Source organism: Pseudomonas sp. NFIX10 (genome assembly GCF_900111955.1).
GTDB classification, from domain to species: domain Bacteria; phylum Pseudomonadota; class Gammaproteobacteria; order Pseudomonadales; family Pseudomonadaceae; genus Aquipseudomonas; species Aquipseudomonas fluorescens_AA.
Map to the genome: position 1 here is coordinate 1 of NZ_FOKH01000006.1, position 115343 is coordinate 115343.

General features: G+C 56.4%; 98 protein-coding genes, 1 tRNA gene and 13 pseudogenes. 69 read left to right on the forward strand and 43 right to left on the reverse strand.

The window, feature by feature from the left end:
• Positions 1 to 627: 627 nt before the first annotated feature.
• The 4 genes from BM321_RS07155 (at position 628) to BM321_RS31140 (ending at position 5875) form a co-directional block, all read left to right on the forward strand.
• Positions 628 to 2157, forward strand: coding sequence for a DUF2235 domain-containing protein (locus tag BM321_RS07155; RefSeq protein WP_092442014.1), 1530 nt, complete (start codon positions 628 to 630; stop codon positions 2155 to 2157).
• A 140-nt stretch (positions 2158 to 2297) separates the two neighbouring features.
• Positions 2298 to 2744 (forward strand): hypothetical protein, encoded by a 447-nt coding sequence (locus BM321_RS29570; protein WP_139230468.1) that lies wholly within the window; start codon positions 2298 to 2300, stop codon positions 2742 to 2744.
• A gap of 499 nt (positions 2745 to 3243) precedes the next feature.
• Complete coding sequence (locus tag BM321_RS07165; protein ID WP_092442015.1) at positions 3244 to 3996, forward strand: SDR family oxidoreductase; 753 nt, start codon at positions 3244 to 3246, stop codon at positions 3994 to 3996.
• 319 nt (positions 3997 to 4315) lie between these two features.
• A complete protein-coding gene (locus tag BM321_RS31140) occupies positions 4316 to 5875 on the forward strand; it encodes a M10 family metallopeptidase C-terminal domain-containing protein (RefSeq protein WP_092442016.1) in 1560 nt (519 codons plus the stop codon).
• 22 nt (positions 5876 to 5897) lie between these two features.
• Here the strand turns inward: BM321_RS31140 and BM321_RS07175 are convergent, their stop codons facing one another.
• The gene (locus BM321_RS07175; protein ID WP_092442017.1) at positions 5898 to 6353 is read right to left on the reverse strand and encodes a hypothetical protein; all 456 of its coding nucleotides are present in this window, start codon (positions 6351 to 6353) and stop codon (positions 5898 to 5900) included.
• Between the two features lie 369 nt (positions 6354 to 6722).
• Between BM321_RS07175 and BM321_RS07180 the strand changes: the two genes are divergently transcribed.
• The 7 genes and pseudogenes from BM321_RS07180 to BM321_RS07205 all read left to right on the forward strand — a co-directional run bounded on the left by BM321_RS07180 (position 6723) and on the right by BM321_RS07205 (position 12440).
• Positions 6723 to 7532, forward strand: a complete 810-nt coding sequence (locus BM321_RS07180) for an isocitrate lyase/PEP mutase family protein (RefSeq protein ID WP_092325883.1) — start codon at positions 6723 to 6725, stop codon at positions 7530 to 7532.
• Between the two features lie 375 nt (positions 7533 to 7907).
• Positions 7908 to 8132, forward strand: a pseudogene (locus tag BM321_RS07185) (NAD(P)/FAD-dependent oxidoreductase); the annotation flags it as partial.
• Positions 8133 to 8140: 8 nt separating this feature from the next.
• Positions 8141 to 8314, forward strand: a pseudogene (locus BM321_RS31210) (hydroxyacylglutathione hydrolase); the annotation flags it as partial.
• A gap of 143 nt (positions 8315 to 8457) precedes the next feature.
• Entirely contained in the window at positions 8458 to 9600 is a 1143-nt protein-coding gene (locus BM321_RS07190) for a succinylglutamate desuccinylase/aspartoacylase family protein (RefSeq protein ID WP_256573396.1), read from the forward strand.
• 24 nt (positions 9601 to 9624) lie between these two features.
• Complete coding sequence (locus BM321_RS07195; protein ID WP_092442018.1) at positions 9625 to 10602, forward strand: threonine/serine dehydratase; 978 nt, start codon at positions 9625 to 9627, stop codon at positions 10600 to 10602.
• Positions 10599 to 11549, forward strand: coding sequence for an ornithine cyclodeaminase family protein (locus BM321_RS07200; RefSeq protein WP_092442019.1), 951 nt, complete (start codon positions 10599 to 10601; stop codon positions 11547 to 11549). The genes BM321_RS07195 and BM321_RS07200 overlap by 4 nt, the downstream gene beginning before the upstream one ends.
• Before the next feature lie 105 nt (positions 11550 to 11654).
• A complete protein-coding gene (locus tag BM321_RS07205) occupies positions 11655 to 12440 on the forward strand; it encodes an ABC transporter substrate-binding protein (RefSeq protein ID WP_092442020.1) in 786 nt (261 codons plus the stop codon).
• Positions 12441 to 12495: 55 nt separating this feature from the next.
• Here the strand turns inward: BM321_RS07205 and BM321_RS07210 are convergent, their stop codons facing one another.
• Positions 12496 to 13131: a helix-turn-helix transcriptional regulator gene (locus BM321_RS07210; protein WP_092332651.1), complete on the reverse strand. Its 636-nt coding sequence runs from the start codon at positions 13129 to 13131 to the stop codon at positions 12496 to 12498.
• A gap of 66 nt (positions 13132 to 13197) precedes the next feature.
• Here BM321_RS07210 and BM321_RS07215 point away from each other — a divergent pair, with 66 nt between their 5' ends.
• From BM321_RS07215 to BM321_RS07230, 4 genes are all read left to right on the forward strand, one after another.
• Positions 13198 to 13845, forward strand: a complete 648-nt coding sequence (locus BM321_RS07215) for an AraC family transcriptional regulator (protein WP_177345116.1) — start codon at positions 13198 to 13200, stop codon at positions 13843 to 13845.
• 44 nt (positions 13846 to 13889) lie between these two features.
• A complete protein-coding gene (locus tag BM321_RS07220; RefSeq protein ID WP_092442022.1) occupies positions 13890 to 14639 on the forward strand; it encodes a sulfite exporter TauE/SafE family protein in 750 nt (249 codons plus the stop codon).
• A 134-nt stretch (positions 14640 to 14773) separates the two neighbouring features.
• On the forward strand, positions 14774 to 15352 hold the full coding sequence (locus BM321_RS07225; RefSeq protein WP_092332556.1) for a TetR/AcrR family transcriptional regulator: 579 nt from the start codon (positions 14774 to 14776) through the stop codon (positions 15350 to 15352).
• Positions 15353 to 15414: 62 nt separating this feature from the next.
• Positions 15415 to 16383 carry a quinone oxidoreductase family protein gene (locus BM321_RS07230; protein WP_092442023.1) on the forward strand — a complete coding sequence of 323 codons (969 nt, stop codon included), beginning with the start codon at positions 15415 to 15417 and terminating at the stop codon, positions 16381 to 16383.
• 40 nt (positions 16384 to 16423) lie between these two features.
• Here BM321_RS07230 and BM321_RS07235 read toward each other — a convergent pair whose 3' ends face one another.
• Positions 16424 to 17392 carry an AraC family transcriptional regulator gene (locus tag BM321_RS07235; protein WP_092442024.1) on the reverse strand — a complete coding sequence of 323 codons (969 nt, stop codon included), beginning with the start codon at positions 17390 to 17392 and terminating at the stop codon, positions 16424 to 16426.
• A 222-nt stretch (positions 17393 to 17614) separates the two neighbouring features.
• On the opposite strand from BM321_RS07235, the gene BM321_RS07240 reads away from it, so the two are divergent.
• The 4 genes and pseudogenes from BM321_RS07240 to BM321_RS07260 form a co-directional block, all read left to right on the forward strand.
• Positions 17615 to 18691, forward strand: a complete 1077-nt coding sequence (locus BM321_RS07240; protein WP_092442025.1) for a quinone oxidoreductase family protein — start codon at positions 17615 to 17617, stop codon at positions 18689 to 18691.
• An 11-nt stretch (positions 18692 to 18702) separates the two neighbouring features.
• Complete coding sequence (locus tag BM321_RS07245) at positions 18703 to 19071, forward strand: VOC family protein (RefSeq protein WP_092442026.1); 369 nt, start codon at positions 18703 to 18705, stop codon at positions 19069 to 19071.
• 545 nt (positions 19072 to 19616) lie between these two features.
• Complete coding sequence (locus BM321_RS07255) at positions 19617 to 20354, forward strand: FadR/GntR family transcriptional regulator (protein ID WP_092442028.1); 738 nt, start codon at positions 19617 to 19619, stop codon at positions 20352 to 20354.
• Positions 20351 to 20827: pseudogene (locus tag BM321_RS07260) on the forward strand (ATP-binding cassette domain-containing protein); the annotation flags it as partial. The gene BM321_RS07255 and the pseudogene BM321_RS07260, both read left to right, overlap by 4 nt.
• 365 nt (positions 20828 to 21192) lie before the next feature.
• Here the strand turns inward: BM321_RS07260 and BM321_RS07265 are convergent.
• The gene (locus BM321_RS07265) at positions 21193 to 22518 is read right to left on the reverse strand and encodes an alginate export family protein (protein ID WP_092442029.1); all 1326 of its coding nucleotides are present in this window, start codon (positions 22516 to 22518) and stop codon (positions 21193 to 21195) included.
• A gap of 605 nt (positions 22519 to 23123) precedes the next feature.
• Here BM321_RS07265 and BM321_RS07270 point away from each other — a divergent pair.
• The 3 genes from BM321_RS07270 to BM321_RS07280 all read left to right on the forward strand — a co-directional run bounded on the left by BM321_RS07270 (position 23124) and on the right by BM321_RS07280 (position 27462).
• Positions 23124 to 24017 carry a LysR family transcriptional regulator gene (locus BM321_RS07270; protein ID WP_092442030.1) on the forward strand — a complete coding sequence of 298 codons (894 nt, stop codon included), beginning with the start codon at positions 23124 to 23126 and terminating at the stop codon, positions 24015 to 24017.
• Positions 24018 to 24561: 544 nt separating this feature from the next.
• Positions 24562 to 25977, forward strand: coding sequence for an APC family permease (locus tag BM321_RS07275; RefSeq protein WP_092442031.1), 1416 nt, complete (start codon positions 24562 to 24564; stop codon positions 25975 to 25977).
• Between the two features lie 138 nt (positions 25978 to 26115).
• Positions 26116 to 27462 (forward strand): aspartate aminotransferase family protein, encoded by a 1347-nt coding sequence (locus BM321_RS07280; protein ID WP_092442032.1) that lies wholly within the window; start codon positions 26116 to 26118, stop codon positions 27460 to 27462.
• A gap of 123 nt (positions 27463 to 27585) precedes the next feature.
• Here the strand turns inward: BM321_RS07280 and BM321_RS07285 are convergent, their stop codons facing one another.
• Positions 27586 to 28599 carry an AraC family transcriptional regulator gene (locus tag BM321_RS07285; RefSeq protein ID WP_092442033.1) on the reverse strand — a complete coding sequence of 338 codons (1014 nt, stop codon included), beginning with the start codon at positions 28597 to 28599 and terminating at the stop codon, positions 27586 to 27588.
• 465 nt (positions 28600 to 29064) lie between these two features.
• On the opposite strand from BM321_RS07285, the pseudogene BM321_RS07290 reads away from it, so the two are divergent.
• From BM321_RS07290 to BM321_RS07325, 8 genes and pseudogenes are all read left to right on the forward strand, one after another.
• Positions 29065 to 29355, forward strand: a pseudogene (locus BM321_RS07290) (Rieske 2Fe-2S domain-containing protein); the annotation flags it as partial.
• Between the two features lie 86 nt (positions 29356 to 29441).
• Positions 29442 to 30425 (forward strand): PDR/VanB family oxidoreductase, encoded by a 984-nt coding sequence (locus BM321_RS07295; RefSeq protein ID WP_256573386.1) that lies wholly within the window; start codon positions 29442 to 29444, stop codon positions 30423 to 30425.
• Positions 30426 to 30443: 18 nt separating this feature from the next.
• Positions 30444 to 31775: an aromatic ring-hydroxylating dioxygenase subunit alpha gene (locus BM321_RS07300; protein ID WP_092442035.1), complete on the forward strand. Its 1332-nt coding sequence runs from the start codon at positions 30444 to 30446 to the stop codon at positions 31773 to 31775.
• A complete protein-coding gene (locus BM321_RS07305) occupies positions 31765 to 32298 on the forward strand; it encodes an aromatic-ring-hydroxylating dioxygenase subunit beta (protein WP_092442036.1) in 534 nt (177 codons plus the stop codon). The genes BM321_RS07300 and BM321_RS07305 overlap by 11 nt, the downstream gene beginning before the upstream one ends.
• Positions 32298 to 32891 (forward strand): cysteine hydrolase family protein, encoded by a 594-nt coding sequence (locus tag BM321_RS07310; protein WP_092442037.1) that lies wholly within the window; start codon positions 32298 to 32300, stop codon positions 32889 to 32891. The genes BM321_RS07305 and BM321_RS07310 overlap by 1 nt, the downstream gene beginning before the upstream one ends.
• Entirely contained in the window at positions 32888 to 33682 is a 795-nt protein-coding gene (locus BM321_RS07315; RefSeq protein ID WP_092442038.1) for an SDR family oxidoreductase, read from the forward strand. Before BM321_RS07310 ends, BM321_RS07315 begins: the two co-directional genes overlap by 4 nt.
• A 21-nt stretch (positions 33683 to 33703) precedes the next feature.
• Positions 33704 to 34939, forward strand: coding sequence for a dienelactone hydrolase family protein (locus BM321_RS07320; RefSeq protein ID WP_092442039.1), 1236 nt, complete (start codon positions 33704 to 33706; stop codon positions 34937 to 34939).
• 102 nt (positions 34940 to 35041) lie between these two features.
• Positions 35042 to 36508: an aldehyde dehydrogenase family protein gene (locus tag BM321_RS07325; RefSeq protein ID WP_092442040.1), complete on the forward strand. Its 1467-nt coding sequence runs from the start codon at positions 35042 to 35044 to the stop codon at positions 36506 to 36508.
• A gap of 149 nt (positions 36509 to 36657) precedes the next feature.
• Here BM321_RS07325 and BM321_RS07330 read toward each other — a convergent pair.
• Positions 36658 to 37001: pseudogene (locus tag BM321_RS07330) on the reverse strand (transposase domain-containing protein); the annotation flags it as partial.
• A 422-nt stretch (positions 37002 to 37423) separates the two neighbouring features.
• Here BM321_RS07330 and BM321_RS07335 point away from each other — a divergent pair.
• The 9 genes from BM321_RS07335 (at position 37424) to BM321_RS07375 (ending at position 44914) form a co-directional block, all read left to right on the forward strand.
• Positions 37424 to 38557 (forward strand): cupin domain-containing protein, encoded by a 1134-nt coding sequence (locus BM321_RS07335; RefSeq protein WP_092442041.1) that lies wholly within the window; start codon positions 37424 to 37426, stop codon positions 38555 to 38557.
• An 18-nt stretch (positions 38558 to 38575) separates the two neighbouring features.
• Entirely contained in the window at positions 38576 to 39487 is a 912-nt protein-coding gene (locus tag BM321_RS07340) for a fumarylacetoacetate hydrolase family protein (RefSeq protein ID WP_092442042.1), read from the forward strand.
• Positions 39488 to 39498: 11 nt separating this feature from the next.
• Complete coding sequence (locus BM321_RS07345; protein ID WP_092442043.1) at positions 39499 to 40539, forward strand: carbon-nitrogen hydrolase family protein; 1041 nt, start codon at positions 39499 to 39501, stop codon at positions 40537 to 40539.
• On the forward strand, positions 40532 to 41287 hold the full coding sequence (locus tag BM321_RS07350) for a maleate cis-trans isomerase family protein (protein ID WP_092442044.1): 756 nt from the start codon (positions 40532 to 40534) through the stop codon (positions 41285 to 41287). Before BM321_RS07345 ends, BM321_RS07350 begins: the two co-directional genes overlap by 8 nt.
• Before the next feature lie 66 nt (positions 41288 to 41353).
• Positions 41354 to 42115 carry a GntR family transcriptional regulator gene (locus BM321_RS07355; RefSeq protein WP_092442045.1) on the forward strand — a complete coding sequence of 254 codons (762 nt, stop codon included), beginning with the start codon at positions 41354 to 41356 and terminating at the stop codon, positions 42113 to 42115.
• A 174-nt stretch (positions 42116 to 42289) separates the two neighbouring features.
• Positions 42290 to 42625, forward strand: coding sequence for a hypothetical protein (locus BM321_RS30470; RefSeq protein WP_092442046.1), 336 nt, complete (start codon positions 42290 to 42292; stop codon positions 42623 to 42625).
• 36 nt (positions 42626 to 42661) lie between these two features.
• The gene (locus BM321_RS07365) at positions 42662 to 42994 is read left to right on the forward strand and encodes an IS66-like element accessory protein TnpA (protein ID WP_256573387.1); all 333 of its coding nucleotides are present in this window, start codon (positions 42662 to 42664) and stop codon (positions 42992 to 42994) included.
• Entirely contained in the window at positions 42991 to 43326 is a 336-nt protein-coding gene (gene tnpB, locus BM321_RS30785) for an IS66 family insertion sequence element accessory protein TnpB (protein WP_092442048.1), read from the forward strand. Before BM321_RS07365 ends, tnpB begins: the two co-directional genes overlap by 4 nt.
• A 61-nt stretch (positions 43327 to 43387) precedes the next feature.
• A complete protein-coding gene (locus BM321_RS07375; protein ID WP_092442049.1) occupies positions 43388 to 44914 on the forward strand; it encodes an IS66 family transposase in 1527 nt (508 codons plus the stop codon).
• Between the two features lie 65 nt (positions 44915 to 44979).
• Here BM321_RS07375 and BM321_RS07380 read toward each other — a convergent pair whose 3' ends face one another.
• A complete protein-coding gene (locus tag BM321_RS07380) occupies positions 44980 to 45876 on the reverse strand; it encodes a LysR family transcriptional regulator (protein WP_092442167.1) in 897 nt (298 codons plus the stop codon).
• Positions 45877 to 45993: 117 nt separating this feature from the next.
• Here BM321_RS07380 and BM321_RS07385 point away from each other — a divergent pair, with 117 nt between their 5' ends.
• Positions 45994 to 46929, forward strand: a complete 936-nt coding sequence (locus BM321_RS07385; RefSeq protein ID WP_092442050.1) for an alpha/beta hydrolase — start codon at positions 45994 to 45996, stop codon at positions 46927 to 46929.
• 428 nt (positions 46930 to 47357) lie between these two features.
• Here BM321_RS07385 and BM321_RS07390 read toward each other — a convergent pair whose 3' ends face one another.
• A complete protein-coding gene (locus BM321_RS07390; protein WP_092442051.1) occupies positions 47358 to 48593 on the reverse strand; it encodes a DUF1835 domain-containing protein in 1236 nt (411 codons plus the stop codon).
• Between the two features lie 417 nt (positions 48594 to 49010).
• The gene (locus BM321_RS07395) at positions 49011 to 49517 is read right to left on the reverse strand and encodes a P-loop nucleotide/nucleoside kinase family protein (RefSeq protein WP_092442052.1); all 507 of its coding nucleotides are present in this window, start codon (positions 49515 to 49517) and stop codon (positions 49011 to 49013) included.
• Positions 49518 to 50314: 797 nt separating this feature from the next.
• On the opposite strand from BM321_RS07395, the gene BM321_RS07400 reads away from it, so the two are divergent.
• Positions 50315 to 51904: an ATP-binding response regulator gene (locus BM321_RS07400; protein WP_175534909.1), complete on the forward strand. Its 1590-nt coding sequence runs from the start codon at positions 50315 to 50317 to the stop codon at positions 51902 to 51904.
• On the opposite strand, the gene BM321_RS07405 is transcribed toward BM321_RS07400, so the two are convergent.
• Complete coding sequence (locus BM321_RS07405) at positions 51905 to 52132, reverse strand: hypothetical protein (protein WP_092442053.1); 228 nt, start codon at positions 52130 to 52132, stop codon at positions 51905 to 51907.
• Positions 52133 to 52663: 531 nt separating this feature from the next.
• Positions 52664 to 53269, reverse strand: a complete 606-nt coding sequence (locus BM321_RS07415; protein ID WP_256573388.1) for an imm11 family protein — start codon at positions 53267 to 53269, stop codon at positions 52664 to 52666.
• A gap of 174 nt (positions 53270 to 53443) precedes the next feature.
• On the opposite strand from BM321_RS07415, the pseudogene BM321_RS07420 reads away from it, so the two are divergent.
• The 3 genes and pseudogenes from BM321_RS07420 to BM321_RS29590 all read left to right on the forward strand — a co-directional run.
• A pseudogene (locus BM321_RS07420) lies at positions 53444 to 53653 on the forward strand (IS4 family transposase); the annotation flags it as partial.
• A 362-nt stretch (positions 53654 to 54015) separates the two neighbouring features.
• Positions 54016 to 54375, forward strand: coding sequence for a hypothetical protein (locus BM321_RS07425; protein WP_092442056.1), 360 nt, complete (start codon positions 54016 to 54018; stop codon positions 54373 to 54375).
• Positions 54376 to 55060: 685 nt separating this feature from the next.
• On the forward strand, positions 55061 to 55276 hold the full coding sequence (locus BM321_RS29590; RefSeq protein ID WP_139230470.1) for a hypothetical protein: 216 nt from the start codon (positions 55061 to 55063) through the stop codon (positions 55274 to 55276).
• Between the two features lie 63 nt (positions 55277 to 55339).
• Here BM321_RS29590 and BM321_RS07430 read toward each other — a convergent pair whose 3' ends face one another.
• The 3 genes from BM321_RS07430 to BM321_RS07445 all read right to left on the reverse strand — a co-directional run bounded on the left by BM321_RS07430 (position 55340) and on the right by BM321_RS07445 (position 58570).
• Positions 55340 to 56608: an OmpP1/FadL family transporter gene (locus BM321_RS07430; RefSeq protein ID WP_092442169.1), complete on the reverse strand. Its 1269-nt coding sequence runs from the start codon at positions 56606 to 56608 to the stop codon at positions 55340 to 55342.
• Between the two features lie 805 nt (positions 56609 to 57413).
• Entirely contained in the window at positions 57414 to 57707 is a 294-nt protein-coding gene (locus tag BM321_RS31215; RefSeq protein WP_092442170.1) for a DUF6393 family protein, read from the reverse strand.
• Between the two features lie 107 nt (positions 57708 to 57814).
• Complete coding sequence (locus BM321_RS07445) at positions 57815 to 58570, reverse strand: lysozyme inhibitor LprI family protein (RefSeq protein WP_256573389.1); 756 nt, start codon at positions 58568 to 58570, stop codon at positions 57815 to 57817.
• Positions 58571 to 59266: 696 nt separating this feature from the next.
• Here BM321_RS07445 and BM321_RS07450 point away from each other — a divergent pair.
• The 4 genes and pseudogenes from BM321_RS07450 to BM321_RS31220 all read left to right on the forward strand — a co-directional run.
• Entirely contained in the window at positions 59267 to 61444 is a 2178-nt protein-coding gene (locus BM321_RS07450) for a PA5441 family protein (RefSeq protein WP_092442058.1), read from the forward strand.
• The gene (locus tag BM321_RS07455; protein ID WP_092442059.1) at positions 61445 to 62161 is read left to right on the forward strand and encodes a DUF3142 domain-containing protein; all 717 of its coding nucleotides are present in this window, start codon (positions 61445 to 61447) and stop codon (positions 62159 to 62161) included.
• 494 nt (positions 62162 to 62655) lie between these two features.
• Positions 62656 to 63120 carry a hypothetical protein gene (locus BM321_RS07460; RefSeq protein ID WP_139230471.1) on the forward strand — a complete coding sequence of 155 codons (465 nt, stop codon included), beginning with the start codon at positions 62656 to 62658 and terminating at the stop codon, positions 63118 to 63120.
• Positions 63121 to 63226: 106 nt separating this feature from the next.
• Positions 63227 to 63427 (forward strand): annotated as a pseudogene (locus tag BM321_RS31220) (hypothetical protein); the annotation flags it as partial.
• A 189-nt stretch (positions 63428 to 63616) separates the two neighbouring features.
• On the opposite strand, the gene BM321_RS07465 reads toward BM321_RS31220, so the two are convergent.
• From BM321_RS07465 to BM321_RS07495, 7 genes are read right to left on the reverse strand one after another with little or no spacing between them, the layout of a single operon-like run.
• Positions 63617 to 64699 (reverse strand): aromatic ring-hydroxylating oxygenase subunit alpha, encoded by a 1083-nt coding sequence (locus BM321_RS07465; protein WP_175534906.1) that lies wholly within the window; start codon positions 64697 to 64699, stop codon positions 63617 to 63619.
• Entirely contained in the window at positions 64615 to 65754 is a 1140-nt protein-coding gene (locus BM321_RS07470; RefSeq protein WP_092442062.1) for a hypothetical protein, read from the reverse strand. The genes BM321_RS07465 and BM321_RS07470 overlap by 85 nt, the downstream gene beginning before the upstream one ends.
• Positions 65751 to 66905: an ATP-grasp domain-containing protein gene (locus tag BM321_RS07475; protein WP_092442063.1), complete on the reverse strand. Its 1155-nt coding sequence runs from the start codon at positions 66903 to 66905 to the stop codon at positions 65751 to 65753. The genes BM321_RS07470 and BM321_RS07475 overlap by 4 nt, the downstream gene beginning before the upstream one ends.
• A complete protein-coding gene (locus BM321_RS07480; protein WP_256573390.1) occupies positions 66893 to 68236 on the reverse strand; it encodes a F390 synthetase-related protein in 1344 nt (447 codons plus the stop codon). The genes BM321_RS07475 and BM321_RS07480 overlap by 13 nt, the downstream gene beginning before the upstream one ends.
• A 4-nt stretch (positions 68237 to 68240) precedes the next feature.
• Positions 68241 to 69095: an MBL fold metallo-hydrolase gene (locus BM321_RS07485; protein ID WP_092442065.1), complete on the reverse strand. Its 855-nt coding sequence runs from the start codon at positions 69093 to 69095 to the stop codon at positions 68241 to 68243.
• Positions 69092 to 70099: an NAD-dependent epimerase/dehydratase family protein gene (locus tag BM321_RS07490; protein WP_092442066.1), complete on the reverse strand. Its 1008-nt coding sequence runs from the start codon at positions 70097 to 70099 to the stop codon at positions 69092 to 69094. Before BM321_RS07490 ends, BM321_RS07485 begins: the two co-directional genes overlap by 4 nt.
• The gene (locus tag BM321_RS07495; protein WP_092442067.1) at positions 70099 to 71115 is read right to left on the reverse strand and encodes a beta-ketoacyl-ACP synthase 3; all 1017 of its coding nucleotides are present in this window, start codon (positions 71113 to 71115) and stop codon (positions 70099 to 70101) included. Before BM321_RS07495 ends, BM321_RS07490 begins: the two co-directional genes overlap by 1 nt.
• A gap of 288 nt (positions 71116 to 71403) precedes the next feature.
• On the opposite strand from BM321_RS07495, the gene BM321_RS07500 reads away from it, so the two are divergent.
• The 3 genes and pseudogenes from BM321_RS07500 (at position 71404) to BM321_RS07515 (ending at position 77115) form a co-directional block, all read left to right on the forward strand.
• Positions 71404 to 74214, forward strand: coding sequence for a DUF2339 domain-containing protein (locus BM321_RS07500; RefSeq protein WP_092442068.1), 2811 nt, complete (start codon positions 71404 to 71406; stop codon positions 74212 to 74214).
• A pseudogene (locus tag BM321_RS07505) lies at positions 74211 to 75581 on the forward strand (DUF3999 domain-containing protein); the annotation flags it as partial. The gene BM321_RS07500 and the pseudogene BM321_RS07505, both read left to right, overlap by 4 nt.
• A 781-nt stretch (positions 75582 to 76362) precedes the next feature.
• Positions 76363 to 77115 (forward strand): PA3715 family protein, encoded by a 753-nt coding sequence (locus BM321_RS07515; RefSeq protein ID WP_092442071.1) that lies wholly within the window; start codon positions 76363 to 76365, stop codon positions 77113 to 77115.
• Positions 77116 to 77182: 67 nt separating this feature from the next.
• Here the strand turns inward: BM321_RS07515 and BM321_RS07520 are convergent, their stop codons facing one another.
• Entirely contained in the window at positions 77183 to 77572 is a 390-nt protein-coding gene (locus tag BM321_RS07520) for a lysozyme inhibitor LprI family protein (protein ID WP_092442072.1), read from the reverse strand.
• 139 nt (positions 77573 to 77711) lie between these two features.
• Between BM321_RS07520 and BM321_RS07525 the strand changes: the two genes are divergently transcribed.
• On the forward strand, positions 77712 to 78113 hold the full coding sequence (locus BM321_RS07525) for a hypothetical protein (RefSeq protein WP_092442073.1): 402 nt from the start codon (positions 77712 to 77714) through the stop codon (positions 78111 to 78113).
• Positions 78113 to 78592, forward strand: coding sequence for a hypothetical protein (locus tag BM321_RS07530; RefSeq protein WP_092442074.1), 480 nt, complete (start codon positions 78113 to 78115; stop codon positions 78590 to 78592). Before BM321_RS07525 ends, BM321_RS07530 begins: the two co-directional genes overlap by 1 nt.
• A 177-nt stretch (positions 78593 to 78769) precedes the next feature.
• Here the strand turns inward: BM321_RS07530 and BM321_RS07535 are convergent, their stop codons facing one another.
• The 6 genes and pseudogenes from BM321_RS07535 to BM321_RS07560 form a co-directional block, all read right to left on the reverse strand.
• On the reverse strand, positions 78770 to 79702 hold the full coding sequence (locus BM321_RS07535; RefSeq protein ID WP_139230473.1) for a hypothetical protein: 933 nt from the start codon (positions 79700 to 79702) through the stop codon (positions 78770 to 78772).
• Positions 79703 to 79877: 175 nt separating this feature from the next.
• Positions 79878 to 80345: pseudogene (locus BM321_RS07540) on the reverse strand (DUF2300 domain-containing protein); the annotation flags it as partial.
• Position 80346: 1 nt separating this feature from the next.
• Positions 80347 to 84921: an alpha-2-macroglobulin family protein gene (locus BM321_RS07545; RefSeq protein WP_092442077.1), complete on the reverse strand. Its 4575-nt coding sequence runs from the start codon at positions 84919 to 84921 to the stop codon at positions 80347 to 80349.
• The gene (locus BM321_RS07550) at positions 84918 to 85589 is read right to left on the reverse strand and encodes a DUF1175 domain-containing protein (protein ID WP_092442078.1); all 672 of its coding nucleotides are present in this window, start codon (positions 85587 to 85589) and stop codon (positions 84918 to 84920) included. Before BM321_RS07550 ends, BM321_RS07545 begins: the two co-directional genes overlap by 4 nt.
• Complete coding sequence (locus tag BM321_RS07555; protein ID WP_092442079.1) at positions 85553 to 87319, reverse strand: DUF2138 domain-containing protein; 1767 nt, start codon at positions 87317 to 87319, stop codon at positions 85553 to 85555. Before BM321_RS07555 ends, BM321_RS07550 begins: the two co-directional genes overlap by 37 nt.
• Before the next feature lie 36 nt (positions 87320 to 87355).
• Positions 87356 to 88138, reverse strand: a complete 783-nt coding sequence (locus tag BM321_RS07560) for a YfaP family protein (protein ID WP_092442171.1) — start codon at positions 88136 to 88138, stop codon at positions 87356 to 87358.
• Between the two features lie 924 nt (positions 88139 to 89062).
• Between BM321_RS07560 and BM321_RS07565 the strand changes: the two genes are divergently transcribed.
• The 4 genes from BM321_RS07565 (at position 89063) to BM321_RS29600 (ending at position 91434) form a co-directional block, all read left to right on the forward strand.
• Positions 89063 to 89254 carry a hypothetical protein gene (locus BM321_RS07565; RefSeq protein ID WP_092442080.1) on the forward strand — a complete coding sequence of 64 codons (192 nt, stop codon included), beginning with the start codon at positions 89063 to 89065 and terminating at the stop codon, positions 89252 to 89254.
• Positions 89251 to 90111, forward strand: coding sequence for an ABC transporter permease (locus tag BM321_RS07570; protein ID WP_092442081.1), 861 nt, complete (start codon positions 89251 to 89253; stop codon positions 90109 to 90111). Before BM321_RS07565 ends, BM321_RS07570 begins: the two co-directional genes overlap by 4 nt.
• Positions 90108 to 90929, forward strand: a complete 822-nt coding sequence (locus tag BM321_RS07575) for an ABC transporter permease (RefSeq protein ID WP_092442082.1) — start codon at positions 90108 to 90110, stop codon at positions 90927 to 90929. Before BM321_RS07570 ends, BM321_RS07575 begins: the two co-directional genes overlap by 4 nt.
• Before the next feature lie 148 nt (positions 90930 to 91077).
• Positions 91078 to 91434, forward strand: a complete 357-nt coding sequence (locus tag BM321_RS29600; protein ID WP_139230474.1) for a hypothetical protein — start codon at positions 91078 to 91080, stop codon at positions 91432 to 91434.
• Between the two features lie 504 nt (positions 91435 to 91938).
• Here the strand turns inward: BM321_RS29600 and BM321_RS07580 are convergent.
• Entirely contained in the window at positions 91939 to 92355 is a 417-nt protein-coding gene (locus tag BM321_RS07580; protein WP_092442083.1) for a hypothetical protein, read from the reverse strand.
• 245 nt (positions 92356 to 92600) lie between these two features.
• Positions 92601 to 92932, reverse strand: a pseudogene (locus BM321_RS07585) (IS21 family transposase); the annotation flags it as partial.
• Between the two features lie 836 nt (positions 92933 to 93768).
• Here BM321_RS07585 and BM321_RS07590 point away from each other — a divergent pair.
• The 4 genes and pseudogenes from BM321_RS07590 to BM321_RS30790 all read left to right on the forward strand — a co-directional run.
• Complete coding sequence (locus tag BM321_RS07590) at positions 93769 to 94419, forward strand: imm11 family protein (protein WP_092442084.1); 651 nt, start codon at positions 93769 to 93771, stop codon at positions 94417 to 94419.
• Between the two features lie 165 nt (positions 94420 to 94584).
• A complete protein-coding gene (locus BM321_RS07595; RefSeq protein ID WP_256573393.1) occupies positions 94585 to 95007 on the forward strand; it encodes a sulfotransferase in 423 nt (140 codons plus the stop codon).
• A gap of 145 nt (positions 95008 to 95152) precedes the next feature.
• Positions 95153 to 95485, forward strand: a pseudogene (locus tag BM321_RS07600) (autotransporter domain-containing protein); the annotation flags it as partial.
• A pseudogene (locus tag BM321_RS30790) lies at positions 95483 to 95665 on the forward strand (hypothetical protein); the annotation flags it as partial. The pseudogenes BM321_RS07600 and BM321_RS30790, both read left to right, overlap by 3 nt.
• 59 nt (positions 95666 to 95724) lie before the next feature.
• Here BM321_RS30790 and BM321_RS29605 read toward each other — a convergent pair.
• From BM321_RS29605 to BM321_RS07610, 4 genes and pseudogenes are all read right to left on the reverse strand, one after another.
• Entirely contained in the window at positions 95725 to 96159 is a 435-nt protein-coding gene (locus BM321_RS29605; RefSeq protein WP_139230475.1) for a hypothetical protein, read from the reverse strand.
• A 512-nt stretch (positions 96160 to 96671) separates the two neighbouring features.
• Positions 96672 to 96888, reverse strand: a pseudogene (locus BM321_RS30795) (DUF2274 domain-containing protein).
• Positions 96889 to 97437: 549 nt separating this feature from the next.
• Positions 97438 to 97959 (reverse strand): hypothetical protein, encoded by a 522-nt coding sequence (locus BM321_RS07605; RefSeq protein ID WP_218190442.1) that lies wholly within the window; start codon positions 97957 to 97959, stop codon positions 97438 to 97440.
• 225 nt (positions 97960 to 98184) lie between these two features.
• Positions 98185 to 98376: a SymE family type I addiction module toxin gene (locus BM321_RS07610; RefSeq protein WP_092442085.1), complete on the reverse strand. Its 192-nt coding sequence runs from the start codon at positions 98374 to 98376 to the stop codon at positions 98185 to 98187.
• 109 nt (positions 98377 to 98485) lie between these two features.
• Here BM321_RS07610 and BM321_RS07615 point away from each other — a divergent pair, with 109 nt between their 5' ends.
• Positions 98486 to 99382 (forward strand): hypothetical protein, encoded by an 897-nt coding sequence (locus BM321_RS07615; RefSeq protein WP_092442086.1) that lies wholly within the window; start codon positions 98486 to 98488, stop codon positions 99380 to 99382.
• Between the two features lie 105 nt (positions 99383 to 99487).
• On the opposite strand, the gene BM321_RS07620 is transcribed toward BM321_RS07615, so the two are convergent.
• The 7 genes from BM321_RS07620 to BM321_RS07650 all read right to left on the reverse strand — a co-directional run bounded on the left by BM321_RS07620 (position 99488) and on the right by BM321_RS07650 (position 104712).
• A complete protein-coding gene (locus BM321_RS07620) occupies positions 99488 to 99943 on the reverse strand; it encodes an ATP-binding cassette domain-containing protein (protein ID WP_092442087.1) in 456 nt (151 codons plus the stop codon).
• Between the two features lie 238 nt (positions 99944 to 100181).
• Positions 100182 to 100257, reverse strand: a tRNA-Gly gene (locus tag BM321_RS07625).
• 63 nt (positions 100258 to 100320) lie between these two features.
• Positions 100321 to 100881 (reverse strand): CDP-diacylglycerol--glycerol-3-phosphate 3-phosphatidyltransferase, encoded by a 561-nt coding sequence (gene pgsA, locus BM321_RS07630; protein ID WP_092198777.1) that lies wholly within the window; start codon positions 100879 to 100881, stop codon positions 100321 to 100323.
• 32 nt (positions 100882 to 100913) lie between these two features.
• Positions 100914 to 102737, reverse strand: a complete 1824-nt coding sequence (gene uvrC, locus BM321_RS07635) for an excinuclease ABC subunit UvrC (protein ID WP_092170234.1) — start codon at positions 102735 to 102737, stop codon at positions 100914 to 100916.
• A 2-nt stretch (positions 102738 to 102739) separates the two neighbouring features.
• Positions 102740 to 103381 carry a response regulator transcription factor GacA gene (uvrY, locus tag BM321_RS07640; protein WP_003182764.1) on the reverse strand — a complete coding sequence of 214 codons (642 nt, stop codon included), beginning with the start codon at positions 103379 to 103381 and terminating at the stop codon, positions 102740 to 102742.
• 127 nt (positions 103382 to 103508) lie between these two features.
• A complete protein-coding gene (locus BM321_RS07645; protein WP_092442088.1) occupies positions 103509 to 103943 on the reverse strand; it encodes a GNAT family N-acetyltransferase in 435 nt (144 codons plus the stop codon).
• A 7-nt stretch (positions 103944 to 103950) separates the two neighbouring features.
• Positions 103951 to 104712: a carbon-nitrogen hydrolase family protein gene (locus BM321_RS07650; protein ID WP_092442089.1), complete on the reverse strand. Its 762-nt coding sequence runs from the start codon at positions 104710 to 104712 to the stop codon at positions 103951 to 103953.
• Positions 104713 to 105326: 614 nt separating this feature from the next.
• Between BM321_RS07650 and BM321_RS07655 the strand changes: the two genes are divergently transcribed.
• On the forward strand, positions 105327 to 106397 hold the full coding sequence (locus BM321_RS07655; RefSeq protein ID WP_092442090.1) for a 3-deoxy-7-phosphoheptulonate synthase: 1071 nt from the start codon (positions 105327 to 105329) through the stop codon (positions 106395 to 106397).
• Positions 106398 to 106554: 157 nt separating this feature from the next.
• On the opposite strand, the gene BM321_RS07660 is transcribed toward BM321_RS07655, so the two are convergent.
• Complete coding sequence (locus tag BM321_RS07660) at positions 106555 to 107616, reverse strand: hypothetical protein (protein ID WP_256573394.1); 1062 nt, start codon at positions 107614 to 107616, stop codon at positions 106555 to 106557.
• A gap of 323 nt (positions 107617 to 107939) precedes the next feature.
• Between BM321_RS07660 and BM321_RS07665 the strand changes: the two genes are divergently transcribed.
• The 6 genes from BM321_RS07665 to BM321_RS07690 all read left to right on the forward strand — a co-directional run bounded on the left by BM321_RS07665 (position 107940) and on the right by BM321_RS07690 (position 114863).
• Positions 107940 to 108809, forward strand: a complete 870-nt coding sequence (locus BM321_RS07665; RefSeq protein WP_092442092.1) for a lipase family alpha/beta hydrolase — start codon at positions 107940 to 107942, stop codon at positions 108807 to 108809.
• Positions 108810 to 108905: 96 nt separating this feature from the next.
• On the forward strand, positions 108906 to 109187 hold the full coding sequence (locus BM321_RS07670) for a peptidylprolyl isomerase (protein ID WP_072405155.1): 282 nt from the start codon (positions 108906 to 108908) through the stop codon (positions 109185 to 109187).
• 126 nt (positions 109188 to 109313) lie between these two features.
• Positions 109314 to 111182, forward strand: coding sequence for an extracellular solute-binding protein (locus tag BM321_RS07675; RefSeq protein ID WP_092442093.1), 1869 nt, complete (start codon positions 109314 to 109316; stop codon positions 111180 to 111182).
• Positions 111182 to 112240 (forward strand): microcin C ABC transporter permease YejB, encoded by a 1059-nt coding sequence (locus BM321_RS07680; protein WP_092442094.1) that lies wholly within the window; start codon positions 111182 to 111184, stop codon positions 112238 to 112240. The genes BM321_RS07675 and BM321_RS07680 overlap by 1 nt, the downstream gene beginning before the upstream one ends.
• Positions 112240 to 113262: an ABC transporter permease gene (locus tag BM321_RS07685; RefSeq protein ID WP_092327532.1), complete on the forward strand. Its 1023-nt coding sequence runs from the start codon at positions 112240 to 112242 to the stop codon at positions 113260 to 113262. The genes BM321_RS07680 and BM321_RS07685 overlap by 1 nt, the downstream gene beginning before the upstream one ends.
• 26 nt (positions 113263 to 113288) lie before the next feature.
• A complete protein-coding gene (locus tag BM321_RS07690) occupies positions 113289 to 114863 on the forward strand; it encodes an ABC transporter ATP-binding protein (RefSeq protein WP_092442173.1) in 1575 nt (524 codons plus the stop codon).
• 21 nt (positions 114864 to 114884) lie between these two features.
• On the opposite strand, the gene BM321_RS31225 is transcribed toward BM321_RS07690, so the two are convergent.
• The gene (locus BM321_RS31225) at positions 114885 to 115331 is read right to left on the reverse strand and encodes a methyl-accepting chemotaxis protein (RefSeq protein ID WP_371856612.1); all 447 of its coding nucleotides are present in this window, start codon (positions 115329 to 115331) and stop codon (positions 114885 to 114887) included.
• Positions 115332 to 115343: the final 12 nt, after the last annotated feature.

The following is a 115343-nucleotide window of genomic DNA, read 5'->3' on the forward strand; positions in this document are numbered from 1 at the left end:
AGGCGACGATGCCTAGAGCAAAAACCACCAGGACAATGAGTGAGAAGAACGTGGCAAACCTGGGAGCGAGGTTCATAGTCCTGATGTTCATTTTTTTTATTCTCTTGAAAAAAAGGTCGGTACGATGCTGCTGTCATTCCGGGGTATCGACCAAGACGCTTGGAAATACAAGCCATCCGACAGATGGGCTAGCGCAGCCTCTGGCAAAACGCCAGCGTGCGCGCTTGATGTCTCTCGAGGGAGGCGCGCCGAAGCGCCGGGTGACGGAGCCCGGAAGCGTGATGCGTACCGAAGGACGGATCGTGTGCGCAGACCTGCCCGTCAAATGCGGTGTTTGCGACATTCTTTTCGTCAGTGCCTAGTGTCACACCAGAAAAGCCTCAAATGCCGACAACCCTGGAGACTCCGGAACAGTAAACACCCCCCATTTCTTATGAGCGCGTCATATTTCAATGTTCGAAAAAAACTGCAGAGTAAATTGTGTTTCAATTACGTAACACTGCGCCAACAAACAATAAAAAAATCTGTTTTTAAATTAGGCATATAGCTTTTTCCCCGTTTCTATACCTTGACGCACTTAATAAACTGGTTTTGACTTCACTAACCACTGAAGCAAGGACCCCTGCCATGGCCAACATCGTAATTTGCTGCGATGGTACTTGGAATACGCCTGACCAGCTCGACAAAGGCGTACCAGCCCCCACCAACGTGGTCAGACTGCACAACGCCGTTGCAGCAACCGATGCCAAAGGTATTCCTCAGGAAAAGTATTACCACCCAGGCGTGGGGACCTCCGGCAAGTGGTGGGACAAGGCGATTGGTGGCGGCACCGGAGCCGGGTTGGATGACAACATAAAAAGTGCCTATCAGAAACTGTGCTACAACTACAAAGCAGACTCTGATATCTATCTGTTCGGCTTCAGTCGCGGCGCATATACGGTGCGAAGCCTGTGCGGTTTCATCACCAGTTGTGGCTTGTTGAAAATCGCTGATTTAGAGCCTGCCGAAGTTTGGAAGCGAATAGATCAATTATTGAAACGTGGCTACCGACGCAAACTTGAAGACCGTGCAGATTGGGATGACTTGGGTTGGAAGTTTCACAACAAGACTAGCGCCAGCATTCCGATCCGCTTCCTTGGTGTGTGGGATACCGTTGGTGCATTAGGTATTCCGGACGATATGGCTTTGCTCAACTTGCTTGACGACCGCAACCGTTACACCTTCCACGATACGACTTTGCATAACTCGGTAAAGACCGCTCGACACGCAGTGGCCATGGATGAACGTAGAGCGACGTTCCAGCCAACGTTATGGACCGAAGTGCCAACCGACCAAGACATGAAGCAGTTGTGGTTTCCAGGGGTGCATTCAGACGTTGGTGGTGGCTATCACGAAAACGGCCTGGCAGATGGCGCCTTGAAATGGATGATCGAAGAAGCGTCCTTGTGTGGGCTACAGTTCAATAACGCGATCAATCAGATCAAACCTGATTACCACGACATGATGCATGACTCCTGTGACGGCGTTTTCAGCCTGCTGCCAACCCAGCCGCGTAGCATCGCCAACCTCGTCGCACAACCTGATTGCTTTCACGACTCCGCGCTGAAACGCCAAGACGACCCGCCTATAACCCAACACCCCTATCGACAGTCGCGCCTCATCTCACCGAAACCGCCGGTGTCGCTGGATATCTCGGCACGTTCGCCTTGGAACGAAACGGGTCTATGGCTGGAAGCGGGCGTGAGCTACACCTTCAGCGCATCCGGAGAATGGCTGGACAGCTCCATCAGTTGCGGCCCCGACGGCACCGATGACGGCAACTTTCAGCCTGCGGAAGTTGCACACTTGGTAGCCAGTGCGTTGGGGCAGGTGGAATCCTGGTACGGCAGGCTCTTCAAAAACAGTGATGCCAATTTCCGCTTCACTAAACGTCACGAACAGTACCCCTGGTTCTGCCTAATGGGCGCGATCGCAAACGGCGACGGCGTGGATGCCAAGGGTTATTTGATCAAGCCCGAGAGTTTCAAGATCGGTAAGGGATGCAGCTATGTGCCAAAGCGCTCGGGGTATTTGTATGCGTATGCCAATGATGCTTGGAACTGTTATGGCAATAATCGTGGACACGTGGCGTTGAGGTGGGTGGTTAAAAACCCTTGAAGCAGCATTGCTTGCAGTTTTTACTCGTTCTTAGAGAGGTGCTTGCCCAAAGACAAGGACTTATAGGATGACAAGGAACCTTATACGACGCACCATCGCTACAGGGCATGTCGCATGACATTAGTTAAACGGGGGTTGAAATGGATGTGCCTGGCTTTCTTAAAGAAGAATACCTGACACTTCGCAAAGAAGTGGAAGCGGCTGTCGCCGAATTAGCCTCCCTGGAGCGAAATGCAATACTTGCCATTGCCGCTATTTATTCCTGGCTTGTAACTGCAAAGCTGGCGATCCCGTTTTCATATTTGGCATGGAGCATTCCGATACTGATCTCGCTGTTCAGTGCGTTACGCAGCTTTAATGTTGGCCAACACTTACAACGCCTTAGCGACTACATAAAGAAAATAGAAGTGGAAGTTTCACAAAGCAATCAACATGCAAAAGGCTGGGAACATTTCCATAGCGATAAAACAAAAAACAAACACAGAACAAAAATAACCGTTGCATTCTGGCTGTGTTTAATAGCGGTCACATTGCTAGTTTTTATTGGAGCTTGGCGTGGCTCGATTACAGCCTTAAATGCTGGATAGCAGCGACGCGGTGAAATTTCACAGCATGCTCTACTTTCCTTCTGGCACCGCGCTGCACTTCCCCTGGCTACGTGGTAGCGCTGGAGAAAAGCCCACAAAAGATAATAGGCGGACCGAAGTTTAACGATAATGCGCGCTTTGTTCACTCCGAGGCGGCGTATTTCAAAGGGGAGGAAGACACTCGATATAATACGGCCCATCACATCGAGCAATTCCAGACATTCGACAGCAAAGCCATCTTCGTCCCGCATATTCTCCAAAACGGAGTATTGCAGGGCGACAGCGTGGAGGGCGCCCCCTATCTGGCCAAAACTCACTGCTTTGTCTACAACGTCTATGCAGCCGATGCCCTGGCAGGGGAAGAAATCGGTCCACTTCTCCACCTCAATTCATGCCTGATTTGCATGAGCCATATGCGAATAGGCAGTCTTATCCGATACGGGGCATGAGCGCATATTTCTCCATGTCGACCGCAGTGGTCATTCACCGGAGAATTCAAATGTCGCGCTTGCAAGGTAAACGCACGCTCATCACTGGCGGCACCAGTGGCATCGGGCTGGAAACGGCAAAGCAATTCTTGGCTGAAGGTGCTCGCGTGATCGTAACGGGTGTCAACCCCGATTCGATTGCAAAGGCCCAGGCCGAATTGGGCCCGGAAGTGCCGGTGCTGCGCGCCGACTCGGCCAGAGTTGCAGCACAAAAGGAGCTGGCACAAGTCATCAAGGAACACTACGGCCAACTCGACGTTGCCTTCCTCAATGCCGGTGTATCCGTCTGGCTGCCCATTGAGGAATGGACGGAAGATATGTTCGACCGTTCTTTCGACATCAACGTCAAAGGGCCGTACTTCCTGATGCAGGCGCTGTTGCCAGTCTTCGCAAATCCTGCTTCCGTCGTGTTGACTACTTCCGTAAGCGCGCATGCAGGCGCAGATCGCTCGTCCGTGTATGCCGCAACGAAGGCCGCATTGCTGAACATGTCGAAGACGCTCTCGACCGAATTGCTGGGCCGTGGCATCCGTGTCAACGCAGTGAGCCCTGGCCCCGTCGAGACTCCGCTTTACGACAAGCTCGGTATTGCGGAAGCTTATCGCGAGCAGCTTAACAAAGAGATCGCGGCAACCATTCCGCTTGGGCGCTTCGGGACCTCCGACGAGGTGGCCAAAGCCGTGCTGTATCTGGCATCCGACGAGTCGCGCTGGACGGTCGGCTCTGAAATCGTCCTTGACGGCGGCCGCCTGCTGAATGGCTAAGCGCGCAACTCAAGAATTGCGCGAATGCAACATCGCCTGGGCTGAGTTAATCAGGTACTGAATGCCCGCCTCAGCCCTTAGCGGCGAACGAGTCCAATCCAGGCGGTGCAAACAGCGGTACGCGGGAAACTTCTGCCGCTGTTTCCGCAGGAATCGGGAACATGACGAATTCATCAAAAAGCGCTCTGATCATCATTGAGTATGTCAACCATTGGCTGGCCCCAACGGGTGGCATCAACAGCCTATTCCGAGTGGGCCTGGCGAACTAATGGTCCTAGGCTAGAGTCAATGCTTCTGGATATTTTTAGAGGATGGAGCAATGGCCACTACCTACAGCGCCCCTGGGATCATGATCGTCGATGTCAACGGATACGCCGATAACGCCTACGACATGGTCATACAGCCCGACGGCTCAGTATTGGTCGCCGGTCTCTCCTACCACGCGCTCGACCTGGACTACGGCCAAGACTTTTCCTTGGCCCATCTCAACACCGATGGCAGCGTGGATTCGACCTACGGCAATGCTGGGCGGCTGGTGATTCATAAGCAAATCCCCATCGAAAAGGACTATAGCCTTCGCGTCCAGACTGACGGGGCGGTGGTGGCGGCCCACGAAGGGCACGATAACACCCCCATCGTCCAGCGTTGGGGCCCGGACGGTAAAGCCGATGCCATGTTCAACACCAATGCCCAGGCCAGCCTGTCCAGCGGGTTCGGCCACGCACCGATAGTCGAAGTCAACTCTGACGGCAGTGTGCTGGTGGGGGCCGTCGAGGGCAGCACGCTGAGAGTGACGCAGCTGCATGCCGACGGCACACAAGATCTCTCCTTCGGCACAAACGGAATCCTGACATTGCAGGCCCCTGGAACGCTTGATTTCGTGCTAGGCCTCACCTCCCTGGCGGACGGCGGCATACTCGTCCAAGGTGCGCCGAACTTTCATAACAGCTTGCTCAAATACACAGCTGGTGGAGAACTGGACACCCACTTTGGCGTCAATGGCATCATGGAGATCGATGTTGGCAGCTACGGCGGCGGTGTGGCGGTGCAGGACGATGGAAAAATACTGCTATCCAACACGACCTCTTTCGATGACTTCACCGTGCTGCGTTTCAACGCCGATGGCAGCCCCGACGTCAGTTTCGGCAACCAAGGTTCGGTCAGCATTAATCTGCCTGGCGATTACGCCGCAGGCAAAGCAATAGCGGTGCAGGACGATGGCAAGATTCTGCTCGGAGGAAGCGCTTTCGCCAATGGCGGCAGTGATTTTGCCGCGGTTCGGCTAAACGCCGATGGCAGCCTGGACAGCACTTTCGGCAGCACGGACGGCAGCACCCGTTTGGTGGGTTCGTCCGGCAGCGATGTATTGGAAGGCTTGGGTACCAATGAAATCCTGCGCGGCCTGGCAGGTGACGATGTGCTGCAAGGCAATCTCGGCCGCGACTTGCTCTCCGGCGGTGCGGGAAATGACGTATTCCGCTATGCCAGCGTAACAGACAGCTTTCGCACCGATGACAGCAGTGGCAGCGACCGCATACTCGATTTCAATCCCACCGAGGATCGCATCGACCTCAGTGCCCTGGGTTTCACCGGGATCGGGAACGGATACGACGGCACCGTGTTGATTGGAAATAACGCAGACGATACCCGCACCTATCTGAAAAGCTTCGAGGCCAATGCCGACGGCCAACGCTTCGAGCTGGTGCTCGATGGAAACTTTGCCGGACAACTCGACGCCAGCAACCTGACGTTCAGCACAGCGAGCGTCGCCCGCTCCAGCGTCGATAGTGCTGCGCTCCCCGGGGATCTTTCCGCGCCTGAACCTGTGGAACTGACGCTGATAGGCACCGTAGATCCCCATACTTATAACGTGGTCTGATCTGTTGCCCGGCGCTGTGTGCTTACCGTATCTGGTACAGCACAGCAGCCCCTGGCTTGGCCTCGAAAGCCGGCACGGTGCGCTGCTCAAGTGGCATACCCTTGGCGTCCCAAACCAAGGTGTCCGATGGATACTCGTCCTTGCGGGTCATGGCGTCGATCTGCTTGACGATCACCTCCGAGCTTGAAGGCACCTCGGGGTTCCATTCGAATACGCCAACTCGACCGTAGAATACAGCCGGCGCGTCGACATCAAGGCGCCGGTCGGGACACATGACCAGGCCGCGGTCAAGCATCACCCGTAACGCGCCGACAGGCACCGCCCTCACCGTGGGCGCGGTGCGTTCGGTGCTGTGGCCCGGGCAGACATTGGCCGAGCGAGTCACCATGTCCTCGACCACTTGACGATCAGATTGAGCCTGCGCCGAAAAGGCAACGGCAGACAAGGCGAGCACTACAAGATTTGACTTCCAGAGCACGCGAAACCTCCTATGGAAAAAAATACTCCAACGTTCAGACCGCCCCCCATGTAAGAACCGTCCGGTGCCAAGGGGCACTCTTCAAGACTACCAAGACATTAGTTTGTTCCACTTGCTGATTGATAACCCTAGCCCTGACTACCGCCATTCATCTGCATGCACAGACAGGTTTGAGAGGAGCACGTTGTGCCCCGTTGATCATCGCAATATCTTTAGAGTGAGAAACCCGAAGGACAGGATCCTGGCATTCAGATCTCGCTCATGCTACGTCACAGATGCCCATACTTAAGCAATGTGCATTGCACAACCGGCCCCTAACACGCCGCCCCTCGCCATTAAAAGCAAACCTTTAAAAGGAATTTGATTGTCATGACTGCACTGGATACCGCATTTCACAAGCTGCATCAGAACGGGCTGCTGGTCTTGGCCAATGTGGCCGATGCGGGCGGTGCGCGCATCGTCGAACGCCTGGGCGGCAAGGCGGTAGCGACCAGCAGCGCGGCCATGGCCTGGTCTCATGGTTATCAGGATGGCAACAAGTTGCCTCTCGACCTGCTGAGCACCACCGTCAAGTCGATGGCACGGGTGCTCAGCGTACCGCTCACGGTGGATATCGAAGGCGGCTACTCCGATGACCTGGAGCAGGTCGGTCGAGTGATCAACACAGTCATCGCCGCTGGGGCGGTCGGGATCAACATCGAAGACGGCCTGGGCTCTCCAGAGCTGCTGGGTCGCAAGATCGACGTTGCGAAAAAGGTGGCAAACCAGGCGGGCGTCAAGTTGTTCATTAACGTACGGACCGACGTCTACCTGAAGAACCTTTTCCCTGCCGAACAACGCCTGGGGGAACTCTTGAAGCGCACCGCACTGTATTCCAGCGCCGGGGCGGACGGCCTGTTTGCCGCTGGCGTGGTCGATTCAAACGAAATTGCCACCCTCTGTCAGGAGACCAAACTGCCAGTCAACCTGCTGTCCCGGGACGGACTGCCCTCCCCCGACGAATTGAAGCGTCTGGGCGTCAGACGACTCAGTGCGGGCTCCAGCATCGCCGAGTTTCTGCACGGTGCCATGGGAGCATTGGTCCGCAGTTTCTTGGACAACGGCCAACTCGACACCCAAACCTTGAAAGCCCACACATACGGCGAATTGAATGCTTTGATGGCGGTGAAAACCGAGTAATGCTGTCCTGCGGACGAGGCCAAACGTTCGTATCAGGGTGTGGCCATTGCCGCGAAGACGCCATGGTCACCATTAAGCAACCGGTTTTGCAGCGGTCGGCAGTCATGTACTTGTTCAACAACTGATCGTGCAAGGTTCTTTTACGACCCGGTCAGGCCTTGCACGCGCGAGATAAATATCAAGGCCCTCCTGGATAAAGTTTTCGCAGATTTCAAATTACTGTACCCGCCCCGTCGAGGTTAATCCTACGGAAGAGGCATTCGAAGCAATGAACTTCAGCGCAGAAATCATTTGCTCCAATCCCGAAAGATTCTGTAAGCACCAGAGACGGCGGCAACCGCTCATTACATTTCCCCTCCAAGTCAGGAATTTTCGCTGCAACGCGAATACATGGAATTCGATGTGGTCATTGTCGGCGCCGGCCCCGCAGGCCTGTCTGCCGCTTGCCGACTGAAACAGAACGCCGCCGAAGCCGGTAAGGAAATCAGCGTCTGCGTGGTCGAAAAAGGTTCCGAAGTCGGTGCGCACATCCTCTCCGGCGCGGTGTTCGAGCCCCGCGCCCTGAACGAACTCTTCCCGGACTGGAAAGAACTCGGCGCATCGCGGCCGAGGCGATCGATTGTGTGGACCGTCCGGTTACACAGGGCGACCACGTGCATGTCGAAGCACTGGATGCCACGTTCGATGTCATTGATGTAGGTGGTCATACCCTTGGCCATATCGCCTACCGCACGGGGAATGCGCTGTTCTGCGGTGATACCTTGTTCGCCGGCGGCTGTGGGCCCGCGACCATGGGCGATCTCCTTACTTTCCTTTAGAAGACCGGGCGCACCCTTCAATTTTGTAGAGCTGGTCATTTCGCTGTCCATATCATTGCATGTCGTGGATAATTTATCTACCGTAGACGAATATTCCACACTTGTCGGTGATCGTCATGCCCGTCATCACAGAAATCGTAACGCTGCCTTCGCCTGCGCCCGGAAGCCAGCATCAACTAATCAAGCATCGATTCACAGGCGGGAGCGGCGGGCGTAGCGCCTATATTCAGGCCGGCCTGCACGCCGACGAACATCCCGGATTGCTGGTGGTGCAGCATTTGTTACAGCGCTTGCAGAGGTTGGAACAAGAGCAGCGCATTCTTGGGGATATTGTGATTTGCCCTTTCGCAAACCCTGTCGGATTAGGACAAAACGTATTCGGTTATGTGACCGGGCGCTTTAATCTGGCTAACGGGGAAAACTTCAACCGCAACTTCCCAGATGCCACCCAGGCACTAGCGGAAATCGTTTCGCCACTCACCGGGCAGCGTTCTGACAGAGCACAACTCAAGGACCTGCTCGGTCAATCGCTAAGCAGCCTTGCGTTACGGGAATGCGTGGCAAGCGGCAAGCGAGCCCTGCTCCAAGAAGCGTTCAAACACGATCTGGTGCTTGACCTGCACTGCGACACCGCTGCCGTGATGCACCTCTATTGCATCAACGACCAACGCAAACGCGCTGTCGACCTCGCGGCGTGCATGAACATCGGGACAGTGTTCCTAGAGGATGAAGCGGGCGGCCAGCCGTTCGACGAGGCGTACAACAAGCCCTGGGGAATGCTCGTCGAAAATGGCTTGGCCTCTCCAGAGCAGAGGGGCTTTGCGGCGAGCATCGAGTTGCGCGGACAGGCGGATGTCGATGACGAACTGGCACGGGAAGACGCCGAAGGCATCTTGCGCTTCCTGGCTCTCGAGGGTCTGTTGGCGATGGAGGTGCCAGAGCCGGACGTGCATCGGGTAGAGGTGTATCCGCTGGAGGGCGCATCGCATTTACAGGCAAACGGCAACGGCCTGCTCGTGTGGAAAAAACGTCTTGGCGAAGCTGTGAGCCGCGATGAGCTGATCGCCGAAATTGTGCCGCTTGATGCGCCCTTGGGCACACCGCGAATTGCGGTGAATAGCGATGTCGATGGCGTCGTGATTGTGCAACCTCTTTTCAAGCTGGTCCGCGCAGGACAGCGCGTTGCCTTGCTCGCCAGCAAGACCCCCCTTCCGCACCGTCAACCAGGCAAGCTGCTGCAGCACTTCTAATCAAATACTCAATCAGGACGTCTCATGGCAATCGACAATCAAACCTTCGCCGAGCTGTTCGGCGCCATCCAGCAGGCCCACACGGAGCTACGTCCTGGGGTTTCCGTAACTCCGCTGACCTATAGCCCGCGTCTGTCAGCCTTGAGCGGAGTCGAGCTGTACCTCAAGTGTGAGCACCTGCAACACACGGGCTCGTTCAAATTCCGCGGTGCCAGCAATAAGGTCCGTTTGCTGACCCAACAGCAGCGCCAGCAAGGCGTAATCACCGCATCTTCCGGCAACCATGGCCAAGGTGTGGCACTGGCGGGCAAGGCCGCCGGTGTGTCAGTCACAGTGTATGCAACCACCACGGCTTCGGCGTTGAAGCTGGATGCGATCCGCGCGTTGGGTGCCGAAGTCGTCACCCTCGATACCGATCCGCTGAGCGTTGAACTGGAGGCCGCGCGCCAGGCGGAGCGTCAGGGCACGTTGTTCGTCTCGCCGTATAACGACCTGCAAATCATCGCGGGCCAAGGCACGATCGGCATGGAAATTCACGAACAGTTGCCGGAAGTCGATGCCGTGTTCGTAGCGGTCGGTGGCGGCGGTATGGTGTCGGGCATCGGCACGGCGCTCAAGCACCTGAGCCCGAAGGTCGAGATCGTCGGCTGCTGGCCGGAAAACGCCCCGACGATGGAACGTTCCCTGGCCGCCGGCGAAATCATCGAAATGGATGAACTGGACACGCTCTCCGATGGCACGGCAGGCGGTATCGAGCCTGGCAGCATCACCTTCCCCCTGTGCCAGCGCGTCATCGATCGCACAGTGCTGGTCAGTGAAGACGACATCCGCGCCGCCCTGAAAGCGGTTGCGCGCTATGAGCGCTGGATCATCGAAGGCGCAGCCGGAGTCGCACTTGCCGGGGCCCTGAAACTAGCTGGCGATTATCAAGGCAAACGGATCGCCGTGGTCCTGTGCGGCCGCAACATCCTGCTCGAAAAATTCGTCGGAGCCATCCAGTGAACGTTTATAGCCAACAACAGATCATCAGCGCATTGAACCTGACCGAGGCGGCCCAACAGGTCGCGCAAGGGTTCGTCGCTTTTTCAAAGGGCAAGGTCAAAGTCCCACCGGTACAGAATTTCGTTTTCCCGCAAGCCAACGGCGATTGCTGTATCAAATCGGCCTGGGTCGAGGGTGAAGACACTTTCACGGTGAAGATTTCCACCGGCTTCTATGACAACCCTTCCAAAGGGCTGGAAAGCAACGATGGTCTGATGCTGGTGCTGTCCGCTCAGACCGGGCAGCCTCTGGCGTTGTTACAGGACGGTGGCTGGCTCACCTGCATCCGCACCGCCCTCGCCGGGCAGATCGCCGCGAAAGCATTGGCGCCATCGAACATTCAGGCAATCGGCATCGTCGGCACCGGCATGCAGGCGCGCATGCAACTGGAGCAGTTGACGGCCGTCACAGATTGCCGCGACGTCATCGTCTGGGGGCGCAGGCAATCTGAACTGGATGCCTATCGCGACTTTGCAGAGGCCTTGGGGTTTGGTGTGGAAACGACGCTGAACGCTCAGCAGCTCGCGCTCAAGGCCAATCTGATCGTCACCACTACACCTTCTCGTGAGCCACTGCTCAAGAGCGAGTGGATTCGCCCAGGGACACATATCACCGCCGTGGGTGCGGATACTTTGGGCAAACAGGAGCTGGATCCGGCATTGGTTGGCCGCGCTGATGTCATCGTCGTGGACTCGATCGCACAGTGCAGCCAGTACGGAGAAATTTCTCATGCGCTTAAAGCCGGGCTGATCGACAAGGAACAGCTGCTGGAGCTCGGCCAGGTGTTGGCGGGTGACGTAAGCGGGCGCACCAACGATCAGCAAATCACCATCGTCGATCTCACCGGTGTCGCGGTACAGGATGCACAGATATCCCGCTGCGCACTGGAGTCCTGCGCCCAAGCGTGAGGGCCTGACTTTCAATCGCTTTACTGCCACTGCAACAGGCGTTCCGGCTCGGTCCGGGACGCTCATCGACCTTCTTTAACGGGCGACTTGCCGGAGATCTGGATCATGACTGTAAAGCCGTTGTTGCGTTGGACTACCCTCTCACTCGTTTGTGCATTTGTCGCTCCGGCGACATTCGCCCAGGACACCCTCAGGATCGGTATCGAAGCGGCGTATCCTCCTTTCGCTTCGAAAGCCGCCGATGGCCAGATCGTCGGCTTCGATTACGACATCGGCAACGCGCTTTGCAAGCAGATGGAGGTCAAGTGCGAATGGGTCGAGCAGGAGTTCGATGGCCTGATTCCCTCGCTGAAAGTGCGCAAGATCGACGCGATTCTGTCCTCGATGACCATCACTGAAGACCGCAAGAAATCGGTGGATTTCACTGACAAGTATTACCAGAGCGCAAGTCGCATCGCGATGAAGAAAGGCTTTGCCCTGAGCAGCAACTTCAGCGAACTGAAGGGCAAGCGCATTGGCGTGCAGCGGTCCAGCACCCATGACCGCTTCGCCACTGAAGTGCTGGTGCCCACAGCCGCAGAAGTTGTGCGTTATGCCACGCTGAACGAGGCGTATCTCGATCTGTTGGCAGGTCGTCTCGATGCGGTACAGGGCGATGACGTCGCTGTGCAGTTGGGCTTTCTCGATACCGACAATGGCAAGGGCTACGCCTTTGTGGGGGAGCCATTGCGCGATCCGAAATACTTCGGTGATGGCGTGGGCATTGCTGTGCGCAAAAATGATCAGAACCTGGTAAGCCGTTTTAATAGCGCGATTACCGCGCTCAGGGTTAGTGGCGAGTATCAAAAGATTGATCAGAAGTACTTCAGCTTCGATATCTATGGGCAATGATCGGTGCTGAGACATCGGGAGCGGACTTGTTCGCTCCCATCCCTCAGCCTCTCGATCAGGCGTCCCGGAACGCTTTAACGTATTTGTAGACGGTTGCGCGCCCCATGTTCAGGACGTTGGCAACATAATCGTGGGCGCTTCTACCGTCGAAAGCCCCTTCGTGAAACAGAGCCTCGATCAGGTCGCGTTTATGGGCCCGAGTCAGGCTGTTGAGCGCCAGGTGTCTGTCCTGCAGCCAGCGGTGCAGGAATGTGTTGATACGCTCTTGCCAGTCGTCACGAAACAGCGCTTCGGGCTGGGTGACCATTCGACTGGCCTGGAAGAACAGATTCAGCGCATCCCGCGCCTGCTCCAGTACTGAATAGTTGAGGTTGATACACAGCGCCACTTCGGGCTTACCTTGACCGTCCAGCAGGACACTGGTGATAGACCTTACGCGCTGGCCATCCCAATTGAGTTTTTCGTAAGGGCCCAAGCTCAATTGCTGGCTCAGATCGCCACCGACCTCTTCCAACGCCGAGTCGTCGCCGATCTTGCGCTTGGAGATATTGTTGGCGATGTGCACGACCGTTTGCGTCGCCAAATCGTGCAGCACCACCTCTGCATGTGGAAACAGCAAAGTGGCCATGCTGTCGGCGATGGTCTTGTAGTTGATCAGGCGGCTGGCGAAGGCGTCGCGCGTTGGGCTCATGTCGGGTCCGATTGTCAGAATGCGTACCATCATAAACGAATCATAGGTAAAAACCGGAGTGAGTGGATGTGGACTTATTGGCGCGATGACTTCGCCGAATACGGCGCCTGGTCAGGTGATGACACACCGGTGTCTGGCGTGCATTTCCATGATGAACATCAACTCACCTTCGTGATCAGCGGATGTCGATTCTTTCGCATCGGTGGCGAGCGCATCCATGTTCCGGCGGGTTCCTGCCTGCACATCCCCGCAGGCTGTCCTCACGCCAGCCTGGCGGAAGTGCAGTCTGGGACACGTTGCCTGAATCTCTACATCAGCGACCTCGAACTAGGCGCTCAACCGCATGTGCTCACCTTTCGCCCCGGTGCCGACACGTACGCCAGCGCTATTGGTGCGCTCTTTCATGCTAACGATGCGATTATCCCAGCAGAACCAAACATTGCCCGATTGGCTGCAAAAGTCGGCCTGAGTCGCGAAGCATTCACCCGCAAGTTCACTCGACAGTTCGGTATACCGCCTCACGCCCATAGTGTCGTGGCCCGCTTGAACGATGCCCGTCGCCAGCTCCGGTCTGGAGCGGCACTGGCGGATGTCGCAGCTGCCTGCGGCTTCTGCGATCAAACCCATTTGGCGCGGCATTTTTTCCGGGTGTTTGGCACGACTCCTGGGGCTTACCGGAAAAGCCTCGGCCGGTCACAAACGTACGAGAGATGAGTCCGGCCATCACGGTATCTTCCCCGACTGCAGAGGAGTCGGGAATGAATCAAATATTGTTGCTGCTCTGCGCCGGCATTGTCGGCGGAGTGGTCAATGCCGTAGCCGGGGGGGCGACGTTGATCACCTTTCCGATCATGCTGATGGGCGGATTGCCTCCGGTGCTGGCCAATGCCACCAACGCAGTTGCCATCGCACCAGGGCATTGGCTTGCGGCACTGGCCGACAGACGCAAGATGCCGCCTATGGATAGGCAACTGATCGGGTCATTGGTCGTTGCCTTCTGTGCGGCCATGGTCGGCTCAGTCCTGCTGCTCGCGCTGCCGAGCGAAGCTTTCATGTTGCCGGTACCGGCGTTGATCGGCTTCGCCACTGCACTCTTCGCGGTGGCGCCGATGCTCGGCCGATGGTCGATGCATCGGCGTGCATCCATTTCCTCGAAAGGCGCGTTGCCCGCGCTGATACTGAGCTCACTGTACGGCGGCTTTTTCGGCGCAGGCCTCGGCATCCTGCTGTCCTCCGTCATTGCGTTGAGCGAGCCGCAGGACATCCGCAAAATCAAGGTTCTGAAGAATCTCATTGCAGGCAGCGTGAGCCTGGCGGCGGTCTTGGTGTTCATCGTCAAGGGCGCCGTGATTTGGGCCGCAGCCCTACCAATGCTCATTGGCGCGCTGCTCGGCGGCTATGCAGGGGGCCACCTGACCCGCTGGTTGCCAGGCTGGCTGGTACGCGCAGTCGTAATCGGAACAGGCGCGCTCATGACCGTTTTTTACGCTTGCCATTATTGGTTCTAGACCATCGCGGCTGGGCGAATCCGGTTCGTCGGCTCGAGCTTTATGTTGCCGATCCACACGCTCAGTCCAATCGATTGCTCTAACGATACCAATTGTTATGGACACATCAGTCAATAACAGCTATTTTTCTTGACATGGCTAGACCTACACAATTTGACCGCGACGTTGTATTGCAGCGAGCCAGCAGGATTTTCGCCCAGCATGGGTACGAGGGTACGTCGACCGAGGACCTGTTGAAGGCGATGGGGGTGGGCCGGCAGAGCCTTTATAACGCCTTTGGCGACAAGTGGCAGTTGTATCTCGAAGTGCTCCGTCAATATACGAGCGAGAGCGTGGGTGACCAGCTCCGCACGCTGAACTCGGTAGCATCACCAGTCGACGGGATCAAGGCGCTGCTCCTGCGTATGGTGAATGATGCTGCTTCCGACCCCGCGCCCTCCTGCCTAGGGATAAGTGCGATTTGCGAATTCGGAAGAGCGAATTCGGAAGTGGCCATGATCTCCGATATTGCATCGCGAACGCTGGCAGCCGCGATTTCGGCACGCGTGACCGAGGCACAGCGCGCCGGAACGCTATCTAAATCCACCCGGCCAGATGATTTGGCTAGTTTTATCCTAGCAACATTGTCTGGCATCAAGGTGGCGGCGCGCGCCGGCGCATCCCGGGCAACGCTTGAGGGAATCGCAAAGACAGCTTTGCGTTGCATCAGCTAGTATTTTTTTGACCTGATATGGACTGAACGGTCAAGTATTAGTGGCTCTAAAAGGAAACGTCAATGAACGCGATCCAGCTATTTCAACATGGTGGACCTGAGCATCTCGTCTGGCGCAACGTACCCACGGGAGAACCACGCGCAGGAGAGGTTCTTGTTCGGACGACAGCTGTCGGCGTGAACTTCATGGATATCGGCGTACGAAACGGCCAACTTTGGCGGGATCAGCCGTTGCCTTTGATTCCTGGCGTAGAAGGCGTAGGTGAGGTGATAGCCCTTGGCGAAGGTGTGCAATCGCTGACTATGGGCGAGCGTGTTGCATGGGTGTACGCGCAAGCAAGCTATGCGGAGCACGTCATTGTCCCGGCTGATTCGCTCGTATCCGTGCCCGCGTCGATTCCAGACGACACTGCGGCAGGCTTAATGATGCAAGGCGTCACTGCCCATCATTTCGCTACCCGGTTTTACGCAGTCAAACCGGGCGACGTCGCACTCGTGCACGCAGCGGCCGGCGGCGTAGGTTTGCTGCTCACCCAGATGATCAAGCTGCGTGGCGGACGGGTGATCGCACGTGTCTCGTCGGCTGACAAGGAAGCCATAGCACGGGCAGCTGGCGCGGACGACGTGATAGTGTCGTCGGATGGCCGGTTTGTCGATGAAGTAATGCGGCTGACCGCGAACGAAGGTGTCAATGTCGTCTACGACGGCTCTGGTGCCGCGACCTTCCAAGATTCCATGGGATCACTTCGCCACCATGGCGTGCTGGCATACTACGGCCCTATCCTCGGTAGCCCGCCATCGATCAACATCGCGGCGCTACCGCGAAGCATCATGATCGGATTTCCAAAGTTCAGCGATCACATCGCGACCCGCGACACGTTGTTGACGTGCGTGAACGAACTGTTCGAATGGGTCGGCAGTGAGCGTCTGAAGGTGACGATCGGCCAGCGCTACCCCCTTAGAGAGGCGGCTCGTGCGCATATCGACCTTCAATCGCGACGCAGCACGGGAAAGCTGTTGCTGATTCCATGAGGCGTGTTCAGTAGCATGAATGCGTCCTTGGCGTTCTAGGTCACAGTGCTCGGGGCGGATGCTCATCTTTAGAGGGCGCGGCCATCCGACTTTGTGTCCTGAATCTACCCGGGCTCTGTCCCGACCAGCGCTTGAAGGCGATGCTGAACGCGGTGTCGGACTGATAGCCGATGCGTTCGGCAATGTCGACTAACGATTCCTCCGAGTGGCGAAGTGCTGTACGCGCGACAGTCATCCGCCACTGGTTGAGGTAGTCCAGCGGCGGGTTTCCGACCAGTCGACGGAAATGCGCGGAGAAGGCGGTTCTTGACATATTCGCCACGGACGCCAATTGATCAACCGTCCAGCGTTCGCCTGGACGACCATGCATCAGCGACAAGACCTTGCCGATGCGCGGATCGGCAAGTGCCCCAAGCCACCCCGGCGGTGATGGCGTGACCTTCAGATAGGCTCGCAATACATTCACCAGTACCAGGGCGGCCAGACTGCTCTGTGCCACTTCTGCGCCCGGTTGCATCTCACTCACCTCGTCCTTGAGCAGGTCGAGTAGCAGGGAAAGCGCAGTGGTGCCCGCATCGTTCCTGCGTAGGTGAATGATTGGTGGCAGGTGCCGGAGAAGAATTTCATTGACATCATCCTCGAAAGTGAAGCGACCGCTGGCCAGGCTGACGGCGGGGTAGTGTTCTGCGCAGTCGCCTTGATACCGGACGACCCCGTCATTGCTACGGATGGAGCGATAGACCTGTGGTCCATCGAGCGGGGATCGCGATGGATCGCTAGCGGAGCAGAACGGCTGCCCGCTCGTCAGCATATAAAAATCGCCTTCTTCGAGTGTCAGCGGCGGCCAGGCGTCCTCGATCCACAGATGGAAACGACCAGCCAGCACACCGCCGAACTTGATGTGTGAATAAGCAGGAAAGCGGAAGGCCCAAGCCCCGCGCCCTTCGAAGCGGGAAGACAGCGTGCTGCTTACCCGAAATATCGACAACACATCTGAAAGTGCGTCCATTTGTACGATCGATTAGAAAATAGGTCGTTTTGATTATACAAAACCTGGCTTGGGGCGGCGACTATTAGGTATGCCCTCGTCAGGACGGTGCAAACAACGCACCACTACACGTCCGCGTTGCGCAGGAATCTGCGCTCATTCGTGGTCAAGCGGCGCTTGTACTGCCGGTTATCCCACGACGACCTGCGGCAATCTTTCGCTCGAACAACTGGAGTAACTCTCATGAAGGCCTGGCAACTGGATGGACTGGGCGGGCCATTCCGTCTATGCGAACGATCTCAGCCGCAACCGCGGCCAGGTAGCGTTGTCGTGCATATGGAGGCCTCCGTGCTGATGTCCTACATGAAGGACTACGTCGAGGGGAAGCTACCGGTCTATCGCGCGCCAGAAATCCCGTTTATCCCCGGCGGTAACGGAGTGGGCGTGATTCAGGCCATTGGCGAGAACGTGTGGCACTTGAAGGTCGGTCAGCGGGTGGTGATTTCGTCGCATCTCGTCGCCCACGAAAACGTGCGAGATCCGGGTCAAATTCTGGTCGGTGTAACGGCTCAAGGACCGATCGGGCGGCATATGCAACAGGATTGGCCGGACGGAACCCTCAGCGAATATGCGGTGGTTCCCGCGAGCCTTGTGACGCCAGTTGACGGTTTGGAGCAGCTCGATGCGGCGCAGCTCGCCGTGACGATGCGACATGTTGTGCCCTATGGGGGCTTGCTTCGCGGTCGCCTTGCCGCGGGCGAGACCTTGCTCGTCTCCGGTGCGACTGGCGCCTACGGGAGTGCCGGGGCACTGCTGGGTCTGGCGATGGGAGCTGCTCGCGTGATTGCACTGGGGCGCGATCGCAGGAAGCTGGACAAGCTCGCGACAGTAGCCGACAAGCGCCTGACTACGCTGGTGGCGACGGGTGACATGGCGAGCGATGTCGAACGGATTCATTCGCTCACGGGTGGAGGTGTGGATATGGCTCTCGACATGGTCGGGGGCGCGACTGATGCCGGCGCGACCTTGACTGCATTACGCAGCTTGGTTGACGGTGGCCGGCTGGTGCTCATGGGCAGCATGGCAGTGCCTTTGCCGTTGCCTTATACCGAGGTCATGCTCCACGCCTGGGAAGTGATAGGCAACTTCATGTATTCACGCGATGCGTATCGGCGCCTGCTGGAACTGATTCGTAGTGGTCTGCTTGATATCTCCGCGATTCGGCCGCGCGTGTTTTCGATAAGAGATCTACCAGAAGCAATGGAAGCAGCGCGCCGAGCAAGTGGCCTCGAATGTGTCGTCATCAATCACAGGAAATAAGGAAATGAACCATGCATCTACTTCATCATGCTTTTCGGCTGTACATAGAGCCCAGCGAGTTGGAAGCCACTGTTGCGTTCTACGAGCAGCTGCAAGACAAGAAGTGCGAACGGCGTCTCTCGTTCGCCGAGCGTGGAATTGAGGTTGCCGTGGTCGGAGCATTCGTTTTGCTCGCTGGCAGCGAAGCAGCGTTAGCGCCAGTGCGCACATCGACGGCGCTGCTCATGGTTGATTCGCTCGATGAAACTCTTGACTGGTTGCGAACGCAAGGCACCACCGTGCTACACGAGCCGCAGCAGGCGCCGGAAGGGCGTAACGCTACCGTGCGGCATCGCGATGGGCTGGTGGTCGAGTACTACCAGGCAACGACGGCCACTTAAAATCGGAGGCGTTACCGTGCAATATGCCGCGCTCGGCCGAACCGGTGTGTTGGTGTCATGGTGCTGGCAACAAAGCTCAATGGGCGCATGGGGCCAGGCGCCACGACGTGGGCGGTCTCGCCTTCACCTGAGCCTCTTACGAAGATTACCGCTGATGCCAACCTTCAGGAGTTCGCCCTCGTCAGTGATGATCTGATAAAGGGCCTGGGGTCGTAGGCACAGCTGTTTCGGCATCAGAGAAGCGAATTCCAGGAGCCAAGCACACCCCGGCGCACTACGCACGAATCGATGCACAATCTGCATAAGCGGCGGAAATTGGTTCAATCATCCACGAACCAATCCTCTTTAATCCCCTGAACCAACCCGACGAACCCTGACTTATTGGCCCCCGCCGCCGCTGCTCCTGAGTAATAGCTAAGCACATAGCGCTAATCCCGAGGCGAACCAATTTCAATTGGCATCGCGCTTGCACTTACCCTTTTGCCTCGATCTCCTGCCTACAGTCAGCTCGGAGCCTTTTTTTATACTCTGGCGCGAGCACCACGATGCAAAGGTTCGCCCCTGATACACCCATCGACAACACTTCGAAACTAGCGCTGAATGCCTTGCGGCAGATGGTCGCGCAACATGCTGCCTTCCCGCACCGGGCATTGCCGACCGAGCGGGACCTGGCCGCCGATTTTGGCCTCAGTCGCCGGGCCATCCGGCGGGCGCTGTCGGTGCTGGAAGCCGAAGGACAGATCTGGCGGCGTCAGGGCAAAGGAACCTTCGTCGGCCCTACTCCACCCAGTGCGGCCATGAGCTTTGCCCGGTTGTCCGGGCGGACTAACTTCAGCGAGGTTATGGAAGCGCGCCTGCATCTGGAGCCGGCACTGGCATCCCTGGCGGCGGTTCGAGCCAACGGCGACCAGATAGCAATTTTGCGCCGCCTTGCCGAACGCACCCGACACCAACAGGCCGCCGAGCCTGCCGATGCCGAGGGCATTGAGCTGTGGGACAGCGCCCTGCATCGCGGGATCGCCGAGGCCGCAGGTAACCGCCTGATGCTGGATATCTTTGAAATGCTCGATGCGATCCGGCTCGACCCGGCCTGGCGTGACCTGCGTCAGCGGGCTCGCAACGCCGACCGCCTCGACACCTACAGCCACGACCACAACGACATTGTCGACGCTATCGAAAACCGTGATCCGATCAAGGCTGCCACGGCCATGCGTGGCCATTTGCGCGCGCTGCAACAGGCGCTGGACAACGTCATCAATCAAGACCTGGAGGCAAGTTTATGAGCACCACAACTCAGGCCACCGACACGGTATTGAGTGTCAGCAACTTGACCGTGTGCTTTGCAGGTGCACCCGCCAATGTCGTGGACGGCGTCTCGTTCTCGGTCCAGCGCGGCAAGACCCTGGCCATCGTCGGAGAGTCCGGATGTGGTAAAAGCGTTACGTCCATGGCGCTGATGGGCGAGTCCGGCTCGGGTAAATCAACCCTCGGCCGCCTGCTGCTCAACCTGCTCAAACCTACGGCGGGCGACGTCATTTATGAAGGCCGTAACCTGGCCAACCTGACCCCGGAAAAGCTGCGCCAGGTGCAGCGGGATTTGCAGATCATCTTTCAGGATCCGTTTGCCTCGCTCAATCCGCGCATGACTGTGGAATCCATCGTCGGTGAGCCAATCTGGCTGAACAGCGATGCCAGCCGCAGCGACCGTCAGGCCAAAGTCGCCGAGTTGCTGCGCACCGTGGGCCTGGCGCCTGAATCTGTTCAAGAACCATCAATTCCTTGCAGTGGAGAGCCTGCCATGAAAATTGCACGCGTCATGACAGGAACCTTGTTATTGCTGGCCGCCAACGCCGCCTTTGCCGAATCCACCCTGCGCATCGGCATTCAGGACGATCCTGATGGGCTCGACCCGCATCGTTCGCGTACCTATTTTTGCGGCTGAACTCCAAGACATTGCTCTGATAAAGGGAACGGCCCACCAGCAGGATGACCACCAAAATCAAGCAGAAATTCGCCAGCAGGGTGATTTGCTCTGTATGGTCAAAGTAACAATGCGCATGGGCACAGCCTCGTCTGAATGGGCAGGAAAGAAAACGGGTGGCACCCGCCACCCGAGGCCCGTCAAAATGTCGTAGCAAACACTAACTGGCTGTAGACGTTTTTGTCGTTGTTACCCAACTGGGTACCGCCCTGCCCTGCGCTCTTGTCTGGCTGGTAGATACCGATCAATGGCATCACGGTCAGGTGTTCATTGAAGTGCCATTCGGCATACAGATCGACTTCATGGCCATCGGTGTTGCCCAATTTTCGGTCGAGGGTGTCGTAATTGAAGTACAACGCGCCTACGGTCAGATTCTCCAAAGGGGAGACCTTCAGCGAGACGTTCTGGATACGCGAATTACTGTTGAAGGGGCCGGCATAGTTACCCGCCACTTCACCCTGGAACCAGGTGCCATAACCTCGGCTCATGCCGTAAAACAACGTGTCATAACCTTCTGAAAAGCGGCTGTAGCGGTAACTGGCGCTCGGACTCCACATCACATCAGCAAAGGTCCATCCTGCTTCCAGGTACCAGGCGTCCTCATTTGCCGCATTGGGCTTGTTCTGCCTGGCGTATTCACCGGACAAAAACAGATTCTTCACGCCCGCATTGCCCGTTGCGCGAATGCTGTAGGTTTTCATGCCGTCACGCTCGAGCTGCAGCGGCGAGGCGTACGGCTCGCGGATATCGGTGGTGTTGATGTACGTCAGGCCAACAGTCCCCGCCTCGGCCACGTGTTCCAGCGTACCGACGTACATCTCGGTATCGGCCTGCGCTCGGTTATCGGATTTAAGCCACATCAGATCGCCACGCCAGCCTTCCTTACCGCCGATCCGCAACACGGCGGTTTTGTGAAAGGCCTTACGCGCCGCCAGGTAGTAAGCGCCGCCACGATTGAATTGGCCGTCGGCGGTGCCGCGACCTAAGTTGAGGGCGTCGCCCTGAATCAGGAAACCGTCGCCCACTACAATATTCTGTCGACCGAATGACAGGTCAATGCCGTCCTTGCCAAGGGCTTCAAACAGATTGCCCGAACGCCACCCCAGATAGGCATCCTCGATCTTGGTCGTGCGTTCAGAGCCATCGGTGAAACCGGCCGCGTCGCCATCTCCCCACGTACCTGAACTGAGCAACGAGAAGGCACCATATGCTGTCCCCGCACTTCCCAAACCCTGATCGCCGCTCACGCCATACTTGATGTAACCCTCCCGCCATGAGGACGACCCCGGCTGCAATCGGCCGGAAGGTGCGTAATTTTCCTGACTGTGGAAAGCGCCGAACACCGCCTCCAGGTTGGCATTCAGGTGAGTGTCGCCTTGAGCATACAACTCGTAGGCACCCGCGTGAGTTGCAGTGCCGATAAGGGCTGCGAGTGTGCAGAAGCGGAGCATGGGATATTGGCGCATGGACGCATTTCCAATTTTTTTTAGAGTGGAGCGGTGCGTTAAACAGGTTGAGAATTAACCTTGCATTTAAATACCGCCAAGGAGTGCTGCAGTCGTTTCGACAGTTAATGCGATCCACTAATTATTATTAAAGCTCTATCGGCGGCAGACGCCACGCAGACGTAGCAGGCCACGATAGTGCACGGACAGACTATACAATCGGCCGACACTGATCTATCCGCTTTATCGGTCAACTTCATCCTGGAAATCAGCGCCTGATATTTTATTCACATCAATAAAAATCGTAATGACTCAAAGCACAACTTTTCGGACAGATGAACTCACTTCCTGGCTATCCACTATTATTCATATACTATTTTACCCACATAAAGCATGATGTGCCCCCTCAGCACCAACGCGGTGCAAACCCTATGATCTAATTATCTGTTACGGGCCTTCCCGCTTTATTTTTCCGGTAACATATTGCCGGCGGCCGCCATATAGGTTGCCAAAGCGTCAGTAAAGCTACTGCGCCAGATTTTTCGGGCTTCGCGGGCAATCCAGTCCTTGGCAGGTGCGATTTTTGCTAGCTAATCCTTAACCTCTCTTAAGCGGTTCTATCGAACATGGACACCAGGAAATTGCTGCTGGCCGTAAGGCTGGCCGAAACCCTTCATTTTGGGAAAGCCGCAGAACTTGAAAATATGGCGCAATCAGGCCTCAGTGCGCAGATCGCCAAGCTGGAAAGCGAACTGGGTTTTCGCCTTTTCGTGCGCGCCAACCGCACAGTCGCGCTGACAGAAGCAGGTGAAATATTCATCAAAAAAGCGCGCGTGATCCTGGCCGACATGCACAACTCAATCGTCGAATGCAAAGCGCTTTCCGACAACAAACGCTCTGTGCTGAAGGTTGGCATGTTCGGGGATCAGGCGGCGGAATACACCCATCCGATGTTCGCCCTTTTTCAACGGTTGAACCCGGATATCCGACTGGTATTCATTGAGTTGCAAATGACCAATCAGGTGCAATCCCTGGTGGGCGGCCTTGTCGATGTGGTGCTGATGCGCATCCCGACTCATGATGCGCGGCTGGAGTACGTCGAGCTGTTCAAGGAGCCTCGAGTTGCTGTCGTTCCCGCGACCCACGAACTGGCATCGCTGGCTGCGCTGACCGTAGCGGATCTGCTCGATAAACCCTTTGCCATTCCGGCCGAGGGGGCACCGTCTGACCTCATCTCGTACTGGAGTCTGGCAGACGTTAGAAATGAGCCCAGCAAAGTGGCCGCCACTGTAAAAACCATACCTGAGGTGATATTGGCAGTCGCCTATGGGGGCGCCTTTGATACCTTCCCGTCGTCCTTAACGAAAGCCTATAACCACCCAGGCATTCGATACATTCCTATTGAGGACGTCTCACTCAGCGCGATGTCACTTGCCACCCTGCAGGGCAATCGAAGCCCCGGTGTCAGGGCGCTGCGCTATTGCGCAGAGCAGACGTTTGAAATCAGTTTTTCGCAGTAGTCGGCTATTGCTTTCCGCCCTTTCCTTACGCACTGACTGCGACTCGGCACCGACGGCCCGCCCACACCCATCACAAAGCGTGATTGATCAATCAGTTTCGGCGTATTGAAACCCCGCTCGGATAGTCACATTATCATGATGCGGCCACAAAAACGCTGCGACTAAGGTTTAAATATCTTTGCGTGAACGATGAAAATAACAACGTCTGTCCGAACCACTTAAAAAATAAAATAATAGGGGTCGAGATGAAAAAAAATAAAATCGTTGTACTGTTGCCCGTTGACACACGCCTCAACAGAGATGCAGTCAAATGACTGACACCACAGTTTCCTCCTGAAATTGCGCCGAACGACATAACAACAAGAATTTTTGCCAATTCAAAAAGTGCACCGGCTATTTGTTCTTTGCCCCTCAGGCGAAAACAGTTCACTGCCCGTGCACCACTCAATACTGCCGAATAAAACAATCGCATTGCTGCAATGGACCGCTCACCAGGCCACCGGGATCACAGCAATGCAGAATGGTATTCCGCGTGGAGGATGTGATGCAAAACCATGATCAAAAAAACAACTTGAAAACAAACTCGCTGGGCGTGTCCGACATTGTATTTTTTGTTGTCTCCGCCGCCGCACCGCTGGGCGCTACACTCGGTGGTTCACCGGCGGTTTTTGCCATAGGCGGTAGCAGTGCACCAAGTCTCTATTTGTGTGCATCGGTGATCCTAATGCTATTTGCCATCGGGTTTGCCGCAATGAGCCGCTACGTCGTCAGTGCTGGCGGGTTTGCCGAGCTGGTTAGAGTGGGCATTGGCAGCACCGTGGGCCATGCGGCCTCCGGTATCGCCATTCTTGCTTACATCTGCATGCTGGCCGGTATTTACGGCGCGTTCTCTGCGTTTAACTCGGAGCTTGTAAAAAACTATACGGGTATTGATTTTTCTTGGCAGCTGAGCGCCTTATCGGTGATTGTTATCGTAGGTATTTTTGGCTACCTGGACGTGAACATATCCGCGAAGGTGCTTGGCGTGTTAATGATACTGGAGGTGTTGATTCTTGTCGTATTCGATATTGCGGTACTGACTCAGGCAGATCCAGCGGCGATGAATTTTGCCAACTTCATACCCAAAGACTTCAGTGCTCCAGGTCTGGGTGTCGCACTGATGTTTGCTTTCTCCTGTTTCGTGGGTTTCGAATCAACGACCATCTACGGTGAAGAGGCGAAAAACCCTCATACCACTATCCCGCTTGCCACCTACATCGCAATTGCCCTGATCGGCGTGTTTTATACTCTTAGCACGTGGTGCCTGAGCATCGCCTACTCGGGCAGTGATGTACAAGCCGTCGCAAGCGGCGACTTGATTAATTTCGTGTTCAACATGAACACCAAATTTGTAGGGCTATGGTCAACCCAACTCATGCAGGTACTCGCCGTCACCAGTCTGTTCGCCGTGCTGTTGTCATTCCATAACGCACTGTGTCGATACCTCTTCGCCCTTGCCCGTTCGAACTTTCTGTTTAACGCGTTGAGCCGCGTACACTCCAAGAACAGCAGCCCTCACGTCGCAAGCTTGGCGCTCAGCGTCATTACTTCTCTAATACTGTTAGTATTTATGCTCGCTGGCGCTGATCCGATTGGCAATATTTTCATGTGGATGGTCGCTCTCGGTACGCTCGCCATACTTGTGCTGCAATCGATGGGCGCGATCGCCGTTATTGCCTATTTTAAAAAGACCAAGCAGGGCTTCCTGTGGCAAGGCCTTATCGCGCCACTGTTGGGCGGCGCAGGTCTGATCTTCGTGGTGATACTGGCACTTACGAACTTCCATGAGTTGACGGGTTCCAAATCTGAGCTGGTTGGTTATCTGCCCTGGCTGGTTCCGATTGCAGCCGCTGTAGGAATTATTAACGGGAAACGCAAGGCCGCCAACTATACGACGAACGAAATCCCGACGTCGGCCTGACCTGGAATAAGTAACGCCGCGCTTCTTCTGCAGCGGATTCAGATCGCTGAACCCAAGGTGTTCGCTGGGGAGAACGCCTTGGTCATCTAAACCCAACACCCCAAACTACTTTCTTCAGCTCTTAACGTGAGAACAGCTATGAAGCTTGACCATCAACAGTCCTTGATCAACTTTTCCGAAGCTTTTCACCTGTCCAAACGCGAAACAACCAAGGGCAAAGATTATATTCCAGGCGGTTTCAGCAGACGCACCTTTGCTTTTGGGCCACATGCCATCTTTGTAGAAAAGGGTGATGCTCAATATATTCATACGATTGACGGAAAACGCTTACTCGATCTCAATAATAATTTTTCCACCAACGTACTCGGGCATAATCATCCTGCTGTCATTCAGGCAATCACGGACATGCTGCCGAATGGTTTCTCCTTCGGCAACCCGACAGATCATGAATTGGAACTGGCTAAATTAATTTGCGAACGCATTGAATCCATCGAGCAGGTTAAGTTCTCTTGCTCGGCGAGCGAGGCGTGTCTCAGTGCAGTGCGGATTGCAAGGGGTTACACCGGACGCAACAAGATCGCCAAGTTCGAAGGCGGATACCACGGCTTTACAGATGAGCTCGCGGTTTCCGCTCATCCAAACCCTGACAACTTTCCCGGTCCGGACTTCAACCCCAAAGCCCTTCCAGACTCTGACGGCATTCCAAGCTACAAAACCGAAAACGTCATCATTCTGGTGCAAAACAACTACGAAGCCTGCGAGAAAGTTCTACGTGGAAACGCAGAAGAGATCGCCTGCGTGATGATGGAACTGCAGGCCTGCGCCGGTGGCATCGTAGTGCTGGACAAAACGTTCGTTAAAAAAATTCGCGCGTTAACTGAAGAACTGGGCATTTTACTGATCGTCGACGAGACCGTCACTATGCGCGCGGCTTACAATGGCCTTCAAAGCGAATATCAGATCAAGCCTGACCTGACCGTGCTGGGCAAGATGATCGGCGGCGGCCTGCCTATCGGAGCAGTCGGCGGTAGCCGCAAAGTGTTCCGCGTGCTTGAAGATAACCAGGTAATGATCTCCGGCACCCATCATGGTCACCCGATGGCCTGCGCAGCCGGTATTGCATGTCTCAAAGCCATGGATGAAAAAGCCTATGGACGACTTAACGACATGTACACGAAGATCAAAACAGAACTGAACAGCTGGGCCGCGGAGCATAACTACCCCTTCATTATCTTCGGCGCATTCTCTGTATTCGCTTTTGCGTTTACCCGTGAAAGAGGTCAAGCGATTACCACGCATCGCGATTACTGGCACAAGATTGACGACAACAGTATGAGTATCTATGCACTGGAAATGGCCACTCGCGGTTACTTTCCGGTGCACCGTGGTCAGGTGGGTTTGACACTTCCTATGACTGACGACGACGTTAACGGCTATATCGAAACAACGAAAGACGTCGTTACACTCATCTACGGTAGTCACTGATACCCCTTTCCCAAGCCGGAATATTCATGCACTGGATAGCCCGGCTTATTTCTGTCCCCAATAAAAAATGGCCTGGAATTAAAATCGACCAGGCCATTTAACAACGCTCAATAATAAACTCCTCTACAGCATATGCGCCCGTCCACCGTCGTTACGATGCACCGTAGCGCTTGGAATCTCATTAAATAGCTTTTTGTACTCACTGGCAAACCGGCCTAAATGGTTAAATCCCCATTCAGTGGCGACGGTTGATATATTTGTACCTCGTCCACCATCCAGCAACTGCTTACGTACTTCCGCCAAGCGCAGCTTCTTCAGATAAGCCATTGGCGACATGCCCATATATTTACGAAATCCATCGAAAAGCTTAAATCTGGAGACGCCGGCTGCATGTTCAATATCTTCGAGACGAATATCTTCGCGGGCATTCGCATATATGAAGTCTTTGGCTTTAAGCAAAAAGCTAGGCAATTTCCCAATCAGACACTGGTGAATCTCATCGGTGTAATTATTCTTCTGAGCCAAGATCAAGCCCCTGACAAGGGAGGCCTCGATGCCCCTTGAAAATAGAGTTTGATCGAACATCGCCCCACCCGCCTCTTGCTCGGATACGAAATGGTTGATCAATCGCCACCAGGAAGCACTCGCCCCTATTTGTGCGTCCATTAGCGGATCGAAAGTGAGAGGGATTTCCACGGGACGTTTCAGGATTTCTTCAAGCGCAAGTCTCATGGTGACTCTCGGAATGACGACCGACAGTTTCTTGCAATCGCCCGCGATCGAAAGTTCCTGGTTATGAAAAGGCGAAATGATGACCCCCGTGCTCCTGCTGGAAGGGATACGACGCCCGAGGTAAATCAGCTCCTGCTCACCAGCAATCGGCAGGCTAAGGCTGTAGCTGTTCAACTGCTCAGAACCCGCGACGCCGATACGCACGTCGGCCCCATACTCCAAAGTACCCAGCTTCGTTGCATAGGAGCGAAACACTCTGGCGCTGTACCGGAATGAAACCCGCTCAGGTTGTGCACTCTCCAGACTGTGAGGGCCGCACACCTCCTCCATCCATGCTTGGGCACCTGCCATGTCACAGCAGTTGATCTGAATATCACTATGGGGAACAACATGCGACTCGGTCATAGCAAGGCACCACAATTATGGAAGACGATGCGCTCTTCAGCGCGTACCAAACTAGGAGCAAAACATATGCCACAGAGTTGATTACCGACTAACGCCAGCCAATTTGGACAGTATCATCCGACTGACTGGATAGTTTCGAATCTCTACATAAAAACTCCCATTTCGGACATCCTCATGCGCACCATTCATGGGCTTCATCATGCAAACTTGCACTCCTTGTTACCCGACAGACTTACCCAATGTAATGGGACGGCACCTTTCTACCCACCAGTAACACCCATACTGCTCGCCGTAACAAACCGTTGATTATCGTTCGCATTAATATGAGTTCTACATACAGATATCCGCTTCGAATTATTTAATCTCATTAAATGGCTCTAAGTCGTCAATAAATCGGATAGACCAATCAACGCATGCCGCCTCTAATAGGAACCCTGCATAACCGCACGATCGAGGATCTACCCCATGAATCGTTTGCGCGATATTAGTCAGTGGAAAGAATATATCGAGAGCTGCCTGGACTTTCGAAGCGAGGAAGGCGTCTATCGCATTGCGCGTGATATGTTCACGGAATCAGAACTTTTCGATCTGGAAATGGAACTGATTTTCGAAAAAAACTGGATCTATGCCTGCCATGAAAGCGAGATCCTGAAAAAACACGATTTCTTTACAATTCAAGCACTTATTATCACCCGTGATGGCGAGGGCAAGTTAAACGCCTTGATTAATACCTGCCAGCACCGTGGCCGCTACCTAGCCCCCAATTCAGGTACTGCCGATCGGGAGATAATTACTTCCCTGGGTTGTGTAGCTTTAAATCGTTAGCGGCAGCGGACGCCAAATTGAATTTATTGACTGCTAGTTATACACGCGGGTTTTTTATGTCCACCTTATCAGTAAAAATAGAAAGCGTTGAGGCGCTTACTCCCCGCATCCGGCGGTTGGTATTAGTTGCTCAAGACGGTAGCCGGCTTCCTGAATTTACGCCAGGAGCTCACCTCGAACTACACATCCCAGGTGATAGAAAGCAAAAGCGCGCCTACTCCATCGTGAATTTGTCGGCCGGCGACCACTATGAAATCGCCGTGCAACTTGATGATAAGAGCACAGGGGGATCCAAATGGGTGCATACACTTACTGAAGGTCAAATCATTGAAATAGAACCACCTCGCAATCATTTTTCACTGGTTGACGGGGCTAAACACATACTGCTGATAGCAGGTGGAGTCGGCATTACACCGATACTGAGCATGGGCCGCGCGCTGCTGGCGTCTAAACAGACATTCACCCTGCATTACGCCGGCCGCGATGCTACAAACATGGCTTATCTGGACGAAGTACAGTGCCTGGGCAATTGCCACTGCTGGATAAGCGGCGGGGACGCCAGCAAACGTTTCGCGGCATCCACTGTGTTAGCGACCCCTTCTGAAGGCACGCATCTGTATATATGCGGCCCTGTGGAAATGACCACCTCGGTCATACAAGTCGCTCGGGAACTTGGTTGGCCGGAAGATCACATCCATTACGAACTGTTCGCCGGTGCCCTTGAAGAGGATGGCGACCAGGCGTTCGAAGTAGAACTTCGCACTAGTGGCGTCACGCTTGCAGTGAACGCAGGCCAAACCTTATTGGACGTGATGATTGAGGCAGGCCTGGATCCGATGTTCGACTGCCGACGTGGTGATTGCGGTGTATGCGTAACGCAAGTGATCGAGGGCGAAGCCGATCACCGTGACATCTGCCTGTCTGATCGTGAGCGCTCCGGCGGAGCCTTCTGCACATGTGTTTCTCGTGCCAAAACTGCCAAGCTGGTACTTGACCTCTAATAATTAAAGGAGCGAACAATGATTCCGACCAATGAACAAATTGCCGATTTGATCCGGCCCGACAGCGTTCATAAAAGTGTGTACATCGACCCTGTTCTCTTTCAACTTGAAATGGAGCGAATTTATGGCCATGCCTGGATTTATGTAGGCCACGAGAGTCAAGTAAAGAACACTGGCGATTACCACACGACTCGAATCGGCGATCAGGATGTCGTGATGGTTCGTGCAACTGACGGCAAAGTAAACGTCCATTACAACCGCTGCGCTCACAAGGGTGCAAAGTTGGTGGCAGACGGTGATGGCAATGTCGGCAAATTTTTCCGATGCCCCTACCACGCCTGGACATTCAAGTTGAACGGTGCTCACCTGTCGGCGCCTCTGAAGAGCGGATTCGAGGGCACATGTTATGACCCGAAACATCCGGATTTTTCCATGACCAGTGTGGCGAGGGTTGATAGCTATCGCGGGTTCGTGTTCGCCAGTCAGGCGTCCTACGGCGAAGACCTGAAGACGTTCCTTGGCGGCGTCGTCAGTTCCATTGACAACATGTGCGACAGATCCCCGGTGGGTGAACTTGAAGTAGCGGGCGGTATTTTCCGCGTACAACAACGTTCCAATTGGAAAGTTTTCTACGAAAATCTCCACGACACCATGCATGCACGGGTGACCCACGAATCATCTGTCGATGCCGCTCGAGAACAAGCCGAAGCCATCGGCGAGATGCCGTTTGAACTGCTGATCATGGATGGCAATGGCGAGCCCTATGACTTCTGGGAAAAGCTGGAACTGCGCGCCTACCATAATGGCCATGGCTATATGGAGGCGATCTTCGATCCAGACGCCGCCGAGAAGGACGAAGTCTCGCGGGCGCACTTTGAATGTTTGAGCGAAGCCTACGGAGCGGACCGAGCTCGTGAAATCCTGGGCATGAACCGACATAACACCGTGATTTACGGCAGCGGATCGCCTCATACCGTCTTCATGCAATTCCGGGTTATACGCCCGGTTGCTGTCGATAAAACTATGGTGGAGATCCAGACGTTCCGCTGTAAAGGCGCCCCAGATGTGGTGTTCGATCGGGCGCTGACTTACGCCAACGTCATCAACTCCCCCTCTTCAAATGTCATGCCGGACGACGTTGAAGTGTATGCACGCTGCCAGGAGGGCAACATGACCCGAGGCGGCAACTGGATCGGCATGCACCGTTATGTCGGCACCGATACCATTCTTGAAGACGGTGCAGTCTCTATCAATGGCACCAGCGAACTGCCCATGCGTAATCAGTTTGCGGCCTGGAAAAAGTTCATGACCGGAACAATTATCGCAAAGGAGAGCAATAATGTTGCTTGACCGCACTTTCAACGTAAATACAACCGACCTGAAAACTACACGTGTCGAAGAAGCCACCCTTCGCTCGATCGAGCAATTTCTTTTTAAAGAAGCTCGCCTGCTGGATACCTGGAAGTTCTGGGAGTGGGACAAACTCTTCACCGATGATGGAATGTATTGGGTCCCGCAAAAGCACAGCCAAGTGAACCCGTTTGACCACATCTCCCTGTTCTGGGAAAACCGCATGTTGCGCGAGACACGCATTCGTCGCGTAGAGAATGCGCGTAACTGGTCACAACAACTACGAACTCAAACAACTCACTTGGTTGGGAACGTATGCATTGAAGGTCTGGACGAGGACGATAACTTGGTGGTCAGCGCGGTGTTCCAAGCCACGGAATGGCGTTTAGATCAACGTCAACTCGCTGGGCGTTACACCTACAAACTTGCAGGCAATAGGGCGGAGGGTTGGAAGATCAAGCTCAAACGTGTTGATCTTGTCAACTGCAATGATGTGTTTGCTAACCTAGAGGTATTCGTTTGATGACGCGGCCCATCGTTATCGCGCTCCATTATCAGAATGATGTCCTGCATCCGGAAGGACGTATAAAGGTAGGTCTGGACGAGGACGAGGTAGTTCGCGCGAATCTAATTTCCTCTGCAACGTCATTACTACGTGGCGCGCGAAACAACGGTTGGCCGATCATCCATGTGCGTGTTGCATATCGAGGTGATTACTCCGACTTGATCGATAACGCGCCGATATTAAAAAACGTAAAGAAGATAGGTGCCATGATTGACGGCACTTGGGGAGCCGAATTCATGGACGCCTTGTGCCCCCATGAAAACGGCGAGGAGTTCATCATTACCCACAAGCGGATCAACGCGTTTTACGGTACGCATGCGGAAGCACTTCTAAACATGCTTTCCGCGCGTACGCTGATCATTGCAGGTGTGGCAACTCACTCAGTCGTAGAAAGTACTGTAAGGCACGCAGTGGATTGCGGATATTACGTAATCGTTCCCGCGGACGCGTGCGCTGCCGCAGACCCCGCAGCGCATCAAGCGTCGCTTAAAAGCATGAGCCTAATCGCTGAAATTTCCAGCGTTGACCAATTGTTCAAGGTGCCATCATGAGTCTCGAAGGAAAAGTCGCAATCATCACCGGCAGCACCCAGGGGCTTGGTCTGGATATTGCCAAAGTCATGATAGCCCAAGGGGGGGAAGTCATGCTGGTCGGTCGCAATGCCAGTGCTGGAAAAGCGTTATGCGACGAGCTTGGTCCATGCGCTTCCTACACAGAGTGCGATGTGGAAAATGATGAAGATATTGATAAATGCATCGACAATACAATCGACCGATTCGGCAAAATCGATATCCTCGTCAACAACGCTTGTACCTACACCGATCGGGGCATCGACTCTTCCCGGGAAGATTGGCACAAAAGCCTGAACGTCAACGTTATCTCCGCCGCCATCTTCGTGCAAAAAGTATCTCCTCTTTTAAAGCCTGGCAGCACGATAGTGAACATCACCAGCACGGGTGGGAAATTCGGCACAGCCGGCCGTGCACTCTACCCTGCCTCTAAAGCCGCGATGCTTCAATTGACCAAGAATTTCGCCGTGAGCCTGGCGCCCAATGGTACTCGCGTGCTGAGCGTCTCGCCGGCGTGGACCTGGTCCCCGGCCGTAGCCAACCAAACAAATAACGATATAGCGCTCGCTGACCGCGTCGGCGCTGACTTCCACCCTCTAGGGCGTATCGGCCGAGGTGAGGAAGTCGGGAATGTGGTCGCTTTTCTCTGCACATCCGGCGCCTCTTGGATGACCGGCGTTGATATACCTGTAGATGGAGGTTTTTCCATACTGGGTCCAGACAGAGGTATATCGCCTCGCGTGTGGTTCCAGCGTCATTCCGATTCAGAATAGTATGATCTAGAGGAACATAAAATGGGCGAATTCATCGCTATCCAGCCCCAGGACAAAGCGCAATCATTTCGCGGTTATCTTGCTGTTCCCGCGAGCGGAAGAGGCCCGGGACTGGTTCTCGGTCAGGAAATTTTTGGCGTCAACGCAAACATGCGCGCCGTTGCAGACCTCTATGCTGAAGAGGGATACGTGGTATTGGTGCCCGACCTGTTTTGGAGAATGGAGCGGAACGTCGACCTCGGTTACACGGAACAGGACTTTGCAAAAGCGATCGATTTATTCCAGCGCATGGATCTGGATCTGGCTGTTCATGATATTTCTGCAAGCTTTGCCAAGCTCAAAACCCTGGACCAGGTCGAAGGCGATGGCTTCGGTTTCGTCGGCTTCTGCATGGGCGGCAAACTGGCGTATCTCACGGCCACACGCACCCAGGCTGCTTGCTCGGTCGGTTTCTATGGCATGGGTATCGAAAACTATCTCGACGAAGTGGATAGCATCCAGGGGCGACTGGTCCTTCATTTTGCCGAAAACGACGCTTACTGCGACGCCCACGCCCGCGCAGAAATCAGCTCAGCCTTGAAAGGCAGCAAGGGTTCGGAGATCTATGTCTATCCGAATGTCGACCACGCGTTCGCCCGTGTAGGCAGTGATCACTTCGATAAACCCGCCGCCCTCATGGCGCATGAAAGAACCATCGCAGCGTTGAAGCAAGAGATTGGTCCAAACTTCAACCTTTCGGATTTGTGGGACGAGCATGTAAAGCACGAATTCGATACTCGAGACGTTCCTGCAACGATGGCCACCATGGTCTCGGAGCCCTACGTCAACCACATCCCGACGATGACCGGTGGAGTTGGCAGCAAGCAGCTAAGCCGTTTTTATCAGCATCACTTTGTCCACGGAAACCCGCCGGACATGAAAATGATCCCCCTTTCCCGGACAGTGGGTGCGCTGCAGATCGTCGATGAATTCATCATGTGTTTTACCCACACTACGGAGATCGATTGGATGCTCCCGAACGTGGCGCCTACCGGAAAGTACGTCGAAATCCCCATGCTGGGCGTCGTCCGATTCAGAGGTGACAAGCTTTATCACGAGCATATTTACTGGGATCAGGCGAGTCTGCTTGTCCAGGTAGGTCTTCTTGACCCGACAGGTTTGCCTATCGCAGGCGCAATTACTGCGCAGAAGCTTCTGGATGAGGCACTTCCTTCGAATACGCTGATGAATAATTGGAAGAATAGCGAAGCATTGTAACACGCCGCTGGGCACTCCCTGAGAACGCCCCCCCAGCCCCATGTCCAGCTCGACACTTCGAGAATATTTTTTCGCGCAAACTTGACTCATAGGTGTGCTGCAATGACCGACTTATCCATAAAAGACCTAAAAATTTACTATCCTTATATCAACGGTAGATCCTGGCAAAGCGACGACCAACCGGAACAGGTCGTGATTAACCCCTACACCCAAAAAGCAATTGCACGTGTGAAACTTGCGACGGCAGCAGATATCGATAGCGCTATCGCCTCAGCATTCGAGGCGCAAAAAGCCTGGGGAAAGACCCTCGCCAAGGAGCGCGAGGCAATTCTCTGTCGTGCTGCGGATATCATTGAGCGTCGACGCGGCGACATTGCGAAAATCCTCATCGAGGAAAGTGGCAATGTGTTTGGCAAGGCCATGTTCGAATGCGACTACATGGTGAGCACATTCCGCATCGCGGCAGGACAGGCACGCGATATCCGCGGCGAAACCATGCCTGCCGACAGCGCAGGTCGTATCTCGATGTCTATCCGGCAGCCGCTGGGTGTGATTGCAGGCGTTGGTCCATTTAACGCACCGCTGCTCTTGAACGGGAAAAAGCTCGCCCCAGCCTTGGCCGCCGGGAACGCGTTCCTCATGAAGCCTGCCCCGCAAACTCCACTGATTGGTTTGCTCTTCGCTGAGATTCTGGAAGAAGCTGGCGTCCCACCAGGCGTGTTCAGCGTGCTGCCCACTACCAATGAAGCGCTCGGTGACAAGTTCTTTTCAGACAAACGCGTGAAAATGATGACCTTCACGGGGTCGGCGAAAGTCGGTCAGTACCTGTCCGAGTTGGCTGGCAAGTTTCAGAAGCGAATTGTTCTGGAACTTGGCGGCAAGAGTCCCATCGTCATTCTCAATGATGCGAAGTTGGACTATGCCGTCAACGCCGCTGCTTTCGGGATCTTCTTTAGCCAGGGCCAGGTGTGCATGGCCAACTCCCGGATCATTGTCGAAGAAGGCATTTATGAGGAATTTTGCACCGCGTTCGTTAAAAAAGTCCGCTCCATTCGCTGTGGGGACCCTGCAGACCCCACCACGATAGTGGGTCCACTGATAAGCGCCAACCAGTGCGAATTCATCCGTGGTCAGATCGACGACGCCATTGCCAAAGGTGCAACTCTGCTGACGGGTGGTGAGTATCTCGGAAACCTGTTCCAACCCGCCGTATTGACCGATGTCACGCGGTCGATGGCTGTCTATGACGAAGAGAGCTTCGGACCGTTGGTTTCCATATACAAGGCCAAAGACTTCGAACACGCCATTGAGCTGGCAAACGATACTTCCTACGGTCTTTCTTCGGGCATCGTAACAAACGATCTTCAGAAGGCATTTGACTTCGCACTTCGTATCGAAGCTGGTTCGGTACATATCAATGATAATTCTTTTGACGACGACCCAAATGCGCCTTTCGGAGGATTCAAGGATAGCGGTCATGGTAAGGAAAATGGTCGTTACTCAATCCACGACATGACCGAGCTTAAGTGGATAACTTTACAACTGGGTGAGCGTGCCTTCCCTATCTGATGAGCAATAATAATGGCCCCACACCTGTGGTGTTGGGGCCATTGTATCAATCCGCCCCTTGACTGGAGACGGATCCCAATGGAATTCAGAAGACGAAAACCTTCTATCGCCCAAAGATGTAAGCGTCCGCCGAAGTCACCTTGCATGACTCAGGCAGATACCCACTGATGCGGTAGCAGTTGATCAATCTCACTCGCCCGCTGCGTGGACAGAGCCGTATCAGCACATCTTTCAGATACGCATACGGATCATGCCCATTCATACGTGCCGACTGGATCAAACTCATGTTAGCCGCCACCCGTTTGCCGCTGCGTAGTGAGCCTGCAAATAGCCAGTTCGAGCGTCCCGGAGCCCACGGTCTGATCTAATTTTCGACTGGATTGTTGTCGATGGGCACAGCCCCACCATCGAGGAAGCGCGTCAGCGCTACCCAGCGTTCAAGGCTGTAGAAGGCTTTGGCCGTCGCTGATCCGTTGGGCACAAGATCGCGCTGGATGCGGCGTAGGCGTTCCGGGACTCCTGACGGTAAAGAGGTAGGTGGTCAGCAAACTTGGTGGCTTTTGGCCTTTCCTGCTCTGCCCGGTTGCGCACTGAGCGCCGATGAGATCCTCCCAGTTTCCGTAAGAAGGACTTCCCGACGTGCACAGGGTCTCCGAATTACTCCTGAGGCAACGTCATAGGCGTGAGCGGATTGCTCAAGGTCGCCAACCATTCAGCGTTCGCCAAAGCCGTAAAATTATGTTTTATAAAATAACATCGAACAAAACGGAAAAATGCATCACAAAACACCGCAAAAAAAATGAGTATCACACTAAAAACGACATAATAATGTCAAAAAACGACGACCTTCTAACTATAGGTTGTATATTACGTCAATTCTTTTTATAAAAAGAAATAGATTGCACGGAGATAGATATGTCTGAGAATCGTCGTTTCGACACACATCGGGAGTCCGCTGCAGGCCGAGCGGACGTAGAGGATACGCCCGAGCTGGTAGCTTATTACGCGGAGCTGGACCGCCTTAATACCGGTGCGTTGTGGACCATTGCAAACAAGATCGAACCGTGGGAGCCCAAGTCGGCTTCAGTCCCGGTCATTTGGCACTATGCGGATCTGCGAGAGCATGTGCTGCGCTCTGTCGATCTCGTTACTCCCGAAAAAGCAGGTCGTCGAGTGATCTACCTAAACAACCCTGGACGCAAGGATGTATCCGCAGCAGTCGGATGGCTCTATTCCGGCCTGCAGGTAATGCACCCTGGCGAAGCCGCTTCGGCACACGCCCATTCAGCCTCCGCACTTCGTTTCATCATGGAGGGATCCGGGGCTTACACCATTGTCGATGGCCACAAAATAACCTTAGGCGCAAACGACTTCGTCATTACCCCTAACGGCACCTGGCACGAACACGGCGTTGAAGCTGATGGCAGGACCTGCATCTGGCAAGACGGCCTCGATATTCCATTGGTAAACGCATTTGAGGCTGGTTTCTACGCGGTTCATCCCGACTTGAAGCAAAAAGTCATTGCGCCGGTGGATGACTCGGTGAGTATCTGGGGGGGCGCCGGTATCCGGCCGTCCTTCACAAAATGGGATAAGCCTTATTCGCCGCTATTCAAGTACAGCTGGCAAGACACCTATCAAGCTCTGGTGACGTACGCCGAGAAGGTAGCGCCCGACCAGTTCGACTGCCACATCATGCAGTACACAAACCCGGCGACGGGTGGCCATGTAATGCCAACCATAGGCGCAAGTATGCAGCGACTGATGCCAGGCTTTCGTGGCAAGGCACACCAGCATACTGGAAGCTTCGTGTACCAGGTCGCCAAAGGTCGTGGCTACTCCATCATTAATGGCCAGCGCTTTGATTGGCAAGAGCGCGATATCTTCTGCGTCCCATCTTGGGCTGTGCATGAACACGTAAATACCTCCGATTCTGATGACGCCTGCCTGTTCAGCTTCAACGACCTACCGGCCATTCAGGCTCTCGGCCTGTACCGTGAAAAGCCGTTCAAAGTGAACGACGGCTATCAAGCGACCACTACTTATTGAGCAATAGGGAGTTCGAATATGCGTCTCGTAACATTTCGTGCAGATGTAAATGCTGCTTCGCGCCTGGGCGCAGTGGTAGGTGATCAGGTGGTCGACCTGAACAAGCTTGCCGCTGCTGCCGGTAGTGTATTACCCGACAACATGCTCGATTTCATAGATCTCGGTCCAAGCGCTGTAAAATCTACCAGCCAGCTTCTGGCCAGTTATGAAGGAGCGTTCCCTATCGGCGTCGCTGTGCCTCTGGCCAACGTGAAATTTCTGGCCCCGATTCCACGACCGCGGAAAAACATCTTCGGGATCGGTTTGAACTACGTCGAGCACGTGGCGGAATCGAGCAAGTCGCTGGATACGTCCAAAGAGCTGCCAAAAGAGCCTGTCATCTTCTCAAAGCCGCCAACTACTATCATCGGCCCGGGCGATGCTGTTGAACACAACGCGAGGATTACCCAGCAACTGGATTGGGAAGTCGAGCTGGCAGTAGTGATTGGTACGCGTGGCAAAGGCGTGCTCGAAACTAATGCGCTTGATTACGTGTTTGGGTACAGCGTCCTGAACGACATAAGTGCCCGTGATTGCCGACGCGCCGGTCAGTGGATTTATTCCAAAGGCCAAGATACCTACGCCCCATTTGGTCCGATGATCGTTACTGCCGATGAAGTCCCAGACCCACATAACCTAGACCTTAGCTTGAAGGTCAACGGAGTGGTCAAGCAGTCATCCAATACTCGTCACATGTTGTTCAAGATTCCGAAGCTGATCGCGGATATCAGCGCAGGCATCACGCTGGAGCCAGGTGACATCATCGCTACCGGCACGCCAGAGGGTGTAGGCGCAGGTCGCACGCCACAAGAATGGGTCTGGCCGGGCGACGTCATGGAAGCTGAGGTTCAATCGATAGGCTGCCTGCGTAATCCAGTCGTCGCCGCATAGTGAGGCACATCATGTTGGACTTACCTGTTTTTAAGGCTGCAGCGGTACAAGCGTCGCCAGTCTTTTTGAATACTGACGCCACAATTACGAAAGCCTGTGAACTCATTGCTGAGGCGGCCAGAAACGGCGCGAAACTCGTCGCATTTCCTGAAGTATTCGTGTCGGCTTACCCCTACTGGAGTTGGCTTGCCAATCCTTTATTAGGCAGTCCGTGGTTCGAGAAGCTATGTAAGTCCGCCATAGAGATCCCAAGCGCGGAATTTTCACGGCTACAACAGGCCGCAAAAGACAACGCCATCAATGTAGTGATCGGCTTGAATGAGCGCAGTCCCCAAGGAATCGCCACTATTTACAACACCGTGGTGACGATCGCCGATGACGGTCGGCTGCTTGGGCGTCATAGGAAGCTAGTACCCACATGGGCGGAGAAGCTAACGTGGTCTAACGGTGATGCTTCGAGCCTGCGTGTCCATAAGACCAGCGTCGGCCCTCTGGGAACTCTGGCCTGTGGCGAAAACACCAATACGCTTGCTCGCTTCAGCTTGTTGGCTCAGGGAGAGCTAGTACACGTGGCGTCCTATATTTCGCTGCCGGTCGCTCCTCCCGACTATGACATGGCTGAAGCTATCAAGCTCCGAGCTGCCGCGCACTCGTTCGAAGGAAAGGTGTTCACCATCGTATCTTGCTCAACGATTTCCGAAGAGATCATTGAAGCCATGAGCGAAATCAGCCCGAACGCGCGCGAAACGCTGAGTAGAAAAAACAGCGCCTTTAGCGGGGTGCTTGGCCCAGACGGCCGCGTGATCGGCACCCCCCTCATCGATGAAGAGGGGATTGTATACACCGACATCGACCTGTCGCGCTGCATCCAACCTCGACAAATGCATGACATCACAGGCGGGTACAACCGTTTCGACATTTTCGATTTGAAGGTGAACCGTCAAGCACTCACGTCAGCGCGATTTGATGATCCAGTTGAATCCCCTATCGCAGCCCACAGCGATTTCAGTTGGCCTGAGCAATCAGGAAAGGAAACAGCGAACCATGAGTAAGCTCCACTACCGAATCGGACAGATTGTTCCTTCATCGAACACCACGATGGAAACCGAAATCCCGGCAATTTTGCGTGTACGTGAGGCCGTCGAGCCCGAGCGTTTCACGTTCCATTCCAGCCGCATGCGAATGAAGCACGTTACAAAAGAAGAGCTGGCTCTGATGGACAAGGACAGCGACCGCTGTGCATTGGAACTCTCTGATGCTCGCGTCGACGTTCTGGGGTACGCCTGCCTCGTCGCAATCATGAGCATGGGCATGGGGTACCATCGGGTATCAGAAAAACGCTTACACCAGCAGACCGTTTCCAACGGTGGAGCGGCGCCAGTCGTGACCAGCGCCGGAGCACTTGTCGACGGATTGAAAGCGCTCAACGCCAAGCGCGTATCGATTCTTACGCCGTATATGAAGCCGCTTACCAACCTCGTCATTCAGTACCTGGAAAATGAAGGTATCGAGGTCGTAGATAGCATCTCGCTTGAAATCTCCGACAACTTGGAGGTTGGTCTCCAGGATCCGTGGGCTCCAGCAGAAATTACCAAGCGGCTGCGCACCAACGGCGTGGATGCGATCGTTGGTTCAGCTTGCGTTCAGATGCCATCGCTTCCGTCGATTCGACTGATCGAAGATCGTACCGGAATCCCGGTGATTTCGTCAGCTGTAGCGACTACCTACATGATGCTCAAGCAATTGGGGCTCAAAACGGCTGCGCCCGGGTTCGGATCACTGCTATCAGGCCGCTACTAAGCTGCTTTGCGGAGCGAGCGATAGTAGTATCGGGAAATTTTAGCGGATCCTCAAAAAGGGCAAGCGATGGACCATAACGATACGACCTCAACATTGTCACTTGTCCCCGCTACTGACCAAGCAGTGAGTGAAATGACGCTTGGAGTTAAAGCTCATGCAATGATTCGAAACGATATCATTGCAGGGTTTTATAAACCGGGCCAAGCGCTGCGCTTGGAAGTGTTAAAAGAGCGGTATGGGATTAGCTTTTCACCCATCCGCGAAGCACTTAATCGTCTTCAAGCAGAAAAGTTGGTCGTAACCTCTTCATCCAGAGGATTTAAAGTTAAGCCAATTTCCATTGCCGAAATGTGGGATGCAATTAACACCCGAATCCTCATTGAGAGCGAAGCCTTGAGGTTATCAATTGCGAAGGGGGAGAAAAACTGGCAGCTGCAGTTAATGCAAGCCTATCATGCATTGCGTTTGACGCAGCGGGAGCGGCCTGAGGCTGGATGTATGTCCGATGAATGCTACGAGCGACTTGAGCCAAAGCATTGTGAATTTCATAAGGCATTAATTTCCGGTTGCAACTCCGAATGGTTGATGGGCTATGCCAGCCAATTGTATAGGCACACCGAACGGTACCGCAGACCGAGCCTGACTCAAGTAGGTCGACGAATGGGTAGAGATATTGATGCGGAACATCTTGCGTTGGTTGATGCAGCCTTAGCCGGAGACAACAAACTAGCCTGCGACTTGTTGGCCAACCACTATCGAGAAACGGGTTTCTGGATACAAGACATTCTAGAGCGTCAGCAGGGTACTGCTGACGTAGAAGTAGACTGATGGAGTATTACAGTTACAAGCCAGACAAAGGGCAGGGCTTTGCACACCATCCAATGCCATCTAGCGTTGGGCCCCGCCCTATAGGCTGGATTTCAACCAGCAAGAAGATCGGCCAAGTGAATCTAGCCCCCTACAGGTAGGAAAATATACCTTACCTTACCTTACCTTACCTGAATGAAGTGCGCACTCTATGTTGGCTCACAGAAAACCGAACCGCCAGAGTTAGAAAGCCAGCTCATCGCCGAAGAAATGAAGGCACTGGGACTGGAGGGCGACACGCCAAGCGATACGGTGGCCACACTGGTCGCTCAGGTCAGGCAGCTTCGGGCGGAGCTGAAAAGAACCATAAGCGAAAACGAGCTTCGCACGGGTGCACCCGAATCGTTGGGCCAATTCGCAGACGTCATCGAGCAACGCATTCAACTCGCGTTGGAGAATGAACGTATGCGTCCGGCCAAGTCATCTACCCAGCCCCGCAAAGCCAAGACATGGTGTGCACTTAAATTTTAAGTGGGCACCAGTTCTAGCCTTTTAAGTGGGTATTTCATGCAGCCAACACGCCGTTCCTACTCCAAGTCCTTTAAAGCCCAAGTCATTCAAGAGTGTGCCCAGCCCGGTGCTTCGATTGCCAGCATCGCTTTCAGCCATAACCTCAATGCAAACCTTGTCCACAAATGGATTCGGCTGCATGCGCAGAAAAGCACAGCGCTGCAACCTGCCTTTATCCCGTTGCCAGTGCCGCTGGCCGGGGCAAAATCCCACGCATCATCATCGAATATCTGCATTGAAATACAGCATACGCGCGGCACCGTAAAAGTGAGCTGGCCCACTGAAAATGCTGCTGCCTGCGCGACCTTTCTTCGAGACCTTTTGCGATGATTCGCATCGACTCCATCTGGCTCGCCACCGAGCCGATGGACATGCGCGCAGGCACCGCGACGGCGTTAGCCAGGGTTATTGCGGTGTTCGGTGCGGCGCAGCCGCACTGTGCTTATCTGTTCGCCAACCGCCGCGCCAATCGCATGAAAGTGCTGGTGCATGACGGCTTCGGAATATGGCTGGCGGCGCGCCGGTTAAACCAAGGCAAGTTCCACTGGCCTGGCGTTCGCCACGGTTCTGAGATGGAGCTGGATACCGAGCAATTTCAGGCGTTAGTGCTGGGTCTGCCATGGCAACGCGCAGGTTCTGGAGGCTCGATCACACTGCTTTAATGGCTGCCATTAGCCTATCGATCTATCGCCGGGAATTGCCTGCTCTGGCAAAATCCGGCGCATGACTTCTTCTCCCAATCTCGACCAAATGTCCCCCGACCAACTGCGTGCTTTGGCAGCGCAGTTGCTGTCGCAAGTCGACACGATGGGCAAGAAAATCACCGGTGACCAAACAGTCATCGAGAAACTGACCTTCGAGATCGCTCAGCTCAAGCGTTTGAAGTTTGCCAAACGCAGCGAGCAGATGAATCCCGAGCAGGCCAGTTTGCTCGATGACCTGATCGATACCGATATCGCCGCGATTGAAGCAGAGCTTCAGGCCTTGCAAGCAGTGACAGCGGCAGCCCAGAAAAAGCAGAAGCCCAAGCGCACCGCATTACCGGCAGAGTTTCCACGCACGCTGATCCATCACGAACCGGACAACACTCACTGTCCATGCGGCTGCGTCCTCAAGCGCATCGGCGAGGACGTCAGCGAGAAACTGGACTACACGCCCGGCGTATTTACCGTTGAACGCCATGTACGTGGCAAATGGGTTTGTGATGACTGCGAAACGCTGATCCAGGCACCCATTCCGGCTCAGGTCATTGATAAGGGCATCCCGACTTCGGGCCTGCTCGCCCACGTCATGATCGCCAAGTTTGCCGACCACCTGCCGCTTTACCGTCAGGAATCGATCTTCGGTCGAGCGGGCTTGGCGATTCCACGCTCCACCCTGGCTCAATGGGTCGGTGTGACTGGGGTTCAGTTGCAGCCGCTGGTTGATGCGCTGCGCGACGTGGTGCTCGGGCAGCAGGTTATTCATGCCGATGAAACTCCGGTGCAGATGCTCATGCCGGGAGCGAAGAAAACCCACCGTTCTTATGTTTGGGCCTACGCCACCACCCAGTTCTCGGACGTGGCGGCGGTGGTTTACGACTTCAGCCCCAGCCGCGCCGGAGAGCACGCTCGCAACTTCCTGAATGACTGGAAGGGCAGGCTAGTCTGCGATGATTTTGGCGGCTACAAGGCCAGCTTCGAACTCGGCGTGACCGAGATTGGGTGCATGGCTCATGCGCGGCGTAAGTTCTTCGAACTGCACGCTACTAATAAAAGCACGCTTGCTGAGCAAGCACTACGTTACATCCAGTTGTTGTACGAAATCGAGAGCGAAGTCCGCGACATGGAACCGAATTTACGGCGCCGAATACGGCAGGAAAAGGCCGTCCCGATAGTGAACATGCTGCATACCTGGATGAGCGCTCAGCGCGATCTTGTGCCCGAAGGCTCAGCCATCAGCAGAGCACTCGATTACAGCCTGAAACGCTGGGCAGCGCTGTCGCGCTACCTCGATGACGGGGCTGTACCCATTGATAATAATTGGGCGGAAAACCAGATACGACCATGGGCTCTTGGACGTAAGAACTGGCTCTTTGCAGGGTCGTTACGCAGCGGAAAACGGGCGGCAGCGATCATGAGTTTGATCCAGTCTGCGCGCATGAATGGTCATGATCCGTATGCCTATCTGAAGGATGTGCTGACGCGGCTGCCAACACAGCGGGACAGTCAAATCGACCAGTTGCTACCACATCAGTGGATGCCTGCCTGATCTGCGCAAGGTATGTTCCCTAACTGCTTACCGCTACTACCCTCTTACTAAGAACTTTCTGTCCCTTAGCATTTCCAGCGCTCAACCATCAAGTCAATGAAGCCCCGAACCTTCGGTGGTAAATGCCGCTTGCTTGGATAGATGGCTTGAACTGGCACATCTTCCGTGCCGTACGCCTGAAGCAATTGCTTCAGGCGGCCATCCTCAAGGTAGTTAGCCGCTAGGAACGTAGGCAGGTAAGCGAGACCTAAGCCTAGGAGAGCTGCATCTCGAATTGCCTCTGCGCTGTCCAGCCTTAGCCGACTGTTCGGACTGACCTTTAGCCACTCGCCGCTTGCTTCTTGTAATCGCCAAGGTTGACGCTTCATACGGCTGCTAAACACCAGACATTCGTGATGGAGAAGATCATCCGCAGTTTGAGGAATTCCATAAGCTTGGACGTAAGCGGGAGCGGCACAAATGACTGCGCGATGATGGGCCACCGTGCGAGATACAAGGCTGGTATCGGTTGCATGGTTACCAATGCGCACCGCGAGATCGAAGCCTTCGTCAACGATATCTACCACCCTGTCTGAGAAGCTTGCATCGACCTGAACATCGGGCCACAGCCGTTGATACTCGGCCAGCAATGGAAGTACCAACAATCGGCCAAGCGCATCAGGCAGACTAATGCGCAGATTACCTCTTGGTGCACCTACCTTCTGACCCACACTCTCTTGGGCTTCTTCCAAATTGCTGAAGATCTGAATGCAGTGCTGGTAGAACAATTGACCGTCATCCGTGATGCTCATGTTTCTCGTCGTGCGATTGAGGAGCCGCACACCAAGATGGGTTTCAAGGCGAGTAATTGCCTTACCTGCTGCCGAGCGTGTCAGCCCGAGCGACCGGCCACCAGCAACGAAACTTCCGGTCTCGACCACGGCCATGAACGCGCTCATTTCATCTAGATTCAAACGACTCATAAGCAACTCCACGCGGAACCACAGAGGGGAAATCTGTTCGTTAATGAGAAGGATACACTGGAACCACGATCGCCAATCCTGATGCATTGCATCGGAATCTCATTTGAGGAACTACGCATGTCCTTCTCCACCCCTGTTCAGGCCCGTCTCGACGCCTGGGTTGCATCCGCCGCTGACTTTGGGCCCTTTCTTCTAGGGCAGGAAACGAACACTACCCTTGATGAGCAACGCAAAGCTTACGAACGGGTGTTGTCCACGCATCCGGTTCCCGCAGGCGTAACCTGTCATGACGTCGATATGGGCGGTGTACCCGGCAAGGTTGTGGTGCCCGATGAACTTGAGGGCAATCGGATTCTTCTCTACATCCATGGCGGAGGTTATGTGGGCGGTAGCCCGACTGGATATCTAGGTCTGGCTGGGCACTTCGCGAAACTACTCGGAGCAACAGTCTTTCTGCCGGACTATCGCCTGGCGCCTGAATATCCATTCCCGGCACCCATCGATGACACACTGGCGTCCTATCGATGGCTGCTCGACCAAGGTCACGATCCCAAGTCCATAGTGTTCTCAGGCGATTCCGCTGGAGGTGCAATGGTCGTATCGGTGATGGTCAAGGCCCGCAACGCAGGCTTACCGTTACCAGCGGGTGGAGCAGCTTTGTCCCCTTGGGCAAATCTGGAGCACACTGGCGCGTCCATCGACAACCGTGACGGCCTGGATCCGCAAGCATCACGTCTGGGCCTTACGTTGCTGGCCAAAGCGTTTCTCAATGGCGCGCTGCCCAATGATCCCGATGCATCGCCTGTCTTCGCTGACGTCAGAGGCTTGCCACCCATCCTTGTGCAAATAGGTGAAAACGAAGTGATGCTCAGTGACGCTATGCGGCTCGCTACCCATTTGGGAGAAAACCGAGTGCGTGTGTCATTGGAAGTCTGGCCGAGGATGTTTCATGTCTGGCATATGTTCGCAGCAATCTTGCCGGAAGGGATGCAGGCTGTTAAAAATGCTGCCCTGTTTCTGGATCAAGCAATACGAGAGAGTCATCCTAGCTAAGCTTTCAAGAGGTAAGGGTAGGTAACGCTGTAGCCACTTGCGTATCACGTTGGAGCTGATGCCGTGGCTGATGGTGGCGCTGGAAAGCTCTGCTCCCGGTTGAGACATTCCAGAACGACCTGGGCCTTGAAGGGTTTTGAGTAAGAGCTTCGTTGGAGCATGAAAATCCTGGCGATAAGGGTGATCGCGTCCGCTTAAAAATAGGCAGACAACATCGCCCTTAATGCTGGAGTTCGGTAGGTGTGTTCACCGGGCGCTTACCCAGCATCGCCATGCAGTTGGTTAGAAGCCCTGACGGCCTCGTCTGTTCCATGGATACGCGCTTTAAGTGAACAGCATTTTTAGCTCACGCAAGCGCGATCGCCATGCGTCAACGGAACTCAAAGCCGTTCAAAAATCCCAGGTCGTCCAAGAAGGCCTGCAATCATTCAGCGCCGCCATACCTGCCCCTCCGCACTGACCACCCAGGGCGTCTTGCCGGCAGCTAAATGCACCCCACCCACCCAACGCTCCGGCGGCTGTTGGTCGAGCCAATGTGCCTGTCCGGTTAGAACCCTGTCACCTAGCTCCGTCAACTGTAGAAGTCGTTGCGGCCAGGTGTTTCCCTGCCCTTCGCGCAATAGCGGCTGGGGCACATCGATCAATGGCCGCAGCAATGCATGGAACATCAAGTCGCCCAAGTACGGTAGCGGCTCATCGTGCTGCATTAATTGGGCGAACACCCGACCTGCAGGCAGCTCGCCATGCTCTCCCAGGATACGCAGCACCAGACGCTCGGTCAGACTCAGGCCGTCGTCTACGCCCGGAAGCTCCTGTAATTGCCGTGCTAGGGCGGGCCCCAGCAGCGGCAAGGCCGGATGCTGCTGGCCCGCCAACTGCGCCCATTGGCGCGGATCCGGCGCGGTATACGCGGCCCACGTCTGGCGCGCCAGCGCCAGCGCGTCGTCCCCCAACGAGCGGCGTTGTGGCCAGAGCCAGGCGAGCAGGTCTGGCGCCAACTGACCGATACCAATAAACCGTTCAACTCCCGGCACCTGGGCAATTTCGATCAGTTCGAGTCGGCGCGGTCGGCTGGAGAGGCTTGCCAGCAGACGGATCAGGAACAACTGGTCATAGGCGTCGGCTTCGCACCAGAGTACCACTTCGCTATCGGCATGAAGTTGCGCCAATGCCGACCGCTGTGTGGCCTGTGCGATATCACTGGCGGCAAGGCCGAACGCCTGTTGCGCATAGGCGCTGCGCACCTGCCAGTACTCAGGCTCCGGTAATGTAGGCACTGGCCCCATCACCATCGGGTCGTCGAACATGTGAAACGCGCCTTGGAAGCCAGCAGTGCGCAAGCTGTGCTCGATATCGTTGCCGCACCGCCAGTGCTGTACTGCGGTCTCGTCATCAGCAACGAAACCCGGGTGGCGCGCGGCGAAGGCCACTGCATCGGCGTGGGCCCTGAGCTTGGGCCAACTGGCGAAGCCGGCGTCGCGGGCTACCAGCCACTGGGTGTCAGCGAGACAGTAAGCGGGACCAGGCAAGCCGAGCGCGCAAAGTTGTGCGCGAGCTTCGCTGGCCTGGTTATCTTTCAACGCCGTCAACAAGCGCTTGGCGCGTTTACGCAAGGTGGGTAGATCGAGGCGGCCGTGATGGCGGGAAGTATTAATGGCGGGCATGCCAACTCCTTGTCTGGCTCGGTCCGCCCGCAAGCCGGGAGTTGGAAAAAGAAAATAAGTAAAACGAGCCTGGGTTGCCCCTTCGCGCGGACCGCGGGCGCAGCGAACGCCTAAGACCGGACTCTAGCGTTAAGCGCGGAGTGAGGCAACGCTCGCCCACAAAAAACTCCGTTGGTGCGTATGGCGGAACAAGGGTAAGTGAACGGGTATTACGCCTTGCCGGTGGATACCCAGTTGTGCGGCAGCAGCTCGGCCAGAGCGCTGGCCTTCTGCGTCGGCAGCCGTGTCAGCACAACAACATCAATACATCATCACCAAAAACACATCCTCGCCAATTTTTGTGCCAATGGTATCCGTCAGGCCAAGTCATCGTAAGCGTCCCGTAATCACAACTTGCCGCATCGCGCCCAGCGGACGCTACACACCGTCCAGTAGGCGTTTGGCGAGCATCGATACGGCTTGGACCGGCGAAGTCAGGGCCGTGTCTATCGTAAACGGTGCTTCAGCCCACGCTTCATATTCGTGATCCAACACAGATTGCCAGGTTGGAGGAGTCAGCCCCGAAATATCACCCAGCCTTGTCTCTACACGACGCTGATGTTCATTTTTGTCCGAGCAAATCACTTCAATATTCATCAACCGAACACCAGCCCTTGAGGCGATTTCGCTCCAGGCCAATCGGCTTTCGATCACTGGATTTACACCGTCAACGATGACGGTACGTCCTAGATCAAGATTACTCAGCGCAAGCTCATTAGCGACCATGTAACCACTGCGCCCTACATCTCGAGCAAGTGCGCCGGAGTTTCGTATCGCTTGCTCAATAGTATCGATCCGCAGGTAGAGGCCGCCTATCGTATCGACCAGCCCTTTGGCAATAGTGGTTTTTCCGGTGCCAGGAAGACCGCTGAATACGATAAGCATTATCTGTCCTTTACTATGAGTTAACTCAATACTGACCTTGGCCAGTTATGCGGCAGTTGCCCAATCTCACTCATCCGCTGCTCATTCGGCCCCGTAGGGCTCGAGCTTCTTGTAATGAGGTGTAATTGTCTCTGTCTATCGCTCAGCATAGGATGATCCCAAGAAGGAGCGGTCCGACGTTTAGCACAGCGCATCAAACGTTTAGACATCTTACAGGCAAAAAAAGCCACTCATCTGAGTGGCTTTTTTCTGAACCTTGGAGCGGGAAACGAGTCATGCATTATATCGCTAACTCATTGATTCACAGCCACTTTTTTCGATGCCATGATTAGCGAAGGCCTGAACTGCAGCCTTGTTTTTCGATCCCGGCAACAGCTTCTTCCAAAGACTTCCATCAATGTTCAAGGACAGCCATCCACACATCGCACAGAACACAGCCCCAAGCACACCGAGCGAAATCCAGCAAATCATTTACCATGCCCGTAGAGTGGCTGACACTTGCGCAGATTTGGGTAGCTAACGTCCTTTCTCGATCCTCAAGATTCTCGGCCTGACGAAGTAGATTCCCGACATAAGCACGGCGCCTAGGGAGAGCGAAGGTCGTGGCCCATAGCCCCCCAGACTGTCTTTCGGGTAGTTTAAACAGCCCGGCCATACGTCGCGATCGATTCCACCAGCGCTTGGTCTATAGCCTCGTTGAATCGAATCATGTCTATTCGCGCCCCCTTCTTCAAATACAGGTCTCAGGAGTTGCGATGTCGCTACTGTCAATATTGTCCAGAAGCAAAGACCTGGAAATGATCCAAGCCTTGTTACGCATGGCGGTCGTGGCAACATGCACACTTTATACGCTGATAGCGTATGCGCTGGGCAGTATGTCCGAAACCAGAATGTGGGGCATTTTAACGTATTGCGTATTCTTCGCAATTTTAGGCATTGGATTGATTGTGCGCATTGCTAAGCGGCCGGGCGTGTCCACGCGTCGCAGGTTGTTCGCGCTCGTGTTCGACAACCTCGCTGGCATCATCTCTATTACGGTGGGAGGTGAACCGATGCTGCCAGTGTACTCGGTGATGCTGAGCATGACAGTCGGTTACGGGATGCGTTACGGTCGTACCTACCTGTTGCTGGCGACCGGTTTCGCGCTGGCTTCGCTGGCGCTGATCATCAGTTTTACACCCTTTTTGCAAGAGCATTTCGCGGTGGCGCTTCTGATGATACTGACGATGCTGGTATTGCCAATATTTGTGTATTTCCTACTCTCACGTCTGCAAGTCGCCCTGCAGGAAACACAGATTGCCAACGAGGAAAAATCGCGTTTTTTAGCCCAGGCTAGCCATGACTTACGACAACCTATCCACTCCATCAGTCTATTTACAGCTTGCCTGCGTGACGCAACGCTGGGTCCTGACGAACGCCGTTTGGTGGATAACATTGATCGCGCGTTAAGCGCGGTAGAGCAGTTGTTCCGCTCATTATTGGATATGTATACGCTCAATCAGGGGGGGTTAACACCGCGCCTGAAAACTGTAGAAGTGGACGCATTGCTGAACAGCCTGGCCAGCCATAACGACGAAGCGGCGAATTGGGCAGGAGTTGAAATACGCATACGTCCCTGCCATCGATACGTTCAAAGCGATCCAGCACTGATGCGTACACTGTTACAAAATCTGATATCCAATGCTTTCAAATACGCCCCTGGCAAACCCATGCTGATTGGGTGCAGGCAACACAAGGGAAAATTGAGCATTGGTGTCTACGATATGGGCCGCGGCATCTCGGCAGAGCATCTGCCGCAATTGGGCAAGGAGTTTTACCGGATCCGCGAAGAGCGTGATCAAGACATCGAAGGGGTCGGCTTGGGGTTGAGTATTGTTAATCGAATCGCAGGACTCTTGAAGCTTGAAGTTAAGATCAACTCACGCTTGGGACGAGGCACCGCGGTAATCATCAGTGGTTTTCAAGCCGTTGCTGCCCCTCCCACTACGCCTAAACTGGATATTGATTGGAATAAACACCTGCTCGGCGGGTTGCGCGTACTGCTGATCGAAGATAACGACAACGTGTTGCAAGCCACTGCCATGTTGCTGAGTAAATGGGGATGTGAGGTACAGACTGCGTCAGCCATCCCACAAACTCGCGTCGACTGCGACCTGGTAATAACCGACTTCGACCTTGATCGCAGCGCCACTGGCGCCGATTGCATTGCATACCTGAACGAACTCAACGGGCGCCGGATACCGGCTATCGTGATGACCGGCCATGAGATCCAGCATGTACAGAAATCGCTGAACGACCCACAAATTCCGGTGCTCGCCAAGCCGGTACGACCAGCCGAACTACGCTCACTCCTGTTGAGCTTCAAGGTGCGTTCGATGCAGCAATAATCAGGCATTCGCCCTGTCCTTCGCTCCGAAGGCGGCGGTGGCATCTGCGGCGTTCCTCTCATCAGTCCCCCGCCACCTACATGACGGCTGGGTTCCGGAAGTCACAAGGCTCTGCACCAAAGCCACCAGCAGCGACCCGACCGCCAGCGGCAGCGTTTGCCGGCGTAGCGCATGCATCAGCAGCAGCACCGAATCCAGGCATCTTTGGAATACTTGGCTCGCGCGCATGGTCTGCGATCCTCATCGGTATGGTAACCGCGAAGATCGCGCCATGCGCGCGCTTTTGCAAACCAAGGCCGCTGCAAACTGTTGATTGCTAAGAACTAAAGTCGAGATAACCTCAAGAGCAGAGTGTGCTTTCCTGCAGGCGAACATATAAAAGGGAGCGGGATCGGGGACACGCTGCCCCGATTGTCCAGGCTGATGGACAGCAGCTTGCCTGCCTTCAGCTCGCGCCTTACGTCGTGAAGATCACGAAGATGTGGCGCAAATTGGGGGCGTGGTTCTGGCTCGTCGGTGTAGGTGCCGAGCGGGCCGTCCGGGTGAGGTGACAACCTCCATCTTTGCTGCCAACGCCTTGTCGGCTGGCAGATTAAGAATATTGTGTGGACCGTGAAGCTCGAACAAGCCGCGTTCCGACAACACTTGTAATAACTCACTGCGGCCGTACGCAGCTTGCTCAATGACGTGATGTCCTGGAAGACAGGTGTCGGACATAACAATACTCCTACGGAGAAATGCTTCAAAACGATGGGGAAATCAGATCTCCGCAGCGTCACGTAGCCGAACACCCTCGAGGTTTGTAGCCCTTAGCGCATCTGCAAGCACCCGGTCGCAAATCGCATCTAGTCCAATTCGCGGTTGCCGAAAAACATGTGCGTCACCAACAATATCTTGTCTAAAAACGAGGCTGGCGCCACCGGCCACGCTGTAGAACTTGAGATCCTCTTCGCTTTGATGATCCCGCTCGTATTCAATTTTTACCTTTGAATCATCCTCATCGATCGCGTCAAGCGAACGTAATACCCCGCAAAGATAATATTGCGATCCTGTTGAACCATCGGCGAGCGTAAAGTTGCAGGGAGCAAAGGCAAATCCCTGTGAATCAACGGACTCAAATACATGTTTCAACGCGTCGGAGACGATCCATTTACCCGCCACCTTTTCAAAATCTCTTGGCATCCCGCCCAGTTCCGGTACATGGATCAGGTGGGGTTTTTCCGGGTATTGGCCAGGATTGCCGTTGGGAGGCTCGATCATTAAGGTTGCGGGAAGCCTAAGCTGCTTCTTGTTAGCAATCTCTAAGCCAGCCTGTTTGCCATTGCCCCAAAAGCTTGGCTCAAGGACAAAAAATTTCCCCTTCATGAGATATGCCTACAGTCGTGATGGGAATAGCAGTCTGCTCATTCATCTGGGCTTCCATTGTGGACGCGGTTGCACTAGACATTTCAGCTGATGCTTTCGGTCGATGCTATTCTAGCCAGCAACGGGCTCAGGTTCACTTAGCAGTAGCCGTGATGGGCTTGCGTAACCGATGAGGCGCCTAATGCAGGGCAATTGGTGAAGCTTTGTGCGCGACGGATGCAGATCGAGCTGGCTTTCCGCGACCTCAAGTCGCATCGCCACGGTCAAGCTGTGGAGGACAGCCTCACCCGGCAAGGCGCGCGCCCGCAGGTTCTACTGCTGGTGAGCACCTTGGCCAGCTTCGTCAGCGGTCTTTTGTCAAATGGAGATGGCTGCATGATAACGTAGGGAATCTTAGATCCTTACACAGTTTAGAAACGCTCACCCAGCACTTTGACGGCCGTCGAAATGACCAGCAACACTGCGCGGCCATCAGAGATCCTAGGTGGATGACGGAATTTCCCTTTTCAACCTAGGGTGTTTCTGCGCCCAGCAAAATAGTACAAGTGTACTATTTTTCAGGCTGAGGACGGGGCGTATAAAGGTTCATCAAATGACTGATCTAACAGCCTGAATCTACTTGCGAGTTTTAACATCGCAAGATGAAAGTGGAATTTTCCATTCAGGTTAACAACTTGAAAACCAAGAATAACTCGGCGCTACGACAAGCCTGTCGCGCGGTAGATATTGATTAACGGAGTCAGGGTATGAAGTTATTGGGTGTCGTCTTGTTGGGGCTCATGCTCTCCGGATGCTCTAACCAGCGTTATCAGACAGTTGAGGATGTACAGGCTTCATGGGTAGGATCCTCGGCAGATGATTTGGTCATGTCATGGGGGACGCCAAAAAACAGCTATAAAATGGAGGACGGTTCCACGATGCTTTCTTATGAGTACCTGAGGCTTGCAGGCGCCGGTGGATATAACCCAAGGTATGTCTGGTGCGTTCAAAGGTTCCTTGTCGAGGGTGGCGTCATCACGCGGTGGGGCTTGTCCAACGGCTGTCCGGTAAGACCTGAAAATGCCAAGTTTATTCCTAACACTCCCGTTCCCAAACCTACACTGTAATCGTGTTCGCCTGCGCTTACCCAATGCCCCGCTGAGAAAAGACAGGTCGCCATCGCTAATCTCGCCACCGAACCAGAGTGAATGGTCTGTCTGTTTTCAACGCGGGCAGTGCTTCGCGTCAGGACCTTGTTGGAGTTCCAATCGCCTGCCGTATCTCCCGCACATCACGGGCAGGCAGTGATCGCCACCGTCGCCCCGGTTAATCTCGTGGCCTGGTCCAGTTCAGCGTTTTTCCGGTCTTTCATGAGCAACCCTGTCGTTAGCTGGCGGTGATACGCGGTCCTGCTTCGGATAGGCTTAAAGATGAAGCATGGAAGACTCAGACAACAAGTCCCTGCTGTTCAAATTCGGCCTTTGCAGCTGCTTTGTGATAAGCCGGATGCCTTGCAGTTTCAGATTTATTTCCCCTGATGAGCTTTGCCAAACTGGATCTCGAGTGGAGCTGGGGGCGTGTTGCCCAGGCTTCCTTCCCGCTGCACACTCACCTGATAATGACCGGTCTCAAGTTCTCTATTAACCAGGTCGGCATCTAGACAGTTGCTTTCCCACGAGTTTAATGCATTAAATCAAACATTATTGTCGGCAAATCTTCAAAACAACAGCTTCAGGAAAAATTCGGTGATCCCACATCGGCGCGTGATAACTAGGTAATAGCAAATATTCAAAACTGGGCAAGCTCGCGGACATGGCTTATAAATACATCCGCCGATATGGGGCGGGAGATTCTGCAAGCACCATCATGGGTGGTCAAAATAAAGTAGGCGACGCTCAAAAAATTGCGAACGATGCTGGCACACTTTCCGGCAGTAATACCCCGGGTCAAAAAATTCAAAATCACCGAGATACGTATCGTATTTCAACGGTGATGTCTTGCGCGACTTCAGAACCTATTGATCAATGACCGATGCTTTTTCATGCACTGAAAAAAGCATCGGTTCCAGGTATCAGGAACTACTGGCTCCTATCAGAAGCGGTGGGTAGCCCCTACCCCAAACAAGTTAGCGTTGCTTTGATAAGTCGCACTGTAGCTCGCCAACGCATTGGAGCGACTGACATCAACGCTTTCTTCCTTGAGATAGGAAAAAGCCAGATCAATCGTTAATTGCGGCGTCACGTTATAACCGACACCGACGCTGAATATCTGCCGATCACCCGTCGGCGTGCGTGGCGAACGATTGGTGTTGCTGGTCGGCGATTGATCGAACGTCAAACCAGCGCGCACTACCCATTGCCGATTCAACTGGTACGCAGTGCCTATGGCATAAGCCCAGGTGTCATGCCAGTTCAGCCCTTCCTGAATGGAGCCAGTCAAAGCGGAAGCCAACACACCACCTTGCGCTGCAGAGATGGGTTGATTGCGCAGACTCAGGTCTTGCATGCTGCTCCAGCCCGTCCAGGTCGCGCTCGCGAAGAGCTTCCAGGCGTCTGTAACTTCCTGGGTAACCGAGAAATCGTAGGACTCAGGAGTGGTCACTTTCAGCGTGCAGTCATAGCGGTTACTGGCCAGTATCTGCGGGGGCGTTCCTGCACCGGTGGCTACCTGAGTGTGGCAGTCCACCTTGTAATCCACTTTTGAGTGGTAGGTCAGCCCGACCCGGGTGGTATCGGTGGCATTGAACAATACGCCCAGATTGAAACCTACCGCAGTGTCGTCACCTTTGACCTTGACGTTGGTGTCAGGAATGGCCGGATTCAGTGTGACGTCTGACTCAAGCGTGCCGGCAATGCGGTTGAAGGTAGGCCCGAAGCCAATCGACAATCTGTCGTTGAAGGCATAACTGATGGTGGGCTGCAGCGTGATGACCTTGATGTCACTTTTGCTGGCAAACATCCTCCCCTGAAAGCCGTTTTCGTAATCAGTCGAAAGGCCAAATGGCGCATAGACCCCAAAACCAAAGGACCAATGCTCATCAAGCTTTTGCGTATAGAAGCCGAATGGCACCGTGCTGAACGGCACCATATCGCCGTCATTGCTGCCAGTGGAACGACCGCTGAAGTTGCTGATGTCCGTAGAGGCGTCGATAAACGTAGCGCCCGCGGTAATCTGTGTGCCCTCCAAGCGCGCCATGCCTGCCGGATTCCCGTACACGGTACCAGCGTCATTGGCGGCAGATGCACGCCCCGCCTGTCCACTGCCCATGGAACTGATGCTTTGTTCGGTTCGGGCGAAGCCGCCAGCAAGAACTTGAGTCGATACGATTGCAACGGCGAGGCCAAGGGTTGTCTTGAGCATGATCATTTCTTTCTTCAGAATCCGTTATTGAAAAGCGCCGGAAAGACCATCAATAAAGCCTTCATGTCCAACATGAATCGGCGCGAGGCCGAGGCGAGTCCGTTCACGCAACAAATCCGATAAATCAAGCGCGCAGTTTTATAGCAAGTTATTGCACGCTGGTGACGATTTTTATCGTTTCGTTAGTCGCGTCCGGCAATCCACCATGGGCAGGAAAAATTTTTATAAGCCGCCCGCGTATTGCCCGTCGGACGCAAACCAACTCTCGATGACGGCCAGATTTCGCCCGTCTTTGCTGTTAGCGAGTGGCGCTCCACCGAGCACCGCAAGGCCGCGATAGCGGTGTATCAGACAGATCGCCATCACTGCCTCGCGGTGCTCGTGAACTACGGAAAAGCATTCCAAACTCAATAGTTTTAGTTTGTTGATGAGAGCGGCCCAGATATCGATGGCACCGCGCTGTCTCGCGGCAAACATGGGATCTGTAGGAGCTGCTGAAGGCTGTGATCGCGGTGGATCAGGAGAAATGCCTCGCAGCCTTCGGCAGCGCCTACAGCAAATGCTTTTCAACCCATTAGTTTGCATGTTATTTGATAGGGGCGAAGAGAGCTGATTGAACACAGTGATTCAGCCCTGAAACTGACTGGCAAGTAATCTTAGTTGCCCCCCCACTTATGCAATGTTCCAGTGTTTCCCATCTCCATGAAACCAAAGCCTATGGTTTCGCAAGCTGAGGAAGACCTGTTTACTCGCGGAAAAGCGTTTAGTTCTGTGCGATTCGGATGTGTGAACTCAGCCGGGTTTTCTATTGGCTTTTTAAACGAATAGCACTTACCTGACTGAGCGTGCTGTCCTTACTGAACGCGAAGGTCATAACCACGGAACTGGCATCAGGGTCGACTATAGCCCGCCCCCGGTTAGCCCGAACCACAAATCTATCGGGCAGATCCTCAACAATCGTCCATGTTCTTAGTGGCGTGAATGACTGGATTAGCGTAGCCCTTCGGGTATTCAGCGGAAAATATCGGGTGACCATATCGCTGACATCGATTTGCTCAAACCCGACAGGCTTTCTCGACGCGTAAATCTCGTCAAGCATGGTGTTCAGATCTGCAGACGCGCCCCATGGAAAGCCGGGATCTGTCAGGCATTGTTTCAACCACTGCTCATCGCCCTCTTCGGCCCAGAGTTCGACGTCCAGACTGGTCAGCGTTTGTTTACCAATCTGGTCATAGATACGTTGCGTGTCTGCATCCGGATTCCCGGACCTGGCATCCAGCCAGAACTGCCTTCAGCGCAGTCCTTGATACCGGGCTTGCACGTCGCAATCAGCTTCGGCTTACCGTCAATGATGTCTGCAACAGCACGAGTCTGATACAGCTCCCCGCTGGCCCAATCTTGGGAAAGACTGCAGACCCGATTGTTATTCTGATGAAGGCGGGTTCCGAAACACCCGTAGGCATAGGCATCCGCCTGTGGCACAAATTCACATGCAACGTTACTTCCGGCGAACCGGCCGCCGGTAAATCCTGCATCAAACGTGCGTTGATCAATGGCTCGCTGAACCAACTCAGGTTTCGCTGATGGCTGATCTGAAATCCGGCCCAGTTGCCGGGTACGCTCTTGAATAGCTTTCAGCACGATATTGCTCTGTGCCTGCAGGGTATATGGCTCACCTGTCCGCTCATTAACACTGTCACGCAGTTCGCCCAGCCCCTGATCTCTTGCCGCAATCCAGCGCCTCTGGCTCGCACTCAGCATGCTGCGAATCCCGTCATCATCGGTGCTCTTCAGGATCGCTATATATGCTTTACCCATTGCCGCGTCAGCAGTGAACAGGCGATGGTCGTAGCATATCAAATGCTCTGTTTCGGCTGATGCCTTACCACAATCCATGGAGCGCGCCAGAGTATGCTGCGATGAGAAAGCCAGCAAAAGAACTGCAACCGCGGGGTACTTCATTAAGGGGATCCTTGGTAATTCTTGAATACAATTCCCGAGCCTGACGTTTCCTTGGACACTGTTGAGCGGATTTACAGACAGCCCTCTTCCCTATAGCTGCCGTCAATGTAAGCCAACGTATCACCCGGCCCAGGCTGCCATCGGACCTGGGCAGTCACCCTGCATGGCATCCATCCCTCTCGTCGCACAGCACCGTAATAACCGGCACCCTCAAACCACGTGGGCTTGAAACCTTCCTTGTTGAGTTCGCGAATGAAATCACCCGCGGGCATACCCAGAGGAAAACGAGCGCGCAGCCGGCTTTCGAATTCCGCAGATGCGCCGTTCCATGAAGTGGGTAATCCATCGGTTAGAAAAGATGGCGAACGCACCGTATCCCACAGCAGGACAATGACAACTCCGATGACTATCCCTGAACCGTATAGAGCTGCATGTCGAAAAAACTTCTAACGTTCAGTGCAGGCACTAGTCCCATGGATAACCCCTTTATGGATTCTGATCGTGCTCGCCTGTCATGACTCGCGTTTAGTGGTCGACTTCGAAAGGTGTAGTCAATGACGGCAATTAATTCATTCATGCCAAGCTGTTTTAAATAGCACATATGTGCTATTTGTTCAGGTGCGCGCTCGTTATAGCCTTTAACAATGCCCCTCATGCGCATCGCTGATCTATTAGTTATCTATGGAAGGATGTTTTATGCACCATCGCTTGCTGACTACTCTGGCTATTGCTGTAAGTGCGATCACTGCTTTCCAGGCTCAGGCGAGTGATGATGACTCCTGCGCACCGATCTGGTCGGTCAACAAGAATCAATTCAGCGTTTGCAGTAATTTACCTTTTCTCAGCCCCAGTAATGACAGCACCGTCAACTTGCGCCTGTTATTGGCCGATTCCGGCAAGCTGCCGCTGACGCCTGCGCCCCTGAGCAAAGATGACATCGCGGAAGGTTATGGTGAGGTGCCTTTCGCCTACTATCGCCTTCAACCCGCTTCAGACGCTGTGGACGCGAAATCTCCCGACAGCGTAAAAGGCCAGCGCCTTGATGCATTGCTGACAAGCCTGGGAATAAAGCGCGAGCAGGCAGAGGTCGCCAGCTCGACACTGGTCGACGGTGAAGGTAGTCGCTGCCGAAGCAACAATGAACAGACAGCTGAAAACTTTATTCAGGCGCTGCTCAACACAGCGGATTTATCTCCTGCTGAACGCTCTGCACTGGGCGCGAGTCGGTTACGCATGCTTTCGGCTTGCAACTGGGAGCGAGACCAAGTTAAAAGTATGCTGCCCGGGGATCTGCAGTCCACTTCAGGCAAGTCTTTTGCCACCTATCTGGAGGCTGCGGGGAATTTTTACAGTGGTCGCTTCCTTGAAGCCACCTATGGCTTTACGTCACTTGCAGATAATCCCAATCCCTGGCTGAAAGACACATCGCTGTACATGATCGGCCGTAGTGAATTGAACCTGGCTCAGGAGAAGGCCTTTGAGTACGGCGAGTTGAAGCCTGACCGGGTCGATAAAGCGGCTGCCCAACGCGCCGAGGAGGCCTTCGACAAGTACCTTGAAATCCTCCCGTCGGGCGCGTATTCCGCCACCGCCACCGGGCTGCTGCGCCGTGTCCACTGGCTGTTACAGGACACCAACAAGCTCGCTGCCGAGTACGAGGCGCTTTTTGCCGACATCGACAAAGTCACTCAAACAGACAGCGCCACCTACAATGCGCTGATCCGCGAACTGGATCTGAAGCTGATCACCCCCAATAAAACGCCTGTCAGTTCGCCATTGATTACGGCGGTCAATGACCTGATGTGGATGCGGGTGGGGATATCGAATACGCTGACTGAACCGGCGCTGCTTCAGCAGAAGGATATTTTTGCTCAACAGCCCGCACTGTTCAGCTACCTGCAAGCAGCGGTCGCCTTCTATACCGAAAAAAATCCGAATCGCGCGCTGCAATTGTTGCCGTCCGAGGTGCCCGACAGGCTTGACTATGTCGCGTTCAGCCAGCAAATGTTGCGGGGACTGGCGCTTGAAGCTATCAAGGATGACAAGACGGCACAGCAACTCTGGCTGAACTTGTTGAGCAAGGCCCAATTGCCTTTGCAGCAAGAGCAACTGCAACTCGTGTTGGCGATGAACTATGAGCGCAACGGTCAGGTAGCAGATGCATTCCTCGCAGACTCACCGATCAAGAACGAGAAAGTGCGGTATATCCTGCTCGACAAATCGGCCAACGCAGACCTGCTGCGTCAACAGGTTACCCAGGGGATCAGCAAAACTGAACGCGATACCGCCCTCTTCCTATTGCTCTATAAACAATTGGTTCACGGTCAGTTTGCAGCGTTTGCCAAGGACCTGAAACAACTGCCTGATCAGGTGCCTGACACCAAACTCAGTTACAGCCTCGGTTATCAATATGATCAGGGGCATTCACTGGCACTGTTCAAGTGGAACGGTGAAAAGGCGGAGTCCGGTTACCGTTGCCCAAGCATTGCCGAAACTACGGCGGCACTGGACAAAAACCCGGGTGACTCCCAAGGTTTGATTTGCATGGGCGAGTTCATGTTGCGTAACCATCTAGACGACTCGCCACTGAATGAAAAGCTGACTGATGGCGTGCTGGGCAGCGGACCGTCGGGTTTCCCGGGCGAGCCGTTCTCGCGACATACCGCTTACGTCACGGTCATCAACGATCCAGAGGCCACCCACACAGACGTCGCTTATGCGCTTTACCGCGGCATCAATTGTTATGGGCCAAACGGTATCAATAGCTGTGGCGGAGAGGATGTAGAACCCAAAGTCCGTAAATTCTGGTTCCAGGACCTCAAGAAGGAATTTGCTGATACTCATTGGGCGAAATCCCAACAGTATTACTGGTAAATGCGAACGCTATTATGGCTGCCACTGGTCAGCCTGCTGCATGTTGCTACGGCATCTGCCGCAGTTAAGGCCGACGACTATGATGCGTTCTGGCTATGGGGGGGCGTGTCATCGCAAGACGTGCTCGCCAAGGCCAAAACGCTGTATGTGCTGCAAGGACAAATCAGCAGTTCACGCAGTGAGCACCATCAACGCTCGAATTTTGTCGCTCAGGGCATGGCAGTCTCCAGGCTGCCTCAGGACGAACTCTGGATTGTTTATCGTGCACATACCTTGCACTGGCCGGAATCTGTCTACACGCAGTTGCTCGGGCAACTCAATCGATGGCAGCAGGCCGGTAATAACGTTGTCGGCATCCAGATCGATTTTGACGCTCGTACGCGCTACCTCAACGAATATGTGGATTTCTTGCGCGATCTACGCCAGCGCCTTCCCGACAACTATCGGCTGAGCATAACGGGCCTGATGGACTGGAGCAGTAACGCCGACGCTTCAGTCATCGGCGAGCTCAAAGGCGTGATCGATGAGGTAGTGGTTCAAACCTATCAGGGCAGACACAGCATTCCGGATTATAAAGCCTATCTGCCGCGCTTGAGTCGCCTGGGATTGCCTTTCAAAGTGGGACTGATTCAAGGAGGTGAATGGAACGCACCGGTTTATCTGGAGCGCAGCCAGGGCTTTTTGGGGTATGTGGTGTTTCTGCAAAACCCTCAGTAAGCGTATTCACTTCGTCAGACTCAGGAGCGCCGCTTCGCATACAAAGCAATATCCACCCATATCCCTGAAGCCCCTCGCACTGAATTGTCGCGAGTGTCTCAAACACGCCGGGCTAAGTGGCAAATACGAACGCTTTACAGCGGCTGTCCAAAACTACATAGACACCTCTGGTCCGCTGCACGCAAAAACAGGATTGCATCTGGACAGCCTGGCTCATTACTACGATGCGGCCAGCTGTGACGCGTTTATTCGCGGCGACAGGCAAATGCTCAGCCACGCGCTCCAGCAGGCCATCTTGGAAGCAAAGGAACCAACCCATTGACGATACTGGCTGTTGCAAGCAGTGCCTTGACGCGCTGGAGAAATCATTGGAATTTTATCGCTTCCTCATAAATTGCTAATAACCAACCTCTGCTATTGCGGCCGATAGCTGTGGCTTCACAGCCGACATTAGAAGCCGCCGACAGTGCAGCATTTAAGGATAACTACGGAGTATGACTACTGCATCCGCCTGGAGAACAACACCTCGTAAAGCCTTGGCAGGCTTCATGGTGCCACTTGTACTTCTCGTCCTGCCCATTTGCGCGCATGCTAGCGGACAACTGCCACCCAATATGATCGAAGACCGCACGTTGCCCAGCGCCTCCGCCTGCCGTGCTTTCCTTGAGGCAACCTGGCGAACCGATCAGCAAAAGGCCGATCCGCAGCCGTTGCCCGGTGATAACGGATCGAGGCAGACGTTGATCTACTCCGACGGTGTGGTCGCCATTGATGACAAACACCTGACTTACGACGTCGAGGAAGGTTGGCAATTCCGGCAGCTTCTGCGCGATATAAATCACATACGGACTTCCTACAGTTACGAAAGGCGAAGTTACAGGTGCGATGACGCTCACCTGACGGGCACGAGTATCAGTGGCTACGCACTGGAAGGCTATGAAGCACTACCTGACAACTGAACTGAACGATGACGAACTTACTTTATCTGGCGAGCGCACTTCAGGGGCTATTCCATTGACGATAGGGACTGTAGCAAACCGCTCCTCGACGAGCTGGAAAAATCGGATGCTGCACGTGGCGTTGATCACGACTGTCGCAACCTTTGCCTGGCAGCCTCCAGGCGTGTTCGCGGGTGTCGCAGCACCCGCGAACCTCTACGCCACTCAGAATGCCGACAACACCGAAGGCTCGCTCAATTTCGATGAACGAAAGCTGATCCAGGAAGGCTTGATCTGGGGCGGGCTTTACAATGGCTGGATTGATGGCCAGTTTGGCAAAGGCACTCGGGACGCCATTGCCACTGTTCAGCAGCAATACAAGATTCTATGTTTCTCTGCTGGCTCAACTCCCTGTGGGAGCGAATTTATTCGCGAAGGGGCCGATACATCCGCAGCCTTTGTATCGACTGAAATACCGCCTTCCCGAATGAATACGGTCCTACCGGATTGGGTTGCTTCACAGCGAGATATCAACCGAGCGCTCGTCAAAAACCAGCGGCAGCCCCAGCTCAAGCAAATGCCGGATGCCAGGCCCCAGCAAGTCTTGCGGGCTATCCAGCGGCGTGGCCGGGTATTGCTGGAAGCGTCGTCTGTTGGCACTGACCTGCTCCAGAATATGTCGGTCCTGGCGCAGGATGACCTTGAACGCCTGCCGCAATACGGCACGTTTCAGCACGGCGGGAATTTTGCCCCGCGCAGTCGCGATTCGCGTAAAGACCCGTAACTGACCATCTGCACACGGAGTCATCCAGGCGCTGACCAGCAGATTGAGGTGATCGTTGCCATCGCGGTACTCGATTTCCGAGAGCCCTGGCAGGCGAAAACGCCCCATGCTCTTGCCCCGCTCCCTCTCGAACAATCGCGAGATAAGCCCTGACTGTTTGCCCTCCTCGCTGTAAATCGCTTCGATACCGTCATCGAGCGGACGAACCCGGGTCGTGATGCGCTGGCGCTGCTTATCGTGACGAATCCAGCCCGCGTGAACAAAATGGGTGTGAAAACCGTCCAGGAAATTCTCCGCGGCGTCCTGCAATGAACACTGCACTTGATCCGTCATCCAGAACGTATCGAGTTTCTGCGCCTGCTCGGCCGGTGCGACAGGCGCCTCAACTGGACGCTGGTCACTCAGGCAGACCCACAACAGGCCGTGGGCTTCGCAGCAGGCCAAGCTGTTCAGCAATACTTTGCTGGAGGGAGACTGATCAGTGCCGGGTACTCGGGTGCAACGGCCGTCTGCGGCAAACCGCCAACCGTGATAAGGGCACTCGATGTGACCATCACGGACCTTGCCCTGACTCAATGGCGCAAAGCGATGGGGACAGCGGTCCGGCAATGCGGCGGCGCGTCCATCGTCGGCGCGGAACAGCACCAGTGGCATGTCGAGAGCCTGACAGGCCATCGGGGCTTTCTTCAGTTCGTGGCTCAGCGCTACCGGCCACCATTGAGCAAGGAGGTTCACAGTTTGAGTGTTCTTATGAGGGGCACAGCTATTCCATGCAGCAGAACGTTGAGCAATCGCCATATCCAGCGACGCCGCCAAGGCAAATGGGCTACCTTGATCAGGCTGTACTCGACCTGCGGTTGGCCCCCGCGTAAACGTTTGAAGCCTGCGGCACCGGAGCTGAAATTCAGTACGGTACGGCGCTCGGCGGCTTCCAGCAGGCAAAGACAGGTCAATTGCCGGTACAAGCCGGTTTTCTGTGGCAATCCAGTGTCGTATCCCAAAATCGGGGTGCTGATAGTAGCGTCATTGGCAAACCAGCCCAACGCGCCATCGATACGACCATCCGGGTTGCGCAGAACGCGTATCTCCAGCCAGCCTTCACGTTGACCACGCTGCATCCAGCAGGCGCTGTAATGCGGGTTGAGCCTGCAATACTTGTCCAGATACAGCAGGTTATACAGCTGCTCTACCCGCACAAAATCACTGTCACTCAGGGCGGAGCCAGGCACTACTTCGTAAGAACTGCGGCGCAACAGTGTGCGGTCGAGCCGGGTGTTGTGATGCCGGAAGAACGGCGCATCGGCGCCGCTCCGGCCGTCGAATACATACACTTGTCGACTAGGGATACTCAGGAAGCCCAGCCCTCGCAAACGCTGTCTCAGTTCACGGTTGCTGAACTCATTGATCGAGCGAAAGCACAGCGCGTGATCAGGAAATGTTCGCTGCAAAAAAGCACTGATCTGCGGCAGCTCGTTCAGATCCCAGTCAGCGGGATACAGATTGGTCGACAGCAGCCAGTTGTTGACCTGAACCAGCTTGTCGACTTTGGCTGCGCTCAACAAGGCATCGACGCCTTGGGTCAGGGCGCTGAGTGGTCGGGTCAGCCACGAGTGGCCAATGCGGTTGAGTTCTTCTCGAGCGTAACCGCTGTAGGCGGTACGGGGCGACACCACATAGCAGTTGTCTTCAGGGTCGTGTCCGTCATTGATGCTCACCGCAAGCTGCTGCGTACCGGTGTCCAGCAGCGCCATCCGTGTGCTGACATTGGCGATCAGACCTGCCTCGCTCCAGCCGCGGACGTATTGCCGGGCTGCACTGTCGTTGGGGGTAACCGACTCCTGAAGGAGTTGCTCCTGAAACAACAGCTTCATTGGGGCTGCTCCCCTAATGCCTGCCCGTTCCATTCGATGTCGGCTGTGGATGCGGCCAGCAATCCGCAGCGGCGGGAGGCCGCACGGTAGATGATCTCCCCAAGGCTCAGCCATTGGGCAGCCAGCGGCAGGACATCACCTTGCTGAACGATCACGTCGCGGGCCAGCCGGTAATCGCGCCAGAACGCCGCACTCAACGCACGTGAGGGCGCAGCCAGCAAAAGCATCGCCAGTGCGATCATTCGCGGTTCCTGGGTAGGCTCAATCACGCCGCTGGATGCTTCACCAAGGCTGTTCACCAGCGCCTGACGCTGATTGTCGAACAGGTGTACGCCACTGGTGGCCCGCGGGTTGCACTCCAGCACATGGAAACGGCCTGCTTGATCTTCGATAAAGTCAAAGCCGACCTGCCCGGTATAGCCGGTTTCACGGCCGAACTGCTCCAGGAATCGACGCACAGGTTCGGGCGTCGCAGGCGCAAAATAGATCCCCGAACCCCGGCCTACTCGGTAGCGCGGTTGGTAAACGCTATGAGCGCGCAACTGGCCATCGATCAATACGCTGAAGCTGCAAAACTCCAGCCCCTGGATAAACCGCTGCGCAACCCAGGGCGCCTCATCACTAGGCTGAACCTTGCTCAACTGCCTCGCGTCGGGCTGAATCAGGGTTTGCGAGGCGAAACGCGAGTAAGCCGGTTTGAGCACCCACTGGGTAGTCTCCGTGCTGAGCGCCAGGACGGCCTGGTGATCCGTCAACAGCCGGGTTTCGGGTGTCGATAACGTCCAGCCCTGAATCGTGGCCGCGAATTGCTCCTTGTGATGCAGTCGGTGCAGCAGCGCAAAGTCATTGGTCAGCACCCGGCACAATGGCCTGAGGCGCTCCAGACCATAAGCCAGATAGAACACTTCTTCGCAGGTTGGCAGCAATAGGTCAATGCGTTGTGCCTTGATCACGCTGGCCAGTGCTTCTATCCAGACTGTGGGAGAGAGTCTGGGCTCAGGTAAACGAACGAAGTCGTGCACTGAACGACTGAAACGGCTTAGCGGTTGCCCCAGCGAGTCACCCACGCTTACGGTCCAGCCAGCCTCGTTGAAGGCCCTCGCCCACTCCAGACATGCCGGTGCACGAGCCCCCAGAATCAGTACGCGCATGGCAGCCCCTCAGGCAATTGCAGTAGTTTCAAACGTCGGCGTTTGACGTGCGGGGGCGGCGCTTGCCAGTGACCGAAGCTGAACTCCGGTGAACGTACGCCCTGTCCGGCACATAACTGGTGAAGGTTTTCGCTGATAGCCTGGCACAGCGCGTCATTATCGCGGCTGGCCTGCACGTTGATCCGCCAGTTCAGATTCGTCTGATGGATTTCATATTCCTGCAGCGTAGCGCCATGCATCAACAAGGTCCGGCGCACGACATCCGGATACAGCGGGCGCAACTGACGCCCCGCCAAATCAGGCAGCCAGAGGATGTCATCGGCACGCCCCTCGATAGCGGCAATCGCCCGTTCGACCCGCCCGCAAGCGCAATCGGCCTCGCTGACGCGCAACACGTCGTTGAGGCGATACCGCACGATCATCTGCGTGCGTCTGGAGAAGTCGGTAATGATCGGCTGGAAACGGGTGTGTTCGGCGTCGAGCCACTCCGGCTCAATGTGCAGATGGCTTTCATTGAGGTGCAAAGTCCCCTGCTCGCAGGTGTAGCCGAGAAAGCCTTCGCTGGCCTGATAAATCTGCTGCGGCATCACCCCGAAGGCTTTGAGCACGGCATCTGTATCCATGCTTTCAAGCACCTCTGCCACCGACAGAATATGCGTCGGTCGTATCGACAAACGCCCATTCAATGAGGCTTCAGCCAGACCCCGCAACACGGTAGCCGGGCCCACCAGCACATCGGGATTCTGCGCCTGCAGACGTTTCAGTGATGCATCGAGCCCAAGCGTCAGGTCGTGAAAGGCGAAGTCGATACGGCGACTGCTCAGTGTGGTGTACAAGCGGCTGTTGGCACGCAGAAAAAAAGCGATCCGCAGTGGCGCTTGCCAGAAGCACAGCAGACGAGGAAGGAAACGGCCCGGCAAGGTACGCCCCAGAAGAATCCCTGCCCAACGCTGGCGCTCAAGGGAGCTGACCAGAAACACCCCCTGACTACCGGAAGTGCCACTTGAAAGCCCCACGGTTATATCGTCCAGCGTGGGGCTGAAATCGCGGGATTCCTCTGCCCCGCGCGCGACTGGCAAAACCTGATCCAGACTAAGACCGCGAGTGTTGAACGCAGCAAAGTCGTTCATCATTGTCGCTTTGTCCATCAGCGGAAAGTCCGCCAAGCGGGTGAATCGATGGTCTTTGAAGCGCTTGGCTGTCGGCACCACGTCTTGCAAAAAACGCTTTAACTGGTGAGCCTGCCACGCCTCCAGTTGCTTTCGGCGATTGAACCGCAAGCGATAGCGACTGTTGAGAAAACTCAATGCGCTGCGCAGCTTGCCGATCAAGCGTTCATTGCTCATTGCTGAACGCCTCCCAGGCGTGGGTGCAGTGCGAAGGCAGCACCGCCACAGCGGATTCTCGCCGGATCAGCTTGCCAAGGCTGGCATAGGTCTGTCGGTATTGTCCGGCGTCGTGACCGGCAAACCACAGCGCGGGTGCGGCCGGTAGTCGCTCTGCGCGGCAAGCCGGCACGGACCAGCAGGCATCGGCCACCAGAAACACCGGACGCCCCTGCGCATCAGGGATAAACAGACCCAGTTGGCCATGGCTGTGTCCCGGTAGCGGCACACCAATCAGGCTCCCATCACCCAGCAGGTCGAGGCCATGGGCGAAGGGGGCCATCCATTCCGGCAATGTTGCTCGCCTGCAATGATCGGCGAGGCTCAGCCGACTGGCGAAATCGTCCGGCAACAAGCCAGGCAAATGACCGCCAAGGGTGGCCCGCCAACGCGAGCCGCGCAGGCTCTCAATGTGCTGCCGGTCAGCATCAAGGGCAATGAATGAAGCCTGATTGAAGTCTCGCAACCCGGCGACATGGTCGCCGTGAAAATGCGAAATGATCACTGTGCGGATATCCTCCGGCTGAATGCCGAAGCCCTTCAGTTGAGCGAGCAGTTGCTCCTGCACCGGCAATTGCACAGGCGCCGCTGTGCGATACAAACGCTCTGGCAGGGCCTGGGTGGCCTTGAAGAAATGTTCAGCGTAGCCCGTGTCGTACAGGATCCAGCCGACGTCGGGATGACGAATCAGCCCGCACAGTGACGGGAAACGCGTCGGAGCCCAACGGGCGCTGCGATCTGCCATGCATGCCAGGTGTCGGCACCAACCGGCATGCAAAACGTTGAGGCTGACCGTCCGGCTCATTGTTTAAAGTCCTGCTGCGCAAGCCACCACCGAGCGTGTTGGCGGATACCCTCCTCCTGAGTGATCACCGTGCCGTAACCCAGCTCGTTGCGTATCGCGTCCAGATTCAGGGTCTGGCTGAATGCAAGCACTCCGGCGCCATAGCGAGTCAGTAAAGGTTCGCCACTGTGACGCAGTCGGGCGCTGGTTTCGAATGCCAGCGCCACGGCATCCACCAGCCGCCATGGCAGGCGTCGGGTGCGCAAGGTCAGCTGAAATTGTTCGGCAATGCGTTGCAGCAGATCTTCAAAAGCCAGCGGCGTACCGTTGCTCACATTGTAGGTGCAGACCGGGCGCGGCAACGGTCGATTGAGGCTCAGCTCCACGGCGTGTACCAGATTGTCGATGCAGGTCAGGTCCAGTTGAGCCCTGCCGCCGCGCATCAGCGGTATGTGCCCGCGCTGCATGACACGCAACAGGCGCGGTAATAACGTGCCGTCCCACGGGCCGAATACCGCACGCGGGCGCAAAATCACCGCCTCGGCAAGACCCGCTTCCTGCACCCTCGTTTCGGCCTGCGCTTTGGTGCGCGCGTACTCGTTGACGGGCGCAGGCAAAGGTTCGTTTTCATGGATGTCGAGCCGGTCACGGAAGGCAAAGTACAGGCTGGGCGTCGATAGGTGCACAAGGCGTTTCACCTGATTGACGCGGCAGGCGTTCAGCACCTCTTCGGTGGCCATGAGATTGGCATGGACAAACGCTTCTGTCGTTCCCCACGGCGAGGACAAGGCTGCGCAATGGACGACTGCCGTACAGCCACGTGTCGCCTCAACCAGCGAGTTCGCCCCCGCTGAAGAACCGTGCTCCAGCGCAAGCCACCGAATCGCGCCAGGGCTGTGCCGAATGATATCGGCCGCTGCCGCCGCGTTGCGTCCGCTGAACAGCACCTCAAAGCCTTGGGAGGCAAGTCGCCAGACGATATGTCGACCAATGAAACCGGTGCCACCGGTCACCAGAATTTTCATCAATACTCCAGGATCATGCCGCCGATCGATAACCCCGCACCGGTACCGATCAACATCAGTAGCTGCCCGCGCTGAATACGCTGATCACGAATCGCAATGTCCAGCGCTGTCGGCAGCGAGGCGGCCACTTGGTTGCCGTGGTGAGCAAACACGTCGATGACTTTTTCCGGGGCAAAACCCAATCGTCTTGCGGCATGCTGCATCGCTTGCTGGCTGGCTTGATGAGGGATGACCCAATCAATTTGCTCCTGAGTCAGACCTGCTTGCTCCAGCAGATCATTCATCAACTTGGGCAGGTGCTTCGCTGCAAGACGGAATACGCCCTTGCCCTGCATGGAAAAACTGGTTAAAGGTTCGAACGGGATATCGATACGCCGGGGGTGAAAGCGCGATCCACCGGCCGGGATCTGGCATAAATGCGCACCTTCGGAAAACGTCTTGAGGTTCGAGGCGATAATTTTTGCCCCGCCTTCGCTAGCGCCAAAAACAACGGCCGCTGCACCATCGCCAAAAATACCGCTGACCTCCACATGCTGCCAGTCCAGCCCGCAGGACGCGATGTCGGAACAAATCAGCAGAACGCGACGGTAGCGGCCGGCAACGAGGGGCCATGACAACGTGTCAACGGCGGCGATAAACCCCAGGCAACTGGCGTTGATGTCCATGGCGGGAATGCCTGAGTGCCCCATGCCCAATTCTCGTTGCAACAACGCGGCATTGCACGGCATGCCTTGATCCATAGTGCCGCTGGCGCAGGCGATCAAGTCGATCTGGTCCAGCTCGATGCCGGCAGCTGCCAGGGCACTTCGCGCGGCAATCGCGCCCAGGCTCGCAGCTGTTTCCGCGCTGGACGCAACATGCCTCTGAACAACCCCGCTGATCTGCTCGACGCTGCCCGCCGCCAGACCCAATTCACGATCGAGGGCGATACTGGTGACTATTTTGTCCGGCAGTGCATGGCCTGAACCGAGAATGATCACAGGCCTTGGGGGCAAAGCCAACGGTGAAGTGTGCATTCAAATTCCGTTTAGAGAAAATCATTGTATTGACGTATTGACACTTATACGGACTGGTTACCACACGCCGGTATAGTACAGGTGTACTATTTTTTACCCGCTCGAAACACTTTAAGTTATTGAAAATAAATGCAGACTTAAAACATCAGGCTTATTCATGACTTTCAGGCGACGACTGGCAGATTTGTGGACTGCCTCGTCACGCACTGACGTTTAATAGTGAGCGATTAATGCGCCTCTGGTGCTGACCAAAAAGGATGTTATTGAGTGCTGCCTCTTCTTCTGGAAATGGGTCTGGGGATAGCCGATCTTCTCAATAATAATCCGGTTTATGTCTGGATCATTGGCGCTCCTCTGCTACTGCTGGCCCTGGGCGTCTGGCTCAATCGGCGTGTTACAACGCTGCGCCTGGAGTCTGCCCGGCAAAGCGAACAGCTGGCGCAAGCGCAGCAACATATTGGGACCTTGAAAGCGCGCATCTCCTTGCTGGAGTCGATGCTGGTATCTTCATCAGATTCGCCAAAGCCAACCGCAGCATCGGCGCCTCTTTCCGACACTGCTTCCACTTCTGCCAGCCAAGCGCCTGAGAAGGAGCTCGTCTGGGAGCTTCCTTCGCAAACACCGGACGAACCCGTAGACCCCGCAGCTTCCCCCGTTACCAGACAGCCGCCCACTCGCCCTGCCCCACCAAAACCCGCCATACCGAACGTTGCGAACATCGCTTTTATGGCGGCGCGTGACTGGTTATTAGGTGGCAATACTGTACTGCGAATAGGGGCTGTGGTGCTCTTTCTGGGGCTCGCGTTTCTGTTGAGCTACGCCACCGAAGGCGTTGTAGTGCCGATCGAAAACCGATACGCGGGGGTTGCTGGCAGCGCAATCGCGTTGCTCGGCCTGGGCTGGTGGCTGCGCCACCGCAATCTAGCCTTCGCGCTGATGATGCAAGGCACCGGCGTCGGCGTGTTGTACCTGACCGTCAGCGGCGCCATTCGAGTGCATGAGTTACTGGGCCCGACGCCGGGATTTGCGCTGTTGGTGGTCATCATGCTGTTCTCTGCCATGCTCGCGATTACTCAGAACTCGCTGGCGCTGGCCTGTGCGGCAACACTGGGCGGTTTTGCCGCGCCGATTCTGTCCTCCACGGGCCAGGGCAGTCATGTCACGCTGTTCAGCTATTTCGCTTTGCTCAATGTCGGGATTTTTGCCATCGCCTGGTTCAAGACCTGGCGCCTGCTGAACCTGATCGGTTTTTTTGGCACGTTCGGGATTGGTGTGTCATGGGGATTGCGCTCCTACACCCCGGATCTGTTCTGGAGCGTCGAGCCGTTCCTGATTCTGTTCTTCCTGATGTATCTAGCGATCGGCCTTCTGTTTGCCCGACGCAAACTGCAGGAACTCAGCGACGCTCCGGCAGACGCCAGCCGCGAACCGATACTGCAATGGTCGCGACGCCAGGGTGACTATGTCGACGGCACGCTGCTATTGGGTACGCCACTCGTGGGCTTCGGTCTGCAATATGCACTGACAGCCGATCTTGAATTCGGCTCGGCTTTCAGCGCTTTGCCGTTGGGCCTGCTTTACATGGGGATCGCCCGCCTGCTTTCTGGTCGGGCGCCGGGGCGTGCATTGCTGCTGGTGGAAACCTGCCTGGCACTCGGTATTGTGTTTGCCACCCTCGCTATTCCGCTGGGGCTGGGCGCGAAATGGACCACCAGCGCCTGGGCCATCGAAGGTGCGGCAATCTTCTGGCTGGGCATGCGCCAGCAACGTGTGCTGGCTCGCGGCTTTGGCGTGCTGCTGCAAGGTGCTGCCGGTCTGGCATTCATCGGCGAAATGACCACTTGGTACTTCCCTTCGACAGAAGGGGGTGATTTCTGGACGCCCATGATTATCGCCCTGGCCGGTTTGTTCAGCGCCCTGCAGGTGCACCGCATCAAGACTTTGCGCTACATGAATGAGAAGCCGCTTTCCGCACTATTGCTGGTCTGGGGCAGTGCATGGTGGGGAACGTCGTTACTCGTGGCGAACATGCATCTGGCACCTCAAACCCTGCTCGCTTCGTTGTTACTGCTGTCAGTCGCGATCAGCGTCGGTCTGTGGACTTTGCTGGCGAAACATTGGCGTTGGCCCGGCCTGGCTGCGCTTTGCCTGGGGCTGATACCGGTCAGTTGGCTTGTACTTATCTTCTCGATGACCGAGTACACACACCCGTTTGCACATTGGGCGTGGGTGGGGTGGACCGCATTGCTGATGGTGCACATGCTCTCATTGCGCCGCCTGGCGGACTTGCTGCCTCGCAAGGCAGTGACGGGCGCCCACATTCTGGGGGCCTGGTTATACATAGTGCTGCTCAGCCTTGAGCTGCCGTACGGCGTAGACATTCTGGTCGACTCCAACGCTACTTACAGTGCATGGAGTTCCCTGGCAGGCTCGCTGATACCCAGCCTTTACCTGATTGCCATGGCCGCGAGCCGTCGCTGGCCATGGCCGGTCGACGCGTATCCAAAGGCTTATCGCATTTGGGCCGCCGTTCCATGTGTCCTTTGGTTGCTGGGGTGGTTCTGGTTGATGAACTACTACAGCAACGTCAAAGCCGACCCGCTGCCTTACATACCATTGCTCAACCCTCTGGAACTGGGCCTGTTGTTCGCCCTGCTGGGGATAGTGAACTGGCTCCGTAGTAACCTGCCGCAGCTTGGCATCGAGGCTCCGCATGCCGAACGACTGGCAATCATTACGGGTGGTGCTTCGTTGTTCGCCCTGATCACCGGGATGGTGTTTCGCAGCCCCATCGATCCCACGCTCCTGCAAGCGGCACTCTCCATAGTCTGGACGCTGATAGCACTGGCGCTGATGATCGGCGGTCACCTTCGCAGACAGCGTAAAGTTTGGATTACCGGCGCAGTGCTGATCGGGGTCGTGGTGGCCAAGCTGTTCCTGGTAGAGCTGAGCGACCGTGGCGGTATGGCGCGTGTCATCTCCTTCATCGGGGTCGGCATCCTGCTATTGGTGATGGGCTACTTCGCCCCTCTTCCGCCCAAAAAGACTACATCGCGAAAAGCTGATTCAGTTGCCGGCAAGTCGGACCTGCCACTATGAGGAGCGCAATCTTGAGTTATAAGCAGCTGTTCCGGCTGGCCCTGTGTGGTGTCGCATTGCTTGGCTCGACACTTGCCAGCGCTGATGACACCCAGGCTGATTTCGCCAGCCAGACACCCTTGAAATTAAACGGTAACGGCCCGTGGTATCGCATTGCACTGCCCATGAATGTGCAGCTCAATTCTCGACAGCAGGATCTGGGTGATCTGCGCATTTTCAATGCTCAAGGCGAGGCTCAGGCGTATGCCCTCGACCGTAATCCGCTTCAGGCGAAGCAGTCACAAGCGCCGACGATGGTGAAGTGGTTCCCTCTTTATAACCCAGCAGACGAGATCGACAGAGCGCCCAGGATTAAGGTCGAGCGCAGCGCCAGCGGCACGCTTGTCGAGGTTCAGCCTCAGGATGGCGCTGCCCCCGGTGAACAGGTTTTGCGCGGATGGCTGTTGGACACGAGCACCATCAAACAACCTCTGCAAAAACTGATTCTTGACTGGGATAGCGCTCAAGACGGCTTTCAGCGCTTCAGCATCGAAGCCAGCGATGATTTGCAGAACTGGAGTCCATGGGGCGCGAGACAGGTAGCGCGTCTGTCATTCGACGATCAAACAGTAGAACAGCGCGAAGTCACCCTGCCCGGCCACACCGCACGTTATCTGCGCCTGATATGGAGCTCCTCGGCCGAAGCACCGATGCTCACGTCAGCGCAGTTGGTGACGGTGAATACCGACACCCCGCCGTTACCGCTTGCCTGGTCGGCCCCCGTGACTGGCAGCGTTGAAAAATCTGGCAGCTATATCTGGCAATTACCGACTGGCCTGCCCGTCGAGCGCCTGCAAGTCGAAATAGCCCAGGCTAACAGCGTCGCCCCGGGCCGCTTTTACGGTCGAACGGACAGCAAGGCACCCTGGCAAGCCATCGGCAAGGGTCTGCTTTACCGGCTGACGCAAGACGGTAAGGAAGTTGTTCAGAATGAAGTAGAGACCGACGGCACAATCGTGCGTCAGGTGAAACTCGAACTCGACGAACGCGGCGGCGGACTGGGCTCTTCGTCGCCCACCTTGCGTTTCGCGTTGCACGCGCCGCAGGTAGTGTTCTTGGCCCGGGGCGACGGCCCGTTTACGCTGGCCATTGGCAACCCCGGTGCAAAGCCCGCCAACCTGCCGCTTGCAACGCTGATCCCGGACTATAGCGCGCAGAAAATGAATAGCCTGGGCCGCGCTGAGCCCGAAAACATGCAGGTCAAACTGATCCCGATGTCACCGGATGACGCATCAGGTATCGACTGGAAACGTGTCGGACTCTGGTCAGTGCTGGTGCTAGGCGTGATTCTGCTCGGCTGGATGGCATTCAGTACGCTGCGTGCTTCGCCGTCAAAGGCCAGCGCCGAATCTTCAGACAACAGCCCCCCTGCCCCCCCTCTTCTTTTCACCAGAGCGCCATCGGGTGAGTGGGAAGCTCTTGAGGGTTATTACCAAGCGCGATTTGAAGGCGCGCGCGTGGGTAGTAACGTCTACCTCAACGTGGATGGCAAACCGGAAGCATCGGTTTTTGTCTGGTCAGAATTGAGCCATGACGATGAAGTTCGTGGTCGTATGTGGACACTGGGCGCAAAACCTGAGTTCGGCGAGTTACGAGTGGGTCATCACACGTGCAACACGATATTCCTTGCGCTGGCCAAGGCCGTCAGTGAGACCGAGAACGTTACGATAGTTTATGACCCCGCGATACAAAATACCGTGCTCGATCGCTGGGGACCGTAACTGTTTCGCTGCGATACGTGAGAGTTTTCTCACGACGAAGGGGGAACTCTGGCGAATGGTGGGCTGTAGCCTGTGGGTATTGATTGCGTATCTACTGGTCACCTTTTTTACTATGCTTCAGTGGCCCGGCCTTTATGTCAGTTTGCTGCATGAAGATATTTTAGCCTCCCAACACGGAGCGGCACCCAGCATGATTATGTTATGGAGGGAGGGCTTTGTTTTGAAAATACTGGTGGTGGTCGTGCCATTCCGCCTGTTTACGCTCATAGCGGGTACTCAGACGAGAATGCCTTATCGTTAGATTCGAGCCGCTTCAAGAGGTGGAGACTGGCGAGACGGTAACCGCTGGCGCTCATTTTTCTTACCCTTATTAATGGACTACAGGTCGATGCGTAAACTTGCCGTTTTACCCCTGCTTTTCTTCCCATTGCTTGCGTTACCGTTGTTTGCCTCGACCAACTGTGCAGACAACATTCGGGGATGGGCCAAGACGCTGCGCGCGGACTTGAAGCTCGACAGCGAGCACGCGGTGTGCAAAATCAATCCAGCCAATTCAAGCCAGGTTTTGGCAGCTCTGCCCTTCGCCGAAAATGTCACCGAGGATGGCCAGGGCGACTATGGTCTCGGTGTAATCGTCGCAAACGCCAGCAATGGCAAAATCATCTCGCAGCATTATCAAGCGGCCGCGATCAGCTCAGACGCCATCTATTTTTACGGACTGGAGCTGGATACTGCCCGCTATCAATTGGCATCGAAGCTGCGAGCGTTTGGTGTGAGAGTGAGCTATGGCGGCTCATCGCGTCCCAATCCGTTCGAAAGTAAAGTCCTGACCCTGTACGCCGCGCTGCCAGGCGCTCAATTGCAGCCGGTGATGAGCGGGCTGGAGGTCAAAAGAAGCAACGGTGAATGGGATACTCGTTGCACTGGCAAATTTACCGAGACGCAGCGCACGATCTCCATCTCGGACAAAAGCAATAAAGGTCTCGCGGCCCTGGAAATTGAGCAGAAAGTTATCGACACCCAGAACCGGCCCAAGGGCGAAGAGTGCGAAAGAATCTCTGCCGAACCGGTTGTTACCCGTTTCACGCTGGAATATGACGGCAACCAATATCCAGTACCGAAAGAGCTGTCTTCTCTTTGATGAACAGCGGCCCCATCCTGAATGGGGCCTTCGCACCCGTTTCGATACGCCATCAGGGCATTTCAGTTCACTCGCCAGTTTCGGCAAACCACTTGAGCTCCTCAGTTCTGTCGATGGTCATGGTCAACATGCAACCAGCGCCGTTGATCTGGTCCATGGTGCCGCCCGAAAAGTGGTAATACATGAAGCAATTGGCATCCCTGTACTTCACCCATAACCGTTGCGCATCGCGCAGTTGTATTTTTTGCTCGTCCGAGAGTGCGCCCATCGCGGCCTTGTAGGACTCATTCAGGCGGGTATCCTGTAACGCCAGTTCCTTGTTATTGCAGTCGTTCAGGTTGGAGGTAATACCCTCAGACTTCTCGACGCAGGCATCATATTCCGCAGAGTACTTGTCCTGCGCAGATGCATGCAGGGAGAATACAACAGCGCACAATACAGCCAGGCATCGCATCATGATTTAAGTCCGGTTCAATGAGGGGGGCAACCATCAAGCATTCCCCAACGCCTAAGGCTTTTCAATAGTACAGGTGTAGTATTTTTAATTCGTCGAAAGGCCCTCTATTTTGCCGATCACGATAGAAAGGGGCAGACAGATGAAAAAAAGGATTGGCCCGTGCGTTACAAGCGCCCTTCTCCTTATCTTGACCCTGCACGCAAATGCCGGAGCCGACGATATTCCCCCCGGATATTCCGACTTTGGGTTTGCCGAGCGCTGCGACGATGAAAGTGCAAAGTTAACCACGCTCGAAGATATCGCCTGTTCCAGTGCCAGCTTGCGAGCTCAGGAAACCAAAATGCTCAATCTGGTCGACGACGTGAGAGCAGAAACCAAGGGCGTTGATGGTGAGACTGGCAAGGCTCTGGACCCCATGGGCGCACAACAGAAAGAGTGGCGCGATGCGCTGGCCCGCGCGTGCAAGGATGCCGTCTGCCTCTCCGTGGCTTATGCAGCACGCATCGCAGCTATCCACAGAGAATGGTCGGAGGCGCTGTGATGAATACGCTTGCTTACCGGCGAACCCGCGGAGCCGTTCTGCTGGCATTGTCGCTGATCTCGACCGCTACGTTGTATAGTGCGCCCTCACTTGCCGCAAATATTCAACTGCCTGCGCAGGCAAGCGTGGCGGCGTGCCCGGCTCAGGATTTCGATGGCTTCCTGAAGCGCTTCGCCAACGACATTGAGGTACAGAAAGCGTTTGTCAGTACGCCGTTGCAGAGCGAGTACATCGATCCTGAGGCGCAACCGGAACCTCGTCCTGTCTCTGAGCTACTGGAAAAGTTCCAACTGCAATTTCCACTGATGCCCAGCGATCAGCAGCAGCACGATCAAGGTTTGACGCTTGCCAAGCGGCTCAAGGGGCCGGATCAGGCAGTGATCAAACTGACCAAAGCCGACACGGGCTATCAACTCTCATTGTTCTTCAAGCGAGAAGCATGTTGGATGCTGTACCGCATTCAGGATGAGTCGCTGTAATCGATATCCTCGGGCGGGCCTATGGGCCCGTGCAAATTCAGTTAAACTCATGCGACTCACCGTTCAATATACGGTAGGCCCTGATGAGCATACCTTATCTCCCACTGCGAGCATGGAACAAGCACTGGAGACTCAGGGGGCGAGTCGGTGTGCTGCCAGCATTTAAATTCAGTTTTCTCAGGGCAAAGTTCTGGGACTTGCTCGTACGCCTGGACTCGCCTCCTGCGGTTTGTCTGTCCATGTCAGGAGTTTTGACAGGGTTCCATAAGACGCAGCAAAGCGCTGGCAAGACGCCTCATCGGTCACGTCAGATAGTCTCGCTGACTGGGTTGCGCCCGTACGCAGCGCCTTTAACCATTCTTTGGCACGCCGCCTGTCCTGATCTGCCAATGCGTACCGGCTATAGTCCAGTTGTACGCGAGCATTGCGAGTAATAGTGTCAGCGTCAGCCTGATCCAACACCCGACATAACTGACCGATCATGACCAACCGCTCGATCCGTACAGTGTTCGTGGCCTCGCCCTGCCACCTTTTCCAGGACAGCAGTCGCGGAACATCAGCCGGCATTGTTCCACCTGACGCGACTGCACTTTGGATGTACCTCATTTCCGGATCTGTTGCGTGCCAGACAAGCCACTCACTCTCCGTCCGTGGCAGCCACTTATCCCATTGGGTAAATAGCCGGTCATCCTCAGCACTGTCACCACCAACAGGCGTGCACACAAATGTATTCAGTGGCGAAGGACGGCACTTCCAGGAGGCTTCGCTGAGCGCCCGCTCACTTATGACACTGACAATGCGAGCGGTATTCGCGTCTTTGCCGACAATGCCAATCAACAGTCGTGGCGGCCTTGACAGATCAGTCTGGTCGCCTGATTTATATTCGCAGACAGTCGTGATCGGCGATAACTTTATGTCAGCGGGCGCACAAGGCGGCTCGTCCAGCTCGGTTACGTCGAACCACAGCGCCATGAAATCGCGCATTTTAGGCGATGTCCAGGCAAGATCCTCTGAGCGCAAATCCTCCAGCGCGGCCATGGCATCAATGGGCTGCTCTACAGGCGACAGCGCCATAGCAGGAGCAAGTGCGCCGCTTAGCCATAGAGTCAAGACACACACTGCTCTGTGCCGTGCAATACCGGGTACGCCCGCAAACATAGTTGATCTCCCACTGTTATCGCTTAAAGGGATTTGATTTTTCGCATTGATATAACAACTGGAAACGCAAAACTTTCAGTCAAACAGCTACATCGGTACTTTGATAGCCATATCCACTCACCCGTCCGGCAAGAGTTTCCAGCAATTGCGCCACAGGCACTTGGGGCTGCGGCTGCAATGTGGAAGTACTGAGCAGCCATTGTGGTGCTTTGCGCGCTTGCCAATAAGCCAGCCAGTCCGACTCGGAGATGCCGAGACGCTGAGGCTCAAAATACAAACCGCAGGATTTCACCAATGCCTGATCGCGGCCGATGCTGCCACCGGCCGTGCAGCAATAAACTTCTTCTTTGGATTGCCCTCGGCACTCATAGGCGGGCTCAGTAGCGTCGGTGTCTACCAACCAGGCGTAGACAAACAACTTCCACAGACTGCCCAGTGGTGCCTGTAAATCCGCAGGCAACGGTCCTTTAGAAACAAGCCCGGTGCGGTTGAGGGACAACAGCTCTCCCTTTAACGCCACCTGGATCGGGTCCTCCTGCGCCGAGGCCAGCGCAGGGAGTAAAAACAGCACCAGCCATAGCCAGCGTGAACGCACGTCAGTTGACCTTGATCTGGCCGAATGCTGGTTTTTGCTCAAGGGCCTGGTGCTGCGGTGCGTAGACCTGGCTGAAGCGCACCGGCGGCAGATTGAACTGGCCTTTTTGCGAGAAGCGCACCAGATGCCGCATGCGCAACTCACCGCTCAATGCATCCACCGGAATCGCGTAGCCCAACTGGTCCGGTTCGAAGCGCGCCTTCTCAAGCGCCGTCGCTTCCGTGCCCACCTTGCCCTGGAGTTTGATACCCCAGGTCGTTTGCTCGATATCAGCGCCGGGCGGCAATGGCACTTCGATCATGCCATAGCGCAGTGGCTTGGCAGCCTTGCTGGTGATGATGACTTCATCCAGATAGAGGCTGTCGCTGGACAGCGGTTTGCCGTCGACGGCTTCGAGGCTGAAGGTGAATGCTTCAGTGCCCGGCACAAGCCGAGAAAGTCGGCGAGTGACGGTCACAGGCATGGGCTCCACCGCAGGCTGTCGGGTCTGGTAGCTGAGCAACGCACGCAGAGGGCGTTCCTGGGCTCCGGCCAATGACAACGATGAAGGTATGGGATTGGCCCCCTCCCAGGTCCAGTACATTTCACCGCTGGCACCATAGCGCTTCTTCCAGCCTTCGCCTGGCGCCAGCGCAATGGTCGGCGACGCCTGTTCGATACTGCGCTGCAACCAGCTCAACGCCAGAGCACGCTCAAGGGTTGATTGCTGAGGCAGTAAACGCTGCAACAACGCACGCGCACGCTCTTGATCGAAAGCTTTGAGCGACAGGTTCAAGGCTTCGGCAAATGGCTCGGAGCTCACATCCAGACGCTGCTGGGCACCCGGCAACTGGCGACTGAACGCCTCAGGCATGACCACCTTGTTCTGCCTGGCCAGCGAAGCCGTCATGACCCGCGCGGCTGCAAGGCCCAAGGCAGAATCCGGAGCATTCATGACGATGCTGCCCTCATCCATGTCCATCACATTGGTCTGAGCACCCTCGCCGGCTTTCGCGAGATCATCCATCAAGCCACTGAGCAACGTGTTGACCGGCAATTGCATTTGCCTGGCGAACAAGAGGATCAGCGCGCGTTGCAACAGCGGCGTTTTACCGGCCTGCTTCGCATAGACATTCAGTACGCGTTGCCAGTGCTCTGGCGGCAGCGACAATTCCAGCGCCTTACTCGCGTGCCAGTCGGCATAGTAAGCGTAAGCCGTGAGGAACGCGTCGGGCTCACCGCCATAGCCCCACCAGGTAAAGCTTGCCGACGGCCCCGCCAGCTGCATCAGACGTAAACGGCTGTTCTGCATGATCAGGCGCAAGCGGTCTCTGATTTGCGGATCAGATGACAGCACCGGATACGCCATGCCCAGTGGCAGCAAACGGCTGGCTATCTGCTCGACACCGCCATAGGGGTAGCCCAGCAGATCATCCAGCGCCGAGCGAAACAACGCTTGTGAGCTGTCATCCAGACGCAGTCGAATGGCGGTCGCGTCGGCTGGCAAGGTCAGGGGCGTATCACCACTGACCGCGTCCACACTCTGGCTCTGTGTAACCTGCCAGCCTTCACCGGTGGCGGTCAGGCTTACGGCCAGCGCATCGGCGGTTTTACCGTCCTGCACCAACTCGGCCTTCCACTCGCCGCTTGCGAGGGGGAATGCAGGCAGCGCGATGTAGTTGATGCCTTTGTTCAAAGTCACCGGTATGCGCTGCTCGGTTCCAGCGTACTGGGTCACGAGTTCTGACTTGACCGGCTGGTCGGCCTGGCTGAACGCGAACACGCCGAGATCCGGATTATCTCCGACCCGGAATTGGGTTGGGCCGCTCCATTTCAGGTACAACGGTTTTTCCGAGCGCACGAACTGCTTTTTCTGACCGACCTGTCCTGTTTGATCGATGGCCCTGGCAGTGATACGCCAGCGAGTCAGCGAGTCCGGCATTTTGAAGGTAAAGCGCACTTTGCCGTTTGCGTCGGTCACCAGTTCAGGTTCCCACGCAGCGGTATCGACGTCTTCACGACGTGGCCGCTCGAGCACTTTCACGCTGCGATCACTGCGATTGGCTTTGCCCGGTGCCGTCGGGCTGCCGGGCAACGCGACGTCGTAGCTGATGAAGGACAAGCTGGCACTGGTGCGCACATTGTTGCGCCGCGGATGGTGGAAGAACTGGTCGATGGCGGGCGCAATTTCCGGCTGCAGCGCATAGATCATCTCGTCGACCACGCTGACCGTCAGGTGCGCGGGAATCGGCTTGCCTGCGAACTGAGTCGTCAAGTCCACGGACACGGTGTCGCCCGGTCGATAAGCATCTTTGTCGGTGGCGATGGCGACGTCGATCTGCGGGGCGACGACCTTGATCCCGGCGTTCTGGAAGCTGTACTGCCCGCCTTTGGTGTATAGCACCGAGAAGGTCAGGTTCGGGGCGAAGTTGTCCTTCACGGCAATTCGCGCCCGGTACTGGGTATCGTTGAGCTTTTCCAGCTTCAACCAGTCGCCGCCCTTGGACAGCAATGCGGTGGCTTCAACCTTGTCGCGCTCCAGAGACAGCAACGCATCGCTGACGGGCTCAGGGAAGGTGATTAATGCAGTAGCTTCGTCGCCGACTGTGTACTCGGATTTGTCGAAAATGACTTCGACGGTACCCGCGACCGCCTTGATGCCGTCACCGCTGACCGAATGGCCGGTGGCCCCCAGCAAACGACCGTTTTCATCCATCAACGTCAGGTTGTAGGTGCCTGGGCGCTGAAAGGTTACGCTGAAACCCTCATTCGCGTAGACGAGCTTGTCACCGCCACTGGTCTGGTCCTCCAGTCGCACCCATTTATAGCTGGCAGGTGTGACGGACCGGGTTTGCTCGCTGCCACCTTCGTTCGTATAGCCGAAGACAACCTTTTCACCGACTGCACTGAACCGTTGCGGGGCGGTAATCCGGTAGCTGGCGGCACCCCGGTCAATCAGAATTTCTTTCGTGGTCCTAACCCGATACGCCGCACCGTCACTGGCAAACACGGTGAGCATGTAGCGGCTGGGGTTGAATGCAGGAGGCAGGTCGAGCGCCGCGTTACCCTTCGCGTCAGTGGTGAGCTCGGCGCTCTTCAATTCAACCGGAAACTGCCCGAGGTATTGCAGTTCATTGTCCACGGTCGACAACTGCTGAGCACGCAAGCTAAGGGTCAGCTTTGCATTCGCCACCGGCTTACCGTCCGGATAGAGCAAGGTCAGGCTGCCTTTCACCGGCTCGTTGATGCTGTAGTCCTGCTTGGCGAGGTTAAGGGATATCTCAAAGTGCGGCTTGATGTACTCCGCTACGCGAAACGCGCTGCTGTAGGTCTGATCCTTGTACCTGAAACGCACTTCGTAGCCACCGGCAGTGGCATTGTCCGGAAGCTGAAAACGGCCTTGGGCGCCCGTCATCGAATCAAGCTTGAGGGCCAGGGACTGCAGCGCGGTACCTGTAGCATCGAGGATGGTCACGTCTACGTCCGCTGCCGCAGGTGCCACGGAATCCCGGGCATTCTTGAACTCCCGCCCGACGATCTTCAACGAGACCCAGTCTCCGGGGCGGTATAACGGCCGGTCAGTGAAAGCGAAGAGTTTGGTGTCGTAGATCTCGCTGTCGTAATAGAAATTCTCCGCAACGAAAACACCGCCCTCCTGGTCTTCACCGATCACGAATGAGCGTTCGGGGCTGACGTGTTTGAGTCTGAGCAAACCCTGCGCATCAGTCGCGCCACTGCTCATGACGCCCAGGCCATCGGTCCAGAGCACGTTAACCTTCTCGGCTGGACTGCCTTCGTTTTTGCGGGCAGCCCACACCAGAAGCTCATCACCGGCAACCTTGCTCACTGCAATGGTATTGGAGACGAACACCATGGTCGTGGCGCGGTACTTGCCGATCAGCGCCTCCACGAGATACAGCCCGGGCTTTAACTTGCCCAGCGGGATGTAGACGTTACCGGGCACGACTTTGATGAATTTGCTGGACGAGCCGTTCAGGTCAACCCCTTTCGGTGGCTGGATCGGTTTTGCTTCCCAGATCGGGTAACGGAACTGACTCACCACCGGCAGGCCGGGGATCAAAGCGAACTGCGCTTGCGCCTCGTACGGTGTAGACGCAGCCATCGCGTTACCCATCTTCAGCTCAGGTACTTCTTCTGTGATCTGCTTGCGGGACTCATAGGAAAACGCACGCTGCATGACACGCCGGGACTGGCGATACCAGCTATCCCAGAGATACGCGAGGGTGTTGGACAACCCTTCTCCCCTGAACTGCCCTTCACTGACCACGCGGTGCAGATTTTTCTGGCGCTTGAGGAAGTCCATGGGTTTGTCGATGCGATACACGCGGATATCTGCGCCGCCATAAGGCTGCATGCGGAACCGGCGATAGTCACGGCCCGGAGCCTCAAGGCGCACTTTGGCCTGCTCATCGCTGGAAAAGCTGCTGTCCGCCAGCAGGAAAAAACTTTCTCCCAGTACTGCGCTGTAGCCGCTCGGCTCGACGCTGTCATCGGCGTTGACGCCGGTCATAGGCAGCAACAGTGCTAGCGACAATGTAATCAGAGAGCAAATACGCGGCATGCAGGCACCGATCATTGTGAGAGAAAGTTGAGTCGATAGACGCCGATGAAATTCGGGTTGGCAGCGTCGGGTATCCATCGGGTGTCCTTCCATGTCATGAGTTGCTGCAGGCTTGCCGAGCGCATGCCGTTGTCAGTGGGTGTCGTGGTGCCGGTGTGATAGGCGATGTAGCGGCCCATCCAGATCATCAGGTGCTGGTCGTCGCCCTGGTCGAAGAACATCAGGTCGCCGGGACGGGCCTGGGCGACATCGCGGCCCACCAGGCGACTGTTGAACTGGATCAGCTTGATGGCGTTGACGTAGGGCCCGACCTTGCCGCCACCCTGCTGCCATTGCTGGGCGAGGCGCCGTTGCGCATCGCTGAGCGGCAGTTCCGGCGGCAGGTAGCGATTGGACAGGCCATTGCTGCGCAGCCATTTTTCATCGTGGACCTTGAGCGCTTCGTTGGCGGCAAAGCGCACCAGGCCCGCGCAATCCTGCTGATACCAGCGCGGGCTGGGCCCTTGGGCCAGTTGCTCTTGAGCAATACGTACGAACCAGGCACGAAACACCTGAGACTGCTGCGCGTCGAGCACTGGAATCTCACTGGCAAACGCAGGGCTGCCGAGCAATATCGCCAGCAGAGCAAAGCCTCGACCCAGAGCAATCACAGCGGCTTCCACTCCAATGGCAACCACTGCCATTGACCATCGGGTTCAGTGCCTTGCGGCAGCGTCAGCGCGTACTTGCCGTACCCGCCGAGTCTCTGCAATTTCGGGATCAGATGCGTCTGCGCGGCGTTGTAAAAAACCGGCTCCATGTCCTTGGGCAGACTGCTCAGAGCTTCCTGTTGCAGGAGTTGCGCAATGGCGCCAGGGTTGAAATACATCGGGACCAGTTGATCGCCAGGCAGCACGTCAGCCAGCGGCGGAAAACGTTTGTCGAGGGTGCCGACGGCTTTGTCCAGGAGTTGGTCGTCCAAGGAGAACAGCAGTGTCGAACCGTGACGCGCCAGGCTGACCTTCATGAACGCATTGCCGCTGACCGCGTCAGGGTTTTCCGCCTCTCTGGCCATATACGGACCAAAACGGGTGCTGACTTGTCGCTGCCATTGATGAGTGTCGCCCTGCTGCGTCTCCACTACCGGGAACACATGACCTTCGGCGTTTGCCTCGTAGGAACCGACCATGGAACCGAACAGCTTGCCCAGATCACCATCCAGGCTGGCGCTGTTCTTGTCGGTCAGATGGGCAACCAGCAACGGCGTGTACAAACGCGAATCGGCATACCAGCAAAGACCCGCTGCATCAGAGATGTGCGCAGTGAGCGCCTGCGCAACCGGCTCTTCTGCTCCGAGCTTTACCAGCAATGGCTTTTGTTGCGCGGCCGCAAGGGGCAAAGCCACACACGCGCTGGCACCGATGGGCATCGCTTGCCAGATCGGCATGAAATCAAAGCCTGGCTGATGTTCAGTTTCGTTCATCGCCAGAAAGCTGTGCCAGCCCTTCTCGTCCATTTCGAAACGCAGGCCAGCGAAGTTCGGAATGAAGCGTTGATAACCCATGGCCAGAACACTGGCGTTGACAGACAGCCGTTGCTTGACCTGCGGTGCGCGCGGCTGCAGCCCAAATGCCTCGGTGAACAGTTTTTCGCCACTGAGTAATGCGGCGAGGGCTTCGGGCGAAATGCTGCCTGATTCCGGGGCAGACTTTCCGTCTTCCTGGCCCAGAGACTGACTCAGGGTGGACGGCTCCCTTTCATAGATGGACGAATCACGCCCCGCAAGTTTGCTTGGATTCGACACTACCACCAGCTTGTCGCCATAGGAGGCGAACGCCAGTGACTTGCTGGCGTTGTAATTCAAAAGATAGAGCGGCACCTCATCGGAACCGATCTTCACTACACCGATTTCGCTCAACTGCGGGTCATAGAGCACTTTGAGCAATTGCTCCAGCATCTTGGCCATGCCGCCACGATCCATGACCATGAGGAAATCCTTGAGCCGACCATCCTTGCCACGCCACAACGCGATGTCCGCAGGCTGATCAAGGAGTTGCTCAATCAGGGTGTCCTGCAATGTCAGCTCATACTCGTAGATGATTCTGCGCAGGCTACCGATCAATCCGAGGCGATCAGTATGGGTTTCGTAATAGAAAACAAAATCTTCGGTGAGTGTGTCCTTCAGGAACGGCACCGCCAGCAAATCCTTGGGCAACTGGCTCAAAGATGTGGTTTCCAGCAAACCATCCGGACGGCTCAAGTGCAGTTTGTCACTGGCAATTTCGACCATCGGCCCCTTGGGTTTGAGCATGAGCCACCCCATTGCACCGGCAACACCGGCGACCACACACAGCCCGCCCAACAGCAATGGCCAGCGGCGGACAGGTTTTACGCCGGACGTGCCGGTTGGCTCGGAAGTCGAGTTATCACTCATGTTCACAAAACCCAATTCATCCGTGGGAGGGGATGATTAATAGTTGAATGTCTTGACCAAGAGCAGGTCACCGATGCCACGCAAAGGCACGATGAATGTCTCGCGTTTTTCATTGATGGTGTTTTCGTTTAGCACCAGGTTTATCTGCGAAGTGATCACTTCTTTTTCGTTACTGGTTTCATCGAAGTTGTAACCGCCGCCACTGCTGTAGTTGCCCCAATAATTAACGTAAATCAGGTAGGTGCCCTGCAACGGCGCAGTCATGGTGAACATCTCGGGGCCAGGTCCATCCACGCTGTCGGTATCCAGACCGCCGCCGTTGGTCAGCACCGGATGGGCGAAGAACGCGTGCTGGCCGTCGGGCGTAACGACATGCAGGTCGAGCTCGGCATTTGGATCATCCCATCCCAGCACGACACGAATGCGTGCTGGCGTGCGCTGGTTGTTGGCTTCGTAAAACTGCACGCGTTTGAGGGATTTGCCTTCGGCGCTGCGCACCTCGACACTGTTGGAGCCCGCACCAAAGGCGTATGGCCGGGCAAAGCGCCCCTGCTCATCAGTGTAAAGGTTCAAAGGGTTGCCATTGACCGCGAGAACATTGGGGCCGCGTTGCTTGCCAAGGGCTTTGATCTGGCCCTCGATCATGGTGCGACTACGCTGTGCGCCACGGTCGATAGGAGGTGTGGGATACGCGACGCGCGGGGCTTCGCTTCGATCCAGAAGGCCGTTGTAACGCCAGCCACCCACGGGCTCCGTGAGTGCAGAAGATGACTCAGCGAAAGCCGTAGTCAGCGAGGCAAACGTAAACATCAGCGCCATCACACAACGCACCGGCGCGCTTCCAAACAGCTTGTCACTGGTCCCGCGCATGAAAGCACCCTGTTTTTTATGCGAATTAAACGCTAAGTCCAGACTGCGCAACGTCAGCGCTCCTTAAATAAATCAGGGAGCCACGATGCAGGACGCAAAAAATTAATCACAGCAGGCTGATGTTCTTTCAAGCGATATTTTTTTGAACATATTTGAGCCCGCAGATCAGAGTGCATCAATAGCACATGCGTACTATTATTGTTCACAGGACTGAGCTGGCGTTAACGACAGCGCCAGACAGTCGCTACCGATGCGACCGGTTGACTCAATTTCTCTGAGCAGACATGTAATGCGTCGCATGCAGTAATCCAAAGAGTCCTGACCTGCCTGAAAAGCGTGCTTCCAGCACTTTCCGACGCGTCGTAATTATCAGCACCATACTCCGAATTCATCACGCCTTTCAGCTTCAAGTTCGGCAGCACTCGGTTGATCAGGATGACTGCCTGGATTGTTTTGAGCGACCGGGTCCGCGGCCAAGCTGGGCAGTGGAATGCACGCTGCGGATGTGGCCAAAACAACTGCCGCCGAAACTTTCATTATGCCACTCAAGAATGAACATTCCCCTTTCAAGTTTTACCGTGAAATTCACGATTGTGGTAAATCAAGATTCTTAATACGGCGAAAGCTTGTAATCGGCGATGGCACCATTCCTGGTTAAACCTAACATTTCCCGCAAAAGGCAAACATAGTACAGGTGTACTATTTAAAATATTGGCCATTGATTTACTTTATGCATTCAGAAGGCTTGCAGGTGAAAGGGGCATGGTACCGCACCTTATAACTGCAGGACACCGCAGAGCTTGATTCCCATCAGCACGGTTTGCACGGGCCTGGCTTGAGCAGACTTGCGTATTCTCAAGACATGAACATCCAATGCTTATTAATACCACCCGTGCCAAACCTCTCGGCGAACGGGCGCCTGTGGCGAAAGATCCGGCCACTGGAGCGATTCTACCGTTAAAGCCTTTGGATCTGCACAGCATCTTTCGTTACATCAGCAATGTGAGCACGGTGTATGCCACTGACAATCCGCAACCTGATCTCGCCGAGGAGCATGCAGAATGATTCGCTTGTTGAGCATACGCCTATTGCAGGCATTCATGGTTCCAGTGCTGGTTGGAACACTGACATTTTTATCCATAATCCTTCAACTCCGTACACCGTTGAGCCCTGATCAGTCAGTGTTGTGGCTTTTTCTGGGCTGGTTGGGTGACGTCCTGACCTTTGATCTTGGTAGTTCGATCGTCTCAGGAGAGCCCGTACTGGACAGGGTTGCTCAAAGTCTGGGGAGTTCAATACCCCTGGCCGTCGGTGCGTCAATACTTTCTCTATTGATCGGGCCGCCACTAGGGATCATTGCAGGCTTGCGTAGGGGTGGATGGGTGGATCGCGCGCTTTTGCTCTTGAGCACAGCAATACGCGCAATTCCGCAATTTGTGCTGGCGATTATTCTTGTATTGATCTTCGCAGTGGCCATGGGTTTACTTCCGACTCAAGGGCACGCCACATTCGCTCACTCAATCCTTCCAACTGCCAGCCTCGCTTTGGCTTTGGCAGCAGTGTCTTCGCTTGTCGCGCGAGACGCAACATTAGCAGTCACTTCAGCGCCCCATTACGCGTCCGGACGACTTGAAGGACTCACCGCATTCACAGTATTCAGGCAGCACGGCTTGCGTCACATAAGGGGCCCGATAGTGACTGCTCTCGGCGTTCAACTCGTGTATCTGATGGAAGGCATCATTGTCGTTGAGACAGTTTTTGCCTGGCCTGGAATCGGCATGGAACTGGTGCGCGCTATCGCCGATCGCGACTCACGAATGGTACAGGGTAGCGCTTTGGGTATCGGGCTGATGTTCGTGCTCCTCAAAACCATTCTTGACCTGGTAAACCACTCCATCGATTCTCGTCGGAGAAACTCATGAGCCACGAAGCCGCTATCCAGAGCAACTCTCCAGCAATGCATGCCCTGCCTCGCGTCATCGGATTCTCCATTCTCGCATCGCTGATACTGTTTGCCGTGTTGGTGCCCTTGATCTGGGGGGAGAGCAGTGTGGAAATGGATCGCACAGCGCTCCTGTCAGGTCCCATGCATGGACATCCCCTGGGCACAGACGAACTGGGCCGTGACATGCTAGCGCGGCTAGCCGCCGCTGTAGGCTTATCGCTAGGGTTCGCTGTGTTGAGTGTCATCACAGCCGCAGTACCCGGAATACTGCTGGGCATCCTTGCCGGCTGGACAGGCGGTGTTATGGATAAATGTCTCAGTCTGCTGGCCAAGGTGTTGCTCGTCCTGCCCCGATTACTGTTGGTGCTACTCATTGTCGTGATATTTCCGGGAAATCTTCTGGCGGTATATGGCGCTATCGCATTGGTGCTATGGACTGAATACTTCAGCATGACACGAGCGCTCTCACGCACCGCGCTGGCTTCGCCAGCAGGGGCAGACAGCCGCCAGCAGGGGCACGGTCCACTCTACGTGATACGCCGACATGTATGGCCTGAGTTGTCATCAAGACTCATGACCTTCTCCGCGTCTGGTGCTGCCTCAGCCATTCTGGCTTTAGCAACACTGTCCTATTTAGGCGTCGGAGTCAGTCCTCCAACCGCCGAGCCTGGACTCATGATTGCACAGCTGATGCCTTATTCCGTCGCTGCACCTTTCAGCTTCGCATTGCCAGTATTCGTGATTTTCCTCACTGTGCTTTCACTCTTGATAATTGGCAGCGGACGCAGGCCATGAAACTTTTTCCAAACATATGCTTTAAAAACCAGTACGCGTTCTGAACGCGATGGACACTAGTACGGTTTTCAGTTCGAACTGAACGGAACGCTCTATTGCACAGGTTTTGTCTGGGAGACACCGGACAAATATGGTGCAGAACTGGAGAATGACTTTCCTGCGCCTGGTACCAAAGCAACCATGGCGCATGCCACGTTTGTCACCAGCCAACCCGGCAGCAAGTCGCCGTGGCTGCTGCAAGGAGTGGAACCGTACATCGGCGAATTCGGCGGCAGCGAGCGAGGGCAACGAAGTCGACACGAAGCGTGAACCGCAGACGTGGAATACCCCATCGGGTGACATGCTGCTGGCACTGCCTACCTGGTATCTGGTGTCCGGGGAGCTTATGCGAACGATCGAGATACTGCTGTTCAATCCTCACGATCTGTCGAATACGGGCGACAAGCGATGGCGTTACTTGACACCCCTCGAAGCCGATTTCAACCGACGTAAATTGCGGCCCTGACTCGGCCGGAGCCCTCCCATGCATCGACACGACCGGCAAGCTGGCGCTCATACGCAGATAGGCAGTGGCCTTGCGCAGCTACGAGTGACGGTACCAGCAGCTGACGGCCAGAGCGAAACGGTGACTGATTACAAGTACGATGCCGTGCGCAAAGTGTACGAGCTAATCTCCCAGTAAGAATGCGCAACGAACCGGGCGTCTGGCGTGCAAGGGCCGTCGTCACGGTTTAGTACCTTAAGCGCGCTGATAGCCATCGCTTTGCTGAGCACTTTTCAGTTAATGACGGTGCTAGCCAATGACTGGTAGCAGCCTGTGGATGTCAGCGGCGCTCCGTGGACGCCCCTGATTTGTCGACAGCAGAGCGGCGATACATAATGCGGTTAACCCCACGCCCCATTACATATAAACACGCAGCTTTCAAGGCGAGTCTGCCGGCTCGGTGGGATCTTGCTTCAATCGTATGCTTGGGCATGTTGTGTTCAATCCATGAATGCTTTGCTATTGCTACCTGCCAGAGACACATGAGTCTAGCAAGGTCTTGAGGTTCTTCATCGCCTGTGTAACCCCTAGGTCAATAAAGTAAGGACCACTACCTCTAATTGTTATATCCGCCTGATTCGCCCCTTGTGCACGTTCGATGCGCATACGGAAACCGGTGCGGTTCTTATCGTCAAAGGTTCCGGATTCAAGTACTCCATTGGTGCTGTCCTTATAAGTGACCTCTCTCCAAGAACTATCGGTGGCGGAGAGTTTGCTGATGCTGAGTTCAGCGCAGTCAAACAGACGTTGGTTCGGAAGATTACGAGGTATCGCCAAGTGATCGGAAGCTGTTGGGATCTTCCCGGTTGCTAAGAACGCATTGCATCCTCCTAGTGAAATCGCCAAGCTAATGATAGTGAGGGGTTTCAACCAAGGTTTCATCTGGTTCTCCTGATAAGCGCTTAACGCGTCACAATTCGTCGATGTGCAACGAGAGTGACGCAAGTATCACTGTAAGTGGACCAACTGGGCGTGTCGATTCGATACAGTATCGAGTCTCGCAATTGCCGAGTCTCCTGACGCTTCGCCATAGCGATGCACTGGTTATTCAGACCTACCTCAAGGCACAGGCATGCACTCTGCGAACCGATCTACTGGGACGCGCTTTTCAACGCATGACGTCGCTGTTTCCGATACGGCCCGGCAATCAGCAGACTTTCTTCACTCCAGTCGAACTGAAAAGCCTCGCCCAGCGCGAACGTCAACGGCACAGAGGCTCGCAAGGGTTTTCCTTGCTCGCCGCGCCACGCGCGGAAGGCGGTCAGCGGGCTGTAGCCGCCGTCGTAGCCCTCGGCTTTGATCTGTTCGAAGAGAGCCTTGGCGGTTCTGCGGTTGTGTTTTGCCCGAAGCGAATCGGCTTTGCGTGCCTGTTCCAGCGTTTCGTGGAAATGACTGTACGCTTGGCTATCTGGTGCAGCGACAGCATGTCGCGGAAGTACATCCGCCGAATTTTTCCCATCATTTCCATGCTGATCACCTTGTGTTCTCCTTCTCGGAAAGTGAGCAGAAGCAGTTGAACACCTGGGTCAGTCGGCAGAACAGCCTTTAATGGGTCAGTTTTCGGTCAGCGGCAACAATCTGGCCGCTGAAGCAGCCTGACCCGAAACCTGTTGACCGCTATCTTCCGGTCAACAGGCCACAGCGCTGTCGCTTAGATGCCCTCGTACACCGCAGCACCATCCGCCAGCCTGTGAACGGTCTGCCGCACATCTTCGAGGATAGCCTGCGGTGCGACGCCCTCAGAAGAGGCTGGGTGGTGCTGGCAGCACATGATGGTCCGAATTATCACGGGGACATTGCTCGGCGTGACTACATCAATCGCTGCATGATCACCAAGATCCGGGACGGCTGGGTTAGCATGCGATCGCGATACCCGCGTCGCTCGGCGTCACGATGCGAGAAGGCCCCTTCCTCTTCTGTCATTGCCGGCACCTCTTTAGTCAGTTGGTTCCCATAACCCATCCGCTTCAAGGCGGCATTGTGTTCTCGCTGATGTGCTTTTTCAGTTCGCTGCGGTGCGTCAGCAAGTGGCGCTGAGCAGACCGCATGATCCCCAAGAGGTAGTGCACGATCTCAATGGCCTGAAGGGACAAGGCTGCCGCCGTGGCAGACGCGAGCGTCGAGGCGGCGTTGGCAGTGCCACCTTCCGCAATTCTGCCCGAGGTGCCTGGAACAGGTGACTGAGCCTCGCGCGGGTATGCCGGCTGCACACCAACCTTGTCCGCAATACCCGCCCAAGCTACGATCAGCCTGCCCCAGCGTACTGTTCTACCCCCGCATCCATGATGGAAGCCCATGAACGAGCAGACTGCCATTCCCGTTTCAGTTGACACGGATTCCCACCAGGGCGAGTTCTACTTTCTGGAACCCAGCCGCTGGAATGACGGCATCGGGCACGGCCTGCAATTTGCCAACGAAGCGGCGCTCTGCCGGCCGGGCATGAACACGGTCGATCCACCCAACGACGACCCTGCCCAGTACCCCGAACGCCCTCACCTGGTGCGCGTGCCGGCTGAAGGCGGATTGCCGCGCGATTTCGAGGTTTACTCCAGCATCTGGATTGTTTCGCAGGCGTTGAAAGACGTCTTCGATGCAGTGGACGCGCAAGGCTTTGCGTTCGCTGCGTGTGACTTCACGTTGGCCGATGGCACTCCCGGACCGCAGTACTACCTGTGCGATGTGATTCGCGAGCTGGATGCGCTTGACGCCCCGGCCTCCCGGGTGAAGGTCAAGGTGGAGCACGACTTCATCACCGACCAGGACGTGCAGTTCTACAGCATTGCCGGTGGCGCTTCGCTGGTGTTCAAGAAAGAGGTTGTAGGCGGCGCGCACATTTTCCGCCAGCCCAGCAGCGGGTTCGACCCCATTTGCGACCAGGTGATGTTCGACGCCCTCAGCCAGGCGACGCTGGACGGTGTACGACTGCGGGATGCTTCCGCGCTGTAAGCCCCCCCTGAACAAACCCGTCGGATCAATAACGGGCCGCCCGAGGCGATGACGTTGCTCGGCGAACGTCCAGCACCACCGCACCGCTTGCAATTCTCCAAGGAGATTGCTTACTTCGTCGACTTCGACTCGATTGATAGCACGTGACTGGCGCAATTCAGGCATGTGTTCCTGGTCCGCCAGCCGCGGGATGTGATGCGCTCGCTGTATCGCGTCAGCCAGAGCGGTGGCACCACCTATTTCGATGCGGATGAATCCGGCTTCGATGAGCTGGCTCGTATCCATGAGCGGGTGCTCGAACAGTGTGATGCCAGTCAGGTGCTGTACCTGGACAGTGATGAGGACCTGATGGGTGATACGCGAAGCACTTTGGCGCGCTTTTGTGATTTCGCCGGTATCGACTTTTCGCCTCGCCTGTTGAGCTGGGCACCGGAAAAGGTCGAACAGTGGCAATTTTTCCAAGGCTGGCATGACGATGCCGAGCGCTCCTGCGGCTTTGCCAAGTCGCGCACCCGCAAATCACCTTCCCGGAAGCCGTCGAATCCACGGCGCGGGACAAACAGCCCCTCTACAAGTTTTTTCACTTAGTACGCCAGGTGCCCTTCGGGCAGCCAATCTTCCAGCACGTCGGGCAGCAGGCATTGTTGTCGGGGCTCTTAGGGGAGGTAGCTCGCGGGCATGGCGCTAATTATCATGTCCGCCCCGCCGACGTCACGCTCTACCGAACCACCTACCGACTACGCCGCCGACAGAGCCGTCTCCCACTACGCCCGGCATCTTTCAGACGGCAACGCTCACCCCAAATCAGTGGAATACCGCTGGCGCGTTGAGCGCACTGGAGCAAAGTGGAGAGTCCCTGCGCCTCTACAACAATCTGATGGTTCTGGATGCAGAAAGCACGCGTAACGCCGTAGATCAACTCTCCGGCGACTATCACAGCAATACCTCGACCGCCCTGATCGCTAATAGCCAAGTGGTATTCGGGGTGCTGGGGACTCGAATGCGCGATCTGCTGGATACCGGCACGTTGCGCATGCCAGCCATGGCACCCAATCTGATGCCCAGCACATTCATAGCACTACGAAATGCTCAGCCGACCCGGTACGTTTGGAACACAAATGGAGAGGAGATTTTGAGCAAAATCCAACGTGCTGGCGAGGAGTTAGAGACCGTGCAAATAGAGTTGGTTATTTCGCGAACAGCACACCGGGGGGGGGCTATAAAAAAGGCTCCATTTGGCGGCTAATTTAGGATACGCGCTGACGTGGTAAATTACCGTTCAGCGCGACATATGCTAGTTAGACGTTACCACAGGGTCTGGCCAAACCCTAACCCTCCCCAACCGCAGTTTCCTTTTACTTGATAATAATCGATTATGTTGGTTTTTGCATCAGCCCAAAACCCGATGCTGCAAGCATCACGCTTATGCTGAGTTTCGTATTGCTCAACATGTTGCAGTTGGCCAGATGACGTATCCATATATGAGCCGACAAGTTTTTGTTCGTCATAGTTTAAAACTCGGGTTTCAAAAAAATACCACTTATGGCCATAGAATTTGCTCTCAGGCGCAACACTAGTTTCGACACCAGTCAGCCATGGATTGCCAAATGTTTTATAAGCTTCTTGAATATTTTTCCCCATGAGATTTTCTGCTGCGGTCCGCTCCGGCGCAATGGTCGCACAGCCCGATATTAGGAGTACTGGTAATAATAAAATCGTTGTCGCTCCAATAACCCTCATCTTTTATCCTCATAAGAAATAATTTTGTAATCATGAAGCAATAATGTAGGGGCGCAGAAGATCGGATCTGCGGCAGACATCAGTTCAACGAAGATGCATAGTCAATGACATTGGGTTCGCGCTCCAGAGGCCCTTCTATAACTCGACTCCCCCTCTGCCCCTACAAGCGCCAAACTCACCAATGCTACCAGAACAGAAGCCACTGCAACAAATTTTAACTTTTCATATTTTTTTCATTCTTTATGGGTTAATCATAATCTGCCAGAGCCAGAAAACTTTACAGCTTTGTAAAATCCTTATTAATACTTAGGAGTTGAAAGCAGGATGGCCGCCCACCCTGCAACAACTCGATAAGAAGTACCCGAGGTCCGCCAGCAGGTTAAGATGAGGCTCCGTATCGAAGCTATAGTGCAAGTGTGCTATTGCCAAATCGTGGAGCTTCCCTCTAGAACCAGAAATCCGATCAGCGCGTGCAAGCCAAACTATTTATTGAATTTTATATTGCGCTAAACCTATGGAACGTGCGCTTCCCCTCTGAGCATGTACGATTCTCCACCCAGAAAGACTTCAGCTATAGCGGAATCATCGTCGCAGCATCGACCGCTTCGCCGGAAGTCTGCGCGTGAAGCGCCGCGTAGCGATCATTAGGCAGGCTTGACAAGCGAAGATCAGCTTAGCTCCCTCGTACATCAGCAATGGCAACAGTCGTAGCTTGCGCGTCTCGCTCATGCGGGATTCCTCAATATAAGAAATTGGCCGGTACTATCGCAGCACCAAGTCGCGGTTGATGATCCTGCGCACCAGCGGACCAGCTGACAGAGGTCCGAGCGCGAGCGTGAGCGATGACGTCTACAGCATGATGGCGCGATTTCACATCACTTGCATGCGGCTCTATCCATAGGCAACACGGCTGTTCTCTTTATCGAGCATTCGCTATCCCCGTAGCATCAACATATAGCGCCAATCGCAGCGTCATATATAGGCTCCGCCATTGTGTCGATCACGTCGTCTCGCCTCCGATTGGGAGCGACACACAGTAGTTTCAAACACTCCATAGCACATCGCTGCTGGATGCTATTTCAATATATCAAGATGCCAAATCAAGCATGACATGCTCGGATTTATCTACGTTTAGCTGGCATTGAGCAGGACCGCGCGCCGTGTGAAACCATGGGGATATCAGACCATATCGAATCGGTCTTGATGGACTTGCCACACCCTATGACGCTGTACCGTGAGCGTATAGCGCTTGTCGTGATCGTCCATGGCGTGCGTCCCTTACTTTGCCTTCCGGGTGTAGGCAATCAGCAGCTGTGCGCTCGCATCGATCAGCGCTTCGCGATTCCGATCAATCCGCAGACTGAGCCGGTAGCGACCCGCGGGAAGTGATGGGCTGTAAGCGAATGCGAACTCCTCGGACACCGTCTCCGCCGAAGACAGGCCAGCTTCCTGCATCGCCATCGGATCTGCATCGAACGCGAACAAGCTCGGCGCAACACCGTCGGCAGCCAAGGCAACGGGCGCCTCCTGCTCTCTGTCGACGCGTTGACTCCGCTCCAATCCCACCTTGGCAGAGCCAGATCGCTGGACGCGCTCCAGTTGCAGAACCGCCCCCACACCGGCACGCACCAGACGGTCGCCGGCATCTGCCACCGCAGCCGAATCACGGCCTGTCAGTCGCACGCCGATGAAGATCGGCGGTTCCGCGTCATCGGCCTGTGCGGGCAAGTCGAACTCCACTTCAATCGGGCCCGCGTCATGAGGGGCCAAATCACGCACCAACGGCACGACAGTTCGCATTTCACTCCGCTCCTCTGCGATGGGCTTGCTTGCGGGCTGTGACGGCCCGCCGCATCCGGCTATCAAGCCGATCATCAGCGCCAACAGTGGAAGGCGCACTAGGTGCTTTGCAATGGGCACACGTAACCCTCTGAATGGTGTCGATGTCGCAGCCGAGAGCGCCTGGATCACTTTGCCCAGGCCACTCGCTGCCATGGTAGCGACAATCTCGCCTCCTTTCACGGGCTAGGTCTGCGTGCTGCCCGCATCGCCCTCGACCACCGACACCACCACCTCGCCAGTACGCACGGTGATCCGTACCTTGCTACCAATGGCGAAGCCAAGCTGTTCCAGCCACAGGTCGCTCAGGCGAAGGACCGGTACGTGATGGTTGCCAGCGGTGGCGTGCGCGCCGAGACAAGAAGCAGGATCCGGCACTGAGTGGACTAAAAGCTACGCATGCGGACGGCATCCTGGCTCCCCAACCGTATCCTTAACCAGTTTTCAGAGGTTAGAATGCGTTCGAATCGCCGACAGGGCCTATGACATGCCGCTCCCGTTTCATCCCTCGCTGAAGAAGCTTCCGCAGGAGTGTCGAGAATGGATGGAGCATGTTCAAAAGACGGGCGACTATGATCGGTATGCTGCTGCGATCGAGAAGTTTCTGGAAATTCCTGGCCCGCTCGATCCCAAGGCGGGACTTCAGCTGGATCGCCTTGGGCATTACTTCAATGTTGCAACCTGCGATGCGTACTTCCGCTCCGACATAGCGGAACTTGACCGCTTCCTGCAATGGACGGTAGCGATTCGCGCATTGGTATTGCGATGGCACGGCATGCACAGCGAGATGCATCCCGACCTCGGAAATTGGCCGATGCAATTCTGGGACAGCATGAAAGCCGCCGGCCCCGCCATTTTGTCATGGTGGGATGAGGCCAGGGTCTGCGGCAAGCGTTTCCTGGAGATGGCAGAGAAGGATCAGCGCATCAACACTGTCGCGCAATCACGCAGAGTCGCTGATGGAACGAATGATGCCTTCCTGGCTTTCCTTTTCTCCAATGCGTTTGGCATTCCTACGGATTTCGCACCTCAAAGGCCTGTGATTGCAGAGTATCAAGCGCTGCTGGAAAACTGGCGAACCACTGATGAAGCCGTTTTCGTCAATGTGATGCAAGGCGCTGCCGACTTCCATATCAGTCGAAGCAAGCACAGTACGGGATCGACGTTCTACGAGTTCGATCGCGACATCGATCGTCTTTTCCCGGGCGAGCTGCTGGCTGTGCAAGCGTTGCGGCGCAGAGACGAACTTCCCGAATTCAAGACAGACCACTTCCTGATCGATGCCCCATGGGCAATCGTGCGCGACCTTCCTCAAGTTGAGCCACATCCGCTGGCTGCTGCCGTCGAAGCGCGACTTAAACGAGACTATCCGCTTTTCCGTTGACCCTCATGTTGAAAGGACTCCGCCATGAACGATACGTCACACACTGGTCGCACCGCTGATCTGGTTGCCTTGGCCCAGGCGACAGATGCCAATGGCCATGTCGATCTAACGGCTTACCAGGCCCAGCGCCTCATTCTTCTTCACCAATCGGTCGATGGACTGGATGCGCGAGGATTGGTGGCGGACCTGACCGCATCTCCTGCTTATGCGAGTACGGAAGGCCAAGCACTTGTTCCATGAAGGGGCCGCCGCCACGAATGGCGGATTGGGGGACACGAAACCGATCTCACGGTTGCGTAGCTGAGCATGCTCGTCAGCCGTCGCCTCGACCATGTTGCGGCCAGCGAACCAGAACTGGCCAGATGCCGGACGGTCAAGGAGTCCTAAGATGTTCAGCAGTGTGCTTTTGCCGGAACCGGATGTACCGAGAATCGCGCACGTTTGCCCACGCTGAATATTGAGCGTCACATCACGCAGAACGGGCATGTTTTGCCCCGCCATAGGATAAGACTGGCAGACATCGCTCATGGCGATGAGCGAATGTGTCGACTGTGGCTCCATGCCGGACCTCTTTTCTCTATTGATCCAGCCGTCTGGCCAGAGGTTTCGCGAAGCGACACATGAGGGGGGAGGTGCTTCTTGAGGCGAGAGTATTTACCACAAAAATCGGAAAGAAGGAAAAAGCATCTCAACCGTACTGGCAAGGCGCCCGCTCGCTTCGATATCCCATAGCCATGAGTGAAGGTATTTCCAAAACACGAAAAAAAGCCACTCCTCTGAGTGGCTTTTTTCTGAATCTTGGAGCGGGAAACGAGACTCGAACTCGCGACCCCGACCTTGGCAAGGTCGTGCTCTACCAACTGAGCTATTCCCGCGTCTTGGTGTGGCGCATTCTATAGGTTCAGATTACGCCGTCAACCCTTTGATTCAAAAAAGTTTTATTTCGGCTCTACATCCGTCCGCAGATGCGGCCAGGCGGCGCGCAGGTATTGGACCATCGACCACAACGTCAAGCCTGCGGAAATGAGCAGCAGCGCATAGCCCAACAGCACCCAGAAGCTGAAATCAGACGGGTTGGCCAGCAGGATCACCAGCGCGAGCATCTGCGCGGCGGTTTTCCATTTGCCGAGGTTCGACACGGCGACCTGGGCGCGAGCGCCCAGTTCGGCCATCCATTCCCGGAGTGCCGAGACGACGATTTCGCGACCAATGATCACCGCCGCCGGCAAGGTCAGCCAGAGGTTGCCATGTTCCTGCACCAGCAGCACCAGGGCCACCGCGACCATCAGCTTGTCGGCCACCGGATCAAGGAACGCGCCGAACGGCGTGCTCTGCTCCAGGCGTCGGGCCAGGTAACCATCCAGCCAGTCCGTCGCGGCGGCGAAGGCGAAGACCGAGGCGGAGGCCACGTAGCTCCAGTGGTACGGCAAATAGAACAGCAATATGAAGATCGGGATGAGCAGGACGCGTAGAACGGTAATCAGGTTTGGGATATTCATCGGCACAACTGGCTACGAGGTTGACGGGCATTCTACTCGCTATGCAAGTTTGCATAAATCGACTCTGCGAGCTTTTTACTGATACCGGGTGCTTTGGCTATCTCCTCGATGCTGGCACGAGACAGTTCCTGCAATCCACCAAAATGTTTCAACAAGTCGCGACGGCGCGTCGGGCCGACGCCTGCCACACCCTCAAGTGTAGACGTGCGGCGCGTCTTGCCACGGCGGGCACGGTGTCCGGTGATGGCGAAACGGTGGGCTTCGTCGCGGATCTGTTGGATCAGGTGCAGCGCTGGCGAATCTCCCTTGAGGGTGAATTCATGGGCGGCATCGTTCAGGTACAAGGTCTCGAAACCGGCCTTGCGTGTCGCGCCCTTGGCCACGCCGAGCAGGATCAGGTCGGGGACCATCAACTCATTGAGCACATCGCGGGCCATGGACAACTGGCCCTTGCCGCCGTCCACCAGGAGGATATCCGGCAACTTGCCCTCTCCGTCCTTCAGCTTGCCGAAGCGCCGCATCAACGCCTGATGCATCGCGGCATAGTCATCGCCCGGCGTGACGCCTTCGATGTTGTAACGGCGGTAATCGGACTTGATCGGGCCTTCCGGACCGAACACCACACAGGAGGCCACGGTCGCCTCGCCGCTGGAGTGGCTGATGTCGTAGCACTCCAGCCGTTGCGGCGGCTCATCCAGGTTGAGGACATCGGCCAGGGCATCGAACCGCGCCGCCACGTGCTGACGATTGGCCAGGCGCGCGCCCAGGGCCTGTTCGGCGTTGGTCACGGCCAGTTGCTGCCAACGGGCGCGGGTGCCGCGAACACGGTGGCTGATGGTCAGTTCACGACCGCGGAGCTTGTCGATGGCTTCGATCAGGGCCGGGAAATCTTCATGGACCACGTTGACGATCAACTCGGCCGGCAAGTCCCGTTCCGGACTGCTGATGTAGTACTGGCCCAGAAACGCCGCCATGACCTCGGCCACGTCTTCCTCGATACCCACTTGGGGGAAGAAGTTCTTGCTGCCCAGCACCCGACCGCCGCGCACGCTGATCAAATGCACGCAGGCGCCGCCCGGGTTGATGAACGCCGCGACCACATCGACATCGCCGCTGCCGCCTTCCATGCTCTGCTGGTCCTGCACACGGCGCAGCAGACCGATCTGGTCGCGCAGCTCGGCGGCCCGTTCGAACTCAAGGTTGACTGCCGCGTCCTCCATGGCTGCCGACAGTTCATCGGTCAGCGCATTGCTGCGGCCCTCCAGGAACATCACCGAGTGACGCACGTCCTCGGCGTAGACCTGGGGCTCGACAAACCCCACGCAAGGCGCCTTGCAGCGTTTGATCTGGTATTGCAGGCAGGGCCGAGTGCGGTTCTTGTAGTAGCTGTCTTCACATTGGCGAACGAAGAAGGTCTTCTGCAGCAGGCTGAGGCTTTCACGAATCGCCCCGGCGCTGGGATAAGGGCCGAAATACCTGCCCTTGGCCTTCTTGGCCCCCCGATGAATGCTCAGGCGCGGAAACGCCCCGTCGGACAGAAACACGTAGGGGTAGGATTTGTCGTCGCGCAGCAGGATGTTGTACGGCGGGCGCCATTCCTTGATCAGCGTCTGCTCGAGCAGCAGAGCCTCGGTTTCATTGGCGGTGATCGTCGTTTCGATTTGCGCGATGCGCCCCACCAGGGCAGAGGTCTTCGGGGCCAGGCCGGTCTTGCGAAAGTAACTGGCCAGGCGTTTCTTGAGGTTCTTGGCCTTGCCGACATAAAGCAGGCGCGCCTCGCTGTCGAACATGCGGTACACGCCGGGGCGACCGCTGCAGGTGGAGAGGAACGCGCTGGGATCAAACAATTCAGTCATTTTCAGGCGCTGGCATCGACCATGCCGTGGCGCACCGCCAACAGTGTCAATTCGACGTCACTGCTGATCGAAAGCTTCTCGAAGATACGGTAACGGTAGGTGTTGACGGTCTTGGGAGACAGGCACAGCTTGTCGGAGATGATCTGTACCTTCTGGCAACCGACAATCATCAGGGCAATCTGGATTTCCCGTTCCGACAGCGCATCGAAAGGCGAATCGTTGGTCGGCTGGAACGACTTGATCGCCAACTGCTGGGCGATCTGCGGGCTGATGTAGCGTTGCCCGGCAAAAACCAGACGAATGGCCTGGACCATCTCGTTCAAGCCCGCGCCCTTGGTGAGGTAGCCCGCCGCGCCCGCTTGCAACAGCCGGGTGGGGAACGGGTCCTCTTCGCAGACGGTTACCGCGACCACCTTGATGTCCGGGTGACTGCGCAGCAGCTTGCGCGTGGCTTCAAGACCGCCGATGCCAGGCATCTTGACGTCCATCAACACCACGTCGGGTTTCAACTCACGCGCCTTGATCAGCGCCTCTTCACCGGATTCAGCCTGACCAACTACCTGCAGGCCGTCGATGTCAGCCAGCATTCGTGTAATGCCCGTACGGACGAGATCATGGTCATCGACCACTAACACCCTAATCAAGCAGACACCTCACGATTTGGTCTTATTTGGGTTGCACAACACCTTAGCAAAAAAGCATCCCGCAGACCTAGCGTAAAGGGACAGATAAAAGTTACAGCACATCTTTATCGGCACGACATCCGAGGCGTCAAGCACCGGCGTCTCGCTGCATCCTCAGGAAACACTCGTCCTCGCCCACGACACGCAGGCCCATGCGTTCGTACAACGCCCTGGCGGGATTGTCCTTGAACACCGTCAGGCGCAGCGCCGGGCGACGTTCCAGCGCCACCAGGTCCCAAACCTGTCCGATCGTCCAGGTACCGGCGCCTTGCCCGCGGAACGCCTCGTTTATCTGCAGCTCACGGATATACAACGCCCGGGCATCACGACTGAGGCTGACAAAGCCCAGCGCCTGGCCTTCACGACTGATTATCCAGTTCTGGCGAATGATCCAGGCCAGGTCGAACGCTTCGTCCTGCCAGAGCAAATCATGCCTGAGGTAATAGGCAAGCATGTTGTCGCAGGTCAACTGCCGGGCGAAGTCGATGTCCCCACTCGTTGCAGCACGCCACTCGAAGCTCATGAAGACCTCATTGAAGCACTGTCACCGGCACGACTTGCCCGTCCCAGCCGTTGACGTCGCGGCGGGCAATCACCAACAGCTCGCCCGGCCCCGGTGCCGCCGCGAGCCGTGAACCGTCCGGGCCCCAGATGGCACTGCGGCCAGCCGACTCCCAGCCTCCGGTGACGCCGCCATGATTAGCCATCAGCACGGTCATGGCATGCTGCCGGGCATAACCTTGCAACAACGTCGTATCGGGCACGTAGCCACCCTCGGTGATCAACACCCCTGCTGCATAGAGCGTAGCGCCCTGCCCGGCTGCCGCAGCAGCATGATTGGCGTGGGAAAAATCGGCACACACCGCCAGGGCAATGCGATCCTGCCCCACTGTCAGCATCGAGCCACCATGGCCCGGGGCGAAGGCGATTTCTTCCCCTGGGTGCAGATGCTGCTTGCTGTACACCCCAAGGGAGCCGTCGGCAGCGAGGACCAACGCGCCGATCACCACCGGAGCGTCGGCCGACAGCCGAATGGGCATGCCCACCACGGCGGTCAGGCCGAGCGCTTGTGCCCGGTCACGCAGCGGTTGCAGCACGGCGTCCTCCGGCAGGATCGCCAGATCCGCCGCCAGGCCGCGTTCGTAGCCGGTGAGCGACAGTTCAGGGAATACCAGCAACTGCACCCCCTGCTCAGCGGCAGCCTGCATGAAACGCTGATGACACGCGAGGTTGGCGCGAAGGTCTCCCGCGACGGAAATCGACTGGGCGGCGGCGAAGACTGGAGCGGTCATGGGTCATCCCTGGGAGGCGGTGCAAACCTGAAGTTTGTCATAAAGCCCAGCGGACTCAAGCCAGGGCGAACAATTGCATGCCCTCGATAGAATTTTCTGATTGAACCGCCGCCCTGCCCTCTAGTAAGCTCAGGGCCATTCATCGGAGACAGACCATGTTCAACGCCCTCTCACCGCTTCAAACCGCCAGCGCCCCGCGCTCGGTTGCGGCTGCCCGGGCGAACAGCGTTCAAACTCCGGTCAGCTTTTATTTTGGGTATTGGTTTAGCCACTGGCGCGCCTGATACCCAACCGGCGCCCACTTTAAAACGGGTCGCCTTCCAGAGTTTTCCAAACCCCCGGTCGGCCTCCCGACCGGGGGTTTTGTTTTTCCGGCCCCACACATTTGCAGCACCAGACAACTTGAGGATTGAGCCATGAACTACGCCACTTATTACCGTTACGACAGTTTTTCCGCCTGGCGATTTACCAGCCACCGCTCGGGACAGCCTGCCGCCTCCGATCGGTCACCTACCGGTGGCAAGCCTCAATTGCGGGCCCATACGGCCAATTGTCGAACACCCCACTAGGACCGGCGCGGGAACGAACCCGCTGCCCGTCCAGGAAGCCAGATCATGAATTCGTCCGTCTCTGCTTTGCCGCTGTCCACGCTCAACCCTGCCAACGAAGCCCTGACCCTGCGTCTGCCGAGCTCGTTGCAACTCAAGCATCAATTGCCGCTCAGCACCGCGTTGAGCCACCAAGTGAGCGTCCATCGCCAGGCCGTCCGCGCGATCCTCAACGGCGAAGACGCCCGCCTGCTGGTCATCGTCGGCCCCTGCTCGATCCATGACCCCGAATCCGCCCTCGAATACGCCGCGAACCTGGCTCGCGCGGCCCACGAAGTGAGCGACAGCATGCTGTTGGTCATGCGCGCTTACGTGGAAAAGCCCCGCACGACTGTGGGTTGGAAAGGCTTGGCCTACGATCCCGGCCTGGATGGCAGCGACGACATGGCCGCCGGCCTGACCTTGTCCCGGGAGTTGATGCGCGAAATGCTGCAACTGGGCCTGCCCGTCGCCACCGAACTGTTGCAACCCCTGGCTGCCAGTTACTTCGATGACCTGCTCAGTTGGGTCGCCATTGGCGCTCGCACCACCGAATCGCAGATCCACCGGGAGATGGCCAGCGGGCTGGGCATGCCGGTGGGGTTCAAGAACGGCACGGACGGCGGGGTCGGCATCGCCTGCGACGCCATGCGCTCCGCCGCCCATCCCCATCGGCATTTCGGCGTCGACAGCCAGGGGCATCCGGCGATCATCCAGACGCCGGGCAATCCTGACACCCACCTGGTGCTGCGCGGCGGTCATCGCGGACCGAACTATGACCGCCAGAGCGTCACGCAGATACACAGCGACCTGACCCGCCTCAAGATACCCGCGCGGATCATGGTGGACTGCAGCCACGCCAACAGCGGCAAGGACCCGCTGCGTCAGCCGCAGGTGTTCAATGACGTGCTGGACCAACGGCTGCAAGGGAACCGCTCCCTGATCGGCATGATGCTCGAAAGCCACCTGTTCGAAGGCTGCCAGCCGCTGGGCCCGTCGATGCGCTACGGCGTCTCGGTCACCGATGGTTGCCTGGGCTGGGAGTCCACCGAGCAGTTGTTGCGCGAGGCTCATCGCCGGTTGCAATTGCCAGCCTGAGGTCCCGAACCCACCGTCCCCTGGAACCCGGGGCAGGTGGAGCTCTTTGTGGGAGCGAGCTCGCTCGCGATGGCGTCAGTTCAGCCGGCCTTGGTGTTGCCTGACACACTGTCATCGCGAGCAAGCTCGCTCCCACAAGGATTGCGCGGGACTAGCCTCAGCCCGACGTGCTGGAACGCACCCGGACCGTCACCCACTCGGAGCGCTGGCTGACGTCATCCAGGCGCTCGACCTGATAGAACACGCTCACCGACCTGTCGCGCTGGTCCTGCCAGTAACTTGCGGGAATCACGAACATGAGCGGTTTACCTGCCGTGGCCTCGGTGATTTCGCGTTCAAGCACATAAGCGGAGTTGCCATTGCACTGCAACCAGACCAGCTCGCCCGCCTCAAGCCCGGGATCATCAATGACAATCGACACCCCCTCTTGCAGGTCGTCGACCTCCAGCCAACCGTCGTTCATCTCCCGAATCTGAAGGGCCTTCAACGCAGGGCGCTGCAGCGGCCCGATGTGCAACGACAAGGGCTCAGCCCGACGCACCGAGTGTCCACGCCTGACGACATAGGTCAGGGCCAGGTCGTGTCCGGAATGGGGCGCGATCAGCGCATGATCGATCCAGAGCGATACCTCGCGGCCCACCGCATGGGCTTCTATGTCCAGCACATCGCGCCACAGCGCTTTGAAATCCTTGCTGGCCGTCAGGATCAGCCGATCGCCGACCGCCATCCTGGCGTAGGGCCGAATGCTCACCCATGTGCCTTCAGGCACCCGACTCGGATCGAGGCTGCCCCTCACCGCATCCTTGGCAATGGCAGGCAGCAGTTGCGGCGATGCATCGCCGATCTCCAGTTGCAGGTGTTCCGAAAACAGTGTGGCCGGCAACCGCTTGCCCGTCACCTGGTAGGAGATCTCCAGCGAGCCGCCGTCCAACTCGGCGATATGCGGTTCGCGCACGACGAACACGACGTCTCGCCCCACTTGCCGTTCCGTGACAAACCCGGCCACTTCATGCCGGTAGGGTTCGCCATCGTTGTTGAGGCCGTGCCAACGCAGCAACACCTCATCCCCGCAGGTCATCATGGGATAAGGCTTGACGGTCACCACGGCGTTGCGCCAAGCGGGGTTGATCACCCCGTCCCTGGCCGCTGCCAGGACCGGTGGCGGCAGCCTTGTTGCTGGGGTTGAACGGAATCGTTGAAGCGATGGATAGGTGATCATGTACAGGCTCCAGTCCCTGGATGAAGGCACCGTTTGAATAACGGCGCCCGGCGGAGCCATTAAAACCCGCTCGCGCCAAACCCACAGCCAGACAAGACGACAGCGCGAGTGGTCCTTGGCGCTCGAACCTGTAGCTGCAAACGACAGCGGTTATAGGAGACCTCCTACACCCTCAAGTACCGCTGGGTTACCTCCCACTCTTCCCACTTTTTTTATTCCAGTTTCCCTGGATCAGAGCGGTTTCTTCCTACACCGCACAGGATGAGCCTGCATTAGAGTGAAGTCGCAAACTCAAGGTGAACCTCCTCGAAAAAGGTACGAACATGCAACGGAATGCAACCACTCAATTTCCCATCCTGCTGGTCCATGGGTTGTTCGGGTTTGACAAGATCGGCGGCTTCGAACTTTTCCATGGCATCAAACAGGCCCTACGCGCAGGCGGTGCCCGGGTGTTCATCCCGCACCTGTCGGCCACCCATTCCAACGAAGCCAGGGGCGAACAATTGCTGATTCAGATCGATCGGGTTCTGGCCGGCACCGGTGCCACCCGGGTCAACCTGATCGGCCACAGCCAGGGTGCGCTGGCCGCCCGGTATGCCGCCGCCCTGGCCCCCGACAGGGTGGCTTCGGTCACCTCGGTCAGCGGCCCCAACCATGGCTCCGAACTGGCCGACTTCCTGCGCAAGGCCCTCACGCCCGGACGGCTGCCAGGACACGTGGCACGGGGCGTCGCCACGCTCTTCGCCGATTTCATCTCGCTGCTGGACGGCCAGGCGCAGCTATCGCCGGCCGCTGTCGCCGCGCTGCCGGCGCTGACCACCGAGGCCGTGGGCGCCTTTAATGACAAGTACCCCCAGGGCCTGCCGAAGCACTGGGGCGGGAACGGTCCGGAACGGGTCAACGGCGTGCGCTACTACTCATGGAGCGGCACGTTGCCAGAGGCGACGGACAAAGAACGGGAGCCTGTGCAGGTTTTCTGCCGCGCCTTTTCCGAATACTTCATCACCGAAGCCGGGCAGAACGACGGCCTGGTCGGGCGCTTCAGTTCGCACCTGGGCAAGGTCATTCGCTCCGACTATCCCATGAACCACCTGGAGGCCATCAGCCCGGGAGGCGGCAAGGCCTGCAAGGGGACAGACCCGGCAGAGCTTTACCTGCGCCACGCCGAGCGCCTGCGCAAAGCCGGCCTTTGATCGCCAGGCCCAAGGTTTTGACGCAATTTTGACAACACCCCGCCAATGAATCCGGTAGGCTCCACACCTTTAAATACATCGAAAGGAATTTGCCCCATGGCCAAAGCCACTGCCCGCCACATTCTGGTTTCCACCGAAGACAAGTGCAACGAACTCAAGGCCCAGATCGAAGCCGGTGCCGACTTCGCCGAAGTGGCCAAGGCCAACTCTTCCTGCCCGTCCAGCCGTCAGGGCGGCGACCTGGGTTCGTTCGGCCCGGGCCAGATGGTCAAGGAGTTCGACACCGTGGTGTTCAGCGCACCGATCAACACCGTCCAAGGCCCGGTCAAGACCCAGTTCGGCTACCACCTGCTGGAAGTCACCAGCCGCCAGGACTGATCCCGGTTTATCGGCATAACGGCCCGCCCTTCGGTGGGCCGTTGTGCTTGGGTCTCGCGGGACTGGCGATTCAGGCCCCGCTCGCGTACAAATCGTGTCATCGATCACCCGGCTCTAAGGCTGACAATGCGACTGGCGTTCCCTTCACTGCTATTGATTGCCATGGTCCTGCTGACAGGCGCCGCCGGCGTCGATGCAGCACCGCAACATGCCCTGACCGTCTATGGCGAACCCGCCAAATATGCCGAAGGCTTCGGCCACTTCGCCTACGCCAACCCCCAGGCACCAAAAGGTGGGACCATGCGCCGCTCGGCCGTGGAGATTGGCCACTTCGACCACATCCTGCCCTACATCGACAAAGGCATCGGCGTCAGCCAGATCGACGGGATGCTCTACTCGCCCCTGGCCCAGCGCTCGCTGGATGAACCCTATACCGTCTATGGCCTGGTGGCGCAGAAGATGGAGCGTGCCGACGATGGCCTGTCCCTGCGCTTCTACCTCAACCCCAAGGCCCGCTTCGCCGATGGCAAGCCCATCACCGCCCAGGATGTGCGCTATAGCTTCGAGCTGTTGATGACCCAAGGCAGCCTGCGCTATCGCACCCAGTTCGCGGCGGTCAAGGACGTCGTGGTCGAGGACGAGCGCACCGTGCGCTTCAACTTCAAGAACAACGAAAGCCGCACCCTGCCCTTGGACATCGCCACCCTGCCGGTCTTACCCGAACATTGGTGGAAGACGCGCGACTTCGCCAACGGCGGCGGCTACGAGGCGCCACTGGGCAGTGGCCCCTACCGGGTGAGCAAGGTCGATTCCGGGCGCAGCATCACGTTCGAGCGCAATGCCGATTGGTGGGGCAAGGATTTGCCGGTCAGTCGTGGGCTCTACAATTTCGACCATTTCAGCATCGAGTATTTTGGCGACACTGACGTCGCTCGCCAGGTGCTGCGTGGCGGCGCCTATGACTACAATCGCGAATTCTCCGCCACCGGCTATGCCATCGGCTACGACGGCCCGGCCCTGCAGGACGGCCGCCTGCAAAAGGCCCACCTGGCCAAAGAGGCGCCCCAGGCCGCCCAGGGCTTTGTCTTCAACCTGCAAAAACCGCAGTTCCAGGATCGCCGCGTGCGCCAGGCCCTGGCCATGCTCTGGGATTTCGAATGGAGCAACCGCCAGATGATGCGCAACGTCTATGTGCGTCAACAGAGTTACTTCTCCAACACTGACCTTGCCGCCCGAAAATTGCCCGATGCCGGCGAGCTGGCGATCCTGGAGCCGTTGCGCGGACAGATTCCCGACGAAGTCTTCACCCAGGTCTTCCAGGCCCCGAAAACCGATGGCAGCGGCGTGATCCGCGACAAACAATTGCAAGCCCTGGCCTTGTTGGAACAGGCCGGCTGGAAACCCGACGGCGACCGCCTGGTGAATGCCGAGGGCGAACCGCTGAGCTTTACCTTCCTGAACAGCCAGAACGGTATCGACCGCCTGCTGCTGCCCTACAAACGTACCCTGGCGCAAATCGGCATCGACATGAGCATTCGCCGCATCGACGCCTCCCAGTACGTCAATCGCCTGATGAGTCGCGACTACGACATGATCATCACCGCCTACCCCGTCAGCACCTCGCCGGGCATGGAACTCTACAACTACTTCGGTTCGGCGGCCGCCAACGATCCGGGGGCCAACAACTACATGGCCCTGAAGGACCCGGCGGTGGACGCGCTGATCGATGGTTTGGTCAAGGCCAGCACCCAAGCCGACATGCTGCGCCATGCCCACGCCCTGGACCGGGTGCTGCAATGGAATTACTACTGGATCCCCAACTATTACCCGCCGGGCAGCTCGACCGTGTGGTGGAACCGCTTCGGCATGCCCAAGGTTCAGGCCAGCAATGACGAAGCCATCGAAAGCTGGTGGGAAGTGAGCACCACACCGTTGACCAACGAGCAGATGCGCGCCGAACGCATCAGGCGCGGCACACCCGGAGGGCCGCATTGATGTGGGCTTATATCGCGCGGCGCCTGCTGCTGATCATTCCCACGCTGGTGATTATCCTGCTGGTGAACTTCGTCATCGTGCAGGCCGCACCCGGCGGGCCGGTGGAACAGGCCATCGCCCACCTACAAGGCATCGGCGGCACCAGCGTCGGCGGTTCGGGCAATGAGATGAGCGGCAATTCCCGCGCCAGTCGCGGCCTGGACCCGCAACTGATCAAGGACATCGAGAAACAATACGGCTTCGATAAACCGGCCCACGAGCGCCTGTGGCTGATGCTCAGCAGCTATGCGCGCCTCGACTTCGGCAAGAGCTTCTTCCGCGGCGCCACGGTCACCGACCTGATCCTGGAAAAGATGCCGGTGACCATTTCCCTTGGGCTCTGGGCGACCTTGATCACGTACCTGGTGTCGATTCCCCTGGGCATTCGCAAGGCCGTGCGCCACGGCTCGGCATTCGACGTGTGGAGCAGCACCGCGATCATCATTGGCTACGCCATGCCGGCGTTCCTCTTCGCGATGTTCCTGATCGTGGTGTTCGCCGGCGGCACCTCGCTGAACTGGTTTCCGGTGCGCGGGCTGGTGTCGGACAACTTCGAGTCGCTGTCGACGCTGGGCAAGATCGCCGATTATTTCTGGCACCTGGTGCTGCCGGTCACCTCGCTGGTGATTGGCGGCTTCGCCACCCTGACGATCCTGACCAAGAACTCGTTCCTCAATGAAATCACCCGCCAATACGTGGTCACGGCGCGAGCCAAGGGCATGAGCGAACGCCGGGTGCTGTACGGCCATGTGTTCCGCAATGCGATGCTGCTGGTGGTCTCCGGTATTCCCCAGGCGTTCATCAGCGTGTTCTTTGCCGGCTCCTTGCTGATCGAGGTGATCTTTTCCCTCGACGGGCTGGGCCGCATGAGCTACGAGGCCGCGGTGTCCCGGGATTATCCGGTGGTGTTCGGCTCGCTGTTCATCTTCACGCTGTTCGGCCTGCTGATCAAACTCATCGGCGACCTCTGCTACACCCTGGTGGACCCGCGCATCGACTTCGCCGCGAGGAACGCCTGATGTTCAAGCTTTCCCCCTTGGGCCGTCGACGCTTCGAGCGTTTCAGGAAAAACCGCCGGGGCTGGTGGTCGTTGTGGCTGTTCATCGGTCTGTTCATCCTGAGCCTGGGCGGCGAGTTGATCGCCAATGACAAGCCACTGGTGGTGAGCTACCAGGGCTCGCTGTATTTCCCGGTATTCAAGCGCTACACCGAGCAGGAATTTGGCGGGCAGTTGCCGTTCCAGGCCGACTACCGCAGCAGCTACGTGCAGAACCTGATCCACAAGGACGGCGGCTGGCTGTGGTTTCCGCCGATCCCGTTCAGCGATGACACCCCCAACTACGACCTCACCCAACCCGCCCCGAGCCCACCCTCATCGGTGAACTGGCTGGGCACCGATGACCAGTCCCGGGACGTGCTGGCCCGGGTGATCTTCGGCGCGCGGGTGTCGATCCTGTTCGCCCTGGCCCTGACCGCCATCAGTGCGCTGATCGGCATCGCCGCCGGTGCGTTGCAGGGGTATTACGGCGGCTGGGTGGATCTGCTCGGGCAACGCCTGCTGGAAGTCTGGTCCGGCCTGCCAGTGCTCTATCTGTTGATCATCCTGTCCGGCTTCGTCGAGCCGAACTTCTGGTGGCTGCTGGGGATCATGGCGCTGTTTTCCTGGCTGGCCCTGGTGGACGTGGTCCGCGCCGAGTTCCTGCGCGGGCGCAACCTGGAGTACGTCAAGGCGGCCAGGGCCCTGGGGCTCAGTGATCGCAAAGTGATCGTGCGGCATATCCTGCCCAACGCGATGAACGCCACCCTGAGCTACCTGCCCTTCATCCTCACCGGGGCGATCTCCACCCTTACCGCCCTGGATTTCCTCGGTTTCGGCATGCCGGCCGGTAGCGCCTCCCTGGGCGAGTTGATCGCCCAGGGCAAACAGAACCTGCAAGCGCCATGGCTGGGGCTGACAGCATTTTTCACCCTGGCCCTGATTCTTTCCCTGTTGGTGTTTATCGGCGAAGCGTTGCGAGACGCGTTCGACCCACGCTCTTGAAAACAACCATGAAGCGGACCCTTGAGATGAGCGACAACCTGATCGAAATCCGCGACCTGAGCGTGGCCTTCAACGACCAGACGGTGGTGCGCAACCTGTGCCTGGACATCCGCCCCGGCGAATGCCTGGCCCTGGTGGGCGAGTCGGGTTCCGGCAAGTCGGTGACGGCCCATTCGATCCTGCAATTGCTGCCCGAAACCGGCACCCGCACCACCGGGAGCATTCGCTATCGCGGCCAGGAACTGCTGGGCGCCGACGCCAAGACCCTGCGGGAGTTGCGCGGCAACCGCATCGCCATGATCTTCCAGGAGCCGATGACCTCGCTGAATCCGCTGCACAGCGTCGAGAAGCAGATCGGTGAAACCCTGATGCTGCACCGGGGCCTGGGCGGCAAGGCGGCGCGCGAGCGTATTCTGGAGCTGCTGGCCCTGGTGGGCATCCAGAAACCCGCCGAGCGGCTCAAGGCCTACCCCCATCAACTGTCCGGCGGCCAGCGGCAACGGGTGATGATCGCCATGGCCCTGGCCTGCGAGCCGGAGCTGTTGATCGCCGACGAACCGACCACCGCCCTGGACGTGACCGTGCAACGCAAGATTCTGCTGTTGCTCAAGTCCTTGCAGCAACGGCTCGGCATGTCCTTGCTGCTGATCAGTCACGACCTGAACCTGGTGCGCAGCATCGCGCAACGGGTGTGCGTGATGAAGGCCGGGGAAATCGTCGAGCAGGCGCCGTGCGAAACCCTGTTCAGCGCACCGAAACATCCCTACAGCTGCGTGCTGCTGCACGCCGAACCGGAAGGCGAGGCCCTGCCCCGGGATGAGCGCGAAGACGTGTTGCAGGTGCGGGACCTGCGCGTGAGCTTTGCCCTGGGCGGCGGGTTGTTCCGGCGCAAGGAATATTTGCGCGCCGTGGACGGTATCAGCCTGAGCGTCCAGCGCGGCAAGACCCTGGGCATCGTCGGCGAATCCGGTTCCGGCAAGTCCACCCTCGGCCAGGCGATCCTGCGGCTGGTCGAATCCGAAGGCAGCATTCACTTCCAGGGCCAGGCCCTCGAACAGTTATCCCACAAGGCATTGCGGCCATGGCGCAGGAAGATGCAGGTGGTGTTCCAGGACCCGTTCGGCAGCCTCAGCCCGCGAATGTCGGTGCAGCAGATCATCAGCGAAGGCCTCGAAGTCCACAGCCCGTCCAGCCCCGAGGAATGTGAAGCACGGGTGATCCAGGCCCTTGAGGAAGTCGGCCTCGATCCGCAGAGCCGCCACCGCTACCCCCATGAGTTTTCCGGCGGCCAGCGCCAACGCATCGCCATCGCCCGGGCCTTGGTGCTCAAGCCGGCGCTGATTCTGTTGGACGAACCGACCTCGGCCCTGGACCGCACCGTGCAGAAACAAGTGGTCGCACTGCTGCGCCAGCTCCAGGAAAAGCACGGCCTGACCTACCTGTTCATCAGCCACGACCTGGCGGTGGTCCGCGCCCTCGCCCACGACATGATCGTGATCAAAGATGGCAAGGTGGTCGAGCAAGGCGCCAGTCACGACGTATTCGATTCGCCCCAGCATCCCTATACCAAAGAGCTGTTGGCGGCGGCACTTCCCAGGTAAAGGCCGCGGCGACTGTAGCGCTCAACTGTCGCGGCGCTGATCCAGTGCTTGGGCAAATTCGCCAATGGTCTCCACGACCTGCTGCGCCCCTCGGTGGATGTCGAGGATAACGGTACCCGCCTGGTTCGCCAGCTTCACGCCCTGCTCCGCCTTGAGGGTGCTGGACTGCATGCTGGTCACCGCTTGCCTGGCGAGGTCGCGGTTCTTGCCGACGACTTCGGTGATGGCCACCGTGGCCTGGCTCGTGCGCCGTGCCAGGTTGCGCACTTCATCGGCGACCACGGCGAATCCCCGCCCCTGTTCCCCGGCGCGCGCCGCTTCGATGGCCGCATTGAGCGCGAGCAGGTTGGTCTGTTCGGCGATCCCCCGGATGGCATCGACGATGCTGCCGATTTCCTCGGACTGGGCGCTCAGCGCACTGATTCCCGTGGCCACCCGCTGGAGTTCATCGGCGATGCTTTGCACCACGGTGACCGTTTC

Excerpts from the sequence above, each read along its gene's own strand:
- pgsA (WP_092198777.1), bottom strand. The coding sequence starts at position 100,881 with ATGAATATCCCAAACCTGATTACCGTTCTACGCGTCCTGCTCATCCCG.
- BM321_RS07590 (WP_092442084.1), top strand. The coding sequence starts at position 93,769 with ATGAACGAGCAGACTGCCATTCCCGTTTCAGTTGACACGGATTCCCAC.
- BM321_RS07255 (WP_092442028.1), top strand. The coding sequence starts at position 19,617 with ATGCAAAGGTTCGCCCCTGATACACCCATCGACAACACTTCGAAACTA.
- BM321_RS07450 (WP_092442058.1), top strand. The coding sequence starts at position 59,267 with ATGCACCATCGCTTGCTGACTACTCTGGCTATTGCTGTAAGTGCGATC.
- BM321_RS07495 (WP_092442067.1), bottom strand. The coding sequence starts at position 71,115 with ATGCACACTTCACCGTTGGCTTTGCCCCCAAGGCCTGTGATCATTCTC.
- BM321_RS07400 (WP_175534909.1), top strand. The coding sequence starts at position 50,315 with ATGATCCAAGCCTTGTTACGCATGGCGGTCGTGGCAACATGCACACTT.
- BM321_RS07345 (WP_092442043.1), top strand. The coding sequence starts at position 39,499 with ATGTTGGACTTACCTGTTTTTAAGGCTGCAGCGGTACAAGCGTCGCCA.
- BM321_RS07375 (WP_092442049.1), top strand. The coding sequence starts at position 43,388 with ATGACTTCTTCTCCCAATCTCGACCAAATGTCCCCCGACCAACTGCGT.
- BM321_RS07515 (WP_092442071.1), top strand. The coding sequence starts at position 76,363 with ATGCGTAAACTTGCCGTTTTACCCCTGCTTTTCTTCCCATTGCTTGCG.
- BM321_RS29605 (WP_139230475.1), bottom strand. The coding sequence starts at position 96,159 with ATGAGGGTTATTGGAGCGACAACGATTTTATTATTACCAGTACTCCTA.
- BM321_RS07280 (WP_092442032.1), top strand. The coding sequence starts at position 26,116 with ATGAAGCTTGACCATCAACAGTCCTTGATCAACTTTTCCGAAGCTTTT.
- BM321_RS07320 (WP_092442039.1), top strand. The coding sequence starts at position 33,704 with ATGGGCGAATTCATCGCTATCCAGCCCCAGGACAAAGCGCAATCATTT.
- BM321_RS31140 (WP_092442016.1), top strand. The coding sequence starts at position 4,316 with ATGGCCACTACCTACAGCGCCCCTGGGATCATGATCGTCGATGTCAAC.
- BM321_RS30470 (WP_092442046.1), top strand. The coding sequence starts at position 42,290 with ATGAAGTGCGCACTCTATGTTGGCTCACAGAAAACCGAACCGCCAGAG.
- BM321_RS07605 (WP_218190442.1), bottom strand. The coding sequence starts at position 97,959 with ATGCGAACTGTCGTGCCGTTGGTGCGTGATTTGGCCCCTCATGACGCG.
- BM321_RS07230 (WP_092442023.1), top strand. The coding sequence starts at position 15,415 with ATGAACGCGATCCAGCTATTTCAACATGGTGGACCTGAGCATCTCGTC.
- BM321_RS07460 (WP_139230471.1), top strand. The coding sequence starts at position 62,656 with ATGACTACTGCATCCGCCTGGAGAACAACACCTCGTAAAGCCTTGGCA.
- BM321_RS07545 (WP_092442077.1), bottom strand. The coding sequence starts at position 84,921 with ATGATCGGTGCCTGCATGCCGCGTATTTGCTCTCTGATTACATTGTCG.
- BM321_RS07550 (WP_092442078.1), bottom strand. The coding sequence starts at position 85,589 with ATGGCAGTGGTTGCCATTGGAGTGGAAGCCGCTGTGATTGCTCTGGGT.
- BM321_RS07685 (WP_092327532.1), top strand. The coding sequence starts at position 112,240 with ATGTTCAAGCTTTCCCCCTTGGGCCGTCGACGCTTCGAGCGTTTCAGG.
- BM321_RS29600 (WP_139230474.1), top strand. The coding sequence starts at position 91,078 with ATGACTTTCCTGCGCCTGGTACCAAAGCAACCATGGCGCATGCCACGT.
- BM321_RS07350 (WP_092442044.1), top strand. The coding sequence starts at position 40,532 with ATGAGTAAGCTCCACTACCGAATCGGACAGATTGTTCCTTCATCGAAC.
- BM321_RS07525 (WP_092442073.1), top strand. The coding sequence starts at position 77,712 with ATGAAAAAAAGGATTGGCCCGTGCGTTACAAGCGCCCTTCTCCTTATC.
- BM321_RS31215 (WP_092442170.1), bottom strand. The coding sequence starts at position 57,707 with ATGCTTGACGAGATTTACGCGTCGAGAAAGCCTGTCGGGTTTGAGCAA.
- BM321_RS29590 (WP_139230470.1), top strand. The coding sequence starts at position 55,061 with ATGGCTTATAAATACATCCGCCGATATGGGGCGGGAGATTCTGCAAGC.
- BM321_RS07355 (WP_092442045.1), top strand. The coding sequence starts at position 41,354 with ATGGACCATAACGATACGACCTCAACATTGTCACTTGTCCCCGCTACT.
- BM321_RS07310 (WP_092442037.1), top strand. The coding sequence starts at position 32,298 with ATGACGCGGCCCATCGTTATCGCGCTCCATTATCAGAATGATGTCCTG.
- BM321_RS07205 (WP_092442020.1), top strand. The coding sequence starts at position 11,655 with ATGACTGTAAAGCCGTTGTTGCGTTGGACTACCCTCTCACTCGTTTGT.
- BM321_RS07415 (WP_256573388.1), bottom strand. The coding sequence starts at position 53,269 with ATGAAGGGGAAATTTTTTGTCCTTGAGCCAAGCTTTTGGGGCAATGGC.
- BM321_RS07680 (WP_092442094.1), top strand. The coding sequence starts at position 111,182 with ATGTGGGCTTATATCGCGCGGCGCCTGCTGCTGATCATTCCCACGCTG.
- BM321_RS07485 (WP_092442065.1), bottom strand. The coding sequence starts at position 69,095 with ATGAGCCGGACGGTCAGCCTCAACGTTTTGCATGCCGGTTGGTGCCGA.
- BM321_RS07425 (WP_092442056.1), top strand. The coding sequence starts at position 54,016 with ATGAAGTTATTGGGTGTCGTCTTGTTGGGGCTCATGCTCTCCGGATGC.
- BM321_RS07275 (WP_092442031.1), top strand. The coding sequence starts at position 24,562 with ATGCAAAACCATGATCAAAAAAACAACTTGAAAACAAACTCGCTGGGC.
- BM321_RS07340 (WP_092442042.1), top strand. The coding sequence starts at position 38,576 with ATGCGTCTCGTAACATTTCGTGCAGATGTAAATGCTGCTTCGCGCCTG.
- BM321_RS07235 (WP_092442024.1), bottom strand. The coding sequence starts at position 17,392 with ATGGACGCACTTTCAGATGTGTTGTCGATATTTCGGGTAAGCAGCACG.
- BM321_RS07690 (WP_092442173.1), top strand. The coding sequence starts at position 113,289 with ATGAGCGACAACCTGATCGAAATCCGCGACCTGAGCGTGGCCTTCAAC.
- BM321_RS07385 (WP_092442050.1), top strand. The coding sequence starts at position 45,994 with ATGTCCTTCTCCACCCCTGTTCAGGCCCGTCTCGACGCCTGGGTTGCA.
- BM321_RS07265 (WP_092442029.1), bottom strand. The coding sequence starts at position 22,518 with ATGCGCCAATATCCCATGCTCCGCTTCTGCACACTCGCAGCCCTTATC.
- BM321_RS07300 (WP_092442035.1), top strand. The coding sequence starts at position 30,444 with ATGATTCCGACCAATGAACAAATTGCCGATTTGATCCGGCCCGACAGC.
- BM321_RS07390 (WP_092442051.1), bottom strand. The coding sequence starts at position 48,593 with ATGCCCGCCATTAATACTTCCCGCCATCACGGCCGCCTCGATCTACCC.
- BM321_RS07475 (WP_092442063.1), bottom strand. The coding sequence starts at position 66,905 with ATGCGCGTACTGATTCTGGGGGCTCGTGCACCGGCATGTCTGGAGTGG.
- BM321_RS07565 (WP_092442080.1), top strand. The coding sequence starts at position 89,063 with ATGCTTATTAATACCACCCGTGCCAAACCTCTCGGCGAACGGGCGCCT.
- BM321_RS07155 (WP_092442014.1), top strand. The coding sequence starts at position 628 with ATGGCCAACATCGTAATTTGCTGCGATGGTACTTGGAATACGCCTGAC.
- BM321_RS07195 (WP_092442018.1), top strand. The coding sequence starts at position 9,625 with ATGGCAATCGACAATCAAACCTTCGCCGAGCTGTTCGGCGCCATCCAG.
- BM321_RS07325 (WP_092442040.1), top strand. The coding sequence starts at position 35,042 with ATGACCGACTTATCCATAAAAGACCTAAAAATTTACTATCCTTATATC.
- BM321_RS07530 (WP_092442074.1), top strand. The coding sequence starts at position 78,113 with ATGAATACGCTTGCTTACCGGCGAACCCGCGGAGCCGTTCTGCTGGCA.
- BM321_RS07655 (WP_092442090.1), top strand. The coding sequence starts at position 105,327 with ATGAATTCGTCCGTCTCTGCTTTGCCGCTGTCCACGCTCAACCCTGCC.
- BM321_RS07520 (WP_092442072.1), bottom strand. The coding sequence starts at position 77,572 with ATGATGCGATGCCTGGCTGTATTGTGCGCTGTTGTATTCTCCCTGCAT.
- BM321_RS07575 (WP_092442082.1), top strand. The coding sequence starts at position 90,108 with ATGAGCCACGAAGCCGCTATCCAGAGCAACTCTCCAGCAATGCATGCC.
- BM321_RS07670 (WP_072405155.1), top strand. The coding sequence starts at position 108,906 with ATGGCCAAAGCCACTGCCCGCCACATTCTGGTTTCCACCGAAGACAAG.
- tnpB (WP_092442048.1), top strand. The coding sequence starts at position 42,991 with ATGATTCGCATCGACTCCATCTGGCTCGCCACCGAGCCGATGGACATG.
- BM321_RS07285 (WP_092442033.1), bottom strand. The coding sequence starts at position 28,599 with ATGACCGAGTCGCATGTTGTTCCCCATAGTGATATTCAGATCAACTGC.
- BM321_RS07650 (WP_092442089.1), bottom strand. The coding sequence starts at position 104,712 with ATGACCGCTCCAGTCTTCGCCGCCGCCCAGTCGATTTCCGTCGCGGGA.
- BM321_RS07570 (WP_092442081.1), top strand. The coding sequence starts at position 89,251 with ATGATTCGCTTGTTGAGCATACGCCTATTGCAGGCATTCATGGTTCCA.
- BM321_RS29570 (WP_139230468.1), top strand. The coding sequence starts at position 2,298 with ATGGATGTGCCTGGCTTTCTTAAAGAAGAATACCTGACACTTCGCAAA.
- BM321_RS07615 (WP_092442086.1), top strand. The coding sequence starts at position 98,486 with ATGCCGCTCCCGTTTCATCCCTCGCTGAAGAAGCTTCCGCAGGAGTGT.
- BM321_RS07620 (WP_092442087.1), bottom strand. The coding sequence starts at position 99,943 with ATGGAGCCACAGTCGACACATTCGCTCATCGCCATGAGCGATGTCTGC.
- uvrC (WP_092170234.1), bottom strand. The coding sequence starts at position 102,737 with ATGACTGAATTGTTTGATCCCAGCGCGTTCCTCTCCACCTGCAGCGGT.
- BM321_RS07270 (WP_092442030.1), top strand. The coding sequence starts at position 23,124 with ATGGACACCAGGAAATTGCTGCTGGCCGTAAGGCTGGCCGAAACCCTT.
- BM321_RS07225 (WP_092332556.1), top strand. The coding sequence starts at position 14,774 with ATGGCTAGACCTACACAATTTGACCGCGACGTTGTATTGCAGCGAGCC.
- BM321_RS07660 (WP_256573394.1), bottom strand. The coding sequence starts at position 107,616 with ATGATCACCTATCCATCGCTTCAACGATTCCGTTCAACCCCAGCAACA.
- BM321_RS07210 (WP_092332651.1), bottom strand. The coding sequence starts at position 13,131 with ATGAGCCCAACGCGCGACGCCTTCGCCAGCCGCCTGATCAACTACAAG.
- BM321_RS07405 (WP_092442053.1), bottom strand. The coding sequence starts at position 52,132 with ATGCGCGCGAGCCAAGTATTCCAAAGATGCCTGGATTCGGTGCTGCTG.
- BM321_RS07430 (WP_092442169.1), bottom strand. The coding sequence starts at position 56,608 with ATGCTCAAGACAACCCTTGGCCTCGCCGTTGCAATCGTATCGACTCAA.
- BM321_RS07470 (WP_092442062.1), bottom strand. The coding sequence starts at position 65,754 with ATGAAGCTGTTGTTTCAGGAGCAACTCCTTCAGGAGTCGGTTACCCCC.
- BM321_RS07645 (WP_092442088.1), bottom strand. The coding sequence starts at position 103,943 with ATGAGCTTCGAGTGGCGTGCTGCAACGAGTGGGGACATCGACTTCGCC.
- BM321_RS07395 (WP_092442052.1), bottom strand. The coding sequence starts at position 49,517 with ATGCTTATCGTATTCAGCGGTCTTCCTGGCACCGGAAAAACCACTATT.
- BM321_RS07240 (WP_092442025.1), top strand. The coding sequence starts at position 17,615 with ATGAAGGCCTGGCAACTGGATGGACTGGGCGGGCCATTCCGTCTATGC.
- BM321_RS07335 (WP_092442041.1), top strand. The coding sequence starts at position 37,424 with ATGTCTGAGAATCGTCGTTTCGACACACATCGGGAGTCCGCTGCAGGC.
- BM321_RS07315 (WP_092442038.1), top strand. The coding sequence starts at position 32,888 with ATGAGTCTCGAAGGAAAAGTCGCAATCATCACCGGCAGCACCCAGGGG.
- BM321_RS07305 (WP_092442036.1), top strand. The coding sequence starts at position 31,765 with ATGTTGCTTGACCGCACTTTCAACGTAAATACAACCGACCTGAAAACT.
- BM321_RS07445 (WP_256573389.1), bottom strand. The coding sequence starts at position 58,570 with ATGAAGTACCCCGCGGTTGCAGTTCTTTTGCTGGCTTTCTCATCGCAG.
- BM321_RS07245 (WP_092442026.1), top strand. The coding sequence starts at position 18,703 with ATGCATCTACTTCATCATGCTTTTCGGCTGTACATAGAGCCCAGCGAG.
- BM321_RS07380 (WP_092442167.1), bottom strand. The coding sequence starts at position 45,876 with ATGAGTCGTTTGAATCTAGATGAAATGAGCGCGTTCATGGCCGTGGTC.
- BM321_RS07580 (WP_092442083.1), bottom strand. The coding sequence starts at position 92,355 with ATGAAACCTTGGTTGAAACCCCTCACTATCATTAGCTTGGCGATTTCA.
- BM321_RS07500 (WP_092442068.1), top strand. The coding sequence starts at position 71,404 with ATGGGTCTGGGGATAGCCGATCTTCTCAATAATAATCCGGTTTATGTC.
- BM321_RS07365 (WP_256573387.1), top strand. The coding sequence starts at position 42,662 with ATGCAGCCAACACGCCGTTCCTACTCCAAGTCCTTTAAAGCCCAAGTC.
- BM321_RS07180 (WP_092325883.1), top strand. The coding sequence starts at position 6,723 with ATGACTGCACTGGATACCGCATTTCACAAGCTGCATCAGAACGGGCTG.
- BM321_RS07490 (WP_092442066.1), bottom strand. The coding sequence starts at position 70,099 with ATGAAAATTCTGGTGACCGGTGGCACCGGTTTCATTGGTCGACATATC.
- BM321_RS07555 (WP_092442079.1), bottom strand. The coding sequence starts at position 87,319 with ATGAGTGATAACTCGACTTCCGAGCCAACCGGCACGTCCGGCGTAAAA.
- BM321_RS07455 (WP_092442059.1), top strand. The coding sequence starts at position 61,445 with ATGCGAACGCTATTATGGCTGCCACTGGTCAGCCTGCTGCATGTTGCT.
- BM321_RS07675 (WP_092442093.1), top strand. The coding sequence starts at position 109,314 with ATGCGACTGGCGTTCCCTTCACTGCTATTGATTGCCATGGTCCTGCTG.
- BM321_RS07220 (WP_092442022.1), top strand. The coding sequence starts at position 13,890 with ATGAATCAAATATTGTTGCTGCTCTGCGCCGGCATTGTCGGCGGAGTG.
- BM321_RS07560 (WP_092442171.1), bottom strand. The coding sequence starts at position 88,138 with ATGGCGCTGATGTTTACGTTTGCCTCGCTGACTACGGCTTTCGCTGAG.
- BM321_RS07215 (WP_177345116.1), top strand. The coding sequence starts at position 13,198 with ATGTGGACTTATTGGCGCGATGACTTCGCCGAATACGGCGCCTGGTCA.
- BM321_RS07665 (WP_092442092.1), top strand. The coding sequence starts at position 107,940 with ATGCAACGGAATGCAACCACTCAATTTCCCATCCTGCTGGTCCATGGG.
- BM321_RS07165 (WP_092442015.1), top strand. The coding sequence starts at position 3,244 with ATGTCGCGCTTGCAAGGTAAACGCACGCTCATCACTGGCGGCACCAGT.